The sequence below is a fragment of the Pseudomonas asiatica genome (genome assembly GCF_040214835.1).
Classification (GTDB): domain Bacteria; phylum Pseudomonadota; class Gammaproteobacteria; order Pseudomonadales; family Pseudomonadaceae; genus Aquipseudomonas; species Aquipseudomonas putida_Z.
In genome coordinates, this window is record NZ_CP157874.1 from 895,831 (window position 1) to 1,008,715 (window position 112,885).

Annotated in this window: 104 protein-coding genes, 1 tRNA gene and 3 pseudogenes (2 of these 108 running past the window's edge); 67 read left to right on the forward strand and 41 right to left on the reverse strand. The window is 63.3% G+C overall.

Annotation, left to right across the window (positions count from 1 at the left end; all coding sequences use genetic code 11):
• Both pta and ABNP31_RS04125 read right to left on the reverse strand, forming a co-directional pair.
• Positions 1–264: the beginning of a phosphate acetyltransferase gene (pta, locus tag ABNP31_RS04120; protein WP_085617390.1), read on the reverse strand. Its footprint begins 1,824 nt before the window's first position; only the first 264 of its 2,088 coding nucleotides appear in the window; it begins with the start codon at positions 262–264; its stop codon lies beyond the left edge, outside the window.
• A gap of 31 nt (positions 265–295) precedes the next feature.
• On the reverse strand, positions 296–598 hold the full coding sequence (locus ABNP31_RS04125; protein ID WP_015268965.1) for a DUF3565 domain-containing protein: 303 nt from the start codon (positions 596–598) through the stop codon (positions 296–298).
• Here ABNP31_RS04125 and ABNP31_RS04130 point away from each other — a divergent pair.
• Both ABNP31_RS04130 and ABNP31_RS04135 read left to right on the forward strand, forming a co-directional pair.
• Positions 597–1,082 carry an FKBP-type peptidyl-prolyl cis-trans isomerase gene (locus tag ABNP31_RS04130; RefSeq protein ID WP_003259610.1) on the forward strand — a complete coding sequence of 162 codons (486 nt, stop codon included), beginning with the start codon at positions 597–599 and terminating at the stop codon, positions 1,080–1,082. The two genes, ABNP31_RS04125 and ABNP31_RS04130, sit on opposite strands and share 2 nt — an antisense overlap.
• A gap of 144 nt (positions 1,083–1,226) precedes the next feature.
• A complete protein-coding gene (locus ABNP31_RS04135) occupies positions 1,227–1,709 on the forward strand; it encodes a glutathione peroxidase (RefSeq protein WP_025337716.1) in 483 nt (160 codons plus the stop codon).
• A 131-nt stretch (positions 1,710–1,840) separates the two neighbouring features.
• Here the strand turns inward: ABNP31_RS04135 and ABNP31_RS04140 are convergent, their stop codons facing one another.
• Positions 1,841–3,031, reverse strand: coding sequence for a glycosyltransferase family 4 protein (locus ABNP31_RS04140; RefSeq protein ID WP_085665042.1), 1,191 nt, complete (start codon positions 3,029–3,031; stop codon positions 1,841–1,843).
• A 302-nt stretch (positions 3,032–3,333) separates the two neighbouring features.
• On the opposite strand from ABNP31_RS04140, the pseudogene ABNP31_RS26160 reads away from it, so the two are divergent.
• Both ABNP31_RS26160 and ABNP31_RS26165 read left to right on the forward strand, forming a co-directional pair.
• A pseudogene (locus ABNP31_RS26160) lies at positions 3,334–3,933 on the forward strand (PAS domain-containing protein); the annotation flags it as partial.
• A gap of 228 nt (positions 3,934–4,161) precedes the next feature.
• Positions 4,162–4,521 (forward strand): annotated as a pseudogene (locus ABNP31_RS26165) (methyl-accepting chemotaxis protein); the annotation flags it as partial.
• A gap of 171 nt (positions 4,522–4,692) precedes the next feature.
• Here the strand turns inward: ABNP31_RS26165 and cysZ are convergent.
• Positions 4,693–5,421 (reverse strand): sulfate transporter CysZ, encoded by a 729-nt coding sequence (gene cysZ, locus ABNP31_RS04150; protein ID WP_085665041.1) that lies wholly within the window; start codon positions 5,419–5,421, stop codon positions 4,693–4,695.
• A gap of 329 nt (positions 5,422–5,750) precedes the next feature.
• On the opposite strand from cysZ, the gene trxB reads away from it, so the two are divergent.
• Complete coding sequence (gene trxB, locus ABNP31_RS04155) at positions 5,751–6,713, forward strand: thioredoxin-disulfide reductase (RefSeq protein WP_025337720.1); 963 nt, start codon at positions 5,751–5,753, stop codon at positions 6,711–6,713.
• 162 nt (positions 6,714–6,875) lie between these two features.
• Here the strand turns inward: trxB and nadC are convergent, their stop codons facing one another.
• Positions 6,876–7,724, reverse strand: a complete 849-nt coding sequence (gene nadC, locus ABNP31_RS04160; RefSeq protein ID WP_085665040.1) for a carboxylating nicotinate-nucleotide diphosphorylase — start codon at positions 7,722–7,724, stop codon at positions 6,876–6,878.
• Positions 7,725–7,966: 242 nt separating this feature from the next.
• Between nadC and ABNP31_RS04165 the strand changes: the two genes are divergently transcribed.
• The 3 genes from ABNP31_RS04165 to ampE all read left to right on the forward strand — a co-directional run bounded on the left by ABNP31_RS04165 (position 7,967) and on the right by ampE (position 11,723).
• Positions 7,967–10,114 (forward strand): DUF1631 domain-containing protein, encoded by a 2,148-nt coding sequence (locus ABNP31_RS04165; RefSeq protein WP_350013028.1) that lies wholly within the window; start codon positions 7,967–7,969, stop codon positions 10,112–10,114.
• A gap of 209 nt (positions 10,115–10,323) precedes the next feature.
• A complete protein-coding gene (ampD, locus tag ABNP31_RS04170; protein WP_096009897.1) occupies positions 10,324–10,896 on the forward strand; it encodes a 1,6-anhydro-N-acetylmuramyl-L-alanine amidase AmpD in 573 nt (190 codons plus the stop codon).
• Complete coding sequence (gene ampE / locus ABNP31_RS04175) at positions 10,893–11,723, forward strand: regulatory signaling modulator protein AmpE (protein ID WP_096009898.1); 831 nt, start codon at positions 10,893–10,895, stop codon at positions 11,721–11,723. Before ampD ends, ampE begins: the two co-directional genes overlap by 4 nt.
• A 126-nt stretch (positions 11,724–11,849) precedes the next feature.
• Here the strand turns inward: ampE and ABNP31_RS04180 are convergent, their stop codons facing one another.
• Positions 11,850–12,626 (reverse strand): TatD family hydrolase, encoded by a 777-nt coding sequence (locus ABNP31_RS04180; RefSeq protein ID WP_350013029.1) that lies wholly within the window; start codon positions 12,624–12,626, stop codon positions 11,850–11,852.
• A gap of 2 nt (positions 12,627–12,628) precedes the next feature.
• On the reverse strand, positions 12,629–13,624 hold the full coding sequence (gene cra, locus ABNP31_RS04185; RefSeq protein ID WP_004376064.1) for a catabolite repressor/activator: 996 nt from the start codon (positions 13,622–13,624) through the stop codon (positions 12,629–12,631).
• Between the two features lie 284 nt (positions 13,625–13,908).
• Between cra and ptsP the strand changes: the two genes are divergently transcribed.
• Genes ptsP through ABNP31_RS04200 form a run of 3 tightly spaced genes read left to right on the forward strand, consistent with a single transcriptional unit; the run spans position 13,909 to position 19,445 of the window.
• A complete protein-coding gene (ptsP, locus tag ABNP31_RS04190) occupies positions 13,909–16,761 on the forward strand; it encodes a phosphoenolpyruvate--protein phosphotransferase (protein WP_350013030.1) in 2,853 nt (950 codons plus the stop codon).
• Entirely contained in the window at positions 16,762–17,709 is a 948-nt protein-coding gene (pfkB, locus tag ABNP31_RS04195; protein ID WP_025337728.1) for a 1-phosphofructokinase, read from the forward strand. It abuts the gene before it with no gap.
• Entirely contained in the window at positions 17,706–19,445 is a 1,740-nt protein-coding gene (locus tag ABNP31_RS04200) for a PTS fructose-like transporter subunit IIB (RefSeq protein ID WP_350013031.1), read from the forward strand. The genes pfkB and ABNP31_RS04200 overlap by 4 nt, the downstream gene beginning before the upstream one ends.
• Positions 19,446–19,567: 122 nt before the next feature.
• On the opposite strand, the gene ABNP31_RS04205 is transcribed toward ABNP31_RS04200, so the two are convergent.
• Positions 19,568–19,789: a DUF3820 family protein gene (locus tag ABNP31_RS04205; protein WP_015268980.1), complete on the reverse strand. Its 222-nt coding sequence runs from the start codon at positions 19,787–19,789 to the stop codon at positions 19,568–19,570.
• A gap of 203 nt (positions 19,790–19,992) precedes the next feature.
• Here ABNP31_RS04205 and ABNP31_RS04210 point away from each other — a divergent pair, with 203 nt between their 5' ends.
• Positions 19,993–20,469, forward strand: a complete 477-nt coding sequence (locus ABNP31_RS04210) for a ferritin-like domain-containing protein (RefSeq protein WP_025337730.1) — start codon at positions 19,993–19,995, stop codon at positions 20,467–20,469.
• On the opposite strand, the gene ABNP31_RS04215 is transcribed toward ABNP31_RS04210, so the two are convergent.
• The 11 genes from ABNP31_RS04215 to norR all read right to left on the reverse strand — a co-directional run bounded on the left by ABNP31_RS04215 (position 20,466) and on the right by norR (position 34,671).
• Positions 20,466–21,956 carry a GGDEF domain-containing protein gene (locus ABNP31_RS04215; RefSeq protein WP_238067271.1) on the reverse strand — a complete coding sequence of 497 codons (1,491 nt, stop codon included), beginning with the start codon at positions 21,954–21,956 and terminating at the stop codon, positions 20,466–20,468. The genes ABNP31_RS04210 and ABNP31_RS04215 overlap by 4 nt on opposite strands.
• Before the next feature lie 236 nt (positions 21,957–22,192).
• Positions 22,193–23,527, reverse strand: a complete 1,335-nt coding sequence (locus ABNP31_RS04220; RefSeq protein ID WP_085587395.1) for an OprD family porin — start codon at positions 23,525–23,527, stop codon at positions 22,193–22,195.
• A gap of 205 nt (positions 23,528–23,732) precedes the next feature.
• Positions 23,733–23,957, reverse strand: coding sequence for a hypothetical protein (locus ABNP31_RS04225; protein WP_085587397.1), 225 nt, complete (start codon positions 23,955–23,957; stop codon positions 23,733–23,735).
• A gap of 288 nt (positions 23,958–24,245) precedes the next feature.
• Entirely contained in the window at positions 24,246–25,649 is a 1,404-nt protein-coding gene (locus ABNP31_RS04230) for a heavy metal sensor histidine kinase (protein ID WP_085665030.1), read from the reverse strand.
• Positions 25,624–26,298: a heavy metal response regulator transcription factor gene (locus tag ABNP31_RS04235; RefSeq protein ID WP_025337735.1), complete on the reverse strand. Its 675-nt coding sequence runs from the start codon at positions 26,296–26,298 to the stop codon at positions 25,624–25,626. Before ABNP31_RS04235 ends, ABNP31_RS04230 begins: the two co-directional genes overlap by 26 nt.
• A gap of 9 nt (positions 26,299–26,307) precedes the next feature.
• Positions 26,308–29,400 carry a multidrug efflux RND transporter permease subunit gene (locus tag ABNP31_RS04240; protein ID WP_085665029.1) on the reverse strand — a complete coding sequence of 1,031 codons (3,093 nt, stop codon included), beginning with the start codon at positions 29,398–29,400 and terminating at the stop codon, positions 26,308–26,310.
• Positions 29,397–30,560 carry an efflux RND transporter periplasmic adaptor subunit gene (locus ABNP31_RS04245; RefSeq protein ID WP_085665028.1) on the reverse strand — a complete coding sequence of 388 codons (1,164 nt, stop codon included), beginning with the start codon at positions 30,558–30,560 and terminating at the stop codon, positions 29,397–29,399. The genes ABNP31_RS04240 and ABNP31_RS04245 overlap by 4 nt, the downstream gene beginning before the upstream one ends.
• A 327-nt stretch (positions 30,561–30,887) precedes the next feature.
• Entirely contained in the window at positions 30,888–31,622 is a 735-nt protein-coding gene (locus ABNP31_RS04250; RefSeq protein ID WP_238067272.1) for a YkgJ family cysteine cluster protein, read from the reverse strand.
• Entirely contained in the window at positions 31,619–31,930 is a 312-nt protein-coding gene (locus ABNP31_RS04255) for a hypothetical protein (RefSeq protein ID WP_025337739.1), read from the reverse strand. Before ABNP31_RS04255 ends, ABNP31_RS04250 begins: the two co-directional genes overlap by 4 nt.
• An 88-nt stretch (positions 31,931–32,018) precedes the next feature.
• A complete protein-coding gene (locus ABNP31_RS04260; RefSeq protein WP_025337740.1) occupies positions 32,019–32,918 on the reverse strand; it encodes a chemotaxis protein in 900 nt (299 codons plus the stop codon).
• Between the two features lie 199 nt (positions 32,919–33,117).
• Positions 33,118–34,671 (reverse strand): nitric oxide reductase transcriptional regulator NorR, encoded by a 1,554-nt coding sequence (gene norR, locus ABNP31_RS04265; protein ID WP_085665025.1) that lies wholly within the window; start codon positions 34,669–34,671, stop codon positions 33,118–33,120.
• Positions 34,672–34,825: 154 nt separating this feature from the next.
• On the opposite strand from norR, the gene hmpA reads away from it, so the two are divergent.
• The 15 genes and pseudogenes from hmpA to ABNP31_RS04340 all read left to right on the forward strand — a co-directional run.
• Positions 34,826–36,004, forward strand: a complete 1,179-nt coding sequence (gene hmpA / locus ABNP31_RS04270; RefSeq protein ID WP_085665024.1) for an NO-inducible flavohemoprotein — start codon at positions 34,826–34,828, stop codon at positions 36,002–36,004.
• A gap of 633 nt (positions 36,005–36,637) precedes the next feature.
• On the forward strand, positions 36,638–37,144 hold the full coding sequence (locus ABNP31_RS04275; RefSeq protein WP_025337743.1) for a disulfide bond formation protein B: 507 nt from the start codon (positions 36,638–36,640) through the stop codon (positions 37,142–37,144).
• A 559-nt stretch (positions 37,145–37,703) separates the two neighbouring features.
• Positions 37,704–38,648 (forward strand): ubiquinol oxidase subunit II, encoded by a 945-nt coding sequence (cyoA, locus tag ABNP31_RS04280; RefSeq protein ID WP_015268993.1) that lies wholly within the window; start codon positions 37,704–37,706, stop codon positions 38,646–38,648.
• Positions 38,649–38,651: 3 nt separating this feature from the next.
• Positions 38,652–40,670 (forward strand): cytochrome o ubiquinol oxidase subunit I, encoded by a 2,019-nt coding sequence (gene cyoB, locus ABNP31_RS04285; protein ID WP_144170596.1) that lies wholly within the window; start codon positions 38,652–38,654, stop codon positions 40,668–40,670.
• Between the two features lie 3 nt (positions 40,671–40,673).
• Positions 40,674–41,297 carry a cytochrome o ubiquinol oxidase subunit III gene (cyoC, locus tag ABNP31_RS04290; RefSeq protein ID WP_025337745.1) on the forward strand — a complete coding sequence of 208 codons (624 nt, stop codon included), beginning with the start codon at positions 40,674–40,676 and terminating at the stop codon, positions 41,295–41,297.
• The gene (gene cyoD, locus ABNP31_RS04295; protein WP_003259128.1) at positions 41,297–41,629 is read left to right on the forward strand and encodes a cytochrome o ubiquinol oxidase subunit IV; all 333 of its coding nucleotides are present in this window, start codon (positions 41,297–41,299) and stop codon (positions 41,627–41,629) included. The genes cyoC and cyoD overlap by 1 nt, the downstream gene beginning before the upstream one ends.
• Positions 41,630–41,640: 11 nt before the next feature.
• Positions 41,641–42,528, forward strand: a complete 888-nt coding sequence (cyoE, locus tag ABNP31_RS04300) for a heme o synthase (protein WP_025337747.1) — start codon at positions 41,641–41,643, stop codon at positions 42,526–42,528.
• Between the two features lie 290 nt (positions 42,529–42,818).
• Complete coding sequence (alaC, locus tag ABNP31_RS04305; RefSeq protein WP_025337748.1) at positions 42,819–44,027, forward strand: alanine transaminase; 1,209 nt, start codon at positions 42,819–42,821, stop codon at positions 44,025–44,027.
• Positions 44,028–44,242: 215 nt separating this feature from the next.
• The gene (locus ABNP31_RS04310; protein WP_350013032.1) at positions 44,243–45,370 is read left to right on the forward strand and encodes a hypothetical protein; all 1,128 of its coding nucleotides are present in this window, start codon (positions 44,243–44,245) and stop codon (positions 45,368–45,370) included.
• Between the two features lie 159 nt (positions 45,371–45,529).
• Positions 45,530–45,913: a YkgJ family cysteine cluster protein gene (locus tag ABNP31_RS04315; protein ID WP_003259127.1), complete on the forward strand. Its 384-nt coding sequence runs from the start codon at positions 45,530–45,532 to the stop codon at positions 45,911–45,913.
• Positions 45,914–46,406: 493 nt separating this feature from the next.
• Positions 46,407–46,553 carry a hypothetical protein gene (locus tag ABNP31_RS04320; RefSeq protein WP_169774995.1) on the forward strand — a complete coding sequence of 49 codons (147 nt, stop codon included), beginning with the start codon at positions 46,407–46,409 and terminating at the stop codon, positions 46,551–46,553.
• A complete protein-coding gene (locus ABNP31_RS04325; RefSeq protein ID WP_286101068.1) occupies positions 46,550–46,801 on the forward strand; it encodes a DUF3077 domain-containing protein in 252 nt (83 codons plus the stop codon). Before ABNP31_RS04320 ends, ABNP31_RS04325 begins: the two co-directional genes overlap by 4 nt.
• A 193-nt stretch (positions 46,802–46,994) precedes the next feature.
• Positions 46,995–47,558 carry a GNAT family N-acetyltransferase gene (locus ABNP31_RS04330; protein WP_008093840.1) on the forward strand — a complete coding sequence of 188 codons (564 nt, stop codon included), beginning with the start codon at positions 46,995–46,997 and terminating at the stop codon, positions 47,556–47,558.
• Between the two features lie 12 nt (positions 47,559–47,570).
• Complete coding sequence (locus ABNP31_RS04335) at positions 47,571–48,110, forward strand: hypothetical protein (protein ID WP_075043816.1); 540 nt, start codon at positions 47,571–47,573, stop codon at positions 48,108–48,110.
• Positions 48,111–48,141: 31 nt separating this feature from the next.
• Positions 48,142–48,288, forward strand: a pseudogene (locus tag ABNP31_RS04340) (lysozyme inhibitor LprI family protein); the annotation flags it as partial.
• A gap of 132 nt (positions 48,289–48,420) precedes the next feature.
• Here the strand turns inward: ABNP31_RS04340 and mnmH are convergent.
• Positions 48,421–49,533, reverse strand: a complete 1,113-nt coding sequence (gene mnmH, locus ABNP31_RS04345; RefSeq protein ID WP_350013033.1) for a tRNA 2-selenouridine(34) synthase MnmH — start codon at positions 49,531–49,533, stop codon at positions 48,421–48,423.
• Positions 49,533–50,567 (reverse strand): selenide, water dikinase SelD, encoded by a 1,035-nt coding sequence (selD, locus tag ABNP31_RS04350; RefSeq protein WP_085617441.1) that lies wholly within the window; start codon positions 50,565–50,567, stop codon positions 49,533–49,535. The genes mnmH and selD overlap by 1 nt, the downstream gene beginning before the upstream one ends.
• A gap of 126 nt (positions 50,568–50,693) precedes the next feature.
• Here selD and ABNP31_RS04355 point away from each other — a divergent pair, with 126 nt between their 5' ends.
• The 4 genes from ABNP31_RS04355 to phnE are packed head-to-tail and all read left to right on the forward strand — an operon-like array spanning position 50,694 to position 53,948.
• A complete protein-coding gene (locus ABNP31_RS04355) occupies positions 50,694–51,548 on the forward strand; it encodes a putative selenate ABC transporter substrate-binding protein (protein WP_025337756.1) in 855 nt (284 codons plus the stop codon).
• A gap of 20 nt (positions 51,549–51,568) precedes the next feature.
• On the forward strand, positions 51,569–52,363 hold the full coding sequence (locus ABNP31_RS04360; RefSeq protein WP_085587682.1) for a phosphonate ABC transporter ATP-binding protein: 795 nt from the start codon (positions 51,569–51,571) through the stop codon (positions 52,361–52,363).
• Positions 52,357–53,184 carry a PhnE/PtxC family ABC transporter permease gene (locus ABNP31_RS04365; protein WP_350013034.1) on the forward strand — a complete coding sequence of 276 codons (828 nt, stop codon included), beginning with the start codon at positions 52,357–52,359 and terminating at the stop codon, positions 53,182–53,184. The genes ABNP31_RS04360 and ABNP31_RS04365 overlap by 7 nt, the downstream gene beginning before the upstream one ends.
• Positions 53,181–53,948: a phosphonate ABC transporter, permease protein PhnE gene (phnE, locus tag ABNP31_RS04370; protein WP_350013035.1), complete on the forward strand. Its 768-nt coding sequence runs from the start codon at positions 53,181–53,183 to the stop codon at positions 53,946–53,948. Before ABNP31_RS04365 ends, phnE begins: the two co-directional genes overlap by 4 nt.
• Before the next feature lie 139 nt (positions 53,949–54,087).
• Here the strand turns inward: phnE and ABNP31_RS04375 are convergent, their stop codons facing one another.
• The gene (locus ABNP31_RS04375; RefSeq protein ID WP_350013036.1) at positions 54,088–54,981 is read right to left on the reverse strand and encodes a bestrophin family protein; all 894 of its coding nucleotides are present in this window, start codon (positions 54,979–54,981) and stop codon (positions 54,088–54,090) included.
• A 190-nt stretch (positions 54,982–55,171) separates the two neighbouring features.
• Here ABNP31_RS04375 and ABNP31_RS04380 point away from each other — a divergent pair, with 190 nt between their 5' ends.
• On the forward strand, positions 55,172–55,468 hold the full coding sequence (locus ABNP31_RS04380; protein ID WP_039613839.1) for an addiction module antidote protein: 297 nt from the start codon (positions 55,172–55,174) through the stop codon (positions 55,466–55,468).
• A gap of 153 nt (positions 55,469–55,621) precedes the next feature.
• Here ABNP31_RS04380 and ABNP31_RS04385 read toward each other — a convergent pair whose 3' ends face one another.
• Positions 55,622–56,524, reverse strand: a complete 903-nt coding sequence (locus ABNP31_RS04385; protein ID WP_350013037.1) for a transporter substrate-binding domain-containing protein — start codon at positions 56,522–56,524, stop codon at positions 55,622–55,624.
• A 27-nt stretch (positions 56,525–56,551) separates the two neighbouring features.
• Positions 56,552–57,823, reverse strand: coding sequence for a D-amino acid dehydrogenase (locus ABNP31_RS04390; protein ID WP_350013038.1), 1,272 nt, complete (start codon positions 57,821–57,823; stop codon positions 56,552–56,554).
• A gap of 107 nt (positions 57,824–57,930) precedes the next feature.
• Here ABNP31_RS04390 and ABNP31_RS04395 point away from each other — a divergent pair, with 107 nt between their 5' ends.
• Positions 57,931–58,836, forward strand: coding sequence for a LysR family transcriptional regulator (locus ABNP31_RS04395; RefSeq protein WP_085665018.1), 906 nt, complete (start codon positions 57,931–57,933; stop codon positions 58,834–58,836).
• A 49-nt stretch (positions 58,837–58,885) separates the two neighbouring features.
• On the opposite strand, the gene ABNP31_RS04400 is transcribed toward ABNP31_RS04395, so the two are convergent.
• Positions 58,886–58,970, reverse strand: a tRNA-Leu gene (locus ABNP31_RS04400).
• A 107-nt stretch (positions 58,971–59,077) separates the two neighbouring features.
• On the opposite strand from ABNP31_RS04400, the gene queA reads away from it, so the two are divergent.
• The 6 genes from queA to ABNP31_RS04430 all read left to right on the forward strand — a co-directional run bounded on the left by queA (position 59,078) and on the right by ABNP31_RS04430 (position 65,142).
• Positions 59,078–60,127, forward strand: a complete 1,050-nt coding sequence (gene queA / locus ABNP31_RS04405; protein WP_085665013.1) for a tRNA preQ1(34) S-adenosylmethionine ribosyltransferase-isomerase QueA — start codon at positions 59,078–59,080, stop codon at positions 60,125–60,127.
• A 14-nt stretch (positions 60,128–60,141) separates the two neighbouring features.
• The gene (tgt, locus tag ABNP31_RS04410; protein ID WP_013971009.1) at positions 60,142–61,257 is read left to right on the forward strand and encodes a tRNA guanosine(34) transglycosylase Tgt; all 1,116 of its coding nucleotides are present in this window, start codon (positions 60,142–60,144) and stop codon (positions 61,255–61,257) included.
• Between the two features lie 42 nt (positions 61,258–61,299).
• On the forward strand, positions 61,300–61,635 hold the full coding sequence (gene yajC, locus ABNP31_RS04415) for a preprotein translocase subunit YajC (RefSeq protein WP_003259111.1): 336 nt from the start codon (positions 61,300–61,302) through the stop codon (positions 61,633–61,635).
• A 63-nt stretch (positions 61,636–61,698) separates the two neighbouring features.
• The gene (secD, locus tag ABNP31_RS04420) at positions 61,699–63,561 is read left to right on the forward strand and encodes a protein translocase subunit SecD (protein WP_025337767.1); all 1,863 of its coding nucleotides are present in this window, start codon (positions 61,699–61,701) and stop codon (positions 63,559–63,561) included.
• Between the two features lie 10 nt (positions 63,562–63,571).
• Positions 63,572–64,480: a protein translocase subunit SecF gene (gene secF / locus ABNP31_RS04425; protein ID WP_025337768.1), complete on the forward strand. Its 909-nt coding sequence runs from the start codon at positions 63,572–63,574 to the stop codon at positions 64,478–64,480.
• Between the two features lie 119 nt (positions 64,481–64,599).
• On the forward strand, positions 64,600–65,142 hold the full coding sequence (locus ABNP31_RS04430) for a glycine zipper 2TM domain-containing protein (RefSeq protein ID WP_013971012.1): 543 nt from the start codon (positions 64,600–64,602) through the stop codon (positions 65,140–65,142).
• A gap of 221 nt (positions 65,143–65,363) precedes the next feature.
• Here the strand turns inward: ABNP31_RS04430 and suhB are convergent, their stop codons facing one another.
• Complete coding sequence (suhB, locus tag ABNP31_RS04435; RefSeq protein ID WP_025337769.1) at positions 65,364–66,182, reverse strand: type III secretion system regulator SuhB; 819 nt, start codon at positions 66,180–66,182, stop codon at positions 65,364–65,366.
• A gap of 151 nt (positions 66,183–66,333) precedes the next feature.
• On the opposite strand from suhB, the gene trmJ reads away from it, so the two are divergent.
• The 22 genes from trmJ (at position 66,334) to ABNP31_RS04545 (ending at position 86,522) form a co-directional block, all read left to right on the forward strand.
• Positions 66,334–67,089, forward strand: a complete 756-nt coding sequence (gene trmJ / locus ABNP31_RS04440) for a tRNA (cytosine(32)/uridine(32)-2'-O)-methyltransferase TrmJ (protein WP_031325634.1) — start codon at positions 66,334–66,336, stop codon at positions 67,087–67,089.
• A 3-nt stretch (positions 67,090–67,092) separates the two neighbouring features.
• Complete coding sequence (gene cysE / locus ABNP31_RS04445) at positions 67,093–67,878, forward strand: serine O-acetyltransferase (protein ID WP_046615813.1); 786 nt, start codon at positions 67,093–67,095, stop codon at positions 67,876–67,878.
• 179 nt (positions 67,879–68,057) lie between these two features.
• Positions 68,058–68,549, forward strand: a complete 492-nt coding sequence (gene iscR / locus ABNP31_RS04450) for a Fe-S cluster assembly transcriptional regulator IscR (RefSeq protein WP_008092572.1) — start codon at positions 68,058–68,060, stop codon at positions 68,547–68,549.
• A gap of 46 nt (positions 68,550–68,595) precedes the next feature.
• Complete coding sequence (locus tag ABNP31_RS04455; protein WP_013971017.1) at positions 68,596–69,810, forward strand: IscS subfamily cysteine desulfurase; 1,215 nt, start codon at positions 68,596–68,598, stop codon at positions 69,808–69,810.
• A 46-nt stretch (positions 69,811–69,856) separates the two neighbouring features.
• Positions 69,857–70,243, forward strand: coding sequence for a Fe-S cluster assembly scaffold IscU (gene iscU, locus ABNP31_RS04460; RefSeq protein WP_003248539.1), 387 nt, complete (start codon positions 69,857–69,859; stop codon positions 70,241–70,243).
• Between the two features lie 28 nt (positions 70,244–70,271).
• Entirely contained in the window at positions 70,272–70,595 is a 324-nt protein-coding gene (gene iscA, locus ABNP31_RS04465) for an iron-sulfur cluster assembly protein IscA (RefSeq protein WP_003257854.1), read from the forward strand.
• A gap of 8 nt (positions 70,596–70,603) precedes the next feature.
• Positions 70,604–71,125: a co-chaperone HscB gene (hscB, locus tag ABNP31_RS04470; RefSeq protein ID WP_015269012.1), complete on the forward strand. Its 522-nt coding sequence runs from the start codon at positions 70,604–70,606 to the stop codon at positions 71,123–71,125.
• Positions 71,126–71,167: 42 nt separating this feature from the next.
• Positions 71,168–73,030 (forward strand): Fe-S protein assembly chaperone HscA, encoded by a 1,863-nt coding sequence (gene hscA, locus ABNP31_RS04475; protein WP_015269013.1) that lies wholly within the window; start codon positions 71,168–71,170, stop codon positions 73,028–73,030.
• Between the two features lie 3 nt (positions 73,031–73,033).
• Positions 73,034–73,375 (forward strand): ISC system 2Fe-2S type ferredoxin, encoded by a 342-nt coding sequence (gene fdx / locus ABNP31_RS04480; RefSeq protein WP_085665011.1) that lies wholly within the window; start codon positions 73,034–73,036, stop codon positions 73,373–73,375.
• Between the two features lie 10 nt (positions 73,376–73,385).
• Complete coding sequence (gene iscX, locus ABNP31_RS04485) at positions 73,386–73,586, forward strand: Fe-S cluster assembly protein IscX (RefSeq protein ID WP_025337774.1); 201 nt, start codon at positions 73,386–73,388, stop codon at positions 73,584–73,586.
• An 88-nt stretch (positions 73,587–73,674) separates the two neighbouring features.
• On the forward strand, positions 73,675–74,100 hold the full coding sequence (ndk, locus tag ABNP31_RS04490) for a nucleoside-diphosphate kinase (protein WP_011532343.1): 426 nt from the start codon (positions 73,675–73,677) through the stop codon (positions 74,098–74,100).
• A gap of 28 nt (positions 74,101–74,128) precedes the next feature.
• Entirely contained in the window at positions 74,129–75,274 is a 1,146-nt protein-coding gene (rlmN, locus tag ABNP31_RS04495; RefSeq protein WP_075043830.1) for a 23S rRNA (adenine(2503)-C(2))-methyltransferase RlmN, read from the forward strand.
• A 14-nt stretch (positions 75,275–75,288) separates the two neighbouring features.
• Positions 75,289–76,050 carry a type IV pilus biogenesis/stability protein PilW gene (gene pilW / locus ABNP31_RS04500; RefSeq protein ID WP_025337776.1) on the forward strand — a complete coding sequence of 254 codons (762 nt, stop codon included), beginning with the start codon at positions 75,289–75,291 and terminating at the stop codon, positions 76,048–76,050.
• A complete protein-coding gene (locus ABNP31_RS04505; RefSeq protein ID WP_085665010.1) occupies positions 76,047–77,108 on the forward strand; it encodes a RodZ domain-containing protein in 1,062 nt (353 codons plus the stop codon). The genes pilW and ABNP31_RS04505 overlap by 4 nt, the downstream gene beginning before the upstream one ends.
• Before the next feature lie 2 nt (positions 77,109–77,110).
• Entirely contained in the window at positions 77,111–78,220 is a 1,110-nt protein-coding gene (gene ispG, locus ABNP31_RS04510) for a flavodoxin-dependent (E)-4-hydroxy-3-methylbut-2-enyl-diphosphate synthase (RefSeq protein ID WP_003257869.1), read from the forward strand.
• A 25-nt stretch (positions 78,221–78,245) separates the two neighbouring features.
• Positions 78,246–79,535: a histidine--tRNA ligase gene (hisS, locus tag ABNP31_RS04515; protein ID WP_075043833.1), complete on the forward strand. Its 1,290-nt coding sequence runs from the start codon at positions 78,246–78,248 to the stop codon at positions 79,533–79,535.
• A 39-nt stretch (positions 79,536–79,574) separates the two neighbouring features.
• The gene (locus ABNP31_RS04520; RefSeq protein WP_015269019.1) at positions 79,575–80,213 is read left to right on the forward strand and encodes a tetratricopeptide repeat protein; all 639 of its coding nucleotides are present in this window, start codon (positions 79,575–79,577) and stop codon (positions 80,211–80,213) included.
• Positions 80,214–81,356, forward strand: a complete 1,143-nt coding sequence (gene bamB / locus ABNP31_RS04525; RefSeq protein WP_025337779.1) for an outer membrane protein assembly factor BamB — start codon at positions 80,214–80,216, stop codon at positions 81,354–81,356. It abuts the gene before it with no gap.
• Positions 81,357–81,473: 117 nt separating this feature from the next.
• A complete protein-coding gene (gene der, locus ABNP31_RS04530; protein WP_025337780.1) occupies positions 81,474–82,937 on the forward strand; it encodes a ribosome biogenesis GTPase Der in 1,464 nt (487 codons plus the stop codon).
• A 311-nt stretch (positions 82,938–83,248) separates the two neighbouring features.
• Positions 83,249–84,205: an RHS repeat-associated core domain-containing protein gene (locus ABNP31_RS04535; protein WP_085665008.1), complete on the forward strand. Its 957-nt coding sequence runs from the start codon at positions 83,249–83,251 to the stop codon at positions 84,203–84,205.
• 389 nt (positions 84,206–84,594) lie between these two features.
• Positions 84,595–85,743, forward strand: a complete 1,149-nt coding sequence (locus ABNP31_RS04540) for a pyridoxal phosphate-dependent aminotransferase (protein WP_238067283.1) — start codon at positions 84,595–84,597, stop codon at positions 85,741–85,743.
• Entirely contained in the window at positions 85,731–86,522 is a 792-nt protein-coding gene (locus tag ABNP31_RS04545) for an amidohydrolase (protein ID WP_061551927.1), read from the forward strand. Before ABNP31_RS04540 ends, ABNP31_RS04545 begins: the two co-directional genes overlap by 13 nt.
• Before the next feature lie 129 nt (positions 86,523–86,651).
• On the opposite strand, the gene ABNP31_RS04550 is transcribed toward ABNP31_RS04545, so the two are convergent.
• Positions 86,652–89,207, reverse strand: a complete 2,556-nt coding sequence (locus tag ABNP31_RS04550; RefSeq protein ID WP_350013039.1) for a sulfite reductase flavoprotein subunit alpha — start codon at positions 89,205–89,207, stop codon at positions 86,652–86,654.
• A 262-nt stretch (positions 89,208–89,469) separates the two neighbouring features.
• Positions 89,470–91,743: a TonB-dependent receptor gene (locus tag ABNP31_RS04555; protein ID WP_025337784.1), complete on the reverse strand. Its 2,274-nt coding sequence runs from the start codon at positions 91,741–91,743 to the stop codon at positions 89,470–89,472.
• A gap of 222 nt (positions 91,744–91,965) precedes the next feature.
• On the opposite strand from ABNP31_RS04555, the gene ABNP31_RS04560 reads away from it, so the two are divergent.
• Together ABNP31_RS04560 and ABNP31_RS04565 are read left to right on the forward strand one after the other, a co-directional pair.
• The gene (locus tag ABNP31_RS04560) at positions 91,966–92,646 is read left to right on the forward strand and encodes a Fe2+-dependent dioxygenase (protein ID WP_085587454.1); all 681 of its coding nucleotides are present in this window, start codon (positions 91,966–91,968) and stop codon (positions 92,644–92,646) included.
• Positions 92,647–92,649: 3 nt separating this feature from the next.
• The gene (locus ABNP31_RS04565) at positions 92,650–93,399 is read left to right on the forward strand and encodes a tetratricopeptide repeat protein (protein WP_238067286.1); all 750 of its coding nucleotides are present in this window, start codon (positions 92,650–92,652) and stop codon (positions 93,397–93,399) included.
• A 156-nt stretch (positions 93,400–93,555) separates the two neighbouring features.
• Here ABNP31_RS04565 and ABNP31_RS04570 read toward each other — a convergent pair whose 3' ends face one another.
• Entirely contained in the window at positions 93,556–94,719 is a 1,164-nt protein-coding gene (locus ABNP31_RS04570) for a type III PLP-dependent enzyme (protein ID WP_186668187.1), read from the reverse strand.
• 494 nt (positions 94,720–95,213) lie between these two features.
• Between ABNP31_RS04570 and ABNP31_RS04575 the strand changes: the two genes are divergently transcribed.
• The 3 genes from ABNP31_RS04575 (at position 95,214) to ABNP31_RS04585 (ending at position 99,232) form a co-directional block, all read left to right on the forward strand.
• Positions 95,214–95,711 (forward strand): sigma-70 family RNA polymerase sigma factor, encoded by a 498-nt coding sequence (locus tag ABNP31_RS04575; protein ID WP_013971037.1) that lies wholly within the window; start codon positions 95,214–95,216, stop codon positions 95,709–95,711.
• 20 nt (positions 95,712–95,731) lie between these two features.
• Positions 95,732–96,694 (forward strand): FecR family protein, encoded by a 963-nt coding sequence (locus ABNP31_RS04580; protein WP_350013040.1) that lies wholly within the window; start codon positions 95,732–95,734, stop codon positions 96,692–96,694.
• A 108-nt stretch (positions 96,695–96,802) separates the two neighbouring features.
• Positions 96,803–99,232 (forward strand): TonB-dependent siderophore receptor, encoded by a 2,430-nt coding sequence (locus ABNP31_RS04585; RefSeq protein ID WP_350013041.1) that lies wholly within the window; start codon positions 96,803–96,805, stop codon positions 99,230–99,232.
• 253 nt (positions 99,233–99,485) lie between these two features.
• On the opposite strand, the gene ABNP31_RS04590 is transcribed toward ABNP31_RS04585, so the two are convergent.
• The 4 genes from ABNP31_RS04590 to ABNP31_RS04605 are packed head-to-tail and all read right to left on the reverse strand — an operon-like array spanning position 99,486 to position 102,931.
• A complete protein-coding gene (locus ABNP31_RS04590; RefSeq protein ID WP_046615796.1) occupies positions 99,486–100,643 on the reverse strand; it encodes an osmoprotectant ABC transporter ATP-binding protein OsmV in 1,158 nt (385 codons plus the stop codon).
• Positions 100,640–101,293, reverse strand: a complete 654-nt coding sequence (locus tag ABNP31_RS04595; protein ID WP_025337792.1) for an ABC transporter permease — start codon at positions 101,291–101,293, stop codon at positions 100,640–100,642. The genes ABNP31_RS04590 and ABNP31_RS04595 overlap by 4 nt, the downstream gene beginning before the upstream one ends.
• Positions 101,290–102,204 carry a glycine betaine ABC transporter substrate-binding protein gene (locus ABNP31_RS04600; RefSeq protein ID WP_350013042.1) on the reverse strand — a complete coding sequence of 305 codons (915 nt, stop codon included), beginning with the start codon at positions 102,202–102,204 and terminating at the stop codon, positions 101,290–101,292. Before ABNP31_RS04600 ends, ABNP31_RS04595 begins: the two co-directional genes overlap by 4 nt.
• 13 nt (positions 102,205–102,217) lie before the next feature.
• A complete protein-coding gene (locus ABNP31_RS04605) occupies positions 102,218–102,931 on the reverse strand; it encodes an ABC transporter permease (protein ID WP_085616828.1) in 714 nt (237 codons plus the stop codon).
• A 558-nt stretch (positions 102,932–103,489) separates the two neighbouring features.
• On the opposite strand from ABNP31_RS04605, the gene ABNP31_RS04610 reads away from it, so the two are divergent.
• Positions 103,490–105,073, forward strand: a complete 1,584-nt coding sequence (locus ABNP31_RS04610; protein WP_003257876.1) for a peptide chain release factor 3 — start codon at positions 103,490–103,492, stop codon at positions 105,071–105,073.
• A 117-nt stretch (positions 105,074–105,190) separates the two neighbouring features.
• On the opposite strand, the gene ABNP31_RS04615 is transcribed toward ABNP31_RS04610, so the two are convergent.
• The 8 genes from ABNP31_RS04615 to ABNP31_RS04650 all read right to left on the reverse strand — a co-directional run.
• A complete protein-coding gene (locus ABNP31_RS04615) occupies positions 105,191–106,270 on the reverse strand; it encodes a polyamine ABC transporter substrate-binding protein (protein WP_238067290.1) in 1,080 nt (359 codons plus the stop codon).
• Between the two features lie 52 nt (positions 106,271–106,322).
• On the reverse strand, positions 106,323–106,664 hold the full coding sequence (locus tag ABNP31_RS04620) for a cupin domain-containing protein (RefSeq protein WP_238067291.1): 342 nt from the start codon (positions 106,662–106,664) through the stop codon (positions 106,323–106,325).
• A gap of 32 nt (positions 106,665–106,696) precedes the next feature.
• The gene (locus ABNP31_RS04625; protein WP_238067292.1) at positions 106,697–108,103 is read right to left on the reverse strand and encodes an NAD(P)/FAD-dependent oxidoreductase; all 1,407 of its coding nucleotides are present in this window, start codon (positions 108,101–108,103) and stop codon (positions 106,697–106,699) included.
• A 64-nt stretch (positions 108,104–108,167) separates the two neighbouring features.
• Positions 108,168–108,977 (reverse strand): AraC family transcriptional regulator, encoded by an 810-nt coding sequence (locus ABNP31_RS04630; RefSeq protein WP_085664502.1) that lies wholly within the window; start codon positions 108,975–108,977, stop codon positions 108,168–108,170.
• Between the two features lie 885 nt (positions 108,978–109,862).
• Entirely contained in the window at positions 109,863–110,831 is a 969-nt protein-coding gene (locus ABNP31_RS04635; RefSeq protein ID WP_024086321.1) for a peptide ABC transporter ATP-binding protein, read from the reverse strand.
• The gene (locus ABNP31_RS04640; protein WP_085664503.1) at positions 110,831–111,799 is read right to left on the reverse strand and encodes an ABC transporter ATP-binding protein; all 969 of its coding nucleotides are present in this window, start codon (positions 111,797–111,799) and stop codon (positions 110,831–110,833) included. The genes ABNP31_RS04635 and ABNP31_RS04640 overlap by 1 nt, the downstream gene beginning before the upstream one ends.
• A gap of 10 nt (positions 111,800–111,809) precedes the next feature.
• Positions 111,810–112,736: an ABC transporter permease subunit gene (locus tag ABNP31_RS04645; RefSeq protein ID WP_025337799.1), complete on the reverse strand. Its 927-nt coding sequence runs from the start codon at positions 112,734–112,736 to the stop codon at positions 111,810–111,812.
• Between the two features lie 10 nt (positions 112,737–112,746).
• Positions 112,747–112,885: the final stretch of an ABC transporter permease subunit gene (locus ABNP31_RS04650; RefSeq protein ID WP_012316108.1), read on the reverse strand. It continues 872 nt past the right edge of the window; 139 of the gene's 1,011 nt are visible here — the last part of the coding sequence; its start codon lies off the right edge, out of view — the gene reads right to left on this strand; its stop codon occupies positions 112,747–112,749.

The following is a 112,885-nucleotide window of genomic DNA, read 5'->3' on the forward strand; positions in this document are numbered from 1 at the left end:
TTCTTCGAGCAACTCGTCCAGCTGGCCATCGCCGAGCATGCGCTCGACATGGGCCAGGCTCAGCGGTACCGGGGGCTTGATGCCGTGGGTGCGGGCAACCAGCTCGGTGGAGCGTTCGGGGCCGGTGTCACCCGGGTGGGGCTGGGCGATCGGCTTGAAGAAGCCGACCTTCAGCCCGGCGCGCTCCAGGGTGCGCACCAGGCCCAGGCTGATGGAGGTCAGGCCGACACCGAAATCGGTCGGCGCAATGAAAAATGTCTGCATGCGTGCTTCTCGAAATAAGCGGTGCAAGAAATTAACGGCCAAGGGTAGCGCTATCGGCCCCTTGTGCGCACCAGCCGCAAGCGAAAGGCTGGCCGATACGCTGCGCGCGCTGGGCCGGGTCGAGCACCCAGGGGCGTGCCTGCCACGGCGGCTGGTGGCGCAGGTGCTGGGTGTGGCCGCAGGACAGTTCGGCCACCCAGTGGCCCTCTTCGTCCTGGTGGAAGCCGGTGATCCGACTGATGGGCCGTTGCTCGTCCGCAGTGCGTTCGCAATCGGGCGATGGCTTGGTTACACTTGTCCGCTCTACATACTTTTGCAAAAGGTCTTGCCCCATGCTGATCGCCGCCAACAAGGCTGTCTCCATCGACTATACCCTGACCAACGACGCCGGGGAGACCATCGACAGCTCCGCCGGCGGTGCGCCGCTGGTTTACCTGCACGGTGCCGGCAACATCATCCCGGGCCTGGAAAAAGCCCTGGAAGGCAAGCAGGCCGGTGACGAGCTGAACGTTTCCATCGAGCCGGAAGATGCCTACGGCGAATACCTGGCCGAGCTGGTCAGCACCCTGAACCGCAGCCTGTTCGAAGGTGTCGACGAGTTGGAAGTGGGCATGCAGTTCCACGCTTCGGCGCCGGATGGCCAGATGCAGATCGTCACCATCCGCGACATCGACGGCGACGACGTGACCGTCGACGGCAACCACCCGCTGGCCGGCCAGCGCCTGACCTTCCAGGTCAAGGTAGTCAACGTGCGTGATGCCAGCGACGAAGAAATCGCTCACCGCCACATCCACGGTGAAGGTGGCCATCACCACTGATTTTCTGCGCTAAGCTCAGAAAGTCGCCAGGCGCTCGGGCAAGCCGATTTGCCTTCCTACGGGAGGTGGACGGTTTGGACGAGCGCCTTTTTAGTGGGCGGAATTCACCTGCGCGGCAACCGGGAACCTGAGAGGGGATTCATCATGAGTGCATTTCACGACCTGAAACTGGACGCGTTGAACGGCGGGGAGCTGCCCCTCGCACCGTTCAAGGGCCAAGTGGTGCTGGTGGTCAACGTTGCCTCCAAGTGTGGTCTCACGCCGCAATACAAGGCCCTGGAGAACCTCTACCAGGTTTACAAGGACAAGGGCTTCAACGTGCTTGGCCTGCCGTGCAACCAGTTTGCCGGCCAGGAGCCTGGCAGCGAAAAGGAAATCCAGGAGTTTTGCAGCCTCAACTATGGGGTGAGCTTCCCGCTGGGTGGCAAGCTGGAGGTCAACGGGCCGCAGCGCCACTCGCTGTACCGCCTGCTGGCGGGTGAGGGTGCGGAGTTCCCGGGGGACATTACCTGGAACTTCGAGAAGTTCCTGGTGGGCAAGGACGGGCGGGTACTGGCGCGTTTTTCGCCGCGCACGGCACCGGATGATCCAGCGGTGGTACAGGCTATCGAGAAAGCCTTGGCCTGAAGCGCCTGACGCGGTTTCTCTGTAGGAGCGGCCTTGTGTCGCGATCGGGCCGCATAGCGGCCCCCGGATATCAGCATTGTCGCAACTATCGAGGGGCTGCTCTGCAGCCCGATCGCGACACAAGGCCGCTCCTACACAGATCGCGTAGCACCCAGCCTCGAAGCTGGTGAAGTCGCAGCCTGGTTCCGGGCTGCATGCAGATACCCCTCGAACTGCTCGACAATCGCCGGCCAGCCCTGGCGACTGGCATGCTTTCGCGCATTCAGGCGCACCCGGCGCAACGTCTCCTCTTCTTCCAGCAGCCAGCAGGCAGAGTCGATGAACGCCGCCTGGTCCCCCGGCATGGCCAGCGCACCGCTATGGCCATGGCGAATATGCTGCGCGGCGGCCGCCTCGTCATAGGCGACCACCGCCAACCCCGAGGCCATGGCTTCGAGCACCACATTGCCAAAGGTTTCGGTCAGGCTCGGAAACAGGAACAGGTCACCGCTGGCATAGTGTTCGGCCAGTAGCTCGCCTCGCTGGGCGCCGCAGAACACGGCATCCGGTACCTGCTGTTCGAGGGCGGCACGCTGTGGGCCGTCACCCACCATGATCAGGCGCAGGCGTTTGTGTGGATAAGTTTTCTGCAGGGCCTCCAGGCTTGGGCGCAGCAAACCCAGGTTCTTTTCTGCCGCCAGCCGCCCGACATGCAGCACGGCGATGTCGTCCGGGCCGAGCCCCCAGCTTTCCCGTAATGCGGGGCTGCGCCGGGCCGGGTTGAACAGGCAGGCATCGACCCCCCGGGCCAGTAGCTCCAGGCGTTCGAAACCGCGGCGTTCAAGCTCCAGGCGCTGACTTAGGCTGGGTACCAGGGTGGTCGCCGTGCGCCGATGGAACCAGCGCAGGTAGTTGGTGAGCAGGCGCGTCAGCAGGCCCAACCCGTACTGGCCGGAATACTGCGGGAAGTTGGTGTGGAAGCCGCTGACCACCGCTACCCCCAGGCGCCGGGCCGCGCGCAGTGCGCTGAGCCCAAGCGGCCCCTCGGTGGCGATGTACAGCACATCCGGGCGCTGCCGGCGCCAGCGGCGCAACAGCTTGTGCATCGACACCTCGCCCCATTGCAAGCCCGGGTAACCAGGCAGGGGCCAGCCACGGCACAGCACCAGGTTCGGGTCGTTGTGCAGTGGTGCTTCACCGGCCTGGCGCGGGCGCACCACTTCGATCTCATGGCCGCGTTGGCGCAACCCTTCGCTGAGCCGGCCAAGGGTATTGGCCACGCCGTTGATCTCGGGTGGGAAGGTTTCGCTGACCAGGGTAATGCGTAGGGCGGGTGTATTCATGACAAAAAGTGTCCGCCTGCTGGATTGCGCCAATGTGACTGCCATGTGACGTACAGATGACGCCTGATCGCTGACGCTTTTCGCCTTGTGAATTTTTCCTTGCAAGGGTGCTCAAGAGGGGGCACCGGCAGCCGATGAAGATGCATTCGACGATGCGCTCCAGGAGAGCGGTGATGTTCAACAACAAGCTCAAGCAAGAAATCCGGCAGTTGCGCGAAGACCTGATGTCCATCGAACAGGTCAAGAGTAGCCTCGACAGCGAGATGCTGGTACTGCAACTCGACCCCCAGGGGCGGATCGAGATGGTCAACGGCAACTTCGAGAGCGAGATGCTCTACCGTGCCGAACAATTGCTTGGGCGCAACATCGAGGACATCGTCCCCGCCCATGTGAAGACGCTGGATTTCTACCAGCGCATGAAAGGCGCGATCAGCCGCGGTGAACACCTGAACGGTGCATTCCGCCTGCTGCGCGGCAATGGCCAGGAGGCCTGGTTACGGTCGATCCTGCAGCCGGTCAAGAACAGCGAGGGGCGCATCAAGTATTTCACGCTGCACTCCAGCGACCTTACCCGCACCATCGAGACCTCCCGCGAGCACGAAAGCCTGATCAAGGCGCTGATGCGTTCCACCGCCGTGATCGAGTTCGATCTCGATGGCACCGTGCTCACCGCCAACGAACGCTTCCTGGGCACCGTCGGTTACCGCCTGGAGCAGATCCGTGGCAAGCATCACCGCATGTTCTGCGAGCCGGAGGAGGCCAACTCGGCCGGCTATCAGGCGTTCTGGGACAAGCTGCGCCGTGGCGAGTACGTTGCCGACCGCTTCAAACGTATCGACGCCCATGGCCGGGTGGTCTGGCTGGAGGCTTCGTACAACCCCATCTTCGATGCCCATGACGTGCTGTACAAGGTGGTCAAATTCGCCACCGTCATCACCGAGCAGGTCAACCAGGAGCAGGCGGTGGCCGAGGCGGCGGATGTTGCCTACAACACCTCGCTGGGTACCGATGCCAGCGCCCGCAAGGCCACCGATGTGGTCACCCAGAGCGTCAGCGTGATGCGCGGGCTGGAAGCTTCGATGCAAGAGGCGGCAGAGGGCATCCAGGCGCTGGATACCCAATCGCGGGTGATTGGTTCGATCATCAAGACCATCAGCGACATTGCCGGGCAGACCAACCTGCTGGCGCTGAACGCGGCCATCGAAGCGGCCCGCGCCGGCGAGCAGGGGCGGGGGTTTGCCGTGGTTGCCGATGAAGTGCGCCAGCTGGCCTCGCGCACCAGCACCGCCACCGAGGAAATCGCCCGGGTGGTGCAGCAGAACGAGCAACTGGCCCAGGCGGCAGTGGCGATCATCGACACCAGCAAGCGCCAGGCCGAGCAGGGGCTGGCGCTGGCGGACGAGACAGGGAGCGTGATTGTCGAGATCCAGGACGGGGCCAAGCGGGTGGTGGATGTGGTGGGGCAGTTTTCCAGCCGGTTGGGGCAGTAGGACCAGGATCAGACGCGGTCTGCTTCTTTGTGGGAGCGGCCTTGTGTCGCGAAAGGGCCGCAAAGCGGCCCCAGCAATTTGTGCATTAGTGCTGATATCCTGGGGCCGCTCTGCGGCCCTTTCGCGACACAAGGCCGCTCCCACAGGAGGCCGCGCAAGGTCCGAGAGGGATCAGTTCCGTTCCCGCACCCAGAACAACGTGGCCCCGGCCACCGCCGCCGGCATCATCAGCACGTTCACCAGCGGGATCATCAACGCCAGGTAGGTAATGCCGCCAAAGCCCAGGCTCTGCCAGCGTTTCTGGCGCAGCCAGGCGAGCATGTCCTGCCAGCTCATCTTGTTGTTGTCCGCCGGGTAGTCGATGTACTGGATAGCCATCATCCACACCCCGAAGATCAGCCAAAGCGGCGCCGCCACCACGTTGACCACCGGGATCAGCGACAGGATGAACAGGCCGATTGCCCGTGGCAGGAAGTAGCCCAGCTTGCGCATTTCACGGCCGAAGGTCCGTGGCACCATGGCCACCAGTTCGCCCCAGCTGAATGCCGGGAAGTTGTCCTGCCCACGCACCACCACCTCGACCTTTTCCGCCAGGAAACCATTGAAAGGCGCGGCAATGATGTTGGCTGCCAAGGTGAAGGTGAAGAACACCATCAGCACCAACAAGGCAACGAACAGCGGCCAGAGAATGTAGCTGAGGAAGCTCAACCAATCCGGCAGCGTCGGCATCAGGGCATCAAGCCAAAGGTCGAATTGATGCCCGGCGAAGTAGATCAGGCCGCCGAACAGCAGCAGGTTGACCGCCAGCGGCAGCAGCACGAACAACCGCAGGTTGGGGCTCAGCACCAGTTTCAGGCCTTCGCGCAGGTACTGGGGGCCAGAGAGGACAGGGGCTTGCATCGAGAGACTCCGCAGAGAAGGAAAACGCGCTGACCTTACCGAGTTTGCCGCGCCGACGAAAGGCGGGCAGCGGGTGGGAAACGGGCTGTAACAAAAGCAGCAGGGCTTGGCTATCGATGAAATCGCTGAATAGACGATGCCTATGAGGTGGATTGTCGAAGGATATTTCCTTAATCTTTGCGACCTCGCTACAGTGCGCTCAACTTTCCGCTTTCTGGGCCTGCGCGTTGTAGCCTTCCCCAAGTGCTGCGTGGGTCCTTTTTAATTTTCCTGCTGGCGCAGCCGGTGCACCGATGCCGGCCCTGCGGCCCGCTCGACAGGAGTTCGACATGTCTGAAGTACGTCATTCGCGCGTCATCATTCTCGGTTCCGGCCCTGCCGGTTACAGCGCCGCGGTGTATGCCGCCCGTGCCAACCTCAAGCCGCTGCTGATCACCGGCATGCAGGCCGGCGGCCAGCTGACCACCACCACCGAAGTCGACAACTGGCCGGGCGACCCCCATGGCCTGACCGGCCCGGCGCTGATGCAACGCATGCAGGAGCACGCCGAGCGTTTCGAAACCGAAATCGTCTTCGACCACATCAACGCTGTCGACCTGGCCAACAAGCCCTTCACCCTGCAGGGTGACAGCGGCAAGTACACCTGCGACGCGCTGATCATCGCCACTGGCGCCAGCGCCCGCTACCTGGGCCTGCCGTCGGAAGAAACCTTCATGGGCAAGGGTGTTTCGGCCTGCGCCACCTGCGACGGCTTCTTCTACCGCAACAAGCCGGTTGCCGTGGTGGGCGGCGGCAACACTGCCGTGGAAGAGGCACTGTACCTGGCCAACATCGCCAGCAAGGTGACCCTGGTGCACCGTCGCGATACCTTCCGCGCCGAGAAGATCCTGGTCGACAAGCTGCACGCCCGTGTGGCCGAAGGCAAGATCGAGCTCAAGCTCAACGCCACCCTGGACGAAGTGCTGGGTGACAACATGGGCGTGACCGGTGCGCGCCTGAAGAACAACGACGGCAGCAGTGACGAAATCAAGGTCGACGGCGTGTTCATCGCCATTGGCCACACCCCGAACACCTCGCTGTTCGAAGGCCAGCTGACCCTCAAGGACGGCTACCTGGTGGTCAACGGTGGCCGTGAAGGCAATGCCACCGCCACCAACGTCGAGGGCGTGTTCGCCGCCGGTGACGTGGCTGACCACGTTTACCGCCAGGCCATTACCTCGGCCGGTGCGGGCTGCATGGCGGCGCTGGATGTCGAGCGTTACCTGGACGGGCTGGCCAACGCTTCGTTCTGATTCTGAATCGCCGGGGCTGCTGCGCAGCCCATCGCGACACAAGGCCGCTCCTACAGGGATATGCGATCCCTGTAGGAGCGGCCTTGTGTCGCGATAGGGGCGCAAAGCGCCCCCAATGAAAAAACCGGCCCTGAGGCCGGTTTTTTCATGCCTGCAATCAGCTCACAGGCTCAACCGCATCGACAGGTCCACCGCCTTCACATCCTTGGTCATGGCACCAATCGAGATGTAGTCCACCCCAGTCTCGGCAATCACCCGCAAGGTCGTCTCGTTGACCCCGCCACTGGCTTCCAGCTTGGCCTTGCCCGCGGTAATGCGCACTGCTTCGCGCATCTCTTCCAGGTTCAGCTCGTCGAGCATGATGATGTCGGCACCTGCGGCCAGTGCCTGGCGCAGTTCGTCCAGGCTTTCCACTTCGATTTCCACCGGCTTGCCTGGCGCAATGCGATGCGCCGCCGCCACGGCCGCGGCCACGCCGCCGCTGGCGGCGATGTGGTTTTCCTTGATCAGGAAGGCGTCGTACAGGCCGATGCGGTGGTTGTCGCAACCGCCGCAAGTCACTGCATACTTTTGCGCCAGGCGCAGGCCCGGCAGGGTCTTGCGGGTGTCCAGCAGGCGCACCTGGGTACCTTCCACCAGGTCGGCCAGGAAGCGCGCACGGGTGGCGACCCCCGACAGCATCTGCAGGAAGTTCAGTGCACTGCGCTCACCACTGAGCAGCGAACGCGCGGGGCCCTCCAGATGGAACAGCGGCTGGTTGGCCGTGGCGCGCTCGCCATCGGCCACCTGCCAGTGCACGGCCACGCGCGGGTCGAGTTGGCGGAACACGGCATCGACCCAGGCGGTGCCTGCGATAATGCAGTCTTCGCGGGTGATGATGGTCGCCTTGGCCAGGCGCTCCGCCGGGATCAGCTGCGCTGTGATATCGCCACTGCCGATGTCCTCCAACAGCGCACGGCGCACGTTGGCTTCGATTTCAGCGGTCAGGTCGGCAAGGCGTAGGTTCGGCATGGTCGGCTCCACAAGCTAGATGCCGGCGATTATAGGGCAGGGGGCCGGTGTGTACAGTCGCCTTGGCGATGACCTTTGGTCGGCCGGTGTGAGCAGGCGGGGTAAATCAGGGTCATTAGCCAGCTAGTGAAACGGCGCTGGCAGCTGTGTGGATTTTTACCGATAATGGTGACCAGTATTTGGCGTCATGACTTTGACGATCTTCAGCCCCTTCGGGCGAGACACCCTGCAAGGAGTACAGGATGCAAAAAGAAGGCAAGGTGGTGCCCTTGGCGGCAGCCATCGATCGAGGCGGGCGTACGCCTCTGCCTTGCCTTCCGGTATTGCTCCTGCAGGTGCGCGACAAGGCCGCCTTGCAGTTGCGTCAGGGCCTGCAGGGCTTGTTCGACAATGCTGACGACACCCTCTTCGAGATGGCCGACAAGGCCTTGGACCGCGGCGACCAGAACCTGTACTTCGAGGCCATGCGCGACCTGCGCCTGAAGCGCAAGAGCATCGAGCGCGGTTTTCTCGACACGTTCTATGATGCCTTTGCCCGTATCGGCCAGGTTGACCTGCTGGCGCACATGGCCGAGCCGGGCAACCTGCGCAGCAAGGCCCACGTAGAACGGGCTGGCGCGATAGAAGGCATGGTCGCGCGCGTGCTGTCACGCGACGGTATTGCCCTGCAGCAACTGGGCCTGCGCTTGCAGGTACTGCTCGACCGCCCCCTGCACGAGCAGCACAACCCGCTGGGGCCCGCAGCGCTGTGCGGCTACTTCCTCGACGCTGGCCGCAACCTGGGGGTTGGCCTGCGGGTCAAGCTGGTCCTGCTCAAACTGTTCGAGCGCTATGTGTTGCGCGATGCCGACGTGATCTATAGCGAAGCCAACCAGTTGCTGGCCGCCGCCGGTGTACTGCCTGAATTGCCGTCGGCACCACGTCGGCGTGCCGAAGATCGGCGCATGAGCGCAGGTCGTGGGCCGGCGAACCTGGGTCACGAGGTGGGCTCGGACGCGGCAGGGCAGGCTTTCTTTGCCTCGTTGCAAACACTGCTGGCCCCGGTGCGTGGAAAGTTCGCGCCTCGTTTGCAGGCGGTGGCCGCCGCCCAGCCAATCAGCACCGCCGACCTGCTGCGCCTGCTTTCGCATTTGCAGCACTATGTGCCCGCTACCCACGAGGCCGACGATTTCGAACTTGGCCAACAGCTTGAACAATTGCTGTTGCGGGTCAGCGTGCGCAGCGGCACACGCCGGCGTATCGATGTTGCCGACGAGGACATGATCAACCTGGTTGGCCTGCTGTTCGCCTTCATCCAGGACGACGACAACTTGCCGGCCAGCCTGCGTGCGCTGATCGGGCGTTTGCACATTCCGCTGCTTAAAGTGGCCCTGTTGGACAAGGGGCTGCTCAGTCGTGCCAGCCACCCGGCCCGCCGGCTGCTCAACGAGATCGCTGGCGCGGCAATCGGCTGGGAATGCGGCGGCGACGGTATGCGTGACAGCCTGCACCTGCGGGTGGAGCGTATCGTCCAGCGCCTTCTCAATGATTTTGCCGAAGATACCAGCCTGTTCTCCGAACTGCTCGAAGACTTCCTCGCTTTTAACCAGGACGAGCGGCGGCGCAACGAGCTGCTCGAACAACGCACCCGCGACGCCGAAGAAGGGCGTGCACGAACACTGCAGGCCAGGCAGCAGGTGCAGCATGCTCTCAACCAACGGCTGCGCGGTAGGTTATTGCCGCAGGTGGTGGTACAGATGCTGGTGCAAGCCTGGAGCCAGGTACTGCTGCTGGCCTGGCTCAAGCAAGGTGAAGCATCCCAGGCCTGGCGGGATGCCTTGCAGACGATGGACACGCTGCTGGCCAGCATCACTCCGCCGCATGAGCCGCATGCCTTGCTGCAGCAGGTACCGGGCCTGCTCAAGGCACTGCGCGATGGCCTGGCCAGCGTGGCCCTGGACTCGGCAGCGACCCGCGAATTCTTCCTGCAACTGGAACAGCTGCACCTGCGTGCCTGCGCGGGTACCGCGATGCAGCCCGGCACTGAGGGCCAGCCCTTGAGCGAAGTGCTGGTGGCCGAGGACATCGTCCTGGCGATTGCCGAGGAACCCGCTTGTGCTCCGTCGCAGTTTGCCGACGGGCAGGCTGTGGCCGTGCGTCAGGTGCAGCGCCTGCGTATCGGTACCTGGGTAGAAGTGCTGGACGAGGACGAACCGCTGCGCTGCAAACTGGTGGCGCGCGTCGACAGTAGCGACCGGCTGGTATTCGCCAACCGCACCGGCATGAAAGTACGCGAATGGAACGGGGCCAGCCTGGCCCGGGCACTGCATCGAGGTGAGGTGCGGGTGCTGGATGACGGGCTTTTGTTCGAGCGGGCGCTTGAGGCGGTGCTCGACGGGCTGCGGCGGTAGGCACAACTGTCTTGCACATTATCTGCAAGCTGGCACGATCTCTGTGGGAGCGGGCGTGCCCGCGAAACAAGCGCCGCGGTGGATGGCACCGGCTGCGCCGGTGTTCGCGGGCACGCCCGCTCCCACAGCATTACAATGATTCACATGCAAACGCCGTTGGCCGCAGGGCATACTGTTGACCTGTTCACGGCGCTCTCAGGATCTGCCCCATGCAATTGGACCGTGCCACTGGCTGGTTCCACGGAATCGGAATCACCCATTGCCCCTCGCCGAACTTCAATGCTCGCCCCGAAGGCGAATCGATTTCCCTGCTGGTTATTCACAACATCAGCCTGCCGCCGGCCTGCTTCGGTACCGGCAAGGTCCAGCAATTCTTCCAGAACCGCCTGGACCCCAATGAGCACTCGTACTTCGCCAGCATCAACCACCTGACCGTATCGGCGCACCTGTTCGTCGAGCGTGACGGTGCGGTGACCCAGTTCGTGTCATTGCTCGACCGCGCCTGGCATGCTGGTGTGTCGTGCTTCGACGGGCGTGAAGGCTGTAACGATTTCTCCATCGGCATAGAACTGGAAGGCACCGACGACCTGCCCTATACCGATGCCCAGTACGCGGTGCTGGAGCAACTTACCCGGCACATCCGCGGTGCCTGGCCGGCCATCGGGCTGGACCGCATCCAGGGCCATAGCGATATTGCCCCGCAGCGCAAGACCGACCCCGGCCCGGCCTTCGACTGGCCGCGCTACCGAAAGGCGCTGCAGCAAAACGAGGAAAAGGCATGAGTTTTCTGGTGTTGTTGCTGGCGCTTTGGGTCGAGAAGTTCTCGGCCCTGCGCCATCAGGTGCAGCGCGATGGGTTCTTCCTTGGCGAACTGGTGCGCCTGGAGCGCAGCGGCAAGGTGCACCCATGGTGGACGCTGGCCATTCTGGTGTTGGCACCGGTAGCGCTGCTGGTTTTGCTGCTGCATGTTCTGGACCCGGTGGCGTATGGCTTGCTGGCGTTGCCGGTGCACCTGCTGGTGCTGATCTACAGCCTGGGCCGCGGCGATGCCAAGGCATCGATGGGGCCGTTCCGTGATGCCTGGCGGCGCGGTGATGACCAGGCCGCGCTGCACGTGGCCGAGCGCGACCTGGGTCTGGCGGCCGACGAGCCGCAAAGCCTGTTGGTGCAGGTGCAGGGCAACCTGCTGTGGCAGGTGTACCAGGGCTTTTTCGCGGTGATCTTCTGGTACTTCGTGCTGGGCCCGGGTGCAGCCCTGGCCTATCGCTTGCTGGCTCTGTGTGGCGAACACAGCAAGCAACCGACGTTGAAGGCCCGTGCCGAGCAGCTCAGGCATATCATGGACTGGCTGCCGGTACGGGTGCTGGCCTTGAGTTTCGCCCTGGTCGGCAACTTTCTCGCGGTTACCCGGGTAATGCTGCACGAGGTGCTCAACTGGCACATCAGCGCCGCCCACCTGGTTGCCAGGGTCGGGCGCATTGCCGATGACATTCCCGAACAAGAAGACAGCCAGCGCGGGCTGGGCCGGCTCGACAGCCTGTGGGAACTGCTGCTGCGCTGTGCGGTGCTGTGGTATGCCGGGTTTGCGCTGTGGACGGTGCTTGTCTGAACTGACACGCTGGCTTCTTCGCGGGCTTGCCCGCTCCCACAGGTACTGCGCCGGCCTCGAGATTTGAGCGGTCCCTGTAGGAGCGGGCAAGCCCGCGAAGAGGCCCACGCAGGTGCAGCACTTCAGCTACCAGCCAAACAACTCGCAAGCATTGCGGGTGCTGGCTTGAGCCAGTTCGCCAACTTCCACACCCATCACCTGCGCCAGCGCCCCGGCAATCTCCGGCAGGTGTTCCGGGCTGTTCCTTACCCCGGGGAACATAACCGGCGCCATGTCCGGCGCATCGGTCTCCAGCACCACGCTGTCCAGCGGCAACCGCGCCAGGGTCTTGCGCAGCCGTAGGGCCTGCGGCCAGGTACCCGCACCGCCAAGCCCAAGCCGGAAGCCCAGCTTGATGTACTCGCGGGCCTCTTCGTAACTGCCGGCAAACGCATGTATCACCCCCGCCCGCGCCGGCTTGTAGCGCTTGAGCGTAGCGATCACCTGGGCGTGACTACGACGCACGTGCAGCAGTGCGGGCAGTTCAAAGTCGCAGGCCATCTGCAGTTGCGCTTCGAACAGCGCCTGCTGGTGGGCCTTGTCCAGGTCTTCGAGGTAATAGTCCAGGCCAAACTCGCCCACGGCACATAGCCGTGGGTCGCCGCGCAGGCGCTCCAGCCACTCGCGCAGCTGCGCCAGGTGCTCCGGGCGATGCTGGTCAAGGTAGACCGGATGCAGGCCGAGTGCGGCGAACAGGCGCTGATCAGCACAGGCCAGGTCCCATACCCGCTGGAAATTTGCCTGGTACACCCCCAGCACCACCATCCTCTCCACCCCGCGCGACGCCGCGTTGGCCAGCAGTTGTGGGCGGTCGGCGTCGAAGTCGGGGAAGTCCAGGTGGGTGTGGGTGTCGATCAGGCGCATGTTCAGGCCGCTGTAATACGTTGCTTGAACGTTCGACCGACGGCATGCACGCCAGGTTCGTAACGTTTGTCCTCGATCGCGGCCAGTGCCAGTTCCAGCGCGGTGGCGGCAATCAGGCCATGCTGCTGGGCCATGGCATTGACTGGCAGCGGCAGGAAGTCGAGCAACTGGTTGTCGCCAAAGGTACCCAGCTGCAGCTGGCGTGAGTCGGCAGTGCGCGCCTGCAGGGTGTCGAACACCCCTTGCAGCAGCACGTAGGAGGTCGTCACCAGGGCATCCGGCAGGCCGCCAAGGTCATCGATCAGTTGCTGCATCAGGCGCTGGCCGCACTCTCGGCTGAACGCTTCGCCCTGATAGCGGCGAACCTCGCCGGCATAGCCTTGCAGGGCTTCGTCGAAGCCACCGGCGCGTGCCTGGCTGACCGACAGCTCGGGGCGGGCGCCGATCAAGGCGATGCTGCGCGGGGCGGCGCTCAGCAAGCTGGCGGCCAGCTGGCGGCTGGCGTCGCGGTCGTCGCTGATCACTGAGCAGAAGTGCGCAGGGTCCAGGCGGCGGTCGATGGCGATTACCGGCAGGCCTTTGTCCTGCAGCTCGCGGTAGCTGTCGTCTTCTGGCGGCAGGCAGCTGGCGACGAACAGTGCATCGCAACGGCGGGCGCGGAACAGCTGTTGCAACTGGCGCTCGCTGTCGGGCTGGTCGTCGCTGCTGGCAATCAGCAACTGGTAGCCACGGGCGCGGGCACCTTGTTCGAGCTGCTTGGCGATGCGGGCGTAGCTGGGGTTCTCCAGATCCGGGAGAATGAAGCCCAGAGTGCGGGTATGCCGGCTGCGCAGGCCAGCGGCCTGCGGGTTGGGGGTGAAGCCGTGGGCCTCGACCACCGCGCGTACCCGCTCGACAGTGCTGTTGCTGATGCGCTGTTGTTCGGCCTTGCCATTGATGACGTAGCTGGCAGTGGTCACGGACACACCGGCCAGACGGGCGATATCGCTGAGTTTCACCGAATTTTCCTTGTTATTACCGGGGCTGGCTGTGAGCCCTGACCGGGTAGTTTGACCCGGCGAGGGCGCCACGCGCAGACGACCATTGTCGCAATTGTCCGACAGGATGGGGCTTTTTCCTCGGCAGATTATCGAGTAACGTGGCCGTCTGGTCAGATTAATCGTTTCAGCTGCCGAATTTTCTGCCTCGGCTGCCATCCGTGCAAGGCTGTTGAACTGGCCGTTCAAGTGAATTTCACAACAATACTCCAGTACCCGACCGGGAACTGCAAAAGGAGAAGGTCATGCTCGAGCTCGCCAAGGAGCAGATAGCCATGGGCCAGAAGGCCGCCGACAAGGCCGAGGCATTGCGCCTGCTGGCCGACCGGTTGGTCGCCGATGGCCTGGTCGCCGAGGGATACCTGCAAGGGCTGCAGGCCCGAGAGGCACAAGGCTCCACCTTCCTTGGGCAGGGCATTGCCATCCCCCATGGCACGCCGCAGACCCGTGACCTGGTGTACGCCACCGGCGTGCGCCTGTTGCAGTTCCCCGAGGGCGTGGATTGGGGGGATGGCCAGATGGTCTACCTTGCCATCGGCATCGCCGCCCGTTCCGATGAGCACCTGCGCCTGCTGCAACTGCTGACCCGTGCCCTGGGCGAGACCGACCTGGCCGAAGCATTGCGCCGCGCCGGCTCCGCCGAGGCGTTGCTGAAACTGTTGCAGGGCGCGCCGCAGGAACTGGCGCTGGATGCACAACTGGTCGGCCTGAACCTGGCGGCCGAGGACTTCGATGAACTGGCCTGGCGCGGCGCCCGCCTGTTGCAGCGCGCCGACTGCGTCGACAGCGGTTTTGCCGCCGTGTTGCAGCAGGCCGAGCCGCTGCCGCTGGGCGAGGGCCTGTGGTGGCTGCACAGCGAGCGCCAGGTGCGCCAGCCGGGCCTGGCCTTCATCACCCCGCAGCAGCCGCTGCGTTACCGCGACCAGCCGCTCAACGGCCTGTTCTGCCTGGCCAGCCTCGGTGCTGCCCACCAGGCCTTGCTCGAGCGCCTGTGCGAAGTGCTGATCGAAGGCCGTGGGCAGATGCTCTACCAGGCCACCAGCAGCCGCGCGGTGCTTGAAGTCCTGGGCGGAGAGGCGCCGGTGGACTGGCCCAGCGCGCGGGTCGTGCTGGCCAACCCGCACGGTTTGCACGCCCGCCCGGCAAAGGTACTGGCGCAACTGGCCAAAGGTTTCGACGGGGAAATCCGTGTACGCCTGGTCGACAGCGCGCAGCCAGCGGTGTCGGTGAAGAGCCTGAGCAAGCTGCTCAGCCTCGGCGCCCGACGTGGCCAGGCGCTGGAACTGGTGGCTGAGCCAGCCATCGCCGCCGATGCCTTGCCGGTGCTGCTGGCGGCCATCGAACAAGGCCTGGGCGAAGAGGTGGAGCCACTGCCACAGAGCGCGGCGACCGCAGCCGGCGCAGCGGCCGAAGTGCTGCAAGCGCCCGCAGCTGGTAGCCGCATCCACGGCGTGGGTGCTGCGCCCGGCATTGCCAGTGGCCCGGCGCATGTGTGTGTCGAGCGTGAGTTCGACTACCCCCTGCGTGGCGAGTCCTGCGCCCTGGAGCGGCAGAAGCTGCGTGAAGCCGTGGCGACTGTCAATGGCGAGCTGCAGGCCTTGGTCCAGCGCAGCGACAAGGCCATTGGCGAAATCTTCGTCACCCATCAGGAAATGCTCGCTGACCCGGCCTTGACCGATGATGTGGAGCAGCGCCTGGGCCAGGGCGAAAGCGCCGCGGCAGCCTGGATGGCAGTGATCGAGGCGGCGGCGCGCCAGCAGGAGTCGCTGCACGATGCCTTGCTCGCCGAACGCGCTGCCGACCTGCGTGACATCGGCCGCCGCGTGCTGGCGCAGTTGTGTGGCGTGCAGGCCCAGGCTGAACCCGAGCAACCCTACGTGCTGGTGATGACCGAAGTCGGCCCGTCCGATGTCGCCCGGCTGGACCCGAGCCGCGTCGCCGGTATCGTCACCGCCCAGGGTGGCGCCACCGCCCACAGCGCCATCGTCGCCCGTGCCCTGGGCATTCCGGCGGTAGTGGGCGCGGGGGCGTCGATACTGCTGTTGGACAGTGGCACGCCATTGCTGCTCGATGGCCAGCGTGGCGTGGTCAGCGTGGCGCCGCCGGCGGATGAACTGCAACGGGCCCTGGCCGAACGCGACCTGCGCGAGCAGCGCTTGCAGGCCGCCTGGGCCAACCGCTTCGAGCCGGCGGTCACCCGTGATGGTCACGCTGTCGAGGTGTTTGCCAACATCGGCGAGAGCAACGGCATCGCCAAGGTAGTGGAGCAGGGCGCCGAAGGCGTGGGCCTGCTGCGCACCGAGCTGATTTTCATGGCCCACACCCAGGCCCCGGACGTAGCGACCCAGGAAGCCGAGTACCGCCGCGTGCTCGATGGCCTCGACGGGCGCCCGCTGGTGGTGCGCACCCTGGATGTCGGCGGTGACAAACCGCTGCCGTACTGGCCGATCGCTGCCGAGGAAAACCCGTTCCTCGGTGTGCGCGGCGTACGCCTTACCCTGCAGCGCCCGCAGGTGATGGAGGACCAGCTGCGCGCCTTGCTGCGCGCGGCCGACCAGCGCCCGCTGCGCATCATGTTCCCGATGGTCGGGCAGGTGCATGAATGGCGCGAGGCACGTGCCATGGTCGAGCGCCTGCGCGCCGAGATCCCGGTAGCCGATCTGCAACTGGGTATCATGGTCGAAGTGCCCTCGGCAGCGCTGCTGGCACCACAGCTGGCGCGCGAAGTGGACTTCTTCAGCATCGGCACCAACGACCTGACCCAGTACACCCTGGCCATCGACCGTGGTCACCCCAGCCTCTCGGCCCAGGCCGACGGCCTGCACCCGGCGGTGCTCAGCCTGATCGACATGACCGTGCGCGCCGCCCATGCCCATGGCAAGTGGGTGGGCGTGTGCGGCGAGCTGGCGGCCGACCCGCAGGCGGTGGCCGTGCTGCTGGGCCTGGACGTGGACGAACTCAGCGTCGCCGCGCGCAGCATTGCCGAAGTCAAGGCCCTGGTCCGCCAGGCCGATCACCAGACGGCCCGCGCCCTGGCGCGCGAGGCCCTGCAACAGGACAGCGCCGCAGCGGTTCGCGCGCTGGTGGAGCGTTACTGAATGGCCAAGATCCTCACCCTCACCCTGAACCCGGCGCTGGATATCACCATCGGCCTGGATACCCTGCGCCCGGGGCAGGTCAACCGCAGCCAGGAGCAGCACAGCCACGCCGCGGGCAAGGGGCTGAACGTTGCCCAGGTACTGGCCGACCTGGGGCACAGCGTCACTGTTGGCGGCTTCCTCGGCCGTGACAACCTGCAGCCTTTCGAAGCGCTGATCGACTGGCGCGGCTTCGTCGACTGCTTTGTCCGCGTACCGGGCGAAACCCGCAGCAACATCAAGCTGGTCGAGGCTGATGGCCGTGTCACCGACATCAACGGCCAAGGCCCGGAAGTCGACGAAGCGGCACGCAGTGCATTGCTGCGCCGCCTGGCGCAGATTGCCCCGGGCCACGACGCGGTGGTGGTGGCTGGTAGCCTGCCACGTGGGATCAGTGCCGACTGGTTCCGCCAGTTGCTCGAACAGCTCAAGGCGCAAGGCCTCAAGGTGGCCCTGGACAGCAGTGGCGAAGCCCTGCGTGCCGGCCTGCAGAGCTCGCCCTGGCTGGTCAAGCCCAATACCGAAGAGCTGGGCGAAGTGCTTGGCCTGGCTGTGGATAACCCGGCGCAGCAGCGCGCTGCTGCCGAGCGCCTGCTGGCCAGTGGCGTCGAACACGTGGTGGTGTCGGCGGGCGAGCAGGGCGTCAGCTGGTTTACCCATGACCATGCTGTACATGCTTGCCCGCCCAAGGTGCAGGTCGCCAGCACGGTGGGCGCAGGTGATTCGCTGGTGGCCGGCATGGTCCACGGCCTGCTGCAGGGCGAAGCCCCGGCGCAGACCTTGACCCGTGCCACCGCGATCGCTGCACAGGCTGTTACCCAGGTTGGTTTCGGCATCCGTGACCGCGAGCAACTGGCGCGTCTGGAAGCCGCCGTGCAACTGACAGAACAACAAGAGGGTTGCCGATGAACATTGCCATTGTCACTGCCTGCCCCAACGGCCAGGTGTCGAGCGTGCTGAGCGCGCGCTTGCTGTCCGCCGCTGCCCAGCGGCGCGGCTGGAGCACCAGCGTCGAAGTGCAGGATGCCGGCCACCCCGAGCGGCAGCTGAGCGCCGCGCAGATCGCCGAAGCCGACTGGGTGCTGGTGGTCAGCACCGGCCCGGTGGACCTGGCGCGTTTCGTCGGCAAGCGCGTGTACCAGAGCACGCCGTCCCAGGCTTTGGCCGACCGCGAAGGCTTCCTCGATGAGGCGGCGGCCAATGCCCGGCTGCTGGCCGCGGTGCCCGGCCTTGCGGCCGAAGCTGGCAACGCAGGTGCACGCATCGTCGCCGTCACGGCTTGCCCGACTGGCGTCGCGCATACATTCATGGCCGCGGAAGCCTTGCAGCAGGCCGCGCAGCAACTGGGCTACCAGCTCACCGTCGAGACCCAGGGTTCGGTCGGTGCGCGCAACCCCTTGTCCGCCGAAGCCATCGCCGCAGCCGATGTAGTGCTGCTGGCCGCCGACATCGAAGTGCCCACCGCGCGTTTCGCCGGCAAGCGCATCTACCGTTGTGGCACCGGTATCGCCCTCAAGCAGGCCCGTGCCACCCTGGACAAGGCCTTGGCCGAAGCCAAGGTGGAAAACAGCAGCGATGCTGCAGCGGCGAGCACGCCAGCGAGGGGCGAGAAGACCGGGGTATACAAGCACCTGCTCACCGGCGTGTCGTTCATGCTACCGATGGTGGTGGCTGGCGGCCTGCTGATTGCCCTGTCGTTCGTGTTCGGTATCGAGGCTTACAAAGAAGCAGGCACCTTGCCGGCCGCGTTGATGCAGATCGGCGGCGAGGCTGCGTTCAAGCTGATGGTGCCGCTGCTGGCGGGCTATATCGCCTGGTCCATCGCTGACCGCCCGGGGCTGGCGCCCGGCATGATCGGCGGCCTGCTGGCCAGCACCCTGGGCGCCGGTTTCATCGGTGGTATCGTCGCCGGCTTCCTCGCCGGCTACAGCGCCAAGGCCATTGCCCGCTGGGCGCGCCTGCCCAGCAGCCTGGAGGCACTCAAGCCGATCCTGATCATTCCGCTGCTGGCCAGCCTGTTCACCGGCCTGGTGATGATCTACGTGGTCGGCCAGCCGGTGGCGGCGATGCTGGAAGGGCTCACGCATTTTCTCGACAGCATGGGTACCACCAATGCCATCCTCTTGGGCCTGTTGTTGGGCGGCATGATGTGCGTCGACCTGGGCGGGCCGATCAACAAGGCCGCCTATGCCTTCTCGGTGGGGCTGTTGGCCTCGTCGAGCTATGCGCCGATGGCCGCGACCATGGCCGCCGGCATGGTGCCGCCGATTGGCCTGGGTATCGCCACCTTCCTGGCCCGACGCAAGTTTGCCCAGAGCGAGCGTGAGGCGGGCAAGGCGGCCCTGGCGCTGGGGCTGTGCTTCATCTCCGAAGGGGCTATCCCGTTTGCCGCCAAGGACCCGCTGCGGGTGATCCCGGCCAGCGTGGCCGGCGGGGCATTGACCGGGGCATTGTCGATGTACTTCGGCTGCAAGCTGATGGCGCCGCATGGCGGCCTGTTCGTGCTGCTGATCCCCAATGCGATCAACCATGCGCTGCTGTACTTGTTGGCGATCGTGGCGGGCAGCCTGCTGACTGCGGTGGTGTATGCGGTGATCAAGAAGAGCGAGCGGGTGGAGTTGGCGGTAGCGCCGGTGAAGGGTTAGAGATTTCAGCGGGCCTTACTGGCCTCTTCGCGGGTGAACCCGCTCCCACAGGTACTGCACAGGCATCAGGTCCGGCGCGGTCTCTGTGGGAGCGGGTTCACCCGCGAAGAGGCCAGAACAGGTCAACGCCCGTGCTTTTGCCGCAACGGCACAAGCAGATCACCCAGCCCGTTGTGATCGATCTCGTGCATCAGCGCCAGCAACCCACCCAATTCCCCCGCCGGGAAACCCTTGCGCGCAAACCAGGCCAGGTAATCCCCCGGCAGGTCGGCAATGATTCGCCCCTGGTACTTGCCAAACGGCATGGTGCGGGTCACCAGCAGTTCGAGGGTTTCCGGCTTCATCATCGGCGCACCTGGCTGTTGAAAAGCGCCGACCATACTGCAATCTGCACGAAGGCCCAAGCGGCAATCATGCAGAACGCCGTTTTCAGGTTCTGCTCTGATATTCGTATCTATTTGATTTAGAAAGATTTTGTCGAGATTAAAGGCTTGGCACGAACGCTGCTCCATTACAGATGACTATCACCTGCCAAGGAGTTTGTGCCATGAGCAATCCCAACAAAGACGTGATCGACGTGCTGAACGACCTGATCGAGTACAGCAAGGATGGCGAGAAAGGCTTCAAGGCCTCGGCCGATGATGTGAAGAACCCCGAACTGAAAGCGTTCTTCGTTCAACGTGCCGGTGAGTGTGCCAATGCGGCCGGCGAACTGCAGAGCGAGGTGCGTCGCCTGGGTGGCGACCCGGAAACCTCCACCAGCATCAGCGGTGACCTGCATCGGGGTTGGGTCAACCTCAAGGCGATGGTCACCGGCAAGGATGAGGAAGCGGTGCTGAACGAGGTGGAGCGGGGCGAGGACCATGCCCTCAAGGCCTACAAGGAAGCCCGCGAGAAACTGGTGAAGCTGGGCCGCACCGCCAGCGACCAGACCTACACCCTGGTGGAAAAACAGCTGCAAGGTGTACAGCGCAACCATGACCAGGTCAGGGCCCTGCGCAACGCCGCCCGCGCCCGCGCCTAGCCGGCAGGCCCCTCTACCCGGTTGCGGCCTTTGGCCTTGGCCCGGTAGAGCGCTTCGTCCGCAGCACCCAGCACCCTCGCCAGATCGTGCTGGGTGCCTGACAGGCCGATGCCGATGCTCACCGTGACCGAGTGGGCATCATCGGCAAACGGCGCCAGCGCCTCGACACTGGCGCGGATGCGCTCGGCCAGCAGCTGCGCACCGACCAGGTCGGTTTCCGGCAGCACCACCTGAAATTCCTCCCCACCGTAACGCGCTGCCAGATCGGCCGGGCGACGGATGCATGCCTCGATGGTCCTGGCCACTTCGCGCAAGGCATGGTCGCCACCGGCATGGCCGTGGCGCTGGTTGAATGCCTTGAAATGATCCACATCCACCATCAGCACGGCCAACGGCTTGCGGTTGCGCTGGGCGCGGGCCCACTCCTGGCGCAGTACCTGGTCCAGGCGGCGGCGGTTGGCCAGGCCGGTCAGGCTGTCGGTAGCAGCCAGGGTCGCCAGGCCCTGTTCGGCCTCTTGGCGGCGGCGCAGTTCGCGGCCCAGCAGCAGGGTCAGCGAGAGGATACCCACACAGAGCACCCCGGTGGCCACGCTGACCAGGATCGCAGTGCGGCGCCAGGACTCGAACACGTCTTCGGCCGAATGCACCACCAGTACGATCAGCGGCAGCTGCGCGACCCTGGCGAAGGTGTACATGCGTGGTTTGCCGTTGCGGCTGGAGCGGGCGGTGAAGCTGCCGCTCTGCTCGCTGAGAATGCGTTTGAAATTGGGCCGCTCGGCATAGTTGCTGCCAATCCCTGGGTCTTGCGTGCGGCTGGGCTGGCGAGCCAGCAGTTGGCCGTCGGTGTTGAGCAGGTTGATGCTGCTGTCATCGCCAATGTCCAGGCGCTGGAACAGCTCACTGAAGTACGACAGGCGCAGTGCACCCGCTGCCAGGCCGGTGAATTCGCCATTGGCGTCGGAGATACGCCGGCTGAAACTGATGCACCAGTCCAGGTCGCCCAGCTTGGCCTTGAATGGCGGGCCCACCAGCAGGCCGAGGTTGGGGTTGTGCAGGTGCGCCTGGAATACCCCGGTGTCGCCGAAGTTGGCCTTGCGTGGCACGCTGCTGGTGGAGTCGCCCACCACATTGCCTTGCTTGTCCAGCCACAGCACGTCACCGCGCTTGCGGTCGACGAAGGCTTCATTGAATAGCAGGCGTTGGCGCAGCGGGCCGGGGATTTCCGGCAGCTCCTTGCGCCCGACCGCCCAGATCAGGCCCTGCAGCGACTGGTCGTAGAGTTCGACGTTGCGCAGGATGTCGCTTTCGATCAGCTGGACGATATTGTTGGACGAGCGAATTGCCGACAGCTCGACATTGTCGCGCTCGCGCGCCAGCAGGTAGCTGACGATGGCCACGATGGCGAGCACGGCAAGGCAACTGCCCAGATTGAGGATCAGCTCGGGGTGCGACCTGTAGTGTGCGAAACGCGGTAATCGGGTGGTCATGCTCGCTACTGCGTGGGCAGGGCCATTCGCGGCGGCGACATTCTAGGGAAGCGGGGATTGTCGGACAAGATTTGTCCGACGGAATCACGGTATACCTTGTTCTGGACTTACCACAAGCCCCTGTGGGAGCGGGTTCACCCGCGAAGAAACCAACTCGGTGTTTGGCACCGGCTTCGCCGGTGTTCGCGGGTGAACCCGCTCCCACAGGGGTTATGTGTGCTTCCTTTAAACCAGGATCAGAACACGTTCAACGGGTAATCCACGATCACCCGCAGTTCATCGTTGTCGCTGTTGCTGTCGATCGACGCATAACCCTGGCTGCCACGGTGGGTGGCGTAGCGCACCAGCACCGACAGGTCCTTCAGGTCACCCTCCTGGAACACATACTTCACGTCCAGGTCGCGCTCCCAGTGCATGGCGTTCTTGCCATCGGCACGGTAGTAGTCGTAGTGGGTGGTGTCCTGGACGGCCTTGGTCAGGTCGGCTTCACCGCGCGAATACGACAGCACCGTGGTCAGGCCAGGGATGCCCACACCAGCGAAGTCATAGTTGTACTGCAGCTTCCACGAGCGCTCGTTCGGTGCGTTGAAGTCCGAGTACATGCGCGAGTTGTCCAGGTAGATGCTGTCGCCCAGGTTGATGTAGTCGAACGGCGTGTTGCCATTGACCCGCTGGTAGGCGGCGGTGACGCTGTGGAACCCGGCGTTGACGGTGAAATGCACGCTATAGGTGTTGTTGTCGATCTTGCCCAGCAGGGCTTGGCCGGTGTCCTGGGTGTGATAGAAGTGCACGCCCGGGTTCAGGCTGACCAGGTCGTTGACCACGTAGGTGTAGTCGAAATCGGCGTAGTACTGGTTCCAGATGTCCTTCAGCTCGGCCGCATACAGGTTGGCGGTGATGTTCGGGGTACCGCTCCACGACGCGCCGGCCCAGTTCAGGTGCTTGCTCTTGTCGTGCTCGCCCAGCGAACCGTAGTAGGTGTCGATGCGGCGGTGGCCACTCTGGTTGTACGGCTTGGTGAAGCTCACCTGGCCGCCTTCGAGCAGCAGGCCGTCGATGCTGGTGTTGGTCAGGCTCACACCACGGAAGGTCTGCGGCAGCATGCGGGTTTCGCCGCCGGCGATCACCGGGTTGGTGAGGAACAGGTCACCGGCTTTCAGCTCGGTGTCGAACGCCTTGAGCTTGACTGCGGCACCGGCGGTGGAGAACGAGTGAGGGGCAGCACCCAGTTCGTCTTCGTTCTTTTGGTGGGTAGGCAGGATGCTGGTGCCAGCATGGCCGCCGCCACCGTCGAGTTTCAGGCCCAGCATGGCGTGGGCGTCCAGGCCAAAGCCGACCACACCTGGGGTGTAGCCCGACTCGAAGCGTGCAACCGCGCCCTGGCCCCACTCGCGGGTGTCGCGCACGCCGGCGTTGTGGTTGTCGCGGTTGAAGTAGGCATTACGGAAATGCAGGTTGAAGGACGAGCCTTCGATGAAGCCATCAGCCTTGTCTTCATCTGCCTGGGCGGCGAAAGGGATCGTTGCAGTCAACGCAATGAACAACGGGGTAAAACGAAACGCGGAAGGCACCGGTACTAGCTCCTTGGGTCTGGCGGTGGGGCAGTTTTTATTTTCGAATGTGCGTCTTTTTTATAGGTGGACGTTACAGCTTGGCTGATAGTTGAAGCACATAAAAAAAGCCGCTGATCGGCAGCGGCTTTAAAAGGCTAACATATCGGCACCGGTGGTGCCCATGGCGTAGCCAAGGGAAAACGGGAGCAGCGACAGCGCTTGATCAGCTGTCGGCATTGGCATCGACAGAAACCTTGGAAGCTGTCTGGTTTGCGTCTTTGGCGGCGTCGGCCTGCTGTGCGGCTACGGCTTCGCGGGCCTCTTGGTGGACCGCGGCGAACTCAGCATTACGGGTGACGAAAGCATTGGATTCTTCGGCCATGGCCAGGGGCGACAACAACAGGGAAGACAGGACGAAGACGCTGGCAATACCCATACTGTTGGACATTTGAAACTACCTTCTTGCGGTGCAAGTGCTAATGAGGACGGGGGTAAAGTTAGTCCTTTCAATGCACTTGAAACAGAGCGAAGCGCGATAAGCACTGTTGCGTAAAAGGTAACTATCGCAGGAAAAGCAATTGGACTTTCGCCGCAAACCCCCAGCCTAGAGCACTTCCACGGCCCTTTGTAGGAGCGGCCTTGTGTCGCGATGGGGCGCGAAGCGGCCCCAGGTTTTGTGCCACAGCAACAATTGCCGGGGGCTGCTACGCAGCCCTTTCGCGACACAAGGCCGCTCCTACAGAGACCGCACAGGCCTCAGAACTGGCAATTGGATGCCGAATGTATTGAACCCAGCGGCACTACGCACGAACACCTCCCCACCATGCATAAGCGCAATCGCCTTGACGATCGCCAACCCCAACCCATGGTTACCCCCACCACTGTTGCTACGTGCCGCATCCACCCGGTAGAAGCGTTCGAACAGCAACGGCAGGTGCTCATCGTCGATCGCCGGCCCCGGGTTGCTCACGGCGATGCTGACCTGCTGCGGCCCGGCATCGATCTGCACCTTGATCACCTGGTGCGGTGCGGTGTGCTGCACGGCGTTGTTCAGCAGGTTGATCAGCGCCCGGCGCAGCTGGGCCTTTTCGATGGGCGCCCGGGCATCGCCGCTCACGCTCACGCTGACCTGCGCGTCTTCGAGAATGTAGTCCAGGTAATCGAGGGTGGTCGCCACTTCCTCGGCCAGCGAGGCCTGGGTCAGGGCCGTGGCCTTGCTGCCCTGGTCGGCACTGGCCAGGAACAGCATGTCGTTGATGATGCTGCGCAGGCGCTCCAGTTCCTCAAGGTTCGATTGCAGCACTTCGAAGTAATGCTCGGCGCTGCGCCCGCGGGTCAGCGCCACCTGGGTCTGGCCGATCAGGTTGGTCAGCGGCGAGCGCAGTTCGTGGGCGACGTCGGCATTGAACGCCTCCAGCCGCGAGTAGGCCTGGCTTACCCGGTCGAGCGCAGCATTGAAGGCGCCGGCGAACTGCGCCAGTTCCGGGGCCAGGGCGTGGGTCTGCAGGCGCCCGTCCAGGCGCGGAGGGGCCAGGGCCTGGGCCTCAACGGACAATGCCAGCAGCGGGCGCAGGCCGATACGCGCCACCCAGTAGCCCAGCAGCGAGGCCAGCAGCACGCCGAGCACCGCCAGCCCGACAATCGCCACCAGCAGGCTGTGCTGCGCCTGCCAGAATGTTTCGGTGTCGATGCCGATCAGAAAGCGCAGCGGCGGCCGCTCGCCCAGGGCCGGCAGTTCGCTGACCAGCACCTTGTAAGGGTAGGGCCGGTCGGGCAGGCGCAGGTCGCGCATGCCCTGCGCGCCTTCGGCGAATGCGCGGACCAGCTCGCTGGGGTGGCCGTATTCGTAGGCCGGGTTGCTGCTGACCACCCAGAAGCGAATGCGCTTGTCCTCTTCACTGAGCAGGTTGAGCTTGTTGTTGATCTTGACCCAGTGCTCCGGTGTGCCGAAGCGGTTGAGGGTGGACTCGAGCACGCTGAAGCGCGCATCCAGCTCGGCCTGCGGCAGCAGGTCGAGGCTGCGGTCGACCTGGCGGTACAGCGCCGAGCCGATCAGCAAAAACACGCCCAGCGCCACCAGGATGAACAGCGCCGACAGGCGCAGTGCGATGGAATTACCCCGCACGGTTTTCCAGGACATATCCCATGCCTCGGATGGTGTGCAGCAACTTGTTGTCGAAAGGCCCGTCGAGCTTGGCGCGCAGGCGCTTGATCGCCACTTCGACGACGTTGGCGTCGCTGTCGAAATTGATGTCCCAGACCAGTTCGGCAATCGCCGTCTTCGACAGGATTTCACCTTGTCGGCGGGCCAGCACGCTGAGCAGCGAGAACTCCTTGGCCGTCAGCTCCAGGCGTTGGCCGGCGCGCGTGGCCTTGCGCGCCATCAGGTCGATCCACAGGTCACCCACCTGCACCTGCAGCGGTTCATGGTTGCTGCTACGGCGGGTCAGGGCTTGCAGGCGGGCGACCAGTTCGAGGAAGGAAAACGGCTTGCCCAGATAGTCGTCGGCACCCTCGCGCAGGCCATGGATACGGTCTTCGACCCGTTCACGGGCGGTCAGCATGATGACCGGTGTCTGCTTTCGCGCGCGCAGGGCGCGCAGCACGCCATACCCGTCCAGGCCAGGCAGCATCACGTCCAGCACGATCACCGCGTAGTCACCTTCCAGGGCCAGGTGCAGGCCATCGATGCCGTCCCGCGCCAGGTCGACGGTAAACCCCTGCTCGCTGAGGCCGCGATGCAGGTAGTCGGCGGTTTTTTCTTCGTCTTCGATGATCAGCACACGCATGGTCTTGTCCTAACTGGCACTGGGCGCCGCCGCACGGGCGGCCTGGCGGCGGTGGAACAGGCGCTCCAGGGCCAAGTATATGACCGGGGTAGTAAACAGCGTCAGCGCCTGGCTCACCAGCAGGCCACCAACCACGGCGATGCCCAGTGGCTGGCGCAGTTCGGAACCGGTGCCGAAGCCGAACATCAGCGGCACCGCGCCGAGCAAGGCGGCCAGGGTGGTCATGATGATCGGCCGGAAGCGCGTCAGGCAGGCCTGGTGGATCGCCTGCTCCGGGGTCAGGCCCTGGCGGCGTTGGGCTTCGAGGGCGAAGTCGATCAGCAGGATGCCGTTTTTCTTGACGATACCGATCAGCAGCACCACACCGATCAGCCCCATGATGCTGAAGTCCTGGCCCATGCCCCACAGCAGGATCAGTGCGCCGAGGCCGGCCGAGGGCAGGGTGGAGATGATCGTCAGCGGGTGGACGAAGCTTTCGTACAGCACGCCGAGGATGATGTACACCGCCACCAGCGCAGCCAGGATCAGCCACGGCTGGCTCGACAGCGAGCTCTGGAAGGCCTGGGCCGCGCCCTGGAAGGCGCCGCTGATGGAGTCGGGCATGCCCAGCTCGCGCTGGGTGCGCTCGAGGATGGTCACCGCATCGCCCAGGGCCACGCCCGGGGCCAGGTTGAAGGACAGGTTGGCTGCCGGGAACAGGCCATCGTGGCTGATCGACAGCGGCCCGGTGCTGGGCGGCGCCACATGGGCCACCGCCGACAGCGGCACCATCTCGTTGGTCAGCGGCGAGCGCAGGTAGAAGTAGTTGAGGCTTTCGGCCTTGCCGCGCTGGCGGGCATCCAGTTCGAGGATCACCTTGTACTGGTTGGTCTCGGTCTGGAATTCACTGATCTGCCGCTGGCCGAAGGCGTCGTACAACGCCTGGTCGACGTCGGTGGTGGTCAGGCCGAAACGTGCCGCGGCCTGGCGGTCGATATCGATGCGGGTGACGCTGGCGCCCAGTTGCAGGTCGTTGGACAGGTCGCGGAACGCCGGGTTTTCCCGCAGGCGCTCGGTCAGGCGTTGGGTCCACAGGTTCAGTGCCATGCCGTCGTTACTCTTGAGCACGTACTGGTACTGGGTGCGCGACGGGCCGGAGCTCAGGTTGATGTCCTGGCCGGCACGCATGTACAGGACGATGCCTGGTACCTGGGCCAGCTTGGGCCGCAGCCGGTCGATCAGTTCGCTGGCCGATACATCGCGTTCGCCACGCGGCTTGAGGGCGATCCAGAAGCGGCCGTTGGCGATGGTCTGGTTGCTGCCGGTGACGCCCACCGAGTGGGAGAACGCGCGCACCGCCGGGTCGGCCTCGATGATTTTGGCCAGCGCCTGGTGCTTCTCGATCATCGACGGGTACGACACATCCGCCGCCGCCTCGCTGGTGCCGAGGATGAAACCGGTATCCTGCAGCGGGAAAAAGCCCTTTGGGATGCCCACGTAACCGGCCACCGCCAGGGCCAGGGTCAGGCCGAACATGCCGAGGGTCAGGCGCTGGTGGGCGAGGGCGCGGTCCAGGCCCTTTTCGTACCACCTGACCAGCCGATCGCCGAAGCCGCCCTTGTGCTCTCCGGGCGGGCGGCGCATGAACAGTGCGCACAGGGTTGGCGCCAGGGTCAGCGAAACCACCACCGAAATCAGGATGGTGGCGGTGGCGGTAAGGGCGAACTCCTTGAACAGCCGGCCGACCACGCCGCCCATGAACAGCAGCGGGATGAACGCGGCGATCAGCGAGAAACTGATCGACACCACGGTGAAGCCGATTTCCCCGGCGCCCTTGAGCGCTGCCGTGCGGCTGTCGTCGCCGGCCTCCAGGTGGCGGTGGATGTTCTCCACCACGACGATGGCATCGTCGACCACGAAGCCCACCGAGATGACGATGGCCACCAGGGTCAGGTTGTTCAGGCTGAAGCCGAAGATGTACATCAGCGCGCAACTGGCGATCAGCGATACGCCGAGCACGCTGGACACCACCATGGTCGCCGACCACTGGCGCAGGAACAGCGCCATCACCCCGATCACCAGGGCCACGGCGATCATCAGGGTCAGCTCCACTTCATGCAGCGAGGCACGGATGGTCTGGGTGCGGTCCTGCAGCACCGACACTTCGACCGAGGCTGGCAGCATCTCCTGCAGCTTGGGCAGGGCAGCCAGTACCCGGTCCACGGTATCGACGATGTTGGCGCCAGGCTGGCGGAAAATCACCAGGTTCAGCCCGGGCTGGTCGCCGGACCAGGCTTTGACATAGGCGTTCTCGGCGCCATTGATCACCTTGGCCACGTCCTTCAGGTGCACCGGTGCACCGTCACGGTAGGAGACGATCAGCTGGGCGTAGTCGTCGGGGTGGAACAACTGGTCGTTGGCGGCGATGGTCGACACGCTGTGTTCGCCGTACAGCGCGCCCTTGGCCAGGTTCAGGCTGGTCTGCTGGATGGCCTGGCGCAGGTCGGCCAGGGTCAGGCCGATGGCGGCCAGTTTCTCGGGTTGCGCCTGCACGCGGATCGCCGGGCGCAGTTGCCCGGTGATGTTGATCAGGCCGACCCCGTCGATCTGGCTCAGCTGGCGCGCGAGCAGGGTTTCGGCGTAGTCGCTGAGGTCGTTGCCAGGCATCTGGCTGGAGCTGACCGTCAGCACCAGCACCGGGCTGTCGGCCGGGTTGACCTTGCGCCAGGTCGGCGGGTTGGGCAGGTCTTGCGGCAAGCGCGCGGTGGCGGTGTTGATGGCCGCCTGCACTTCCTGGGCGGCGGTGTCGATGTTCTTGTCGAGCGTGAATTGCAGGATCAGGTTGGTCGAGCCCAGTGCGCTGCTGCTGGTCATCTGGGTCATGCCGGGGATGGCGCTGAACTGCACTTCCAGCGGCGTGGCCACTGACGAGGCCATGGTTTCCGGGCTGGCGCCGGGCAGCTGCGCGGTGACCTGGATGGTCGGGAAGTCGGCTTCCGGCAGTGGTGCCACCGGCAGGCGCGGGAAGGCGATGGCCCCCAGCAGCACCAGGGCGAAGGTCAGCAGCAGGGTGGCGATGGGGTGGTCGATGCACCAGGCCGAAACACCGTTGCGCGTGTTCATGGCTGGCTCCGGCGGTCGGCCATTTCCGAGGGGGCGGGGGCGTCGGGGGCCACCTCGACCCGCGAACCGGGCTTGAGCCGCGACTGGCCATCGAGCACCAGGCGCTCGCCCGGCTTGACCCCGGCAATGATGTTCAGCCCGCTGTCCTGGTACAGCACCTTGACCGGCACACTGGTGACCTTGTCACCGTCCAGGCGGTAGACAAAGTGCCCGTCGACGCCGCGCTGTACCACAGGCGGCGGTACCACCAGGGCGTTTTCTTCCACGGCGGTGCGCAGGCGGATGGTGACCAGCTGGCCCGGCCACAGGCGGCCGTCCTTGTTGTCGAACTCGGCTTTTACCCGCACGGTGCCGGTGGTGGCGGAGATCTGGTTGTCGATCAGTGCCAGGTGGCCTTCGCCGAGCAGGCTGCGTTCGCCGTCGGCATCCATGTAGGCCTGCACCAGCGCCGGGGTGGGCGCCTTCAGCAGGCTTTGCAGGGTCGGCAGCATTTGCTGCGCCAGGGCGAATTCGACGGCGATCGGGTCGATCTGGGTGACGCTGAACAGGCTGCGGGTATCGCTGGTGCGCACCAGGTTGCCGGGGTCGACGTTGCGAATACCTACCCGGCCGGTCACTGGCGAGCGGATCTGCGTGTACGACAGCTGCACCTCGGCATTGGCGATGGCCGCCTGGTTGCCCTTGACCGTGGCTTGCAGCCGGTTGACCAGGGCCTGCTGCTGGTCGAGGGTCTGCTTCGAAACGCCGTTGTCGGTACTCAGCAGGCGGTAGCGCTGCAGGTCGACGTTGGCTACCTGGATCTGTGCCTGGCTCTGGCCAAGTTCGGCACGGGCCTGGTCGAGGTTGGCGCGGATGGCGCGGTCGTCGAGGGTGGCCAGCAGGTCGCCTTCCTTCACCCACTGGCCTTCCTTGACCAGCACCTGGGTCAGTACCCCCTCCACTTGCGGGCGCACCTCGACGCTGTGCAGCGACAGCACCGAGCCGATGGCGCTGGCATAGCGCGGCACGTTCTGCTGGACGACACTGACCACGCGCACCGGGATGGCGGTTTGTGCACGGGCGGCAGGTGCTGGCTGGCGCTGGCCGAACCAGATACCCGCTACCGCCAGGACCAGGAGTGCCAGGGCGGCGAGGATGACAGGGCGGGACGGACGTCGCATCGGTGCGGGCACCTTGGCCAGAGGGGAATGGTTGTCTGTATTCAAGCTTATAGCCCCCGAACCGGGTCGGCAGCGTGACCGCTGGCTGACAGCGCTGTCAGTTTTGCCTGCACCGCAGGAGATCGCTCGCCTTTTTGCGCTGCGCTGTCGTGCAGAGAACTGATCAGCCGGGTGATCCGCGTACCCTGTGGGAGCGGGTTTACCCGCGAAGAATCCAGCGCGGTACATGGCACCGGCTCCGCCGGTGTTCGCGGCTAAAGCCGCTCCCACAGGGATGGCGCCGGTTCATAGATCTGGAACAGGACAGTTGCCCCCGCCAAGGCATAGCTAGAAGCTGATGAAGGCGTAATACACCGGGGGCTCGTTGGTGGTGCGCAAACCATGTTCCTGCAAGCTCGCCACCAGCGCCGCGTCCTCCACATGCAGGGTCCACTGTGCCCGGCCAACCTCCGGTACCTGGGCCAGGGCCGCGCTGAACGTGCCCATGTCAGGCAAGTAGGCAGTAAACCCGTTGCCCTTGAGCGCGCTGGTGGTCATGCCCAGCGCCTGGCACACCGCCACCTTGGCGGCGATGTCATCGCGGTCGGCCTGGCGCGAGGCCTGCACCAGCTCCTCCAGCCCGGCATCGACCAGTTGCCTGCCGTGAATCAGCTCCGGCCCCTGTTGCCAGGCTTCCGGCGGGCAGTCCTTGCTGCCTGGTCGCAGCGGGATATGCGGGTTGATTTCCACCGGGTAGATGCGACAGACCAGCGGCCGCTGGTCATAGATGGTGCACAGGTCGTTGTCGTCGAGGTTGCGGCAGCGCCCGGGGTTGAAGGCGGCAAAGGTCACCGATACTCGTGCCTCGCCGTCGCCACAGGGCACGGGATGGGACCGACGCAGCACATGATCACGCTGTTCTACCGGCATGCCAGGGCCGTCTGCCACGAAGGCTTCGATCAGCACCACCACCTGGCCACCGTCGTCCGCCCAGCGGCGCGCTTCCTCCAGGGTCAAGGGCACGTGGTGGCCGGTACAGCACTTGCCGCAGCCGGTACAGGCGAAACGCAGGCTGTCGGTCACTTGGCTTCCGGGCTCCACTCGCTGACGAAGGCGCGCTGGTGCTGGCGGTCGTACAGGCAAAGTTCGGTGCCGGTGCGCTGCTGCATGTGCTTCTGGGGGTAGACGCCTTCGATCAGCAGGGCGCTCATGCCGACCTGGTCATCGAACTCGGCGGGCTTGCTGCGGGCGTGGGCATCCTTGAACTGGCTGGCGGCCAGGCAGGCCTTGAGCATCTGCTGGCGCTGCTCGTTCCAGGCCTGGCTGCTGGAGGCCTGGGCGATACCGCTGAAGAGAGCGCAACTGATCAGGATAGAGCTGAGAAACTTCATACGCGATTCCGGCAAGTTACTTGCGAGGGGCGCGAATTATGCCCGACTCGACCCCGGCGGCAAGCCGGGGAGTTTGTCTCCGAATATATCAGCGCTCGGCGAACACCACGGCGCGCGCCGCCACCACCAGACAATCGGTCAGCTCCGGCGAAGAGAACTTGGTGAGGATGGCATTGGCCCCGGCCTGGGTCGCCTTTTCGCTGCTCATGGCGCTGTCCAGCGAGGTGTGCAGCAATATGTACAGGTGCTGGAAATCGGGGGTTTCGCGCAGGGTGCGAGTGAAGGCGTAGCCGTCCATTTCGCTCATTTCGATGTCGGAGACGATCACGTTGATTTCCTGCGCGGTGCCCTGCAGTTCAAGCAACACGTTGATGGCGTCCTTGGCGCTGCGCGCGGTGTGGCATTCGATGCCGAGGTTGCGCAGGGTGTGCACCGACTGCTGCAGGGCCACCTGGCTGTCGTCCACCACCAGGATGTTGGCGGCGGCCAGCAGGCTGGCGTCTTCCTCGCTCAAGGTGCCGTGAGGCGCCTCCGGCACCGGCGGGGCGATGGCATGGATGACTTTTTCGATGTCCAGCACCTGCACCAGGGTGTTGTCGACCCGGGTCACGCCGGTGATGAACGAGCGGCTGCCCGAGCCGTAGGGTGGTGGTTTGATGTCGGTGCTCAGGCAATGCACGATGCGGCTGACCGCCTGCACATGCAGACCCTGGCGCGAGCGGCTGATCTCGGTGACGATCAGGCAGCCGCCGTCCGGGTCGGCCAGCGGCCGTTCGCCGATGGCGCGGGACAGGTCGATGACCGACAGCGGATTGCCGCGCAGGGTCGCCACGCCTTTCACGTGGGGGTGCGATTCGGGCAGCTTGGTCAGCGGCGGGCAGGGAATTATCTCGCTGACCTTGAGCAGGTTGATTGCCATCAACTTGCCGCTGCGCAGGGTGAACAGCAGCAGGGACAGCGAATCCGCGCGGGCATTTTGCGTGGCCATGGTGACCTTCGTGGGGAACAGGGGATAACCGGTTATCGGCCTGTTCGGACTTGGCTTTAGTCATTTTGCACCGAGCCAAGGAATGCTCTGGACCCTGTGGGAGCGGCTTTAGCCGCGAACACCGGCGCAGCCGGTGCCATGCACCGCGTTGGATTCTTCGCGGCTAAAGCCGCTCCCACATGTACCGCGCTGGTTTCAATCAGCGCAGCCCGAGCCTACGGGCCAGGCGGCTAAGGTTGGCGCGGTCCAGGCCGAGTTCCCGGGCAGCCGCTGCCCAGTTTTCTTCGTGCCGCTGCAAGCAGGCCTCGATCACCTGGCGCTGGTAGTCGTCGACGGCTGCGCGCAGGCCCCCCTCGGGTAGCGGCGCCGCCGGCAAGGGCACAGCAGGGGAGGGCGCGGTGCCGGGCGTTGCCGTTGCGCGCAGGTCCAGGTCGATGGCTTCCAGGGTGAGTATGCGTGGCCTGTCGGAATGTTGGCCCAGCGCCTTGAGCGCCGAGCGGCCGATCAGGTGTTCCAGTTCACGCACGTTGCCTGGCCAGTCGTAGGCCAGCAGCGCGGCCTGGGCCTCGCTGCTAAGGCGCAGGCTGTTCAGGCCCAGGCGCGAACGGTTCTGTTCGAGGAAGTAGCCGGCCAGTAGCAGCACATCACGCCCACGTTCGCGCAGCGGCGGCACATGCAGCGGGTATACGCTGAGGCGGTGGTAGAAGTCGGCGCGGAAGTTGCCAGTGCGCACTTCTGCTGCCAGGTCGCGGTTGGTGGCTGCGATCAGGCGCACATCCACCCGGTGTTCGCGGTCCGAACCCAGGCGCTGCAACTGGCCGCTCTGCAGCACGCGCAACAGCTTGGCTTGCACCGTCAGTGGCAGCTCACCGACTTCGTCGAGGAACAGTGTGCCGCCATTGGCGAGCTCGAATTTGCCGCGACGCTCGCCATGGGCGCCGGTGAAGGCGCCACGCACATGACCGAACAGTTCGCTTTCCACCAGGGTGTCGGGCAGGGCGGCACAGTTGAGGCTGACCAGCGGTTTGTCGGCGCGGTTGCTGGCCTGGTGCAGGGCCTGGGCCACCAACTCCTTGCCGACGCCGGTCTCACCGGTGATCAGCACGGTCAGGTCGCTGCCACCGACCAGGCGGATTTCCTCCACCAGGCGCTTGTGCGCGGGGCTCTGGCCAATCAGCTCTTTGTCCTGGCCGCTGGCCTGGCGGTAGATCTCCGCGCGGTGGTGTTCGTCTTCCGCGCGCAGGGCCAGGTGCTCGATGCGCTCGGCCACGGTGACCGTGGCGGCGGCCAGGCTGGCGAAGGCCTGCAGGGCGCCCAGCTCCAGGCTCTGGAACTGCCCGGGGGTGAGGGCATCGAGGGTAACCAGCCCCCAAGGGCGCTCGTCGACCATCAACGGGCAACCCATGCAGTCATGTACCTCCAGGTTGGCATCGGGGGCGTTGACCAGGCCGTCGTAAGGGTCGGGCAGCTCGGAGTCGCTGGCGAAGCGGGTGGGTTCCGCGCTGCTGAGCAGGATCTGGAAGCGAGGGTGCTCACTGACCCGGAAGCGCCGGCCCAGGGTATCGGGGCTCAGCCCGTCCACTGCCAGCGGCACCAGCCACTCGCCGTCCAGGCGCAGCAGCGCGGCGGCATCGCAGGGCAGCAACCCACGCATGGCCTGCAGCAGGCGGCGATAGCGTTCCTGGTCGGGCAGGTCGCGGGAAAGGTCGCTGACCAGGGGCAGCAGGGTGGTGAGCAAGGGCTTCGTGGTCATATGGACTCCTGTGGGTCGATATGACTATACGTCGAGGTGGGTCGTTTTGACATGACCTGCGTCAACCCCCTGATTTTGCTGGAGATAAAAGTTGGCATGATTGATGTAATAGCTCCGGCAGTCATTTGAAGCCACAGGCTCAGGAGTTGTTGCAATGCTCAATGCCGAACAACGTGCAATCATCAAGGCCACTGTCCCCCTGCTGGAAAGCGGCGGCGAAGCGCTGACCACCCACTTCTACAAGATGATGCTCAGCGAGTACCCGCAAGTGCGCCCGCTGTTCAACCAGGCCCACCAGGCCAGCGGTGACCAACCGCGAGCCCTGGCCAACGGCGTGCTGATGTATGCCCGCCACATCGACCAGCTGGAGCAGCTTGGCGGCCTGGTCGGCCAGATCATCAACAAGCACGTTGCCCTGCAGATTCTGCCGGAGCACTACCCGATCGTCGGCAGCTGCCTGCTGCGCGCCATCGAAGAAGTGCTGGGCAAGGAAATCGCCACCCCCGCCGTGATCGACGCCTGGGGCGCGGCCTATGGCCAGCTGGCCGACATCCTGATCGGCGCGGAAGAGAACCTCTATAAACAGAAGGAAGAAGCCGAAGGCGGCTGGCGCGGTACCCGCGAATTCCGCCTGGTACGCCGTGAGCAGGAAAGCAGCGAAATCGTTTCGTTCTACTTTGCCCCGGTGGATGGCAAGCCGGTGCTCAAGGCCGAGCCTGGCCAGTACATCGGCCTGAAGCTGGACATCGACGGCGCCGAGCAGCGCCGCAACTACTCCCTGTCGGCACTGTGCGACGGCAAGGAATACCGCATCAGCGTCAAGCGCGAGGCGGGTGGCAAGGTTTCCAACTACCTGCACGATGTGCTGGCGGTGGGCGATACCCTGCAGCTGTTCCCGCCGGCTGGCGATTTCACCCTGGCAGCGGGCGACAAGCCGCTGGTGCTGATCAGCGGTGGCGTGGGTATTACCCCGACCCTGCCAATGCTGCAGGCGGCACTGCAAACCCAGCGTGAGGTGCATTTCATTCACTGCGCCCGTAACGGCGCCGTGCATGCCTTCCGCGACTGGATCGACGAGCTGGCCGAGCGTCACCCGCAGCTCAAGCGCTTCTACTGCTATGCAGAACCGCAGGATGGTGCTGCGGCTGATGCCGTGGGCCTGCTGAGCGAGGACCTGCTGGCCGAGTGGCTGCCGCAAGAGCGAGACGTGGATGCCTACTTCCTCGGGCCCAAGGGCTTCATGGCGGCGGTCAAGCGCCAGCTGAAGGGCCTGGGTGTGCCAGAGCAGCAGAGCCGCTACGAGTTCTTCGGGCCGGCGGCTGCGCTGGAGTGATGTAGCGCCTGCACTGGCCTCTTCGCGGGTAAACCCGCTCCCACAGGGACCGCACAGGTTTCAAACCTTGTGGGGGCCTGTGGGAAATTTTGTGGTTTTCAACAAACCAGCCCCCACAGGGATCGCGCAGATTTCAAAGCCTGCGCGATCCCTGTGGGAGCGGGTTTACCCGCGAAGAGGCCGGTACAGGCTCACAGAGTATTCATCCCAGCCGCTGGCAAGCCAGCTCCCTTGCAGCATTGCTCCCGCCCGTGGGTAATCGAGAACGAAACGGTCGATCGCATTCGTCGCCTGGGGGCTGGCTTGCCAGCGGCTGGGCCGCACCTCACCTTCCTGCCTATATATAAAGGAGAGATGAAAGCGGCTGTGCAGCTTTCATCTTTAATCCTCCTTTAATCACGGTATCCTTCACTCCCGGGTGTCGAGGGGCTTGCCCCTGCGCGGCACCCGGGTAGCCGCTTTTTTGCTGCCCGGCGTTGAACCGACGTCGTTGCGGCCGGTCTCAGCCACACCGGATAGCCCTGCGCAGCGCTATCACGCCGCTTCCTCGGCACGCTCAAAGGCCCTGCCCAGCGTGTAGACTTGCGCCAGGCAGGCGGATCACGCTGCCACTATCCATCGAAGGAACCGGCAATGAACGAACAAACATCGCGCCTGAATCGGGAACGGCGCTTTCTGGTACTGTTGGGCCTGATCTGCCTTTCGCTGATCGGTGGCGCCCTCTACATGCAGATAGTCCTGGGCGAGGCACCATGCCCGCTGTGCATCCTGCAACGTTATGCACTGTTGTTCATCGCCGTGTTCGCCTTCATCGCCGCGGCGATGCCCGGGCGCCGCAGCCTGACCTTCTTCGAGGCACTGGTGGTACTCAGCGCCATTGGCGGAATCGTTGCGGCCGGCAACCATGTGTATATACTCGCCAACCCCATGGTCAGTTGCGGTATCGACACCCTGCAGCCGATCGTGGACGACCTGCCGCTGGCCAAGCTCTGGCCGCTGGTGTTCCAGGTCGACGGCTTCTGCAGCACGCCGTACCCGCCGATCCTCGGTCTGTCGCTGGCGCAATGGGCGCTGGTGGCGTTCGTCCTGACGGCCGTCCTGGTTCCGCTCGGGATCTACCGCAACCGACGCCAGGCTTAGACAAAAGTCCCGAATGGCATGGGGTCTTTTACGCCGCATGAGAAGAGGGAAAATTCGCTCACCGCTTGATCCAGATCAACCCGGAGGCCTTGCAGAATGCGGCTTTGGGGCCTATCAAGCGGGGTGCGACAAACTGTCGCGAAGTTGAATTTTTGAGCAGTATTGTTGCAGATTCTGTAAAGGACTGTTGCTCAATAAGTCATAGTCAAGGGTTGGCGACCTATCTACAATCGCCCCCAATTTCCGTTCGGCACTGCTTGCGAGTCGCAGGATTGAAGGAAGCCTCAGCGCTCCTTTTTGCTGACTTCGTCAAGTTTCGCCCAACGGCGATACCGGGCGGACCCCCCTCCGCGTTTTCCCGCACCAAATGGACTTGGTCTGAAGTACAGGCCTGTTGCCTACGAAACCATAAGCACCGCTAACCCGCTTGACGCCAAGGTCCTGCAGTCGGACCCCGGGCAGGAGCGAGTACGGGCGCGAAATGCCGCACTTGGCAGGACGAAGTGTTGGCTACCAAAACACAAATTGCATTGAAGCAAGCTGATCTAGAGGTCGTGAGATGAGTAAAAAGCGTTACCCCAGACTGTTTGGCATATTGCCCTTTTTAGGCATGCTTTTACTCAGTGGGTGCAACTGGACCCTGCTCGACCCGAAAGGTCAGGTCGGCATTGAGCAAAAGAACCTGATCCTGATCGCTACCGGCCTGATGCTGCTGGTGGTGATTCCTGTCATTATCATGACCGTGGTTTTCGCCTGGAAGTACCGTGCTTCCAACAAGGCTGCCACCTACACCCCCGACTGGTCGCACTCGACCAAGATCGAAGCCGCGGTGTGGATCATCCCGATCCTGATCATCATCGCCCTGGGCTACTTCACCTACCACTCCACCCACAAGCTGGACCCGTACCGTCCGCTGGATTCCGATGTGAAGCCGGTGCAGATCGACGTGGTCGCGCTGGACTGGAAGTGGCTGTTCATCTACCCGGAGCAGGGCATTGCCACGGTCAACAAGATCGTCTTCCCGGCTAACACTCCGGTCAACTTCCGCGTCACTTCCGACGCCGTGATGAACTCGTTCTTCATCCCGGGCCTGGGCGGCCAGATCTACGCCATGGCCGGCATGACCACCAAGCTGCACCTGATCGCCAACGAAAACGGCGAGTTCGACGGTATCAGCGCCAACTACAGCGGTGCTGGCTTCACCGGCATGAAATTCAAGGCTACTGCCACCTCTCAGGAAGACTTCGACAAGTGGGTCGCCGAGGTCAAGCAGTCGCCGAAGAAGCTGGACAAGGCCGAATACGACGCCTTGGCCAAACCAAGCGAAAACAACCCAGTCGCGCTGTATAGCGAGGCTTCGCCTGACCAGTTCCAGCTGATCGTCGACAAGTACGAAGGCATGAACCGCGGTCGTCCGAGCCACGAAGAAGCAGGCAGCAAAGATCTGGCCACTACCAAGGGTGTGGAATCGAGTATGCAACCAGCTGCCGGTGCAGAGGAGTAAGAGATGTTCGGTAAACTAAGCCTGGAGGCGATACCCTATCACGAGCCGATAGTCATGGTGACGCTTGCCATGATCGCGCTCGGTGGTATCGCTGTCGTCGGTGCTATCACCTACTTCCGCAAGTGGACCTACTTGTGGAGCGAGTGGTTGACGACTGTCGACCACAAGAAAATCGGGGTGATGTACATCATCGTCGCGATGGTCATGCTGCTGCGCGGCTTTGCCGACGCCATCATGATGCGTACCCAGCTGGCTGCCGCTACCGGTGGCTCCGAAGGCTACCTGCCGCCTGAACACTATGACCAGATCTTCACCGCTCACGGTGTGATCATGATCATCTTCATGGCGATGCCGTTCTTCACCGGCCTGATGAACCTGGCGGTTCCTCTGCAGATCGGTGCACGTGACGTTGCCTTCCCGTTCCTGAACTCCCTGAGCTTCTACCTGCTGCTGGCAGGCGTGCTGCTGGTCAACATCTCGCTGGGCGTTGGTGAATTCGCCAAGACCGGCTGGGTTGCCTATCCGCCGCTCGCGGGCATTCAGTACAGCCCTGGGGTGGGTGTCGACTACTACATCTGGGCGCTACAGCTCTCAGGCCTGGGTACGACGCTTACCGGCGTGAACTTCCTCGTCACCGTGATGAAGATGCGCGCACCTGGCATGAAACTGATGGACATGCCGATCTTCACCTGGACCTGCACCTGGGCCAACGTGCTGATCGTGGCTTCCTTCCCGATCCTGACCGCTGCACTCGCTCTGCTGACTGTTGACCGTTATCTGGACTTCCACATCTTCACCAACGAGCTTGGTGGGAACCCGATGATGTACGTCAACCTGTTCTGGGCGTGGGGTCACCCTGAGGTTTACATCCTGATCCTGCCGGCCTTCGGTGTGTTCTCGGAAGTTACCTCGACCTTCTCCGGCAAGCGTCTGTTCGGCCACCACTCGATGATCTACGCATCGGGCGCCATCGCCGTGCTGGGCTTCGCCGTATGGCTGCACCACTTCTTCACCATGGGTGCCGGCGCCAGCGTCAACACCTTCTTCGGCCTGGCGACGATGCTGATCTCCATTCCGACCGGTGTGAAGCTGTTCAACTGGCTGTTCACCATCTACCAGGGCCGTCTGCGCTTCACCGCGCCGATCATGTGGACCCTGGGCTTCATGATCACCTTCTCCATCGGTGGCATGACTGGCGTTCTGCTGGCTGTTCCAGGTGCTGACTTCGTGCTGCACAACAGCCTGTTCGTAATTGCTCACTTCCACAACGTGATCATCGGTGGTGCGGTATTCGGCTACATCGCCGGCTTCGCCTACTGGTTCCCGAAAGCCTTCGGTTTCACCCTGAACGAGAAGTGGGGCAAGGCTGCCTTCTGGTTCTGGATCTCGGGCTTCTACGTAGCGTTCATGCCGCTGTACGCCCTGGGCTTCATGGGCATGACCCGTCGTCTGAACCACTCCGACAACCCACTGTGGGAACCCTACCTGTACGTAGCCGTTGTCGGCGCCGTGCTGATCCTGTTCGGTATCGCTTGCCAGCTGATCCAGCTGTACGTATCGGTTCGCGACCGCAACCAGAACCTGGACGTGACCGGCGACCCATGGGGCGGCCGTACCCTGGAATGGTCGACTTCGTCGCCACCTCCGTTCTACAACTTCGCCCACATGCCTGAGAAGGTTGGCCTGGACGCCTGGCATGAAGCCAAGGAAGCCGGTGTCGCCTACAAGCCTGCGGCCAAGTACGAAGCGATCCACATGCCGAGCAACACCTCCACCGGTTTGTTCATGGGCCTGTTCCTGACCGTCTTCGGCTTCGCCTTCATCTGGCACATCTGGTGGCTGGTTGGCGCGAGCCTGGTTGCAACCATCGCTGTCTTCGTTCGCCACGCTGCGCGTGACGACCAGGGCTACATGGTTCCGGCCGAAGAAGTGGCGCGCATCGAAGGCGAGCGCATGAAAGCGCTGGCCAAAGCAGGTGCTCTGCCTGCCGGCGCACGTGTCGAATCGTTTGAGCGGGTGTAATCAATGTCCAGTCAAGTAATGCACGGTGCTGCTCATGGTCATGACCATGGGCATGACGACCACCACCACGACTCGGGCCAGATGACCGTACTCGGTTTCTGGCTGTACCTGATGACCGACTGCATCCTGTTTGCGTCGCTCTTCGCCACCTACGCGGTGCTGTCCGGCAGTTTTGCCGGCGGCCCGTCGGGTCATGACATCTTCCAGCTCGATTTCGTAGCTGTTGAAACGCTGTTCCTGCTGCTGTCCTCGATCACCTTCGGCTTCGCCATGCTGAAGATGTTCGATGGCAAGAAAGCTGGCGTTCTGGGCTGGTTGGCTGTGACCTTCCTGTTCGGTGCAGGCTTCATCGCGATGGAAATCTACGAATTCCATCACCTGATCGCCGAGGGCTTCGGCCCGCAGCGCAGTGGCTTCCTGTCGGGCTTCTTCGCCCTGGTAGGTACCCACGGTCTGCACGTGACCGCCGGCCTGATCTGGATGGCAATCATGATGTACCAGATCAACAAGCACGGCATCACGCCGACCGCCAAGACCCGCATGAGCTGCCTGAGCCTGTTCTGGCACTTCCTGGACGTGGTCTGGATCTGCGTATTCACCGTCGTCTACCTGCTGGGAGTTCTGTAATGGCTAACGCACACGACACTCATCACGAAGGTAACCACGGCAGCGTCAAGTCGTACATGATCGGCTTCATCCTGTCGATCATCCTGACTGCGATCCCGTTCGGCCTGGCCATGTCGCCAAGCCTGCCGAAGAACCTGACCGTTCTGATCATTGTTGCCATGGCCGTGATCCAGGTAGTAGTGCACCTCGTGTACTTCCTGCACATGGACCGCTCGAAAGAGCAACGCAACAACGTTTCGACGTTCCTGTTCACCACCCTGGTGATCGCTCTGCTGGTCGGCCTGTCGCTGTGGATCATGTTCAGCATCCACTTCGAAATGTTGGCCAAGTGAGGTAAGACTGCATGTCCGTTAAGCACTTTATCCAAATCACCAAACCGGGGATCATTTTCGGTAACGTGCTTTCCGTGGCAGGCGGTTTCTTCCTTGCCTCGAAGGGCCATGTGGATTTCGCCCTGTTCCTGGCGGTGGTGATCGGTACTTCGCTGGTGGTTGCGTCCGGATGCGTGTTCAACAACTGCATCGACCGTGACATCGACCACAAGATGGAGCGCACCAAGAACCGCGTCATGGTCCAGGGCGGCATGTCGCTGCCCCTCGCGCTGATCTACGCCACCCTGCTCGGGGTGGCGGGTTTCAGCCTGCTGTATGTCCAGGCCAACCCGCTGTCGGCGTTCTGTGCGCTGATCGGCTTCATCGTCTACGTCGGTTTCTACAGCCTGTGGCTGAAGCGTAAATCGGTGCACGGCACCTTGGTCGGCAGCCTTTCTGGTGCCATGCCTCCGGTGATCGGCTATTGCGCCGTGAGCAACAGCTTCGACCTGGCTGCGGTTACCCTGCTGGTGATGTTCAGCCTGTGGCAGATGCCGCACAGCTTCGCCATCGCGATCTTCCGCTTCAAGGATTACAGCGCTGCCAACATTCCGGTCCTGCCGGTGGCACGTGGCATCCTCGCGGCGAAGAAGCAGATCGTGCTGTACGTGCTGGCCTTCGTGCTCGCAACCTTGATGCTTACCCTCGGCGGTTACGCCGGCCTCGGCTACCTGGCCGTGGCAGCAGCCATGGGCCTGTACTGGCTGTACATGGCCTGGGGTGGCTACAAGGCCGAGGACGACAGCAAGTGGGCCCGCAAGGTGTTCGGCTTCTCCATCCTCACCGTCACTGCCCTGAGCGTGATGATGGGTGTGGACAGCCAGACCGCTGCGGACGTGCTGATGACATACGCACGCTGATACTGCTGCCTGTTTCACGAAAACCCCGGCCACTGTGCCGGGGTTTTTTTATGGGTGTTTTCCTGGGTTTTGAGCGTAGTGCGCTCACTGTGGGAGCGGGTTTACCCGCGAAGAGGTCGAACCTGAAAACATAAAATTCATATTTTCAAAAAATACATCTGAAAAGTTCTAACAAAACAGGAAATTGTCCTTTACAGGTATCCTGTCTCGGCACTATCTTCTGATTCAGGCCGCCACATCGGCCAGCGTCGCTCGGACGGTTCCGGGCGCTTACGTACTCAGAGGAAGCCATGGCCAACCCAGGTTCGCCGCGCCGCTTTGCGCGCATCGATCGTCTCCCCCCTTACGTCTTCAACATCACTGCCGAGCTCAAGATGGCTGCCCGCCGCCGTGGCGAGGACATCATCGACCTGAGCATGGGCAACCCCGATGGCGCAACCCCGCCGCACATCGTCGAGAAGCTGGTGCAGGTCGCCCAGCGTGAAGACACCCACGGCTACTCCACCTCCCGCGGCATCCCGCGCCTGCGTCGGGCCATCTCCAACTGGTACAAGGAACGCTACGAGGTCGACATCGACCCGGAAAGCGAAGCCATCGTCACCATCGGCTCGAAGGAAGGCCTGGCACACCTGATGCTGGCCACCCTCGACCAGGGCGACACGGTGCTGGTGCCCAACCCCAGCTACCCGATCCATATCTACGGGGCGGTGATTGCCGGTGCCCAGGTGCGTTCGGTGCCGCTAGTGCCGGGTGTGGACTTCTTCAACGAACTCGAGCGGGCCATCCGCGAGTCGATCCCCAAGCCGAAGATGATGATCCTCGGCTTCCCGTCCAACCCCACCGCTCAGTGCGTGGAACTGGACTTCTTCGAGCGCGTGGTGGCATTGGCCAAGCAGTACAACGTGCTGGTGGTGCATGACCTGGCCTACGCCGACATCGTCTACGACGGCTGGAAAGCCCCGTCGATCATGCAGGTGCCGGGGGCCAAGGACATCGCGGTGGAGTTCTTCACCCTGTCCAAGAGCTACAACATGGCCGGCTGGCGGATCGGTTTCATGGTCGGCAACCCCGAGTTGGTCAGTGCCCTGGCGCGGATCAAGAGCTACCACGACTACGGCACCTTCACCCCGCTGCAGGTGGCTGCCATCGCAGCACTGGAAGGCGACCAGCAGTGCGTGCGCGACATCGCCGAGCAATACCGCCAGCGCCGCAACCTGCTGGTCAAAGGGCTGCACGAGCTGGGCTGGATGGTCGAGAACCCCAAGGCCTCGATGTACGTGTGGGCGAAGATCCCGCCGGAGTACGCGCACCTGGGCTCGCTGGAGTTTTCCAAGAAGCTGCTGGCCGAGGCCAAGGTATGCGTGTCGCCGGGGATCGGCTTTGGTGATTATGGTGATGACCATGTGCGCTTTGCCCTGATCGAGAACCAGGACCGTATTCGCCAGGCGATTCGCGGGATCCGGCAGATGTTCCGGGCTGATGGGGTGGCCCGCAAATAAGCTGTTGGGGCCGCTTTGCGGCCCTTTCGCGACACAAGGCCGCTCCTACAGGGACCGCGCGTTTTTGAATCCTGCGCGGTCCCTGTAGGAGCGGCCTTGTGTCGCGATGGGCTGCAAAGCAGCCCCGACTGACTCAAGGGCGAACTTTCCGCCTGCACTCCACCGAACTGCCTACCTATTTTTCTGCACTCATTTCTCACCACAGAGACCCACAAATGAGTGTCTTCACCGCCTATTTCTGCGGCACCGGTTCCCACCGCTTCGACGACGCCAACCCCAACTTCTGGAATGGCGAGCTGGTCTCGACCCTGGCCAGCAATGACCAGGGCCGCGAATTTGCCCACTGGATCGCCGTTGACGGCCCCGGCAGCGGCAACCTCCAGGACGACAACCTGTTCGTCGAGCCCGGCGGCTACTTCAACTGGACCGGCCAGTTGTTCGGCCGCGGGTGGGAAGAGAACGTCAACCATGTGCTGCAGTTGATCAAGGGTGAAAGCAGCTGGCAGCGCACCAAGCTGAGCGAGGAGGAGTACGAGCGCCTCAAGAATGCTGGCGTACCCGTTCCGGATGTTTCTTCCACAGCCTCCTGGTTCTGGCGCACCTACGACTACGGCGAGCGCCATCCAACACCGCAGGAGTTGCAGGAGCGCATCATCAGCTTGTTCCGTAAGCCTCGCTTGCCGACCCAGGTGAACCTTGTGGGCTGGAGCAGGGGAGGGATCAGTTGCCACATGCTGGCCAACGCCATGGCGCAGGACGCTGTATTACGGGACATACCCGTCAATATCTTCGTCATCGACCCGGTGCCAGGCATCGGCAACCTGCAAAGCCAGCGGGTAACCCTGGCGGGCAATGTCCGTGAGTACGTGGGTTTCTATTCGCGGGACGAACGATCCAAAGGTTTCGCCTGTGTGATCCCCTCGGTCGAACCGGATACGCGGATGTGCATCTACCCCATGCCAGGCCGGCATGCCACGCTGGTGGGCAACGCCTCCGTCGACGGTGCGGGTGACGGCAAGGTACTGGCGGAGCCGGGGTTGATCGTTCGCCATTTTGCCGAGGTCTGCCTGACCCGCTGGGGTGTGCAACTGGACGAGCGCCTGTCCCTGAGCGACCGCCAGTTGATGCGATATCACATGGTCATGGCCGCTGCCGAAGGGCAGTACAAGGCCATGCGCAGCGAGTCGTATACCGTGCTTACCGAGGGCGAAGATGACGACCGCTTGGTGTATTGCGGCGAGGCCTGCATTCCCTTCAGCAAGGTGTGCGGTAATGGCTATGAGCCGACCGAAGGCCTTGGCCTGCAGCATTGGGATGTCACTTCCTACAAGGCATTACGCTAACTTGAACGGGTGGCCGGGAAAGACGTTGGTCGCCTATATTGAATCGTCGGATCAGCGGCAAATATTTTTGCATTCCCCCTCTATCCAGCCGCCCCGGCTTGGATTGAAAATGGCGCCGCGGGCCAGCCCCGATAACAACAACCTTCCCTTCGTGCCATCATGTCCGAATACAACCCTTGCCTTGACTGCGGCGCCTGCTGCGGGTACTTCCGTGTGTCCTTTTTCTGGGGCGAATGCCAGTCTGCCGGGGGCCTTGTACCGGACGACCTGGTGGTACAGATCAACCCCACCCGTGTTGCCATGATCGGCACCGATGCCAAACCCTGCCGCTGCATCAGCCTGCAGGGCGAGATCGGCCAGGAGGTGGCGTGCACCATCTACGCCAACCGTTCCAGCCCCTGCCGCGAGTTCGAGGCGTCGTGGGAGGGTGGGGTGCATAACCCCAGCTGCGACGATGCGCGGGCGGCGTATGGCCTGCCACCGCTGACCCCGCCTGGGGCCAACGAGCCGCATTGGCCGGATGATGGGGCTGAGGTGGCCTGATCGTATTTCGTTAGCCTGTACCGGCCCTTTCGCGGGTAAACCCGCTCCTACAGGTATCACCGTACCCTGTAGGAGCGGGTTTACCCGCGAAAGGGCCATCAGCTGTAAGAAGATTCTGAACCTGCAACCAAATGCTTCAGGTTGCCAGGGATTAGGAATTATCCTACGGCCTAAGTCGGATGCCGTCTGATAGGCAAGTAGCTACCTCAGAGATAACGTTTCGGCGTCGTCACAATTGGCGATCGGGTGTGAGAAGCCCGGTGTTTCGAGATGGCTTGCCAGTTATGGCAGCCGTGCGCGTGCAGACTTCGGTCTGGCCGGTGCCTCGGACACTGGTCTTCTCACCTCGCGTACGGCTGCCACCTTATCTGTGAGAAGGATGCGAGTGGTTGCCTCTGAAAATATTTCCGAGATGACTATGAAAAAACTTGTACCTGATCCACCCGTTACAGACCTTACTTACCAAGCCGCGAAGTCCCAGGCTACCCAGGTCATGGACATTCTCTCCAACACCATCCTCCAATACCTCGACGCAGAAGCCCCGGACCTGCGTTCCACCCTTCTCGAAAACATGTCGACGCAAACTGCCCTGTTGCACGCCTTGTTAGCCCACATAAAGGCGCAGGAGGCCCAGGCATGAGCGACCACCTCAAATCCCGCACCACCGTAGGTGCGGAGAAATTCCTTGAGCTGTACCGGGTAGAGCCGGGTGTACCGCTTGATCTGGCATTCGATGAATTGTCGGTGCTGATCGGCTGTATCAAACATTTGAACGAAGAGGCCGAGATGGAGGGCGACAAGATCGCCGGCAGCGCGGCACGTATTCTCAGTGCCATGGCCAAGGCGTTGGTCAATGACATGGAACTGGGATTGAATCGGGGCGCCTGAACGATTTTGGGGCCGCTTTGCGGCCCATCGCCGGCAAGCCAGCTCCCACAAGGTCTCCACAGGCCTCATGCGCAGTGATTACCCGTGGGAGCGGCCTTGTGTCGCGAAAGGGCTGCAAAGCAGCCCCGGGATGCTTGAACCGATCGCTTGACGTTAAACTGTCATCTCCTCAGCAATGGACAGGAGATCCGGCGTGACCCCACCCCGCAGTTTCCCCAGTGACCTCTGCCTCGACAGCCCGCGTCTGCAATTGCGCCCCATGCGCCATGCCGATGCCGCGCAATGGCTGGCGATCATGGCCGACCCCGAGGTCATGCGCTATTGGCACCATGCACCTTGGCAAAACCTGGCCGAAGCCGAAAGCGCCCTGGCCGCCGACCGCGAAGCCTATGCCAATGGCGACCAGCTCAAGCTTGGCATGTACCGCCGTGACAACGGCGAACTGATCGGCATGGTCCAGCTGTTCAACATCGACGATGTATCCCGCCGTGGTGAAATCGGCTACTGCCTCGCCAGCGCGGTGCAGGGCAGGGGCTACATGGACGAAGCACTGACCTGCTTCATCGACTACCTCGCCCACACCCTGCACATGCGCCGCCTGGAAGGCGAGATCGACCCGCGCAACCAAGGTTCGGCACGCACTCTGGAGCGCCAGGGCTTCGTGCTGGAAGGCACATTGCGTGCGCGTTGGTGCGTTGCCGGCGAGTTGTCCGATTCGGGTATTTATGGCCTTCTGCTAGAGCCCCCGGTTGCCTAGGAAGTAAATCTTTTGCCCGTTTTCTACCTGAGTTTCAGCCTGCTGCTGTATCTGCTCGCACTGTTCTTCGATGGCGCGCTGATGAGTGGCGACCGCCACATGCCGGCCCTGCAGATGCTGTTGTATGGGCCCTGGGGCATGCCCTTCGGTCTGTACCAGTGGTTTGCCAACCCGTTGCTGGCCCTGGCGGTCCTTGCTCATCGACGCTTTCGCCGGCTGGCATTGCTGGTCGGGCTGGTGGCTGTGTATCTGGCGGCCAGCAGCTTTGGAATTGACCGCCTGCCGGACAATCAGAGCTATGAATTTCATGACCTGGCCGGTTTCGGTGCCGGTTTCTACCTGTGGCTGGCGGCGATGGTGGTGTTTTGTGTGGGCCAGGCCTGGCATTGCTGGAGGGCACGTAGCGCCGACGACATGCCGGGCTGGAGCTGGCTGGATGTGGTGTTGATCGCGGCGCTTGGCGTGGCGTTGTATGCGGCAACGCAGATGCCGTCGCTGCGCTTCGAACCGGGCAAGGTACTGATGCCGCCGGAACAGCCACAGACGCTGTGATACCCACAAGCAGGGTTTATGACCAAGTATTTGGCTTGCCTACCGCGATGGCAATTGCGGGTTCCATGTGCAGGCCAGTGGCGGGACCATGGCGCAGCTGGAAGGTGGGACCTGTGTGATGAGCATGACCCGAGACCGCGCGGCGGAGCTGGAGCGGGTGCTCAGCCCTGGGCAGTGAGGTTGTCTGTACTGGCCTCTTCGCGGGTAAACCCGCTCCCACAGGTATTTCGCAGGCTTTGGGATCACGCTGTACCTGTGGGAGCGGGTTTACCCGCGAACACCGGCAACGCCGGTGCCATTCACCGCGCTTCTACTTGCGCGGTTCGCGCAGCGCCCGGGCCTTGAGGTACTCGCGCACTTCCACCGCATCCCCGGCAAACTCGATACGCTCTGCCTTCGCTGCACGCTGGTAGGCATACATCGGGTCGTAATACTCGCCCAGCAAGCTTTCGATGAAGACCCGGTGCAACTCCACCGAACCACTGCGCTGCTGTTCTTCCAGCGCCTGGCGCAGGATTTCCGACAGCCGCTGATGGCGCTCGCCGCCGAGGCGCTTGTGAATCCTGCCCATGCTCTGCAGAAGCGTCTCGGCAAACAGTCGAAGGCCATCTTCTTCACCATGCAGGCTGACGAACTCGGCGCTCAGGTCGATCACGTAGTCGCGCAGGATACGCTCCACGCGGTTGGCCAAACTGTCTTCCAGCCACACCAGTGGGTATTGCTGCATGCCCTGGTACAACTCCAGCGGTACGGTGCAACTGCCCACGATTCGGCCTTCGTCTTCCAGCACGAACTGCTCGATACCCCGGGCGCGTTTTTTCAACACGTCTATGGCCAGCCTGTTCTCGAAGTCGATCTGCGCTGGCTGTGCAGTGGCGCGCTTGCCAAAGCTGGAACCGCGATGGTTGGCGTAGCCCTCCAGGTCCAGCTCGTTGTCCAGCAGGTGCAGCACGTCGGTCTTGCCGGTGCCGGTCAGGCCGCCCACGAGCACGAAATCACATTGCGCGACCGCCTGTTGGGTAGTCTCCAGCAGGAAGTGGCGCATGGCCTTGTAGCCGCCCTCGACGAGGGGGTAGTGGATGCCCTTCTCATCGCGCAGCACTTTCTGCACAAGATGCGAGCGCAGGCCGCCACGGAAGCAGTACAGGTAGCCTTCCGGGTGATCCTCGGCGAACTTTGCCCAGGCCTCCAGACGTGCCTGCTTGATCTCGCCGCTGACCAGCTTGTGGCCCAGAACGATGGCTTCAGCCTGGCCCTTCTGCTTGTAGCAGGTGCCGACCTTTTGCCGCTCCTGGTCATTCATCAGCGGCAGGTTTACGGCACCGGGGAAGGCGCCCTTGGCAAATTCGACAGGTGCACGCATGTCCATCATCGGCACATCGTCGAGGAACAACTGGCGGAAGTCGGTGCAGTCGGGGCGCATCAGATCACCTCGACCGCGTGGCTCTGTCGCTCGACCAGCTTGCCGATCGGCGCCAGCTGCAGGCCCAGTTCGGCGGCCACCGCCAGGAACTCGGCTTCACCTTCCGGGGTAACCGCCACCAGCAGGCCACCGCTGGTCTGCGGGTCGCACAGCAGGTGCTTCTGGTCGTCGCTCAGGGCGCCGATCTTGTGGCCGTAGCTATCGAAGTTGCGCAGGGTTCCGCCGGGGATGCAGCCCTCGGCCAGGTAGTGGTCGACGCTGGGCAGGCGCGGGACGGCGGCATAGTCCAGATGTGCGGTAAGGCCACTGCCTTCGGCCAGTTCCACCAGGTGGCCGAGCAGGCCGAAACCGGTGACGTCGGTCATGGCCTTGACCCCGTCAAGCTTGCCGAAGCGGCTGCCGGGGGTATTGAGGGTGCACATCCAGTCGCGCGCCAGGCCCTGGTCCTGGGTGCGCAGCTTGGCCTTTTTCTCGGCGGTGGTGAGAATGCCGATACCCAGCGGCTTGGTCAGGTACAGGTGGCAGCCTGCGCTGGCGGTGTCGTTGCGCTTGAGGTGGCGCTTGCTGACCACGCCGGTGACGGCCAGGCCGAAGATTGGCTCGGGCGCGTCGATGGAGTGGCCGCCGGCCAGCGGGATGCCGGCTTCGGCGCATACCGCACGGCCACCGCGGATCACTTCGCGGGCCACTTCCGGCGGCAGCACGTTGACCGGCCAGCCGAGGATTGCAATGGCCATCAGCGGGTCGCCGCCCATGGCGTAGATGTCGCTGATGGCGTTGGTGGCGGCGATGCGGCCGAAGTCATACGGGTCATCGACGATCGGCATGAAGAAGTCGGTGGTCGAGACCACGCCGCGCTCGTCATCCAGCGCGTACACGGCAGCGTCGTCGCGCGAGGCGTTGCCCACCCACAGTTTCGGGTCCAGGGCCTGGGCACCGCTTTCAGCGAGGATCACATCCAGCACCTTGGGGGATATCTTGCAGCCACAGCCGGCACCATGGCTGTACTGGGTCAGGCGAATCGGCTCGCTCATGTGCACCTCAGGAGGTCAATTTGATGCGCGATTGTAGCAAAGCTGGCCTTTGCGCCTGCGCCTCTTATAATTCCCGTCGTCGGCGCATAAGCCGGCCTTTCCCCGCTATTGAACCGGAGAACACCCATGCTCAAACGCCCTTTGGCGCTCGCCGCCGGCCTCGTGCTGTCTTGCTGTGCCGTTGTCGCCCAGGCTGCCGACACCCTGCGGGTCAGCGCCATCCCTGACGAAGCACCGACCGAACTGCAGCGCAAGTTCAAGCCTTTGGGCGAGTACCTGGCCAAGCAGCTGGGCATGGAGGTGAAGTTCGTGCCGGTGGCTGATTACCCGGCGGTAGTCGAATCGTTGGCTTCCAACCGCCTGGACCTGGCCTGGTTGGGGGGCTTCACTTTCGTGCAGGTGCACCTGAAGGACCCTGCCGCCACGCCGCTGGTTCAGCGTGAACAGGATGCGCAGTTCACTTCCAAGTTCATCACCGCCAACCCTGATGTGAAGAGCCTGGCCGACCTCAAGGGCAAGTCGTTTGCCTTCGGTTCCATCTCGTCTACCTCGGGCAGCCTGATGCCGCGTTACTTCATGCTCAAGCAGGACAACATCAAGCCTGAAGACTACTTCGGCCGCGTTGCCTACTCCGGCGCCCACGATGCCACCGTGGCCTGGGTGCAGGCCGGCAAGGTCGATGGCGGCGTGCTCAACGCCAGCGTGTGGCAGAAGCTGGTGGATGCCGGCAAGGTCGATACCGCCAAGGTGAAGGTGTTCGCCACCACCCCGACCTACTTCGACTACAACTGGACCGTGCGCGGCAACATGGACCCGGCGCTGAAAGAGAAGATCAAGAAAGCCTTCCTCGGCCTCGACCCGGCCAACCCGGAGCACAAGGCGATCCTCGACCTGCAGGCCGCCAGCCGCTTCATCGAGACCAAACCTGAGAACTACGTGGGCACCGAACAGGCTGCACGCGAGGCCGGCCTGCTCAAGTGACATCGACAGTGGCTTCCAACGTGGCTATTCATCTGCACGGGGCCGGGCTGCGCCATGGCCAGGTGCGTGCGCTTGATGCCGTGAGCCTGAGCATCGGCCAGGGCGAGCGCGTCGCCATCATCGGGCCTTCGGGGGCGGGCAAGTCCAGCTTGCTGCACCTGATGGCGACTGCCGTCCAGCCCAGCAGCGGGCGCCTGGAGCTGCTCGGCGAACAGCCCTGGGCGCTGTCCGCCAGGGCCCGCCAGCGCCTGCGTGCGCGGGTAGGCCTGGTGCACCAGGCACCGCCCTTGCCACCGCGCCAGCGGGTGGTGACGGCGGTGCTGGCCGGCCGCCTGGGGCAGTGGGGTGTGCTGCGCGGGCTGCTCAACCTGCTGTACCCCAGTGATGTGCCGGGGGCGCGCCAAGCCCTGGCCGAGCTGGGCCTGGCCGACAAACTGTTCGTGCAGTGCGGGCAGTTGTCCGGTGGCCAGTTGCAGCGGGTGGGTATTGCCCGGGCGCTGTACCAGCGGCCGCAGGTGTTGCTGACTGACGAGCCGGTGTCGGCCATGGACCCGGTGCTGGCCGACCACAGCCTGGCTTTGCTAAACCGCCACGCCCAGGCCAATGGTGTGACCTTGGTGGCGAGCCTGCATGCCGTGGACCTGGCGCTGGCGCACTTCCCGCGGGTGATTGGTATCCGCGAAGGGCAGGTGGCGTTCGACTGCCCGGCGCAAGCGGTGACCGAGCAGTTGCTGGATGCGCTGTACGCCAACGAACAACTGGCTTCACCGCCAAGCCAGGGGCCGACCCTGACCGTGCAGATTCCGCGATGCTGAAGCTTGATGCCCGCGACCCGGCGCTGCTGCCGCGGTTGCTGCTGTCCCTGCTGGCGGTGGCGGTGCTATGGCCTGGCATCCGGTTGAGCGAACTGAACCCCGGGGTGCTGCTGCAGGCAGAGAACCGCCAGCAGATCGCCAGCTTCACCAGTGCCTTCTGGCCACCGGCACACGATGCCGATTTCCTTTCGCTGCTGTATGAAGCCACCCTGCAGACCCTGGCCGTGGCCACGGCCGGCATGGCGTTGGCGTTGCTGCTGGCGGTCCCTGCCGGGTTGCTGGCCAGCCGTGCCCTGTCGCTGCGCGCAGCCTCCCGTGGCGGTCGCGCCGGGTTATGGTCGCGGTTGCTGCGCCTGCCGGTGCGCTGGTTGCTGATTTTTCTGCGCAGTGTGCCGGAAATCGTCTGGGCGTTGCTGTTCGTGCGGGCCGTGGGGCTGGGGCCGACGGCGGGCGTACTGGCCATTGCCATCACCTACAGTGGCATGCTCGGCAAGGTCTATGCCGAGATCTTCGAGTCGGTCGACCAGCGCCCGGCGCATGCCTTGCTGCAGGCGGGTAGTGGCCGCCTGGCTGCGTTTTTCTACGGCATCCTGCCCAGTGCAGTGTCCGAAGTGGTGTCCTACACCGTGTACCGCTGGGAGTGCGCTGTACGTGCCTCGGTGGTGATGGGCTTTGTCGGTGCTGGTGGGCTGGGGCAGCAGATCGACCTGTCGATGCGCATGTTCGCTGGAGCGGAAGTGGCAAGCATGCTGCTGACGTTCCTGGTCCTGGTGATGCTGGCCGACCTGCTTAGCCGCTTCCTGCGTTGGAGGCTGGCATGAACCGGGTCATCAATTGGCTGGTGCTAGGCGCCATCGTGGCTGCGGTGCTGGCCTCGTTCGCGTACCTGGAGCTGGACTTGCAGGCGCTGGTCGGCAACGGCGGGCTGGGGCAGATGGGCGAATATGCCGGGCGTTTCCTGCACCCGGACCTGTCTGCCGGGCACCTGCGCGCGGTTGCGCACGGGGCGCTGGAAACCCTGGCCATGTCGGGCTTGGGTACCTTGTTTGCCATGCTGCTGGGCATGCTGTTGGCGCTGCCGGCCGCTGGCCGGTTCGGTTGGCCGCTGCAGGCCTGTGCGCGGTTGTTGCTGAATGCCCTGCGGGCCATCCCGGAACTGGTGTGGGCCGCGCTGACGGTGCTGGCGGCCGGGCTTGGGCCGAATGCCGGTACCCTGGCGTTGGCGCTGCACACCGCTGGCGTGCTGGGGCGGCTGTTTGCCGAGGCGCTGGAGAACGCACCGCCGGAGCCGGCGGCGGCCATCCGCTTGCAGGGCGGTAGCCAGGTGGCGGCATTCTGCTTTGGCACCTTGCCCAATCTGTGGCCGCAGTTGCTGGCTTATAGCCTGTATCGGTGGGAGAACAATATCCGCATGGCCAGCGTGCTGGGGTTTGTCGGTGCGGGTGGGTTGGGGCAGATGCTGTACACCACCTTGAGCCTGTTCCAGGAGGCCCAGGCCAGCACGGTGATCATGGGAATGCTGGTGCTGGTGTTACTGGTGGATGCGTTGAGTGATGTGTTGCGCCAGCGCTATGTGCGGGCCTGATGGATAGCCGGGGCCGCGTTGCGGCCTTATCGCGACACAAGGCCGCTCCTACAGGCAAAGCGCCGCCTTTGATGCTTGCGCGGTCCCTTGTAGGAGCGGCCTTGTGTCGCGATGGGCTGCGAAGCAGCCCCAAAATCCCTCAGGCACCCACAACTCCGGCACACTGCGCCTCCCGCTGCATCGACTCCAGGTTCCGCTCGATCGTCTCGCAAATGCTGTCCATCTGGATCTGGTGTTCACTGAGTCTGAACGGGCTTTGCAAATCCGTCCCGATCCGCTCGATGGCCAGCAGCATGAAGCCCACCACCGTCGAAGCCAGCGGCGTGAACCAGCCCAGCGATTCCACCAGCCCCACCGGTACGATCAGGCAGAACAGGGTGATGAACAGCCGAGGAAAGTACACGTAAGGGTAGGGCAGCGGCGTATTGGCGATCCGTTCCATGCCACCTTGGGCGTTGGACAGGTCCACCAGCGTCGACTCCAGCCTTGCCAGGCGAATGCTGTCCAGCCGCCCGGCCTGGTATTCCCGCGCCAGCAACGCCGCCGAACCACTCAGGATGTCGTTGGCGAAATTGTTCGAACGGTTGCGCCGCTCGAATTCCGCAGGCGGGATGAACGCCATCAGTTCATCCGGGCAGCGCTCGCCCTTCAAGTGTGCCGCCAGGCAGTTCACATAGGCGATATGCCGGCGCAGCAAGGTAGCCTTGATCGGGTTCAGGCCATCATCCGGGTCATCGATCAGGGTCAGCACCTGCCGCGCGAAGCTGCGCGAACTGTTCACCAACGCCCCCCACAATGTGCGCGCCTCCCACCAGCGGTTGTAGGCGCTGCTGTTGCGAAAGCTCACCAGCACCACCAGCGCCGAGCCCAGCAAGGTCAACGGGATCAGTGGCAGGGTGAACTTGCTGTTGAAGAACAGCATGAAATCGATGGTGACCAGCACATCCCAGATCAGCAGCCAGAACAGCGACCAGCCGATGTAGCCGACGGTCTTCACGACCAGGCGGTACTTGCGGGTGATGATGTCTTTCACGCGGGGTACCTCGAAACGCGGGTGATGCAGGATCGGACGTCGAGGCGCGGCGAAGGTTCGGGTGTTGAATGTTGCAGGTTTTTTATGACCGTGAAGAGAAAAGTCTGACCCCGCTATGGGAAATGCCTGAGTTCCCATATAAGGGGTAAGGCGACAGAGTGGGCCGCTTCAACACTTGAATGGGTGTGAAATGAGCGAAAAGTTGATCCCGTTTGATATGGCGGCCTTGTTGAGTAGTGATGAGGCCATCACTGAGTACCTTAGTCAGGTCCTCGCAGATGGCGATACCGAGGAAATAATTCGGGCACTTGGCCATATCGCTCGCGCACGGGGAATGACGCAGATCGCCACCGAGAGTGGGTTGGGAAGGGAAAGTCTGTACAAGGCACTCAGTCCAGGCGCAAAACCACGCTTTGACACTGTGCTGAAAGTCATTCGTGCCTTGGGTGTCGACCTCCTCGTTCAGCCCCATGTAGTTCCCCGCTAGCAGAACAGGGATTTCGGAGGGCTGAACGGGGAGGTTGGTCAGCTTCATGGCAGGTCATTCCTGCGCTGGCAACGGGGCGCGGTCGGAGCGGCCGAGGCCATTGCCTCCAGTACTTGGCGAGGCCGTGAGCCAGAGGGGCTGGTCGTCTGGATGCTACTCCACCGGGTCACTCACCGGCTTGGCAAAGATGGCCTTGAGTTCGCTGGTCATCGGGAATTCCAGATTCAAGCCTTTGGGCGGAATCGGTTGTTCGAACCAGCGCTGGTAGATCCCGTTGATTTCCCCGGAACTGTACAGCTCGCCCAGCGCCGCGTTCACCAGCGCGAGAAACTGTGGGTCATCCTTGCGCACCATGCAGCTGTAGATTTCCCGTGACTGCTCTTCCCCGACCACCACCCAATTGTGCGGGTCGCGGGCCTTGGCGCGTTCGCCGTAAAGCAGCGCATCGTCCATGTAGAACGCCGCCGCCCGACCGGACTGCAACATCTGGAAGGCCTCACCATGGTCCTTGGCGCTGATCACGTACATGTCCATCTTGTTATCGACGTCGTAGCTTTTCAGATAGCGTTCGTTGGTGGTGCCGGCGGTGGTCACCACGTTCTTGCCGCGCAGGTCGGCGAAACTCTTGATCCCGCTGTCTTTGGCCGTCAGCAACTGGCCTTTGACATAGATGAACCCATAGGAAAACGCCACCTGTTTCTGGCGCTCTGCGGTGACGCCGGTCGAGCCGCACTCCAGGTCAACGGTACCGTTCTGCACCAGCGGAATGCGGGTTTGCGATGTCACCAGGTTGTATTTCACCTTGAGCTGGGGCAATGCCAGCTTCTGCTGTACCCGCTCGACGATCTTGTTCGCCAGGTCTACCGAGTAGCCCATGGGTTGCCCCGAATGGTCGCCCACATAAGAGAACGGTACCGAAGCATCGCGATAGCCCAGGGTAATGCTGTTGGCTCTGGCAATCTTGCTCAGGGTAGGCCCAAGCGCTGCTTCGTCAGCATGGGCCTGGGTGCCTAGGAACAGGCCAAGGGTGCAGCCGATCAACGTGATTTTTCGCATTGTTATTTTCCGTTGTAGGTGAGGGGATCAGAGACATGCTGCAGTACGGTTATTTCCACCAGCCGCACGGGCGGTGAAACCCTGCAGGTCGATGGAGGGGCGGCGCTGGCCGATCAGTTCACTCAGCAGACGTGCGCTGGCGCAGGCCAGGGTAAATCCCAGCGCACCATGGCCAAGGTTCAGCCACAGGTTGCGATACGCCGTTGCGCCCAGCAGCGGCACGCCGCTAGGCGTGGCCGGACGCATGCCGGCCCATTCGATGGCGTAGTCATAATTACCGGCGTTGGCGAAAGTCTCGCGGGCCTGGCGCTTGAGCAAGGCCAGGCGCTTGGGGTCCAGCGACGGATCGAAACCGACAATGTCGACCATCGCCGCCACACGCAACTGTTCACCGATCCGGGCGTAGACGATCTTGCGGTCGTAGTCGGTGATGCTCAGGTCCGGCGCCCGTTGCTGGGCGCCAATCGGTACTGTCAGGCTATAACCCTTGAGCGGATACAGCGGCAGGTCGATGCCCGGCAGTGCCAGCAACGCACTGCGATGGCCGGCCGCAACCACCAGGTGCTCCACCGGCAGCACTTCGTCGTCCAGTTCAATCGCATTCACTACGCCATGCGCATGGCGAATTCCGGACACCGCCTGGCCCAGGCGGAACTTGCAGCGTCCCGACGCCTGCAAGCGCGCCGCCAGTTGCTGGCAAAAGCTGTGGCAATCACCGACTTCTTCATCCGGGGTATAGATGGCACCGACAAAGGGCGCCTCCGCCAGCGCTGGGTCCAGACGGGCACAGTCGGCGTGCGACAGCACCTGTTGTTGCTGGGGCGCGGCAAGGTTATTGCGCGCATGCTCGAAGCTGCTGGCCTTGCGGAAGGTGACCAGCTTGCCGTTGCGTCGCCAGTTGAAACCACCCAGGCCGTCCTCCTCACGCCAGGCTTGCAAGGTCGACTGGCTCAGCAGTGCGAGGCGCAGCAGATGGCCGGCGTTGGCGCGGTTGACCGAGGAGCGGCAAGCACCCAGGAATGCTGCCATCCAGCGCCACTGCGCACGATCGAAGCGCGGGCGCAATCGCAGCGGCGATTCACCGCGCAGCATCCAGCCAAGGGCCTGCAATGGCACACCTGCGTCGGCCAGGGGCGCCACGTAGCGGTAGGACAGCTGGCCGCCGTTGGCGAAGCTGGTTTCACTGCCCAACGAATCGCGAGCCTCGATCAGCGTCACATCAAAGCCGTCGCGTACCAGTGCGTAAGCGGTTGACAGGCCAATGACGCCACCGCCGATGATGCATACATGCTGAGCCATGTCAGTCCTTGGTCGTGGTTGGAACGAGGCTGAGGTTAGGGCCAGGTGACACGTGGCGAAAAATGAATAAAGATCGCTGAGCCATAAACAAAGGTTATGGACTTGCCATGCGCCTTCGCCATATCGAGATTTTCCAGGCCATCCGCCAGACCGGCTCGGTCAGCGGTGCCGCACAGTTGCTGCACGTTTCCCAACCTGCCGTGACCAAGGTGCTACAGCACGCCGAGCAGCAACTGGGCTTCCCGTTGTTCCTGCGGGTGCGCGGCAAGCTGCAGCCCACGCCCGAAGCGCTGGAGCTGGAGCGTGAGGTCGACAAGGTCACGGAGAGCCTGCAAGGGGTGCGACGCCTTGCGCAAAGCCTGCGTCGCGCGCCAGGCCACAGCCTGCGGATCGGTGCGACCCCGGCACTGGCCCTGTCGCTGCTGCCGCCGGCCATTCATGAATGGACCCAGCGTTATCCGGATATCGCCTGCGAGTTGTCCAGCGCCCACAGTCGCGAACTGGTGCAGAACCTGTTGATGCGGGAGATCGATGTCGCCCTGACCTTGCAACAGCCAGATCACCCTGCGCTCAAGGCTCAGGCGCTGGCCAGCGGAGTTTTGGTGGCATTGGCACCGGCAGGTTATTGGCCGCTGGAAGATGAAGGCAAGCCGCTGCCGTTGGCGGCACTGGCCGGTGCGCCCATGATCGGGCTGTCCAGCGCCGACCCGCTGTCGGTGCGCCTCGAAAGCTACCTCAAGGCGGTGGAGCCGCCGCCACGGGTGAGCATCGCGGTGCAAACCTATTCACTGGCCAGGGCGATGGTCGAATCCGGTGCTGGGCTGGCGGTGATCGATCCCTTCACCGCACTTGGCGCGGCGCCTGGGGCGACCGCGATCAGGCCGCTGACCCCGGCGCTGCCGATTACCTTGTATGCGGTGACCCGCACTGCCGAACCGTCACCGCATACATTGAGCGAGCTGCTGACGATTTTCAGCAGCCGTGCCCAGGGGCAGCTGGATCGCTGGCGTTGACCGGACGGGCAAAAAAAAACCGACCATAAGGTCGGTTTTTTCCGGATCTTGGTGCCCCGAGGGAGACTCGAACTCCCACTCCTTTCGAAAACGGATTTTGAATCCGCCGCGTCTACCAATTCCGCCATCAGGGCATGTGGCGCGCAGTATAGAGAGCCACCGCTGGTCGGTCAATCGGCTTTCATGGTCAATTTTCACACATTGGGCTAAACTTCCCGGCCCTGCCGAACCGAACATCATCATGCGCGTCGCCGATTTTTCCTTCGAACTCCCCGATTCCCTGATCGCCCGCCACCCATTGGCCGAGCGCCATGGCAGCCGTCTGCTGGTCCTCGATGGACCGAGCGGCGCGCTGGCGCACCGGCAATTCCCCGATTTGCTCGAGTACCTGCGCCCCGGTGACCTGATGGTGTTCAACAACACCCGGGTCATCCCGGCGCGGTTGTTTGGCCAGAAAGCTTCCGGCGGCAAGCTGGAAGTGCTGGTCGAGCGCGTGCTCGACAGCCATCGGGTGCTGGCCCATGTGCGCGCCAGCAAAGCGCCCAAGGTAGGCGCGGTCATCCTCATCGATGGCGGCGGCGAGGCCGAAATGGTCGCGCGCCATGACACGCTGTTCGAGCTGCGCTTCACCGAAGAGGTGCTGCCGCTGCTCGACCGCGTCGGCCACATGCCGCTGCCGCCCTACATCGACCGCCCGGACGAGGGCGCCGACCGTGAGCGCTACCAGACTGTGTACGCCGAACGAGCCGGTGCAGTCGCCGCACCGACCGCAGGCTTGCACTTCGATGAGGCGTTGCTGGAGAAGATTGCCGCCAAGGGTGTAGAGCGTGCCTTCGTCACCTTGCACGTGGGCGCGGGCACCTTTCAGCCGGTGCGGGTCGACAAGATCGAAGACCACCACATGCATAAAGAGTGGCTCGAAGTGGGCCAGGATGTGGTCGATGCCATCGAGGCCTGCCGCGCCCGTGGCGGCCGGGTGGTCGCGGTCGGCACCACCAGCGTGCGTTCGCTGGAGAGCGCGGCGCGCGATGGCGTGCTCAAGGCCTTCAGCGGCGACACCGACATCTTCATCTACCCGGGCCGGCCGTTCCATGTGGTCGACGCGCTCGTCACCAATTTCCACCTGCCGGAGTCCACGCTGCTGATGCTGGTCTCGGCCTTCGCCGGCTACCCCGAGACCATGGCCGCCTACGCGGCGGCGGTCGAGCAGGGGTACCGCTTCTTCAGTTACGGTGATGCCATGTTCATCACCCGCAATCCGGCGCCACGCGGGCCCGAGGATCAAGCATGAGTCGCACTTGTCGAATGTCCTTCGAACTGCTGGCCACCGACGGCAAGGCCCGTCGTGGCCGCATCACCTTCCCACGCGGCACCGTGGAAACCCCGGCGTTCATGCCGGTGGGCACCTATGGCACGGTCAAGGGCATGCTGCCGCGCGACATCGAGGCCATCGGCGCCGAGATGATCCTGGGCAACACCTTCCACCTGTGGCTGCGCCCGGGCACCGAGGTGATCAAGAAGCACAACGGCCTGCACGACTTCATGCAGTGGAAAGGCCCGATCCTCACCGACTCCGGTGGCTTCCAGGTGTTCAGCCTGGGCGCCATGCGCAAGATCAAGGAAGAGGGCGTGACCTTCGCCTCGCCGGTCGATGGCGCCAAGGTGTTCATGGGCCCGGAAGAGTCGATGCAGGTGCAGCGTGACCTGGGCTCGGACGTGGTGATGATCTTCGACGAGTGCACCCCATACCCGGCCGAGCACGATGTGGCGCGCGCGTCCATGGAACTGTCGCTGCGCTGGGCCCAGCGCTCGAAGAACGCCCACGCCGACAACACCGCGGCGCTGTTCGGTATCGTCCAGGGCGGCATGTACCAGGACCTGCGCATGCGCTCGCTGGAAGGCCTGGAAAACATCGGCTTCGACGGCCTGGCCATCGGTGGCCTGTCGGTGGGCGAGCCCAAGCACGAAATGATCAAGGTGCTGGATTACCTGCCGGGCCAGATGCCTGCTGACAAACCTCGTTACCTTATGGGGGTAGGCAAACCGGAAGATCTCGTTGAGGGTGTGCGCCGCGGCGTCGACATGTTCGACTGCGTGATGCCGACGCGTAACGCGCGCAACGGTCATCTGTTCGTCGATACAGGGGTGATCAAGATCCGCAATGCGTTCCATCGCCACGATGATTCGCCGCTGGATCCGACCTGTGACTGCTACACCTGCACCAACTTCTCCCGCGCCTATCTCCATCACCTGGACAAGTGCGGCGAAATGCTGAGCAGCATGCTGAATACCATCCACAACTTGCGCCATTACCAGCGCTTGATGGCCGGTTTACGCGAGGCTATTCAACAGGGTAAATTGGCCGCCTTTGTCGACGCCTTCTACGCCAAGCGCGGGCTTCCTGTGCCGCCTTTGGACTGACTGTCCGCATCCATTATTAGAAAATTACATTAGGAGTGCCCAATGAGCTTCTTGATCCCCGCCGCATACGCGGACGCCGCAGCACCCGCCGCCGGCCCAGCCGGTACCGGCTTCGAGTGGATTTTCCTGGTCGGTTTCCTGGTCATCTTCTACCTGATGATCTGGCGCCCGCAGGCCAAGCGTGCAAAAGAGCAGAAGAACCTGCTGAGCAACTTGCAGAAGGGTGACGAAGTTGTCACCAACGGCGGCATCGCCGGCAAGATCGTCAAGGTTTCCGATGATTTCGTGGTACTGGAAGTTTCCGACAACGTCGAGCTGAAGTTCCAGAAGGGTGCCATCGCGGCCACCCTGCCAAAAGGTACGCTCAAGGCTATCTGAGTTACCGGTTTTTCTTTCCAGTCGGGGCGCGCAACGCGCCCCGCGTCTTGAACGGGCGGCGTGATGCTGAACAAATATCCTCTGTGGAAATATGCACTGATCGTGCTGGTACTGGTGGTCGGTTTCATTTATTCCGCTCCCAACCTCTACCCGGATGATCCGGCGGTACAGATCAGTGGTGCCAGCTCGGCGCTGCAGGTGAACCAGGCCGACCTCGACCGCGTCAGCAAGGCGCTGGGCGATGCCAAGATCGCCGTCAAGGGCGCTAGCCTGGGTGAGAAAGGCAGCGGGCTGATCCGCCTGACCAATCAGGAAGACCAGCTGCCAGCCAAGGATGTAGTGCGCAAGGCACTGGGCGATGATTACGTCGTGGCCCTGAACCTGGCCCAGACTACCCCGCAATGGCTGCGCAACCTGGGCGCAAGCCCGATGAAGCTGGGCCTGGACCTGTCCGGTGGTGTGCACTTCCTGCTGGAAGTGGACATGGACAAGGCCATGAACGCCCGCATGAAAGTCTACGAAGGCGAGGTCAAGACCTTGCTGCGCAAAGAGCGCGTCCGCTACCGCAGCCTGCCTCAGCAGGATGGCGGCATCATGCTGGGCTTCGCTGACGATGCTACCCGCGAACAGGCTCGTGCCCTGATCCGGAAGAATTTCAATGACTTCGACCTGACCACCACCGAGCGCAACGAGCTCGCCGTGCTGCGTCTGGCGCTGACCCAGGCGAAAGTCGCCGAGATCCGCGAATACTCGATCAAGCAGAACCTCACCACCGTCCGCAACCGGGTCAACGAGCTGGGTGTGGCCGAGCCGCTGGTACAGCGCCAGGGCGCCAACCGCATCGTGGTCGAGCTGCCAGGCGTGCAGGACACTGCCGAAGCCAAGCGTATCCTGGGTAAAACCGCCAACCTGGAGTTCCGCTTCGGTGCCGAGCCGGGCGCTTCCAAGGCCACTACCGAGGTGTTCGAGTTCCGTGAGGGCGGCCGTTCCGCCGCGGTCGAGCGCGGCCTGATCATCACCGGTGACCAGGTAACCGACGCTCAGGCCAGCTTCGACGAACAAGGTCGCCCGCAGGTGAACATCCGCCTGGATGGCCACGGTGGCGAGCTGATGACCCGCGCTACCCGCAGCAACGTCGGCCGCAGCATGGCGGTGATCTTCATCGAGCAGAAGCCGGTCACCCGCTACGTCAAGCAGACCGTCGACGGCGTCGAGAAGGACGTTGCCGTACAGAGCTTCCAGGAAGAGAAGAAGATCATCAGCCTGGCGACCATCCAGTCGCCGCTGGGCAGCCAGTTCCGCATCACCGGCCTGAACGGCCAGGGCGAATCGTCCGAACTGGCCCTGCTGCTGCGTGCCGGTGGCCTGGCTGCGCCGATGTACTTCGCTGAAGAACGTACCATCGGCCCAAGCCTGGGTGCCGACAACATCACCAAGGGTATCGATGCATCGCTGTGGGGCATGCTGTTCGTCTCGCTGTTCATCATCGCCATCTACCGCGCCTTCGGTGTGATCGCCACCATCGCCCTGGCGGGCAACATGGTCCTGCTGCTGGCGCTGATGTCGCTGCTGGGCGCGACCCTGACCCTGCCGGGTATTGCCGGTATCGTGTTGACCATGGGTATGGCGGTGGACGCCAACGTGCTGATCTTCTCGCGTATCCGCGAAGAGCTGAACGCCGGCATGTCGGTGCAGCGCGCCATTCATGAAGGCTTCAACCGCGCCTACACCGCGATCATCGACGCCAACCTGACCAGCCTGCTGGTCGGCGGCATCCTGTTCGCCATGGGTACCGGCCCGGTCAAGGGCTTTGCGGTCACCATGTCCCTCGGGATTTTCACCTCGATGTTCACCGCCGTCATGGTGACCCGTGCAATGGTCAACCTGACCTGCGGCGGGCGTGACATCAAGAAGCTGTGGGTTTGAGGGAGCTGCGATGAAAACCATCAACTTCATGGGCGTGCGCAATGTCGCGTTCGCCATTACCGTGCTCCTCACCGTGCTGGCGCTGTTCAGCTGGTGGCAGAAGGGCCTGAACTTCGGCCTGGACTTCACCGGCGGTACGCTGATCGAGCTGACCTACGAGCGCCCGGCCGACCTCAAGGCGGTGCGTGCCGAGCTGGTCAATTCCGGCTTTCACGAGGCGGTGGTGCAGAGCTTCGGCGCCACCACCGACCTGCTGGTGCGCATGCCGGGTGATGACCCACAGCTGGGCAACAAGGTTGCTGAAGCCCTGCAGAAGGCCGGTGGCGACAACCCGGCCAAGGTCAAGCGTGTCGAGTTCGTAGGCCCGCAGGTGGGTGAGGAGCTGCGCGACCAGGGTGGCATGGGCATGCTCCTGGCCCTGGGCGGCATCCTTATCTACCTGGCCTTCCGCTTCCAGTGGAAGTTCGCCGTGGGCGCGATCGTCTCGCTGATCCACGACGTGGTGGTGACCCTGGGTATCCTGTCGTTCTTCCAGATCACCTTCGACCTGACGGTGCTGGCGGCGGTACTGGCGATCATCGGCTACTCGCTGAACGACACCATCGTCGTGTTCGACCGGGTGCGCGAGAACTTCCGCGTCATGCGCAAGGCCTCTCTCATCGAGAACATCAACGTTTCCACCACCCAGACCCTGCTGCGGACCATCGCCACCTCGGTTTCGACCTTGCTGGCCATTGCCGCGCTGCTGTTCTTCGGTGGCGACAACCTGTTCGGCTTCTCGCTGGCCCTGTTCATCGGCGTCATGGCCGGTACCTATTCGTCGATCTATATCGCCAACGTGGTACTGATCTGGCTGAACCTGAGCAGTGAAGACCTGATCCCGCCGGCCAAGACCGATGGTGTGGACGACCGTCCGTAAGGCGTTTTCCACGCCGTTTGGCGGCCAAAAAGGCGCGAGTGTTGAACTCGCGCCTTTTTTTTTACTCCAAGGCTGGGAGAAGGCGGGTCGGACCCGCGGGTTATGATCAGGAGGTTCATGTGAACAAATCAATGCTTGTGGGTGCGGTACTGGGTGCTGTCGGTGTGACTGCCGGAGGTGCTGTCGCGACCTACAGCTTGGTCAACAAGGGGCCTGAGTATGCGCAGGTCACCGACGTGCAACCGATCAAACAACAGGTAAAAACCCCCCGTGAGGTCTGCAAGGACGTCGCCGTGACGCGTCAGGCGCCGGTCAAGGACCAGCACCAGATCGCCGGTACCGTGGTAGGCGCCATTGCCGGTGGCCTGCTGGGTAACCAGATTGGTGGTGGTAGCGGCAAGAAGATCGCCACCGTGGCCGGTGCGGTCGGTGGTGGTTATGCTGGTAACAAGGTGCAGGAAGGCATGCAGGAGCGTGACACCTACACCACCACGCAAACCCGCTGCAATACGGTCAACGACATCAGTGAGAAAGTGGTGGGCTACAACGTGAAGTACACCATTGGCGACAAGGTGGGGCAGGTGAAGATGGATCACGAGCCCGGGTCGACCATTCCGCTGGACAAGAATGGCAAGCTGATCCTGAGCGAAGCCGGGCAGTAAGGCCCGGCGCGGTCTGCTCTTTGTAGGAGCGGCCTTGTGTCGCGAAAGGGGTGCGAAGCAGCCCCCGACAATCTCTGATAGGTCACGGATCCTGGGGGCGCTTCGCACCCCTTTCGCGACACAAGGCCGCTCCTACAGGGATCGCGAAAGCCCTGGGATATGGTTACAGGCACAAAAAAAGCACCCCGAGGGGTGCTTTTTTGTTTGCCGGCAATCCGCGCTTAGCGCTTCATGTTCTCTGGCAGGTGCGGCTGGATAGCAGTCAGCACGGCCTTGAAGCACTTGATGTTGCCCGCAACGATATGGCCCTTGTCGAGGAAGTCGTGGCCACCGTTGAAGTCGCTCACCAGGCCGCCCGCTTCCTGGATCAGCAGCACGCCGGCCGCCATGTCCCATTCGGACAGGCCCGACTCCCAGAAGGCGTCGAAACGGCCGGCGGCCACGTAGGCCAGGTCCAGGCTGGCGGAGCCGGCGCGGCGGATGCCGGCGGTCTGGCCAGTCAGGGCGCGGAACATGCCCAGGTAGTTGTCCAGGTCAGCCATCTGGCTGTCACGGAACGGGAAGCCGGTACCCAGCAGGGCGCCTTCCAGGCTGGTGCGCGAGCTGACACGCAGGCGACGACCGTTGAGCTGGGCGCCACGGCCACGGCTGGCGGTGAATTCTTCCTGGCGAACCGGGTCGACGATCACGGCGTGCTCAAGGCGGCCACGGTATTTGCAGGCGATGCTGACCGCGAAGTGCGGGATGCCACGCAGGAAGTTGGTGGTGCCATCCAGCGGGTCGATGATCCACAGGTAATCCTTGCCTTCTTCGCCGCTACCCGCGTGCAGGCCGGTTTCCTCGCCCTGGATGGAGTGGTTCGGGTAGGCCTTGCGCAGGGCGTTGACGATGCTCTGCTCGGCGGCGCGATCGACTTCGGAGACGTAGTCCTTGGCCTCTTTCTCATCGACCTTGATGCTATCCAGGCGTTCGATGGAGCGGAAAATCAGTTCACTGGCGCTGCGAGCGGCGCGCAGGGCGATATTCAGCATAGGCTGCATGGGCGGGTCACCTGGAGATGTTAAAGAAGAAAGCCGATCATTCTAGCAGAAAACTTTGGCGGCAGAAGTGTCACATTTGCTTTCATGGCGTTACGTCTGTCGGTTCTGTAAGATCGAAGGCCCTGATTCCTGCATCTGTGAGCACAACACCTTGCTGCAAAATATTCGTGTTGTTCTGGTCAATACCAGCCACCCCGGCAACATCGGCGGCGCTGCACGTGCCATGAAAAACATGGGCTTGTCGCGTCTGGTGCTGGTGCAGCCGAAAGAGTTCCCCGCCGTGGATGCCAGCGCCCGAGCCTCGGGTGCCGACGATGTGCTGGACAACGCCCAGGTGGTCGACAGCCTCGAGCAGGCGCTGGTCGGCTGCAACCTGGTGATGGGCACCAGCGCCCGCGAACGGAGCATCCCCTGGCCGCTGATCGGCCCGCGCGAGTGCGGGGCCAAGGCGGTGGAGCATGCCAATGGTGGCGAGGAAATCGCCCTGGTGTTCGGGCGTGAACACGCCGGCCTGACCAACGAAGAACTGCAGCGATGTCACTTCCACGTGCACATTCCCTCCAACCCCGACTTCAGCTCGCTGAACCTGGCCGCCGCTGTCCAGGTGCTCTCCTACGAGGTGCGCATGGCCTGGCTGGCCGCCGGTGCAGCGCCGGGCAAGGTCGAGAAGGTTGACGCCAGCGAGCTGGCGACCATGGACGAAATGGAGCTGTTCTACGACCACCTTGAAAAGACCCTGGTCGGTATCGGCTTTCTCGACCCCGAAAAGCCCAAGCACCTGATGCCGCGCCTGCGCCGGCTGTATGGGCGGGTGGCGGTCGAACGTTCGGAAATGAGCATTTTGCGCGGCATCCTCACCGAGACCCAGAAAGTGGTCCGGGGCGAGCCGCATAAACGGAAGGACTGACAGATGTTCGAACGCCTGCGTGAAGATATTCAAAGCGTATTCCACCGTGACCCGGCTGCGCGCAACGCCTTCGAGGTGCTGACCTGCTACCCGGGCATGCACGCCATCTGGCTGCACCGTCTGGGCAATGCCCTGTGGAAGCGTGATTTCAAGTGGCTGGCCCGCCTGGTGTCGAACTTCGGCCGCTGGCTGACCGGCATCGAGATCCACCCCGGCGCCACCATCGGCCGGCGCTTCTTCATCGACCACGGCATGGGCATCGTCATCGGCGAAACCGCCGAGATCGGCGACGATGTCACCCTTTACCAGGGCGTGACCCTGGGCGGCACCAGCTGGAACAAAGGCAAGCGCCACCCCACCCTGGAAAACGGCGTGGTGGTAGGGGCGGGGGCCAAGGTGCTGGGCCCGTTCACCGTCGGTGCCGGGGCCAAGATCGGTTCCAATGCGGTGGTGACCAAGGCGGTGCCGGCCGGCGCCACGGCGGTCGGCATCCCCGGGCGCATCATCGTCAAGAGCGAAGACAATGAGGTCGAGGCCAAGCGCAAGGCCATGGCCGAGAAGATCGGCTTCGATGCCTATGGTGTAAGTGGCGACATGCCCGACCCGGTGGCCCGTGCCATCGGCCAGATGCTCGACCACCTGCAGGCAGTCGACGAGCGGCTGGAGGGCATGTGCGGCGCCCTGACCAAGATGGGCAGCGATTACTGCGCCAAGGAACTGCCAGCCCTGCCGGAAGATGACTTCACGGAAGTTGCCCAGGTGGCTCAGCGCGACACTCAGTCGCATTGATTGCGCCGCGCTGAAATCATGGTGACATACGGGGCGTGTGCTCACGCCCCCTGTCTGCTACAATCGCGCCCGCCTCCCCGATGCAAACCCGACTAAAGCACTAGGTCTAATAGTTGACTTAAATGCTCGGGAATCGCATACTCGCTCACATCCTGTAACTCCCGTGGTACCCAATAGCCATGCGACTGACTACCAAAGGCCGATACGCCGTGACCGCCATGCTCGACCTGGCGTTGCACGCGCAGCATGGGCCGGTGTCTTTGGCCGACATTTCCGAGCGCCAGGGCATTTCCCTCTCTTATCTGGAACAGCTGTTCGCCAAGCTGCGCCGCAGCAGCCTGGTCTCCAGCGTGCGTGGTCCAGGCGGTGGCTACCAGCTGTCGCGGGGCATGGAAACCATCCAGGTGGCCCAGGTCATCGATGCGGTCAACGAATCGGTCGATGCCACCCGTTGCCAGGGCCTCGGGGACTGCCATGCCGGTGACACCTGCCTGACCCACCACCTGTGGTGCGACCTCAGCCAGCAGATCCATGAATTCCTCAGCGGTATAAGCCTGGCCGACCTCGTCATGCGCCGTGAGGTGCAGGAAGTTGCCCAGCGCCAGGACCTGCGTCGTGTCGCAGGCCGAACCGCCCAGCTGGACAAGATTGAGACGTCCGCCGTCGATTGATCCCACCGGGACGACGAGCGACGCCACCGCCTGATAGGAGAGACAAATGAAGTTGCCGATCTACCTCGATTACTCCGCGACCACTCCGGTCGACCCACGCGTGGCCCAGAAGATGGCCGACTGCCTGCTGGTCGACGGGAACTTCGGTAACCCGGCTTCGCGCTCCCACGTCTTTGGCTGGAAAGCCGAGGAAGCGGTCGAGAACGGTCGTCGCCAGGTTGCCGAACTGATCAACGCCGATCCGCGCGAAATCGTCTGGACCAGCGGTGCCACCGAGTCCGACAACCTCGCACTCAAGGGCGTCGCGCACTTCTATCAGACCAAGGGCAAGCACATCATCACCTCCAAGATCGAGCACAAGGCGGTCCTGGACACCGCTCGCCAGCTGGAGCGTGAAGGTTTCGAAGTCACCTACCTCGAGCCAGGCGAAGACGGCATCGTCACCCCGGCCATGGTCGAGGCGGCGCTGCGCGACGACACCATCCTGGTTTCGCTGATGCACGTGAACAACGAAGTCGGCTCGATCAACGATATCGCCGCCATCGGTGAACTGACCCGCTCGCGCGGCGTGCTGTTCCACGTTGACGCCGCACAGTCGGCCGGCAAGGTCGAAATCGACCTGCAAAAGCTGAAGGTCGACCTGATGTCGTTCTCGGCGCACAAGGTCTACGGCCCGAAAGGCATCGGCGCGCTGTACGTCAGCCGCAAGCCGCGCGTACGCCTGGAAGCCATCATTCACGGCGGTGGCCATGAGCGCGGCATGCGTTCGGGCACCCTGCCGACCCACCAGATCGTCGGCATGGGCGAAGCCTTCGCCATCGCCAAGCAGGAAATGGCCGCGGAAAACGTACGCATCAAGGCCCTGAGCGACCGCTTCTTCAAGCAGGTCTCGGACCTCGAAGAGCTGTACGTCAACGGCAGCAAGACTGCCCGCGTACCACACAACCTGAACCTGAGCTTCAACTACGTCGAAGGCGAATCGCTGCTGATGTCGCTGAAGGACATCGCCGTATCGTCCGGTTCGGCCTGCACCTCCGCTTCGCTCGAGCCGTCCTACGTATTGCGCGCCCTGGGCCGCAACGACGAGCTGGCGCACAGCTCGATCCGCTTCTCCTTCGGCCGCTTCACCACCGAAGAAGAAGTCGACTACGCCGCGCAGAAAGTCTGCGAGGCCGTGAACAAACTGCGTGAGCTGTCGCCGCTGTGGGACATGTACAAAGACGGCGTTGACATCTCCAAGATCGAGTGGGCCGCCCACTAAGCAGTCGCCGGCAAGAGCGGCTCCCTGATGAGGAAGGAATTGCACCATGGCATACAGTGAAAAGGTCATCGACCACTACGAAAACCCGCGCAACGTCGGCAAGATGAACGCCGAAGACCCGGACGTCGGTACCGGCATGGTCGGCGCGCCGGCCTGCGGTGACGTGATGCGCCTGCAGATCAAGGTCAACGAGCAGGGCGTGATCGAAGACGCCAAGTTCAAGACCTACGGCTGCGGTTCGGCCATCGCTTCCAGCTCCCTCGCCACCGAGTGGATGAAGGGCAAGACCCTGGACGAAGCCGAGACCATCAAGAACACCCAGCTGGCCGAAGAACTGGCGTTGCCGCCGGTCAAGATCCACTGCTCGGTACTCGCCGAAGATGCCATCAAGGCAGCCGTACGCGATTACAAGCAGAAGAAAGGCTTGATCTAAGTCGCCTGTTGCGAGGTAAGGAGTCCTGATGGCTATCAGCATGACAGAAGCCGCCGCCAACCACGTGCGGCGTTCCCTGGAAGGGCGCGGCAAGGGCGAAGGCATTCGCCTGGGCGTGCGCACCACCGGTTGCTCGGGCCTGGCCTACGTGCTGGAGTTCGTCGACGAGCTGGCGGACGAAGACCAGGTGTTCGAGAACCATGGCGTCAAGGTGATCATCGATCCCAAGAGCCTGGTCTACCTCGATGGCACCGAACTGGACTTCGTCAAGGAAGGGTTGAACGAAGGGTTCAAGTTCAACAACCCCAACGTGCGCGGTGAGTGTGGCTGCGGCGAAAGCTTCAACGTTTGAGGCTGGCTGTGGGTACTCCTTGTCATTTCGCATTGTTTGACCTCCAGCCAAGCTTCCGCCTGGATCTCGACAAGCTGGCCACTCGCTATCGTGAGCTGGCCCGCGAAGTCCATCCCGACCGCTTTGCCGACGCCTCCGAGCGCGAGCAGCGCGTGGCGCTGGAAAAGTCCGCGGCCCTCAACGACGCCTACCAGACACTGCGCAGTGCGCCGCGTCGCGCCCGCTACCTGCTGGCCATCGGCGGCCACGAAGTGCCTCAGGAAGTCACGGTCCACGACCCTGACTTCCTGTTGCAGCAGATGCAGTGGCGTGAAGAGCTCGAAGAACTGCAGGACGAAGCCGACCTCGATGGCGTGGCCGTGTTCAAGAAGCGCCTGAAGGTCGCCCAGGACACGCTGAACGAGGACTTTGCCGCCTGCTGGGACGCCCCAGGCGAGCGCGACAAGGCCGAACGCCTGATGCGCCGCATGCAGTTCCTCGACAAGCTCGCCCAAGAAGTGCGCCAACTGGAAGAGCGCCTCGACGATTAACCCGGTGCTGCCCGTGATGGCACCTAAGGTATTCAGATAAGCATGGCCCTACTGCAGATTGCCGAACCCGGTCAAAGCCCTCAGCCGCATCAGCGCCGCCTGGCGGTGGGGATCGACCTGGGTACCACCAACTCCCTGGTCGCCGCACTGCGCAGCGGCCGTAGCGAGCCCCTGCCTGACGCGCAGGGCAATGTCATTCTGCCGTCCGCGGTGCGTTACCTCGAAGGGCGCAACGAAGTGGGGCAGGCTGCACGCGATGCCGCTTCCAGCGACCCGCTGAACACCGTGCTGTCGGTCAAGCGCCTGATGGGGCGCGGCCTGGCCGACGTCAAGCAACTGGGCGAGCAGCTGCCGTACCGCTTCGTTGGCGGTGAGTCGCACATGCCGTTCATCGACACCGTGCAAGGGCCGAAAAGCCCGGTGGAAGTGTCCGCCGATATCCTCAAGGTGCTGCGCGAGCGTGCCGAAGCCACCCTTGGTGGTGAGCTGGTGGGGGCGGTGATCACCGTGCCGGCCTATTTCGACGATGCCCAGCGCCAGGCCACCAAGGACGCTGCGCGCCTGGCCGGCCTGAACGTGCTGCGTCTGCTCAACGAGCCGACCGCTGCTGCCGTGGCCTATGGTCTGGACCAGAACGCCGAAGGCGTGGTGGCCATCTATGACCTGGGCGGCGGTACCTTCGACATTTCCATTTTGCGCCTGACTGCCGGCGTATTCGAAGTGCTGGCCACCGGTGGCGATACCGCCCTGGGTGGTGACGACTTCGACCACGCCATCGCTGGCTGGATCATCGAGCAGGCCGGGCTGTCGTCCGACCTGGACCCGGCCACCCAGCGCGCGCTGTTGCAGACCGCCTGTGCCGCCAAGGAAGCCCTGACCGACGCCGACGTGGTCAGCGTCAGCCATGGCACCTGGCAGGGCGAGCTGAGCCGCGCCGGCTTCGAAGCCATGATCGAGCCCATGGTCGCCCGCAGCCTCAAGGCCTGCCGCCGCGCCGTGCGTGACAGCGGTATAGAGCTGGAAGAAGTCAGCGCCGTGGTCATGGTCGGTGGTTCGACCCGCGTACCGCGTGTGCGTGAGGCCGTCGGAGCACTGTTCGGCCGCACCCCGCTGACCTCGATCGACCCCGACCAGGTGGTGGCCATCGGTGCCGCCATCCAGGCCGATACCTTGGCCGGCAACCGCCGCGAAGGTGGCGAACTGCTGCTGTTGGATGTCATCCCGCTGTCGCTTGGCCTTGAGACCATGGGCGGGCTGATGGAGAAGGTGATCCCGCGCAACACCACCATCCCGGTGGCGCGTGCCCAGGAATTCACCACCTATAAAGATGGCCAGTCGGCCATGATGATCCATGTGCTGCAGGGCGAGCGCGAGCTGATCAGCGATTGCCGCTCGCTGGCGCGCTTCGAGCTGCGTGGCATCCCGGCCATGGTGGCCGGTGCGGCAAAAATCCGCGTCACCTTCCAGGTCGACGCCGACGGCCTGCTCAGCGTCGCCGCCCGCGAGCTGGGCTCGGGCGTGGAAGCCAGCATCCAGGTCAAGCCGTCCTATGGCCTGACCGACGGCGAAATCGCCCGCATGCTCAAGGATTCCTTCGAACACGCAGGTTCCGACAAGCAGGCCCGCCAGCTGCGCGAGCACCAGGTGGACGGCGAGCGCCTGCTCGAAGCGGTACAGGGCGCCCTGGACGCCGACGGTGAGCGTCTGCTCAGCAGTGACGAGCGCGACGCCATCGAATTCCAGATGCAAGAACTACGTGATTTGCTGGCCGGCACCGATGGCGCAGCCATCGAGCAACAGACCAAGCGTCTGTCGCAGGTGACCGACGCATTTGCCGCCCGTCGCCTTGATTCGACGGTCAAAGCCGCACTGGCCGGGCGCAACCTGAATGAGATCGAGGAGTAACCGATGCCGCTGGTGACATTCCTGCCGCATGAGAAGTTCTGCCCAGAGGGGCTGACCGTGGAGGCGCCGACCGGGACCAACATCCTGGAACTGGCCCACGACCATCACATCGAGATGGAAAGCGCCTGCGGCGGCGTCAAGGCCTGCACCACTTGCCACTGCATCGTACGCAAGGGCTTCGACTCGCTCGAAGAAGCCGACGAACTGGAAGAGGACATGCTGGACAAGGCCTGGGGCCTGGAGGCTCAATCGCGCCTCGGCTGCCAGGTGGTCGTCGCTGACCAGGACCTGGTTATCGAGATCCCCAAGTATTCGCTCAACCACGCCGCCGAAGCGCCGCACTGAGGTTTGCCCCATGAGCCTGAAATGGATTGATGTACTTGAGATCGCCATCCAGCTTGCAGAAAGCAAGCCGGAAGTCGATCCTCGTTATGTGAATTTCGTCGACCTGCACAGCTGGGTGCTGGCATTGCCAGAATTCAGCGACGATCCGTCACGCGGCGGTGAGAAAGTGCTCGAGGCAATCCAGGCCGCCTGGATCGACGAAGCCGACTAAGCGTCATCTGCAGGTTAGGCAATCCCCCGGAACCCGCGTATAATTCGCGGGTTTAATTTTTCGTAACACTCATATTCTGGAGTTTTCCATGGCTGTTCAACGTACTTTCTCGATCATCAAGCCTGACGCCGTTGCCAAAAACGTCATCGGCAAGATCACCACTCGCTTCGAAGAAGCCGGCCTGAAAATCGTTGCCTCGAAAATCAAGCAACTGTCCAAAGCCGAAGCCGAAGGCTTCTACGCCGAGCACAGCGCTCGTGGCTTCTTCGGTGACCTGGTTGCCTTCATGACTTCCGGCCCGGTCGTTGTTCAGGTTCTGGAAGGCGAAAACGCCATCGCTCTGAACCGTGAGCTGATGGGCGCTACCAACCCTAAAGAAGCTGCTCCAGGCACCATCCGTGCTGACTTCGCCGAGTCGATCGACGCCAACGCCGTTCACGGTTCGGACTCCGAAGCTGCTGCTGCTCGCGAAATCGCTTACTTCTTCGCTGCTACCGAGGTAACCACTCGCTAAGCGAAAGCTTACGGGTGAGGGTGAATCCATGACGACATCTACTGGCAAAATCAACCTGCTGGGTCTGACCCTGCCGGAAATGGAACAATTCTTCGACTCTATCGGGGAGAAGCGCTTCCGCGCCGGTCAGGTGATGAAATGGATTCACCATTTTGGCGTCGATGATTTCGCCGCCATGACGAACGTCGGCAAGGTCTTGCGCGAAAAGCTCGAGGCCGTTGCCGAAATTCGGGGCCCGGAAGTGGTCAGTGAAGACATTTCCGCCGACGGTACCCGCAAGTGGGTGGTCCGCGTTGCCTCCGGCAGCTGCGTCGAGACCGTCTACATCCCCACCGACGATCGCGGCACCCTGTGCGTGTCGTCGCAAGCCGGCTGTGCCCTGGACTGCAGCTTCTGCTCCACCGGCAAGCAAGGCTTCAACAGCAACCTCACCGCCGCCGAAGTGATCGGCCAGGTGTGGCTTGCCAACAAATCCTTCGGGACCGTTCCGGCCAAGATCGACCGCGCCATTACCAACGTGGTCATGATGGGCATGGGCGAACCCCTGCTGAATTTCGACAATGTCATCGCCGCCATGAAGATCATGATGGAAGATCTGGGCTATGGCATTTCCAAGCGTCGCGTCACCCTGTCCACCTCGGGCGTGGTGCCGATGATCGACGAGCTGGCCAAGCACATCGACGTGTCGCTGGCCCTGTCGCTGCACGCACCGAACGACGAGCTGCGCAACAAGCTGGTACCGATCAACAAGAAGTACCCGCTGAAGATGCTGCTGGAATCGTGCATGGGCTACATGTCCACCCTGGGTGGCAAGCGCGTGCTGACCATCGAGTACACCTTGCTCAAGGATGTAAACGACCAGCCGGAGCATGCTGCGCAAATGATCGAGCTGCTGCGCGACGTGCCATGCAAGATCAACCTGATCCCGTTCAACCCGTTCCCGCACTCCGGCTACGAGCGGCCGAGCAACAACGCCATCCGCCGCTTCCAGGACCTGTTGCACCACGGTGGCTTCAACGTCACCACCCGCACCACCCGTGGTGATGACATCGACGCTGCCTGTGGTCAGCTGGTCGGCCAGGTCAACGACCGCACCCGCCGCAGCGAGCGCTACATCGCTGTGCGCCAGCTGTCCGCGGACGCCGAGCTGCAAGACAGCCCCGCCAGCCACTGACCGGGACCTTGCCCATGAGCCTGCGCGCCGCGCTGTCGATCCTTGCGCTTTCGCTGCTGGCCGGCTGCGTGTCGGGCGGCGCGAGCGACCCCCTGGCCAGCCGCCAGGGCAGGGCAGAGGCGGGGCGGGCCTATGTGCAGCTTGGGCTGGGTTATTTGCAACAGGGTTTGACTGAGCAGGCCAAGGCGCCGCTGGGCAAGGCCCTGGCCCTGGATGGCGGTGATGCCGACGCGCACGCCGCCCTGGCGCTGGTCTTCCAGGCCGAAGGCGAGCCGGCGCTGGCCGAAACGCACTTTCGCAAGGCGCTGCAGGCACGCACGGGCGACACGCGAATTCGCAACAATTACGGCAGTTTCCTTTATGCTCAGGGCCGATTTGCCGAGGCCGAGCAGATGTTTCGCCTGGCCAGCGCCGATACCCTGTATCCTGAGCGCTCACGCGTTTACGAAAACCTGGGCCTGACCGCTCTGAAGCTCGAGCGCCGCGACCAGGCGCATGCGTATCTGCTGAAAGCTTTGCAACTCAACCAGCGGCAACCGAAAGCGTTGCTGGAAATGGCTGAGTTGTCCTACGAAAACAGGCATTATGTGCCGGCCCGGGACTACTACGATCGTTTCAGCCAGTTGAGCGACCACGATGCCCGTAGCCTGCTGCTGGGCAGCCGCCTTGCCAGGGTATTCGACGAGCAGGGCACACTGGCCGAGCTGGGCCAGCAATTACAACGACTTTATCCCGGTACGCCGGAATATCAGCAATACCTGTCGGAGCAACGATGAAAGCCGCGCATCCCGAAGTAGCAGTAGCGCCTGGCCAGAACCCCGGTGAGCTTTTGCGTCAGGCCCGTGAGAACCGGGACTGGTCACAAGCCGAGGTGGCCCGCAAGCTCAACCTCACTGTCAGTTCGTTGAACCACGTGGAAACCGGCGCCTTCGACAAGCTGCCGGGGCATACCTTCGCCCGTGGTTATATCCGCGCCTATGCCAAGCTGATGGACCTGGACCAGGCTGCCCTGGTGGAGGCCTTCGACCGTTACACCGGCACCCACGCCAAAGGCAGCGACGTGCACTCGCTGGGCCGTATCGAAGAGCCGGTGCGCCTGTCTCACAATATCCTGCGCGGCGTCAGCCTGCTGCTGCTGGTGGCCGTGGTCGGTGGCGGCTTCGTCTGGTGGCAGGACCAGGGCAGCCTGCGTGGCAAGGACCTGGCCAAGATCGCCCTGGAGCACGTCGAAGTCGAAAGCGCCGACGGTACCACCCAGATTCACCCGCTCGATGAGCCTGAAGACCAGGCTGTTTCCGCTGGGCAGCAGCCCGAGAGCGCGCCGCTGCCGCTGGAGCAGGGCGTTGCCGAGCAGCCTGCCGCCGCCGAACAGGCACCGGCAAGCCCGGCACCTGCCGCTACTGCTACCGCTGCCGCAGTGCCGGCACCGGCCCAGCAGGCGCCTGTGCCACCGGTCGCCAGCGCCTCTGCTGCCGCGCCTGCGCCGGTAGCACCGGTTGCCCCGGCTCCGGCCCCGGCGGCTGTTGCACCTGCTACGCCGGTAGCGTCCGTGGCCGTTGCCGAGCCTGCCGCCCCCGCCGCAGTGCCGGCTGGCAGCGCCAAGGTCGCCATCCAGTTCGTCGCCGATTGCTGGACCCAGGTCACCGACGGCAACGGCAAGGTGCTGTTCAGCGCCATCAAGCGCAAGGGGGACAACCTCGAGCTGACCGGCAAGCCGCCGTTCTCGGTACGCCTGGGCTTTGCCCGTGGCGCCCAGGTCAGCTACAACGGCCAGGCCGTCGATGTTGCCCCGTTCACCAGTGGCGAGACCGCTCGCCTGAAGTTGGGACAGTAATCATGCACGGCGAATCTCCGATCAAACGTCGCGAATCCCGCAAAATCTGGGTCGGCAATGTGCCGGTGGGTGGTGATGCCCCCATCGCGGTGCAGAGCATGACCAACACCGACACCAACGATGTGGCTGCCACCGTGGCGCAAATCCAGCGCCTGGTCGATGCCGGCGTGGACATCGTGCGCGTCTCGGTGCCGGACATGGACGCCGCCGAGGCGTTCGGCCGCATCAAGCAGCAGGTCAGCGTGCCGCTGGTCGCCGACATTCACTTCGACTACAAGATCGCCCTGCGCGTGGCCGAACTGGGCGTTGACTGCCTGCGTATCAACCCGGGCAACATCGGCCGTGAAGACCGTGTGCGCGCGGTGGTCGATGCCGCCCGCGACCGGGGCATCCCGATCCGTATCGGCGTCAACGCCGGCTCGCTGGAAAAGGACCTGCAGAAGAAGTACGGCGAACCGACCCCGGCAGCGCTGGTCGAGTCGGCCCTGCGCCACGTCGAGCACCTCGACCGCCTGGACTTCCAGGACTTCAAGGTCAGCGTCAAAGCCTCCGATGTGTTCATGGCCGTCGAAGCCTACCGCCTGCTGGCCAAGCAGATCGTGCAGCCGCTGCACCTGGGCATCACCGAAGCCGGTGGCCTGCGTTCGGGGACGGTGAAATCCGCTGTCGGCCTCGGTATGCTGCTGGCCGAAGGCATTGGCGATACCATCCGTATCTCGCTGGCGGCCGACCCGGTCGAAGAAGTGAAAGTCGGCTACGACATCCTCAAGTCGCTGCACCTGCGCTCGCGAGGCATCAACTTCATCGCCTGCCCGAGCTGCTCGCGGCAGAACTTCGATGTGGTCAAGACCATGAACGAGCTGGAAGGGCGCCTGGAAGACCTGCTGGTGCCGCTGGACGTGGCGGTAATCGGTTGCGTGGTCAACGGCCCGGGCGAAGCCAAGGAGGCCCATGTGGGGCTGACCGGCGGCACGCCGAACCTGATCTACATCGACGGCAAGCCGGCGCAGAAGCTGACCAACGACAACCTGGTCGATGAGCTGGAAAAACTCATCCGCCAGAAAGCGGCCGAAAAGGCCGAAGCCGACGCGGCGCTGATCGTCCGTGGCTGACACACAGAATTCGTAAGGACTTTTCGTGAGCAAATCGCTGCAAGCCATCCGTGGCATGAACGACATCCTGCCAGAACAGTCGCCGCTGTGGCGCTACTTCGAAGGCACCGTGGCCGGCCTGCTGGACACCTACGGGTACAGCCAGATCCGCACGCCGATCGTCGAGTTCACCGAGCTGTTCAAGCGCTCCATCGGTGAAGTGACCGACATCGTCGAAAAAGAGATGTACACCTTCGAGGACCGCAACGGCGATTCGCTGACCCTGCGCCCCGAAGGCACTGCCGCCTGCGTGCGTGCCGTGCTCGAGCATGGCATCACCGGCAACGGCCAGGTGCAGAAACTGTGGTACATCGGCCAGATGTTCCGCCACGAGCGCCCGCAGAAGGGCCGCTACCGCCAGTTCCACCAGATTGGCGTGGAAGTGTTCAACCTGGACGGCCCGGACATCGACGCCGAGCTGATCATGCTGACCTGGCGCCTGTGGGGCCTGCTGGGCATCCAGGACGCAGTCAAGCTGGAGCTCAACAGCCTGGGCACCAGCGAAGCCCGTGCACGCTACCGTGATGCGCTGGTCGAGTTCCTCTCGGCGCGCCTGGAGCAACTGGACGAAGACAGCCAGCGCCGCCTGAAGAGCAACCCGCTGCGCATCCTCGACAGCAAGGACCAGAACACCCAGGCGGTGCTGGTCGGCGCGCCGAAGCTGGAAGACTACCTGGACGAAGAGTCGCGCGTGCACTTCGAGGGCCTCAAGGCCCGCCTGGACGCTGCCGGCATTCCGTTCGTGATCAACACCAAGCTGGTGCGTGGCCTGGACTACTACAGCAAGACCGTGTTCGAGTGGGTTACCGACAAGCTCGGCGCCCAGGGCACCGTCTGCGCCGGCGGCCGTTACGACGGCCTGGTCGAACAGATGGGCGGCAAGCCGACCCCGGGCGTCGGTTTCGCCATGGGCATCGAGCGCCTGATCCTGCTGCTGGAAACCCTGGGCAAGGTGCCCGAGTCCATCAGCCGCCAGATCGACGTCTACCTGTGCGCCTTTGGCGAACAGGCGGAACTGGCCGGCCTGCGCCTGTCCGAAGGCCTGCGCGACCGCCTGCCGGGCCTGCGCCTGGCAGTCAACGCCGGCGGTGGCAGCTTCAAGAGCCAGTTCAAGAAAGCCGACAAGAGCGGCGCGCTGTTCGCCCTGATCCTCGGCGACGACGAACTGGCCAAGCAAGAGATCGGCTTCAAGCCCCTGCGTGGTCAGGGCGAACAACAGAACATTGCCTGGGATGCTCTGGCTGAGCACCTGGAAACCGCGATCGCGCAGGCGTAACGCGGTTCAACAAGCGAATAGGCGAAAAGGAGTATTGGGGTGTCGAGTACCGATGATGAACTGGCAGGGGTCAAGGACTGGTGGAACCGCAACGGCAAGCCGCTGCTGACCGGTGCCCTGTTGGCTGGCGTGGTGGTGTTGGGCTGGAATACCTGGCACAAGTACCAGAACAATCAGTCGCAAGGTGCCTCGCAGCTGTACCAGGCCTTGCTGGAGACCAGCCTGACGCCGACTGGCCAGCCTGATGCGACCAAGGTCGCGGAACTGGCCGGCAAGCTCAAGAGCGAGTTCGGCGGTACCGCCTACGCCCAGTACGGCAGCCTGTTCGTGGCCAAGGTCGCGGTCGAGACCGGCAAGCTCGATGACGCTGCTGCCGAGTTGAAGAGCGTGCTGGACAAGCCGGCCGATGCCACCCTGGGCGAAATTTCGCGTCAGCGCCTGGCTCGTGTGCTGGCCGCCCAGAACAAGGCCGAGGACGCCCTCAAGCTGCTCGACGGCGACGCCGACAAAGCCTTCCTGGCCAGCCGCGAAGAGTTGAAAGGTGACCTGCTGGTGCAACTGGGTCGCGCCGACGACGCGCACAGCGCTTACGAGAAAGCCAAGGCTGCGTTGTCCGATGAGGCGGCGGTCGGTGGCCTGCAATTGAAGCTGGATGACTTGGCCAAAGGGGACGCGTAAGTGATCGGTTGGAAACATGCAGCAGTGCTGACCCTGGCCGTACTGGCCGCAGGTTGCAGCAGCAACAGCAAGAAGGAACTGCCTCCGGCCGAGCTGACCAAGTTCACCGAGGAAGTGGTGCTGAAGAAGCAGTGGAGCCGTTCGATCGGTGACGGCCAGGGCGAGACCTACAACACCCTGGTACCTGCCATCGAGAACGACCGTATCTACGCCTCCGACGTCAACGGCGAAGTCTTCGCCCTCGACCGCATCACCGGCGACGTGGTGTGGAAGAAGGACCTCGAGCTGCCGGTATCCGGCGCTGTAGGCGTGGGCTACGGCCTGGTCATGATCGGTACCCTCAAGGGTGAAGTCATCGCCCTGGACTCCAGCACCGGTGAGGAGCGCTGGCGCTCCCGCGTGACCAGCGAAGTGCTGGCCCCGCCTGCCAATAACGGTGAGGTGGTGGTGGTGCAGACCCAGGACGATCGCCTGATCGGCCTGGATGCCGCCACTGGTGACCGTCGCTGGATCTACGAAAACACCCCGGCCGTGCTGACCCTGCGTGGCACCGGCGCGCCGATCGCCACCAACCGCCTGGCCGTCGCCGGCCTGTCCACCGGCAAGGTGGTGGCGGTGGACATCAACAACGGCGTGCCGGTGTGGGAAAGCCGTGTGGCAATCCCGCAGGGCCGTTCCGAGTTGGACCGCGTGGTCGATATCGACGGCGGCCTGCTGCTGTCGGGTGGTACCCTGTACGTCAGCACCTACCAGGGCCGCGTCGCGGGCCTGGACCTGGAAAGCGGCCGTGTGCTGTGGCAGCGTGATGCCTCCAGCTACGTGGGTGTCGCCCAGGGCTACGGTAACGTCTATGTCAGCGAAGCTTCCGGTACTGTCGAAAGCGTCGACGAGCGCTCGTCCAGCGCTCTGTGGACCAACGACACCATGGCTCGCCGCCAGCTGACCGCGCCTGAAGTGTTCTCCAGCTACGTGGCGGTGGGCGACTTCGAGGGTTACCTGCACCTGCTGAGCCAGGTCGATGGCCGCTTCGTCGGCCGTGAGCGTATCGACAGTGATGGCCTGCGTGCCCGCCCACTTGTGGTCGGCGACACCATCTACGTCTTCGGCAACAGCGGCAAGCTCGAGGCACTGACCATCCGCTGAAGCTATGCTTGAAGCCTTGGCGGGCTTCAAGCCGCGGCGTAGGACACGCCGCCCGAACTCCGGCCGCTGCCTTGCAGCGGCCTTTGCATTTTCAAGAATTCAAGAGTGGAGAGCCGAATGGTTCCCGTAATCGCCCTGGTGGGCCGCCCGAACGTCGGCAAATCCACCATGTTCAACCGCCTGACCAAGACCCGCGATGCCATCGTCGGTGACCTGTCGGGCCTGACCCGTGACCGCCAGTATGGTGATGCCAGCTGGCAGGGTCGCTCCTTCATCCTGATCGACACCGGCGGTATCACCGGTGACGAAGTGGGCATGGACGAGAAGATGGCCGAGCAGTCGCTCATGGCCATCGAAGAAGCCGACTATGTGCTGTTCCTGGTCGATGCCCGTGCCGGCATGACCGCTGCCGACCAGATGATCGCCGAGCACCTGCGCAAGCGGAACAAGGAAGCGATCCTGGTTGCCAACAAGATCGACAACATCGATGCCGATGTGGCACGCGCCGAGTTCTCGCCGCTGGGCATGGGCAACGCCATCCCGGTGGCCGGCTCCCAGGGCCGCGGCATCAACGCGCTGATGGAGGCCGTGCTCGGCCACCTGCCACGCGACCAGGTCGAGGAAGCGCTGGACGCCGAAGTCGCCGAAGGCGAGGAAGCGGTGCGCATCCCGGGCCCGAGCGAGAAGGATGGCATCAAGATCGCCATCATCGGCCGCCCCAACGTCGGCAAGTCGACCCTGGTCAACCGCATGCTCGGCGAAGAGCGCGTGGTGGTGTACGACCAGCCGGGCACCACCCGCGACAGTATCTACATCCCGTTCGAGCGCGATGACGAGAAGTACACCTTCATCGACACCGCCGGCGTGCGCAAGCGCGGCAAGATCCACGAGGAAGTCGAGAAGTTCTCGGTGGTGAAGACGCTGCAGGCGATCAAGGACGCCAACGTGGTGATCTTCGTCATGGACGCCCGCGAAGGCGTGGTGGACCACGACCTGAACCTGCTGGGCTTCGCCCTGGAAGCCGGCCGTGCCATCGTCATCGCCCTGAACAAGTGGGACGGCATGGAGCCGGGCGAGCGTGACTACGTGAAGACCGAGCTGGAGCGCCGGCTGTTCTTCGTCGATTTTGCCGACATCCACTTCATCTCCGCCCTGCACGGCACCGGCGTGGGCCACCTGTACAAGTCGGTGCAGGCCGCGTTCAAGTCGGCGGTAACCCGCTGGCCGACCAGCCGCCTGACGCAGATCCTCGAAGATGCCGTGAGCGAGCACCAGCCGCCGCTGGTCAACGGCCGCCGCATCAAGCTGCGCTATGCCCACCTTGGTGGTGCCAACCCGCCGCTGATCGTGATCCACGGCAACCAGACCGACAAGATTCCGAAGTCGTACTCGCGTTACCTGGAGAACACCTACCGCCGCGTGCTGAAGCTGGTCGGTACGCCGATCCGCATCGAGTACAAGGGCGGTGAGAACCCGTACGAGGGCAAGAAGAACACCCTCACCGACCGCCAGGTCAACAAGAAGCGCCGCCTGATGTCGCACCACAAGAAGGCCGAGAAGAAGCGCCGCGACAAGCGCTGATTCCGCGTCGTCTTCTTCGCGGGTGAACCCGATCCTACAGGACCCACAGTTTTCGAAATCTGTGCAGGACCTGTGGGAGCGGGTTTACCCGCGAAGGGGCCCTCGATCCAGCATAACTTCCACTATTGGTTCAACCTTCCCCTGACTGCTCGATTCGCTACGTTCGAGTTCTAGTTCGATTGTCTCACCCTGCCCATAAGTAGGTGCTGCTACTCGGTCCTACCTAGTAATAATGCTAGTTGTACGTTGCTGTAAGCTTTGAAAGACTTGTGCCTAATCGAGTTGTCTGTCAGCGGCGGGGATCTATATCTATGGGGCTTCAGCGTAAAACTGTGAGTCTGTTTTATTGTGACGGTGATATACATGCGCGCCTTCGTGATCAAGACAGTCGAACCGTGTTTCGAGGGGGGGAGCAAGCATTAGCTGAATGGACTGGCAGTGCTGTACAAAATGTCAGCTTATTGTCGGTCAATAAATCCGGCTCCGTGAATGGCGTGGGGCATCAGGGGAGGTGGGAGAGGTTTGATTATACTGCTTATGGCCATTGTTCTTCCCTTTCGGCGGGCCGTTCCCTGCTAGGGTTCAATGGTGAGTATTACGATAATTTAATTCAGGGATACATGCTGGGGAATGGCTACAGATTTTTTAATCGCATGAGATTTAATTCTCCAGACAGTTTTGCACCTTTTAAGGTATTGAACGCATATGGGTATTGCGACGGGGACCCTATAAATTACACCGACTCGAGTGGTCATCTAGGGGAGTCTTTAAAACCCTTGCTCAAACCGGCAGGGTATAAGGAATCCAAGAAATTTATGAGGGAGATGGATGACCTGGCGTCATCGTTGAAGGCGAAGATCGATAATCTGGATTATTCTCCGGGTATGGGCAAACGCAAAGCTTCTAAGCTAAAAAAGCACTTTACTCATTTTTTGCAATCCACGGAAGATTCAACGAATTCCCACATGTCGAGATTGGCGCAGCTCAAACTAAATAGCCCCCAAGGCTATTGGCGTGCAAGTGAGAAAGTCGATTTTCCTTCGGTGCTGGGGCGTCTTGGTCAAGCGTTTAAGTTCTTCGGTACTGCAGCTAATTTCGTGTTCTATCAAATGCAGTTGCCGGGCCCGCCAAGGCCAAAGTTATCCCGTAGTCAGTCCTATAAAGGGGCGCTCACTGGTGGCGAAACATTCAACGGGGCCTTGCGCAGCACGCGCTCGCTGGATAGGTTAAATTTAACTGCTGAGGCTTTTACGATTCGTGCAGAGTAAAATGTTTGTCAAAGTAATCGGAGTAAAATGTAGCGTTGCGGCAGACCCGCCTCTTAGTATCTTTAATTCGATACGCCACAAAAAAGTAGTGAGCGACCATGGGACAGAAATTAAGCGAGCGCTGGTCGAGGCAGCGCTCGAATTTTGCGGGTTATCAATGAGCATCCGAGCTTGCTTCTACGCTGTATGATCGTCGCGCACGCACTTTTCGCGCTAGGCTACGAAGCGGGGTTTCTTGATAAGCCCATATAGCGGGATCCAAGCCCGCACCGACAACAGCCTTTGATCCAGCGCAAATCCCCCTATTGTTTCAACCTTTTTCCTGACCGCTCGATCCGCTATGCTCGGACTCCACCCCGTGCCGGATACACCCCAGGAAAGAGGGCTCCATGATCCGCAGCAAACTGCCGAATGTCGGCACGACCATCTTCACCACCATGTCCCAGCTCGCCGTGCAGACCGGCGCGCTCAACCTGTCGCAAGGCTTCCCCGACTTCAATGGCCCGCAGGCGCTGCTCGATGCAGTCGGCCGGCATGTGGCCGCCGGGCATAACCAGTATTCGCCGATGACCGGCCTGCCGGCCCTGCGCCAGCAGGTGGCGGCCAAGGTGGCGCGGCTGTATGGCGTGCAGGTGGATGCCGACCAGGAAGTGACCATCACCCCTGGAGCCACCGAGGCGATCTTCTGCGCCATCCAGGCAGTAGTGCATGCCGGTGACGAGGTAATCGTCTTCGACCCTTGCTACGACAGCTACGAGCCGTCCGTGGAACTGGCTGGTGGGCGCTGCGTGCATGTACAGCTGAGCGATGGCGATTTCCGCATCGACTGGCAGAAGTTCAGCGATGCCCTCAGCCCGCGCACGCGCATGGTCATTCTCAATTCGCCGCACAACCCCAGCGGTGCGCTGATTACCCAAGAAGACCTGGACCAACTGGCCCGGCTTATCGCTGACCGCGATATCTACCTGGTCAGCGACGAGGTCTACGAGCACCTGGTCTATGACGGTGTACGCCATGCCAGCGTGTTGGCCCACGAGCAACTGTACCAGCGCGCCTTCGTGGTCAGCTCGTTCGGCAAGACTTATCACGTCACCGGCTGGAAGACCGGCTATGTGATCGCCCCGCCGGCGCTGAGTGCCGAGCTGCGCAAGGTGCACCAGTACGTCAACTTCTGCGGGGTGACCCCGCTGCAGTGCGCCCTGGCCGATTTCATGGCTGAGCACCCCGAGCATATCGATGAACTGCCGGCCTTCTACCAGGCCAAGCGAGACTTGTTCTGCGGCTTGCTGGAGGGTTCGCGGTTCCGTTTCACCCGTACGGCGGGTACCTATTTCCAGCTGGTGGACTATTCGCAGATCCGCCCGGACCTGAACGATGTCGACATGTCGCTGTGGCTGACCCGTGAGCACGGCGTGGCGACCATCCCGGTGTCGGTGTTCTACCAGCAACCCATCCCCGAGCAACGCATGGTCCGCCTGTGCTTTGCCAAACGAGAGGAGACGCTGCGTCAGGCAGCGGAAAAACTATGCGCGATCTGAGCACACTGCCGAACCTGAAAGTCGCCCTGGTGCAGACCACCCTGGCCTGGCACGACCGCGAGGCCAACTATGCGCACTTCGAGGTGCTGCTGGAGCAGGTGGGCGAAGTGGACCTGGTGATCCTGCCGGAAATGTTCACCACTGGTTTTTCCATGCAATCGGAAAGCCTCTGCGAGCCGGAAAACGGCCCGACCTACAAATGGCTGAAGGCCCAGGCGAAGAAGTACAACACGGTGATTACCGGCAGCGTGATCATCCAGGCCGCCGATGGCAGCCACCGCAACCGCCTGCTGTGGGCCCGGCCGGATGGCGAGATCCTGCACTACGACAAGCGCCACCTGTTCCGCATGGCCGGTGAGCACAAGCATTACACCCCAGGTGAGCGCCAGGTGCAGTTCGAGCTCAAGGGCTGGCGGATTCGCCCGCTGATCTGCTACGACCTGCGCTTCCCGGTGTGGAGCCGTGATGCCCAGGACACCGACCTGTTGCTATACACCGCCAACTGGCCGGCTGCGCGCCGCCAGCACTGGAACCGCCTGTTGCCAGCGCGGGGTATCGAGAACCTGTGCTATGTGGCGGCGGTGAACCGGGTGGGCACCGACGGCAAGGGCTTTGCCTATTCCGGCGACAGCCAGGTGCTGGACTTCCAGGGCGAGAGCCTGCTCAGTGCCGGGGAGGCCGACGGGGTGTTCACCGTGGTGTTGAGCGCGGCGGAGCTGGCGGCCTACCGGACCAAGTTCCCGGCCAACCTGGATGCTGACACCTTCGAGCTGCACTGACAGTCTGTACCGGCCTCTTCGCGGGTAAACCCGCTCCCACAGGTACCGCACAGTATTCAAAATCTGTGAGGACCCTGTGGGAGCGGGTTTACCCGCGAAGAGGCCGGTGCTGGGTACATCAGTTTCCGATCAGTACACATCCCGCCGATACCGCCCATCCTCGATCAGCTGCTGCACAACCGCTTCCCCGAGGATGCCGTTGAGCGCCGCATCCACCCCGGCAGCCATCCCTTGCAGGCTGCCGCAGACATACACACAGGCACCATCCGCGACCCAGCGCTTGAGCTCTTCAGCCTGCTGCAGCAACACATCCTGCACATACACCTTGTCGGCCTGATCCCGCGAAAATGCGAGGTCCAGGCGTGCCAGGTCGCCGTTGTCCAGCCAGCCTTGCAGCTCGTTGCCGCACAGCAGGTCATGCGCCCGGTTACGCTCGCCGAACAGCAGCCAGTTGCGCTGCTCGCCAGCATTCACCCGCGCGCGGAGCAAGCTGCGCAGGCCGGCCAGGCCGGTACCGTTGCCAATCAACACCAGCGGTGCAGCCGTTTCCGGCAGGTGGAAGCTGCTGTTGCGCCGCAAACGCAGGCTCAGCGTACCGTCAAGCGGCAGGTATTCGGTCAGCCAGCCGGAACCCAGGCCCAGGTTGCCATCGGCATGGCGCTCCTGGCGCACGATCAGCTCCAGCACGCCATCGCTGGCGATCGAGGCAATCGAGTATTCGCGGCTGCCGATCGGCACCAGTGCGTCGACCAGTGCTTGCGGCTGTAGGCCGATCAGGTGATCGCGACGGGTCGGCAACTGGCGGCCGGCCAGGGCCTGGGCGAGGGTTTCGCCCAGGCCATTCACTTGCACCTTGGCCCCGGCGTCCAGCGCCATGCCATCGAGGAAGGCGTCGATCCTCGGCTGGCCGTTGAGCGGCAGGATCTCCACCAGGTCGCCAGCTTCCCAGCTGGCGGGCTGTTCCGGTCGCAGGCCCAGCAGGTACACCGGCTGGCCCTGGCTGCCCGGGTTGAGCAGTTCGCGGCGCACCAGCGACCAGTTGCCGAAGCTCGGCGGCTGCCAGGCGGCCACTGGCTGGGCGCCGGTCAGTTGCGCCAGTTCCTGCTGCCACTGCTGCAGCGCGGCCTGGTCGGCGTTGTCCACTTCCACTGGGCTGAACGCACTGCTGGCACCGCGTTCACCCAGCCATGCCTGCAGGCGGCGGGCGAAGCCGCAGAAGTGTGGATACTGGCGGTCACCGAGGGCGAGCAGGGCATAGCTGAGGTTGTCCAGCGCCCAAGGCTGGCCGAGCACCTTGCGCTCGAAGGCGCGGGCGCTGTCGGGGGCTTCGCCGTCGCCGAAGGTGCTGACCACGAACAGCGCACGGCGGGCCTGGCGCAGGTCGCTTTCACCCAGTTCTGCCAGGGCGCGTACCTGCACGGGCAGGCCGGCGGCCTGAAGCTGCCCGGCGCTCTGCCAGGCCAGTTGTTCGGCAAGCCCGCTCTGGCTGGCAAAGCCGATCAGCCAGCTGTCGCCGCTGGTGGTGTTGCTGGTGACGTTGCCACGGGCGGCACGTACCTGGCGCTTCTTGCGACGGCGGTCGAGGTACAGCAGCCAGCCGGTGACGAAGAACAGCGGCATGGTCAGGCTGGCGATGGTGACGATGATGCGCCCCGGCAGGCCGAAGTATTCGCCCACGTGCAGGGCGTAGACGCTCTGCAGCAACTGGGCCTTGAAGGACTTGTCGGTGTAGCGGTCATGTCTTTTCACCTGGCCGCTGGCCGGGTCCAGTACCAGGGTGTTGAAGGCACGTGGGTGGTCGGCGTTGTCCAGCAGGTAGAACAGGTTGGCCGGCTGGCCGCCTACCGGTGGCAGGCGCAGGTTGTACATGGCCAGGCCCGGGCCGGCAGCGTCCTTGAGGTTGGCCCAGATTGCGTCGTAGTCGACCACCAGCGGCGGGGCGTTCTTGTCGATCTTCTGCGGCCCGTGGCGGCCACGGCCTTCGCCGCGCTTTTGCTGCTGGCCGGCGGCCGGCGCGTCGGCCAGCAGCTTGTTCAGGCCCTCGCGGTACCACTCGTAGGACCAGAACAGCCCGGTCAGGGCGAACAGCAGGTAGAACAGCAGGCACCAGGTGCCGGCCACCGCGTGCAGGTCCCAGTTGAAGGCGCGGCCTTTCTTGGCCCAGTCGAAGGTCAGCCAGGTGCGCCAGTCCTGCGCCTTGCGCGGCCAGCGCAGGTACAGGCCGGAGAGGCAGAAGAACACCAGCATCAGGGTGCAGGCACCGGTGATCTGCCGGCCGCTGTCGCCCATGGCCAGGAAGCGATGCAGGTTGAGCATGAGGTTGAAGAAGCCTTGCCCGGCCACTTCTCCCTTGAGTTCGCCGGTGTACGGGTCGGCATAGCGCAACTGGCCACGGCGCTCGCCTGGTGGGGGGGTGAAGAAGACGCGTGCGGCGTTGCCTTCGCGTACATCGACCCACAGCATCGCCACCTTGTCGTGCTGCTGGGCCTCGACCCGCTGGACCAGTTCGGCCGGGGGCAGCACGCCCTCCGGGCGCACCTGGACCTTCAGGACATCGGCATTCAGCGCGCGCAGCAGTTCTTCCTGAAACGAGTACAAGGCCCCGGTGATACCCATCAAGGCCAGCACCAGGCCAGCGGTGATGCCAAAGAACCAGTGCAATTGGAACAGCGTCTTCTTCACCACATGATCACCTTGTGTTTCTGCCGCACACTGCGCGGCGTGCATTATGCCTTGATACGCAAAAGCCCCGCTCACGGGAATGAACGGGGCAGGGTGGGCTCGTCAGTCAGGCTTGTGTTGTCTGTACCGGCCTCTTCGCGGGTGAACCCGCTCCCACAGGTACTGCACTGACCTCAGGTCCAGTGATATCTCTGTGGGAGCGGGTTCACCCGCGAAAGGGCCGGCACAGGCGCAGCCCATTCAACAGATCAACCCCATCCCGGCATCAGAAGTGGAAGCTGGTGGTCAACAGCGCAGTCCGCCCGGCGGCCTGGTTGGCATAGTGCCCACTGTAGGCCTTGTCGTAGTAGACCTCGTTGGTGAGGTTCTGCACGTTCAACTGCAGGTCGACGTGCTTGGTCAGCTTGTAGCTGGCCATGGCGTCGTAGCGCCAGTACGAGTCGACCATCACGCTGTTGGTGGTGTTGCCGAACACTTCATCGACGTAGAAGGCACCACCACCAATGGTCAGCTTCGGCGTGACGTTGTAGGTGGTCCACAGGGTCAGGCTGTTGTTCGGTGTGTTAGGCAGCTGGTTGCCATCGTTGTAACCATCGATGAACACCGTGCCGACCCGCTGCGCGCCGCCGTCGACGAGCTTGGCATCCAGGTAGGTGTAGCCGGCGAATACTTGCCAGGCGTCGGTCAGCTTGCCGCTGGCGCTGAGCTCCAGGCCATCGACACGGGTCTTGCCGATGTTCTGGTAGGTGTTGTTATCCACCAGTACACGAGCGTCTTCCTTCTCGGTGCGGAAAATGGCCGCGGTCAACGCCAGGCGTTCGTCGAGCAGATCCCACTTGGTACCGATTTCGTAGTTGGTGGTTTTTTCCGGTTTCAGCTCGCTGGTGGTGGTGGCCGTGACCAGCGCGTTGCCGTCGGAACCTTCGCCGAGCGAGGCGCCAGGAGGGGTGGCGGAGGTGGCATAGGACACATAGATGCTGCCGTTCTCGGCAGGCTTCCAGGTCAGACCCAGTTGGCCAGTGACGAACTCACTGGTGTCTTCGGTCTTGAAGCTGGTAGAACCGTTGGCCGCTTTGGTCTTGACCTTGGTGTCGAAGTGGTCGTAACGCAGACCCATGGTCAGCAACCAGGCCGGGTCGAGCTCCAGCGTGTCGGTGAAGTAGATGGCGCGCGTGTTGCCAGAAGTATCGGCACCGGCTTCGGTGCGGCTGATGGTGCCGTCCCACTCTTCATGCGGATTGGGGTTCGGGAACGAGGTACAGACACCGGAGATCTGGCCTGTTGCGCTCGAGCAGCTGCCTGCGCCGAAACCGGTGACGTCATAGCCCGATTTCACCGATGTTTCCCGGCTGAGTTCGATACCGGTGGAGAAGCTGTTCTTCATGCCACCAACGTAGAAATCGCCATACAGGTCGGTCTGGTTGGTGGTCGTGCGGGTGTTGGCGACACGGTTGTTCGGGCGACGCCAGACTTCACCGTTGAGGATGTTGCCCTTGCTGTCGTCTGGCTGGCTGTAGATGTAATCCTGCAGCGTGTTGCCATGGCGCAAGGTGTTCTTGATGGTCAGCGAGTCGCTCAGGTCGTGCTCGATGCTGATGGTCGAGATATCTGCACGGCTCTTGGAGAAATCGCGACCGACCAGGCCGTAGTAGTTGCTGCTGCTGCCACCGCCGTGGGTCGGTTTGTCCGGGTTGGCCGAGGTGCGAGCGGCCGAGCTGCCGGAGCGCAGGCTGTAGGGAATTCCCGAATCCGGCAGGTCGTCGCTTTCCACGTGGTAGTAGTCAAGGCTCACGCGGGTATCGGTGCCCAGACCGAACACCAGCGAAGGTGCCACGCCCCAGCGGTCGTAGTTGACCTCATCGCGGCCGGCGACGTTGCTTTTGTGGGTCATCAGGTTCAGGCGGCCAGCGACGCTGTCGCTGAACTGATAGTTGCCATCCAGGGTGTAGCGCTGGGTCTGATCGCTGCCCCAGGTCCAGGCGCCGTCGAGCGAATTGCCCAGGTGCGCACGCTTGCTGACCATGTTGATGGTGCCACCGGCAGCGCCGCGGCCAGCGATCGAGGAGTTCGGGCCCTTGGCTACTTCCACCGACTCGATGGCGAAGATTTCGCGGGTTTGCGAACCGGTATCGCGCACGCCGTCCAGGTACATCGAGCTTTGGCTGTCGAAGCCGCGAATGAATGGGCGATCGCCGGAGGGGTTGCCACCTTCGCCGGCACCCATGGTGATGCCTGGCACAGTGCGCAGTGCATCCTGCAGGGTCAGGGCGCTGGTGTCCTTGATCACTTGCTGCGGGATCACGGTGATCGAGCGCGGGGTATCTACCAGCGGCGCGGTGTACTTCTGCGAAGAGGCCTTGTCGACCTTGTAATCGGTGCTGGCCTGTTCAGCCTTGCCGTTGACGCTGGTGGCGTCGAGGGTGATAGCGCTGCTGGCGGCCGGGTCGGCGGCATAGGCCGACGAAGCGCTGAGGGCGACGCCGATGGCAGACACGATCAGGCGTGGTGAACTCACTGCAGATGGTACGTACTGGCGCATTGCTAAGGACCTTCCCCAAGGTGTTAAGGCCGCGGATCTTAATGTAAGCAATTGTGACTCACAATTGAGATTCGTTACCATTCGTGAAGAATTTACAATCTTTACAATTTGCCTTTACGGTTTCATCAAGCTGAAACGTCTTAAGCGGCGAATGGGGCTTGTGAAGCGCAAAAGGGAATCAATATCATTGACGCCTTTACATTTTCCAACGGTGCTGCCGCCATGCTGCTTCACATCCCCGGCCTGTTTCACGCCGATGAACTGGCCCGTATCCGCGAGGCGCTGGAGCAGGCCGACTGGGCCGACGGCAAGATCACGGCTGGCTACCAGTCGGCCAAGGCCAAGCACAACCTGCAGTTGCCGGAAGGCCACCCGCTGGCCAAGGAGATCGGCAGTGCGCTGATCGACCGCCTGTGGCAGACCCCGCGCTTCATGTCTGCAGCCTTGCCGCACAAGGTGTTCCCGCCGCTGATCAACTGCTACCGCGAAGGCGGCAATTTCGGCTTCCACATCGACAACGCCCTGCGCCAGCCCAAGGGCAGCCCGGAGCGGGTGCGTACCGATCTTTCTTCCACGCTGTTCCTCAGCGATCCGGACAGCTACGACGGCGGCGAGCTGGTGATCCAGGACACCTATGGCGTGCAGCAGGTCAAGCTGGCCGCCGGTGACCTGGTGCTGTACCCCGGCACCAGCCTGCACAAGGTCAACCCGGTTACCCGTGGCCAGCGTTACGCCGCGTTCTTCTGGACCCAGAGCCTGGTGCGCGAGGACAGCCAGCGGGCATTGCTGTTCGAGATGGACAATGCCATCCAGCAACTGACTGCCGATGTGCCGGAGCATCCATCACTGCTACAGCTGACCGGCACCTACCACAACCTGCTGCGCCGCTGGGCCGAGGTCTGAGCCGTGTCCTATCAGTTGCGGCGTGAGGAAGTGGTGGATGTGGCCGGTTTGCAGGCCATGCTGGAAGAAAGCCCTGGCAAGGCCGCCCAGGCGATCCTGGCGGCGGCCGGGCAGGGCGCGGTGGAGGCACAGTTGCTGCTGGGGCAGATCCTGCTCGACGGGCGCGGCATTCAGGCGGATGCCGCCGTGGCCAGGCGCTGGTTCGGCATCGCCGCCCAGGGCGGCAGTGCCATGGCGCACAACATGCTGGGGCGTTGCCTGGAGCATGGCTGGGGCGGTGAGCCAAGCCAGGCACAGGCGGCCATCCACTATGCCCGTGCGGCCGATGCCGGGCTGGACTGGGGGCTGTACAACCTGGGCAACCTGCTGGCCACCGGGCGCGGCATACCGGCCAACCAGGCGCAGGCTCTGATGTGCTACGAGAAGGCCGCGCACATGGGGCATGCCAAGTCGATGAACCTGTACGGGCGTTACCTGGAGCAAGGCATCGCCACGGCGCCCAACCCGGCACGGGCGGTGCGCTGGTATCGGCGTTCGGCCGAGGCGGGGGACTTTCGAGGCATGTTCAGCCTGGGGCTGGTGCTGGTCGAGCGTGGGCAGGTGGCGGAAGCCGGGCCCTGGCTGGAGCGGGCGCGGGTCGAGGGGAACATGAATTTCCTGCGCAGTGCGCTGGTGACCTTGCAGGGTGCCGGGCCGGTGTTGATGGCCTTTGCGGCGCGGTATGCCGAGGAGATCGAACGGCGCGAAGCTTGAGGCCGTCTGTGCTGGCCCTTTCGCGGGTGAACCCGCTCCCACAGGTACTGCGCTGGGCCTGAAGTGAGCGCCGCACCTGTGGGAGCGGGCTTGCCCGCGAAGAGGCCGGTACAGGAAAGCACAAATGAAAACGGGGCCTTGCGGCCCCGTCTTGCGTTACAGGTAGAAAGCCTTCAGCGGCGGGAAGCCGTTGAATTCCACTGCGCTGTAGCTGGTGGTGTAGGCACCGGTCGACAGCCAGTACAGGCGGTCGCCGATGGCCAGGTTCAGCGGCAGGCCGTACTTGTAGTTTTCGTACATGATGTCGGCGCTGTCGCAGGTCGGGCCGGCGATGACCACTTCTTCGGCCTCGCCTTTCTTCTCGGTCCAGATCGGGAACTTGATGGCTTCGTCCATGGTTTCGATCAGGCCGGAGAACTTGCCCACGTCGGTGTAGATCCAGCGCTCGACGGCGGTGCGCGACTTGCGTGCAACCAGGACCACTTCGCTGACCAGGATACCGGCGTTGGCAATCAGCGAACGGCCCGGCTCGAGGATGATTTCCGGCAGGTCGTCACCGAAGTCTTCCTTCAGGAAGCGGATGATCTCTTCGGCGTAGGTTTCCAGGCTGTTGGTCCGGGTGATGTAGTTGGCCGGGAAGCCGCCACCCATGTTGATCAGCTTCAGCTCGATGCCGTCTTCTTCCTTCAGGCGCTCGAAGATCACCTTGACCTTGGCGATGGCTGCGTCCCACACGCTGATGTCGCGCTGCTGCGAGCCGACATGGAAGGAAATGCCGTAAGGCACCAGGCCCAGGTCGCGGGCGAGGATCAGCAGGTCCATGGCCATGTCGGTCTGGCAACCGAATTTACGCGACAGCGGCCAGTCGGCAGTGGTCGAGCCTTCGGTGAGAATACGTACGTACACTTTCGAACCCGGTGCGGCCTTGGCGATGTTGCGCAGGTCGGCTTCCGAGTCGGTGGCATACAGGCGCACGCCCTTCTCGTAGAAGTAGCGGATGTCCTTGGACTTCTTGATGGTGTTGCCGTAGCTGATACGGTCGGCGCTGACGCCGCGGCCCAGCACCTTGTCCAGCTCGTAGATCGAGGCGATGTCGAAGCTCGAACCTTTCTCTTTGAGCAGGTCGATGATTTCCACGGCCGGGTTGGCCTTGACCGCGTAGTACACCTTGGCGAATTCGAAACCAGCACGCAGGTCGTCATAGGCCTGGCTGATCATCTGGGTGTCGATGAGTACGAACGGGGTTTCCTGCTTGTCGGCGAACGCCTTCATTTTCTGGAAGGTGTCACGCGCGAAATAGTCTTCGACCTGGATCGACATGCTCAGGGACTCCATGGGCAAACTGAAAATTTAAGTGGCTGCAAACTGAACGTCCTCCGTATCCCCACTTTGGTTCGCCTACTCAGTACTTGAGCCGGATGGATCGTTTCCAGCATGGACGTTCGGCGCGCACTTTAGGGCGTGAAGAATGCAGAATCAACAGGCAATCCGGGCGTGATCGACGCGGATCGACGACCTGCCATTTGAATAACCGACCCATGTGACCGGCTGATGTTCCCCGGAGTGTTTCAAGCGTAAAAAATAGTGGAATGGAGCGCGTTCGCTCCTTCGCGGGCACGCCCGCTCCCACAGGCATCTCGCGGTTCCTGTGGGAGCGGGCGTGCCCGCGAAAGGGCCTCAGGTGTTCATATTTATGGCCACATTTCGCTGGCACCGCCGTGCATGAAAAAGACGATAAATTTTTTGTTACCGACTGGCGGAATTGCCGTGTTTGATGCGAAACATTACTATTCGCACCCTTGTCTGCCTCCCTGATGACCCCGACCGTGTCCGGACCCAAAGGCTTCCTCGACCACTACCATGAGCTGATCGGCACCTGGACGCGCAAGTTGCGCAGTCGACAGCAGGCCGAGGACCTCACCCACGATGCCTTTGTCCGGGTACTGGAAAACCCGCGCGAGCAGGTCGAGCAGCCACGCGCCTACCTGCACCAGACCGCCCGCAATATTGCCGTGGATGGTTTCCGGCGCGAGGACCGCCGCCAGGCCCTGGAGCTGGAAGCCTTCGACGAAGGCGTGGCCGGCAGTGGCGACCCCGAGGCCTACGTGCATGCGCTGGAGCTGGCCGACAGTGTCGAGCGGGCGCTGGCCGAACTGCCGCTCAATTGCCGGCAGGTGTTCATCTGGCAGAAGCTCGAAGGCCTGACCCAGGCCGAGATCGCCGAGCGCATGGGGTTGAGCAAGAACATGGTCGAAAAGTATATGATCCGCACGCTCCGGCATCTGCGTGAGCACCTGGATGTGTCGGCATGATGAGTCAGGAGACCTTTTCGATGAAACAGCACGGTACCGATACCGTCCGCGAGCAGGCGGCCGCGTGGTTCGCCCGGGTGCAGGATGCGCCTCGCGATGCCGGGCTGCAGGCGCAGCTGCACGTCTGGCTGGAAGGCGATGCACGGCACCGTGATGAGTACCAGCAGCTCGCCCGTCTGTGGCAGGCCACCGACTTCATCCCGCGCCAGCGCCTGGAAGCGCTGTGCCAGCCGGCACCGGTACGCCAGTTGCCACGTCGGCGCTTCGTGCGCCAGGCCTTGGCCGCCAGCGTGGCCGCACTGGCGTTGGGCCTGGGCTGGGGCGGCTGGCACTACCAGCAACTGAATCACCAGGGCAGCTTGCAGACTGCCTTCAACGAACGCCGCCAGGTCGAACTGCCGGATGGTTCGCACCTTGAACTCAACGGCAGCACGCAAGTGCAGGTCGCTTTCAGCGCCGGCCAGCGGCAGGTCCGGCTGATGGCGGGTGAGGTGATGTTCACCGTCGCCCACGACAGTGACAGGCCGTTCGTGGTCGACACCGCCCAGGGCAGCGTGACTGTCACCGGTACCCGTTTCGACGTCCGCCTGGACCCGGCCAGCACCCGCGTGGCGGTGGAGCAGGGCTCGGTGCGTGTGCAGGGCAAGGGCGCCTCGCTGGCGCAGCTCACGGCGGGCCAGGGCTCGCATATAGATGCACAAGGCCAGGTGGCGGCGCCCTATACGGTGAATACCGGCGCCCTGACTGCCTGGCGCCAAGGCAGGCTGGTGTTCGACAACGCCACCCTGGCCGAGGTGGTGGCCGAAGCCTCGCGCTACCGCAGCCAGCCGCTGCGGGTCGCCCCCGGCAAAGTCGCCCAGCTGCGGCTGTCCAGCACCTTCAGCACCGACGACACCGATGCGCTGCTGCGTGCCTTGCCGAGCATCCTGCCGGTGGCCATCAAGGCCCATGAAGATGGCTCGCGCGAAATAATCGCGAAATAGATTCAGGTTTTTTTCCGCTCGTTCGTCTTCCCCGCCAGCTGCAACTGCCAAGCATTTCCATTTGCATGCGGTTGGCGTTTATTCCGTATTCCAGGAAGTTTCGACGACGTGAACAACAACAAGCCCTTCCCACGCTTCCGCGCCCTGGCGCTGGCCCTGGCGGTCAGCGCCGTGGCCGTCAACAGCCAGGCCGCAGAGGCCGGCAGCATCATCCAGATCCAGGCCCAACCCTTGGCTTCGGCGCTGAACCAGCTGGGCCAGCAGACCAGCCTGCAACTGTTCTTCAGCCCCGAGCTGGTGGCCGGCAAGCAGGCCCCGGCGGTGTCCGGCCAGCTGGCGCCCGAGCAGGCGCTGCAGCAGCTGCTGCAAGGCAGCGGCCTGACCTACGAGATGTCCCAGGGCACCGTGGTGGTCAAGCCGGCCCAGGCCGATGGCACCCTCACCACCGGCAGCCTGGAGCTGGCGCCCACCGACATCAAGGTGGTGGGTGACTGGCTGGGCGATGCCCAGCAGAGCGTGGTGCAGAACCACCCCGGCGCGCGCACCGTGGTACGCCGCGAGGCGATGGTGGAGAAGGGCGCAATGAACGTGCGCGACGTGCTGCGCGGCATCCCGGGCGTGCAGGTGCAGGACTCCAACGGCACCGGCGGCAGCGACCTGTCGCTGAACGTGGGTGTTCGCGGCCTGACTTCGCGCCTGTCGCCACGCTCCACGGTGCTGATCGACGGCATCCCGGCCGCCTTCGCGCCCTATGGCCAGCCGCAGCTGTCGATGGCGCCGATTTCCTCGGGCAACCTCGACAGCATCGACGTGGTGCGTGGCGCCGGTTCCGTGCGCTATGGCCCGCAGAACGTCGGCGGGGTGATCAACTTCGTTACCCGGGCTATCCCGGAGAAGGCCTCGGCCGAGCTGTCCACCACCCTGGAAACCTCCCAGCATGGTGGCTGGAAACACACCGAGTCGGCCTTCGTCGGCGGCACGGCGGACAACGGCATGGGCGTGGCGCTGCTGTACACCGGGGTGAATGGCAACGGCTACCGTGAAAGCAACAACGGCAACGACATCGACGACGTCATCCTCAAGACCCACTGGGCGCCGACCGACGTTGACGAGTTCTGGCTCAACTTCCACTACTACGACGGCCGTGCCGACATGCCCGGCGGCCTGACCCAGGCGCAATACGACAGCAACCCGTACCAGTCGCTGCGCGACTACGACTACTTCGCCGGCCGGCGCAAGGACGTGTCGTTCAAGTGGCAGCGGCAGCTCGACGACGCCACCCAGTTCGAATTGCTGACCTACTACACCGACAGCTTCCGCGGCAGCGCCATTGCCTCGCGCGACATGAAGACCCTGTCGTCGTACCCGCGCAACTACCATACCTTTGCCATCGAACCGCGGCTGTCGCGGATCTTCTTCGCCGGCCCGACCACCCAGGAAGTCAGCGTGGGTTACCGCTACCTGAAGGAAGCGATGCGTGAGCAGTCGACCCGCCTGGCGCTGATCGACAACGTGCCGACGCCGACCCCGACCTCCGACGGCCATGTGTTCCAGGACCGCAGCGGTGGTACCGAGGCCAGTGCCTACTACATCGACGACAAGATCGACGTGGGTAACTGGACCATCACCCCAGGTATCCGCTTCGAGCATATCAACACCGACTGGCGTGACCGCCCGGTGCTCGGTGCCAACGGCCAGCCGGTGCCGGAGAAGAAACGCAGCATCACCAGCAACGAGCCACTGCCGGCGCTGAGCGTGATGTACCACATCTCCGATGCGTGGAAGGTGTTCGCCAACTACGAGACCTCGTTCGGTAGCCTGCAGTACTTCCAGCTGGGCCAGGGTGGTACTGGCAACAGCACCGCCAATGGCCTGGAGCCGGAAAAGGCCAAGACCTACGAGATCGGTACCCGCTATGACAATGGCGGCTTTGCCGGTGAGCTGACGGCGTTCTACATCGACTTCGATGACGAACTGCAGTACATCAGCAACGATGTGGGCTGGACCAACCTCGGCGCGACCAAGCACCAGGGTATCGAGGCCTCGGTGCGCTATGACCTGGACGGGCTGGACCCGCGCCTGGAAGGGCTGTCGGTGAGCGGTGGCTACACCTATACCCGCGCTACTTATGAAGGGGACATTCCTGGCTTCGAGGGCCGTGACCTGCCGTTCTATTCACGCCAGGTGGCTACTGCCGGGGTGCGTTACGCGGTAAACCACTGGACCTGGAACCTGGATGCCTACGCCCAATCCAAGCAGCGCGCTCCGGGTACCGGGATCAATGCCGATGGCAGCTTCAACGGCGATTACATCACCGAGCCGAGTGCGGATGGGCAGTTTGGCGACATCCCGGGTTATGTGACCTGGCATGCCCGTGGCGGGTATGAGTTCGGGCCACAGATGTCCAACCTGAAGCTGGCGGCGGGGGTGAAGAACCTGTTCGACAAGCAGTACTTCACCCGCTCCAGCGACAACAATGCTGGCATCTATGTGGGTGAGCCGCGGACCTTCTATGTGCAGGCCAGTGTAGGGTTCTGACATCGCGTCGCCTGCTTCGCGGGTGAACCCGCTCCCACAGGTACCGCGCAGGTCTTTAGCCTTGCATCGACCCTGTGGGAGCGGGTTTACCCGCGAAGAGGCCGGCACAGGCAATCCATTACTTGGGTTTTGAGCCTAGATTGCCGGGGCCGCTTTGCGGCCCATCGCGACACAAGGCCGCTCCTACACAGGAACGCGATCTGCTGTAGGAGCGGCCTTGCGTCGCGAAAGGGGCGCAGCGCGCCCCCGGCGTTTACGAAATTACCGCCTCGGCCGGCGAGACAATGCTGGTCTTGGCCCCCCGCGAGCGCCCCGAACTCAGGTACGCCGCAATCGACTCCTGCGTCACCTCGCCCAGGAACACCTGCTCGGCATCCAGCACCGGCAGCCACGCCCGGTTGAACTCGTACATCCGCGACAACAGGATGCGTAAATGCTCGTCATGCGACGCCGTGGCATTGAACGGCCGCAGGAAGTCGCCACAAGTCCCTTGCTGGCGATGCATGTCACGCCGGCGCACGTAGCCCAGTGCCTTGTTCTGCGCATCGGTCACCACCACGTAGCGGCGGTCGTGCTCGTCCAGCAGTTCCAGCGCATCGCTCACCGGCGTCTGCGGGCTTACCGATGGCGCGTTGTCTGCCGCATCCTCCGCACGCACCAGCAGCAGGCGCTTGAGGGTGCTGTCCTGGCCGACGAAGTTGCTGACGAACTCGTCCGCCGGGTGCGCCAGCAAGGTGTCCGGGTGGTCCAGCTGCAACAGCTTGCCGGCGCGGAAGATGGCGATCTTGTCGCCCAGCTTGATGGCTTCGTCGATGTCATGGCTGACCATGATCACGGTCTTGTTCAAGGCCCGCTGCATCTCGAAGAACTCGTTCTGGATCATCTCGCGGTTGATCGGGTCGACCGCGCCGAACGGCTCGTCCATCAGCAGCACCGGCGCTTCCGCCGCCAAGGCGCGGATCACGCCGATACGCTGCTGCTGTCCGCCGGACAGCTCGCGCGGGTAGCGCTGCAGGTACTGCTTGGGCTCCAGCTTGATCATGTGCATCAGTTCGCGGGCGCGTTCATGGCACTTCTGTTTGTCCCAGCCGAGCAGGCGCGGCACCACGGTGATGTTCTCCTCGATGGTCATGTTGGGGAACAGGCCGATCTGCTGGATGACATAGCCGATGTGCCGGCGCAGGGTGACCTCGTCCAGCCCGGTGGTGTCTTCGCCATTGATGAACACCTGGCCGGAAGTGGGCGTGATCAGGCGGTTGATCATTTTCAGGGTAGTGCTCTTGCCGCAGCCCGAGGGGCCGAGGAATACGCAGATTTCCCCTTCGTTGACGGTGAGGCTTACCGAGTCGACGGCTTTGACGTCCTTGCCGTTGACGTTGAAGGTTTTGCTGAGGTTCTTCAGTTCGATCATGAGCGCAGTCCTTCTGGAGTCAGGGCACGTTGCAGGGTTTGCAGGAGCAGGTCGGCGATGATCGCCAGCAGGCTGACCAGCACGGCGCCGACCAGCAGCATCGACATGTCGCTGCGGCTGATGGAGGTGAGGATGAGCACGCCAAGGCCGCCGGCGCCGATGGTGGCGGCGATGGTCATCACGCCGATGTTCATCACCACGGCGGTGCGCACGCCGGCGAGGATCACCGGCACGGCGATGGGCAGTTCGACCATGCGCAGGCGCTGGCCGAAGGTCATGCCGATGCCACGCGCGGCTTCACGGATGCCGGGTTCGACGTTGGTCAGCGCCAGGTAGGTGTTGCGCATGATCGGCAGCAGTGAGTAGAGAAACACCGCAGTGATCGCCGGCAGCGGCCCGAGGCCCTGGCCGAACTTGGAGTAGAACGGCAGAAGCAGGCCGAACAGGGCGATCGAGGGGATGGTCAGCAACACTGTGGCGCTGGCCTGCAATGGGCCGGCGACGGCCGGGAAGCGGGTCATCAGGATGCCCAGCGGTACGCCGACGATGATCGCCAGGCCCACGGCGACGCCGACCAGCATGATGTGCTGCCAGGTCAGTTGCAGCACCTGGGCCCAGTCCAGATGGTTGAAGGTATCGATCAGGTTCATGGCTGGCCCTCGCTGTTCAGTGGGTGCTCACGCAGGAAGGTGGCGGCCACGGCAGTCGGGTTCTGGTGCTCGACATCGACCTTGGCGTTGAGCTGGCGCATGGTTGCGTCATCCAACTGTTCGGCCAGTGGCTTGAGCAGGCCGGCCAGCTGCGGGTTGGCGTCGAGCACAGCTTTGCGCACCACCGGCGCGGCGGTGTAGTCGGGGAAGTAGTGCTTGTCGTCCTCCAGCAGCTTGAGGTCGAAGGCGTTCAGGCGGCCGTCGGTGGTGTACACCAGCCCGGCGAACACCTGGTTGTTGCGCATCGCGGTGTACACCAGGCCGCCGTCCATCTGGCGGATATTGCGGCGGTCCAGTGGCAGGCCGTACATCTCGCGCAGGCCGACCAGGCCATCGGGGCGGTTGGCGAACTCGGTGTCCAGCGCCACCAGGTGGTTGCGGTGGCTTTCGTCACGCAGTATCTGGTTGAGGTCGCTGATCGAGTTGATCTGCGGATAAGCCTCGGCGATCTGCTTGGGCAGGCCCAGCGCGTAGGTGTTGCTGAACTTCGACGGGGTCAGCCAGATCAGGTCCTTCTTCGCATCCAGCGCCTTCACCCTGGCGAAGGTGGCCTCGGCACTGGGCATGCGCTCGTCGATATGGTTGTACGACACCAGCGACACGCCGGTGTATTCCCACATCAGGTCGAGCTGGCCGGTTTCCTGGGCCTGGCGCGCGATATTGCTGCCAAGGCCGGTGGTGACGCGCACGTCATAGCCGTTGGCGCGCAGGTATTGCGCGGTGATTTCGGCGAGTACGGTCTGTTCGGTGAACACCCGCGCGCCGATGCGGATCAGTGGTTTGTCCGCCGCCTGGGCAAATCCTGCGAACAGCAGGGCCGCGCCCAGCAGCAAGGCGATTCTCTTGTTCATACGTTCCCTATCTTTATTGGGCCAGGCCACGTTCCAGCCAGCGCTTGCTGGAGAAACTCACCGCCGCGTCCAGCGCCAGCGCCAGCAGTGCGGTGCAGGCAGCCCCCAGCAGCAGCTGTGGCTGGTTGTTCAGGGCGATTCCGGGGAAGATCAGGCTGCCCAGGCTGTTGGCGCCAATCAGGAACGCCAGCGGTGCGGTGCCGACGTTCAGCGCCAGGGCCACGCGCACACCGCCAACGATGATTGGCACGGCGTTGGGCAGCTCCACCTGCCACAGTTGCTGGCGCGGGGTCATGCCGATGCCGGTGGCGGCTTCCTTGAGCGAGGCGGGGACGTTTTTCAGGCCCTCGTAGGTGTTGCGCACGATGGGCAGGAGGGAGGCGAGGAACAGCGCGAAGATCGCGGGCCCGGCGCCGATGCCCAGGATACTCAGGGCGATGGCCAGAACGGCCAGGGGAGGGATGGTGTTACCAACGTTGAACAACTGCATGAAGCGCTCGGCTTTGTCGACCCGGTGCGGTCGACTTAACGCAATGCCGGCGGGGATGCCCACGGCCAGCGCCGCCGCCATCGAAGCCAGCACCAGTACCAGGTGCGCTTGCAGGTAGAACCCAAGATCGTCGCGATAACGCGCGATCGTGTCGATGCCGATCCAGTGGACCAGCAGGGCCAGGATGACGAGCACGGCGGCCCATCCCAACAGCCCTTTTCCGTAGCGTTCAGCCACAGGTGGACTCCTTGTGTAGTCGGCGAGCACACTTCTTGGTTGCCGGCCAGTCCTGGCGGCGGGTGGTGTGTTCGCGAGTAGCAGCGTGACGCACGCCGAAGGCTGCGATCAGGCCATGAGCCGAACCCCGTCGGGCCCGAAAATGCTGATGAAACCAGCTCCCCAACCGAAGCGGGTTGCAGGGGAGTGGACGTCTCCGTGGGCGTAAAGGTTCCCATCTGGGGCGGCATTTGGCCAGCGTTAATCACTGGTTGGTTGGAAAATTGACGAGAAAAAGCAGCGGGTTAATGTGCTGTAGGCGTTGAAATAACTGCTCTTGGGCCATTTGTCGTGATAAAGCGATTGCCTGGCGAATTTGTGGCCTCTGGGCGGGCCCTTTCGCGGGTAAACCCGCTCCCACAGGTCCTGCACAGGTTTCAAAGATGGTGTGATACCTGTGGGAGCGGGTTTACCCGCGAAAGGGTCGGAACAGGCACCGCCGGTTCAGCAAATTTTGGTCCCGGCCCAACTTCAGGTATGATATCGCCCCTTTTAAATCCCCCAGTCAGGCGATTTCCCATGACCAACCAGGCCGCCGAAGTCGCGAAGCGCCGCACTTTCGCAATCATTTCCCACCCCGACGCCGGTAAGACCACCATCACCGAGAAGCTGCTGCTGATGGGCAAGGCCATTGCCGTCGCCGGTACCGTGAAGTCGCGCAAGTCCGACCGCCACGCCACCTCCGACTGGATGGAAATGGAGAAGCAGCGCGGCATCTCCATCACCACCTCGGTGATGCAGTTCCCGTACCGCGAGCACATGATCAACCTGCTCGACACCCCCGGCCACGAAGACTTCTCGGAAGACACCTACCGCACCCTGACCGCGGTGGACTCGGCGCTGATGGTGCTCGACGGCGGTAAAGGTGTAGAGCCACGTACCATCGCCCTGATGGACGTGTGCCGCCTGCGCGACACGCCGATCGTCAGCTTCATCAACAAACTCGACCGCGACATCCGCGACCCGATCGAGCTGCTGGACGAGATCGAAGCCGTGCTGAAGATCAAGGCCGCGCCGATCACCTGGCCGATCGGTTGCTACCGCGACTTCAAGGGCGTGTACCACCTGACCGGTGACTACATCGTGGTGTACACCCCGGGCCACGGCCACGAGCGCACCGAAGCCAAGATCATCCAGAAGCTGGACTCGGACGAAGCCCGTGCCCACCTGGGCGACCAGTACGATTCGTTCGTCGAACAGCTGGAGCTGGTGCAGGGCGCCTGCCACGAGTTCAACCAGGAAGAGTTCATCAACGGCCAGCTGACCCCGGTGTTCTTCGGTACCGCGCTGGGCAACTTCGGTGTCGACCATGTGCTTGACGCCGTCGTCGACTGGGCGCCGCGCCCGCTGGGCCGTGTTGCCCACGAGCGCACCGTGGAGCCTGTGGAAGAGAAGTTCACCGGCTTCGTGTTCAAGATCCAGGCGAACATGGACCCGAAACACCGCGACCGCATCGCCTTCATGCGTATCTGCTCGGGCAAGTACGAGAAGGGCATGAAGATGCGCCACGTGCGGATCAACAAGGACCTGCGTATCGGCGATGCGCTGACCTTCTTCTCCTCCGAGCGTGAGCAGCTGGAAGAGGCCTATGCCGGCGACATCATCGGCCTGCACAACCACGGCACCATCCAGATCGGCGACACCTTCACCGAAGGCGAGGCGCTGGGCTTCACCGGTATCCCGCACTTCGCTCCGGAGCTGTTCCGCCGCGTGCGCCTGAAGGACCCGCTGAAATCCAAGCAGCTGCGCCAGGGCCTGCAACAGCTGGCCGAAGAAGGTGCGACTCAGGTGTTCTTCCCAGAGCGCAGCAACGACATCATCCTCGGTGCAGTCGGTGTGCTGCAGTTCGACGTGGTCGCCAGCCGCCTGAAGGAAGAGTACAAGGTCGAGTGCGCCTACGAGCCGATCACCGTATGGTCGGCCCGCTGGATCGGCTGTGACGACAAGAAGAAGCTCGAGGAATTCCAGAACAAGGCCATGGAGAACCTGGCCATCGACGGTGGCGGGCACCTGACCTACCTGGCGCCGACCCGGGTCAACCTGTCGCTGATGGAAGAGCGCTGGCCGGACATCAAGTTCCGCGCTACCCGCGAGCACCACTGATTCGAAAAGCTTGCATCTGACCCCTGTGGGAGCGGGTTTACCCGCGAATGCGTCGGTGAATTCAACATCGCATTCGCGGGTAAACCCGCTCCCACAGTGACCGCGTTACGGCCGCACTCAGTTTCCTGCCTTGATACTGGTCCAGATCCTCGTCCGAATACGGTCGATCTTGGCCGGCATCGCCTCCAGCGCATACAGCTTGCCCATTACTTCCTCGCTCGGGTAAATCATCGTATTACCCTTCATCGCCGGATCCACCAGCCCGTCCGCCTCAAGGTTGCCGTTGGCGTATTGCACATGGTTGCTGATGTTGGCCATCACCTCCGGCTGCAGCAGGTAGTTCATGTAGGCATACCCGGCCTTCTCATCCGGTGCATCGGCCGGCATGGCAACCATGTCGAACCACATCGGTGCGCCTTCCCTGGGTATCGAATACCCTACCTTCACCCCGTTCTTCGCCTCCTCGGCACGATTCTTCGCCTGCAACACATCCCCCGAGAAACCCACCACCACGCAGATATCGCCGTTGGCCAGATCGCCGGTGTACTTCGATGAGTGGAAGTAGCTGATGTATGGCCGCACCTGCATCAGCAGCGCCTTGGCCTTGTCGTAGTCTGCCGGGTTCTGGCTGTGGTGCGGCAGGCCCAGGTAGTGCAGGGCGATCGGTAACAGCTCAGGGCCGTTGTCCAGCACGGCGACGCCGCAGCTTTTCAGCTTGCTCATGTACTCAGGCTTGAAGATCAGGTCCCACGAGTTTATTGGCGCGCTGTCGCCGAGCACCGCCTTGACCTTGTCGACGTTGTAGCCGATGCCGGTGCTGCCCCACAGGTACGGGAAGCCGTATTGGTTACCCGGGTCATTGACCTCCAGTGCCTTGAGCAACACCGGATTGAGGTTGTGCCAGTTGGGAAGCTGCGACTTGTCCAGCTGCTTCAGGGCTTTGCCCTGGATTTGACGGGCCATGAAGTGGTTGGACGGGAACACCACGTCGTAGCCGGAGTTGCCGGTCATCAGCTTGCCGTCGAGGGTTTCGTTGCTGTCGTAAACGTCGTAGGTGGGCACGATACCGCTGGCTTGCTGGAAGTTCTTCAGTGTGTCGGGGGCAACGTAGCTGGACCAGTTGTAGATCTTCACCGTTTCGGCGGCACCGGCCACGCTGGCGGCCAGCATCAGGGGGGCGAGAAGGAGCGTGCGCATGTCGGGGTTACCTTGCTTTGTGTGTTGTTATCGAAGGCAGGCGATCAGCGGATCAGAAAATAAGGACGTAGGTCTTGCGCACGGTCTCCTGGATGTCCCAGGTGCCCGTGCTGTTGGCCGGTAGCATCAGTGCGTCTCCGGCTTCTATGAACAGGGGCTCGCCACCGTCAGGGGTGAAGGTGCAGCGGCCCTTGGTGAAATGGCAGAACTCCTGCTGCACGATCTGCCGCCGCCAGCGCCCGGGGGTGCACTCCCAGATGCCGGTTTCGACGCCGTCGCTGCGCTCCACACAGGTGACCGACGTTACCGCCACGGGCTCGCCGAGTGGTACCGCAACGGGGTTGGAGCTATCGAGCACGGCGCTGTTGGTGTTCTTGAAATGGGTGATGCTCATGACCGGTAAATCCTGTGTCGGGGAAAGGGAGGTCAGTGCATGAAGCCTTCCATGAAGTCCGCAAGATTGCTGGCCAGGCGCCGCCTCCAAGGCGCGCTGGCGGGGTTGGCGAGGGTCCGATCCTCGTGGACGAAGCTCTGGATGATTGCGTTGTAGCCCAGCCAGCGGCAGGGCTCGGGTGGCCAAGTGGCCAGGCTTGAAAGCGGGCGGTTGTCGAGTACCCAGGGTTGCGCGGTCAGTTCGTTGTGCAGGTTCAGGATCAGCGCCGCCAGGGTGCGCCCGCCCAGGTTGGTGGCGCCGACGCCTTCGCCGCCGTAGCCGCCCGCCAGGGCGATGCCGCGTTGACGGTCGCAGAGCATGTGCGGGCGGAAGCGCCGCGCCATGCCCAGGTTGCCGCCCCAGGAATGGGTGATACGCACGTGCTTCAACTGCGGGAACAACTCGCTGAACAGGTAGCGGCGCAGCTCGATTTCCTGTTCGTCGAGGTTGAAGTTTTCGCGCAGGCGGCCACCGAAGCGGTAGCCGCCACGGGCGCCGAATACCAGGCGGTTGTCGGCGGTGCGCTGGCCGTAGGTGACCTGGCGGCTGCTTTCGCTGAACGCCTGGCCCTGGTTCAGGCCGATCTGTTGCCAGGTGGCCTCCGGCAGTGGTTCGGTGGCCACCAACAGGCTCTGTACCGGCAATTGATGTTTGCCCAGTGGCGGCAGGCTGGCGGCGTAGCCCTCCACGGCGGGTACCATCCATTGGCAACGGATGCGCGCCAACGGGGTACGCACCTCACCCGGCTGCCAGTCGATGGCTGGGGTGTTTTCGTAGATGGGTACGCCCAGCGCTTCTACCGCCCGGGCCAGGCCACGCGCCAGCTTGGCGGGTTGGATGGTTGCGGTGTGCGGGCTGTAGATGGCGCCATAGGCATTGCTGACCCGCAACTGAGCGTCAAGCTGTTCGGGGCGCAGCCAGCGGTAGTCGTCCTCGGTCATGCCTTGGCGATAAAGATCGTCGAGGTAGGCGCGCAGGCTGCGCTCCTGTTCCGGGTAGCGCGCGGCGCAGTACAGCACGCCGCCTTTGCGGTAGTCGCAGTCGATGCCTTCATGTTGCAGCACGCGGTGTACTTCATCGGGAATGCCATGCAGCAGGTCGATGCTGGCGCGGCGCTGTTGCGGCGACAGGGTGGCCAGCAGGCGGTCTTCGCCGAGCAGGTTGCCCATCAGCCAGCCGCCGTTGCGCCCCGAGGCGCCGAAGCCGGCGATGTTGGCGTCGATTACCGCGATGTTCAGCTGTGGCGCCTGGCGCTTGAGGTAGTAGGCGGTCCACAGGCCGGTGTAGCCAGCGCCGATGATGCACACATCCGCGTCCAGGTCCTCGCGCAGGGCCGGGCGGGCGCACAACGGCTCGTCGAGCTGGTCCATCCACAGGCTGAGCGTGCGCAGGGGTTGCATCGGGTTCGGCTCCACATCCGTCAAGGTCTGTGGGCGATCCTAGTGGTGTCGGCGGGCGGCTGTCCTACGTGCGTGCACGCAGGGAAATTTGCTTAAGGTACGCCTTGGGCGTAAGCCCGGTGTGTTCGCGGAAACACTTGTAGAACGCCGACAACGAGTTGAAACCGGCATTGAACGCCAGCTCGTCGATCGTGGCTTCGATGCTGTCGTCGTCGAGGCTGGCCATCAAGTGCTGCAGGCGGGCCTGGTTGACGTAGCGGTAGAAGCTTTGCCCGAGCACCTGGTTGAGCAGGTAGGAGATCTGGTTGCGGCTGTAGCCGCTGGCGTCGGCCACCTGCTGCAGGTCCAGCTCCGGGTCCAGGTAGGGGCGCTGGCGCTGGAAGTAGTGTTCCAGGTCCTGGGCCATGGTCGACAGCTGTCGGGGTGACAGGCCCAGGCGGCTGGTGGCCGGGCGCGGGCCGCTGCTGGCATGGCCACTGCTGCTCCGGCGGACCAGCGTGGCGTATTCGTTGACCTGCCAGATCAGGCCGTCCTTCACGGTAATCGCCTCGCTGGACTGAAACGCCACCAGGCCGTCGCCGCCCTGGACCGTGACCTGGTACTGGATGAACGCGGTACAGCCGTCGACGCGGATGCGGTCGCTGTGCACGATGTCTTCGCCGGCTTCATGGGGCAGGCAGGCGCGCACATAGTCACGCAGTTCCTGGTAGCCGAGCACGCGGTTCTGGAAGAAGTCGTGGTACTGGATGTCGGGGTGGTAGAGCGCCATGACGCCGTCGAGGTCGCGGTGCTTCCAGCACAGGTGGTAGCGCAGCACGGTGTCGGCGGTGAGCGGGGTCTGCTCGGGGCCGTCGGGGAGGGTGGTGGCGGTCATGAGCCTGATAGTGCATTGCAGAACACCCAGCTGCAAGGGTGCGGATCCGGCATATTGCACGGTTTTGCCAAGCGGCTTGGGCAGTAAGCCGTTGATTCGGTTGAGAGTGATTTTTTGACAGGGATGGCATGGCGAGTGCACCGGTCTGTTCAACATCGAACAAGGAGAAAGGCCATGCGCTCGATACTGCTTTGGATGATTGGGGTGCCGATTCCGGTGATTATCCTGATCTGGTTCTTCATGCATTGAGATTTTTGGGGCCGCTTTGCGGCCCATCGCGACACAAGGCCGCTCCTACAGGAGATTGCGGTCCCTTGTAGGAGCGGCCTTGTGTCGCGATGGGCTGCAACGCAGCCCCGGCTATCTAAAGGCTAAAGAAACTGCTCGGCATAGTGACAAGCCACCTGCCGGGTATTCACCCATCCGGCAATTCGTATCTTCGGCCCAATTTCCACCGGCCGGTGCCGATTCCGGTGATTATCCTGACCTGGTTCTTCATGCATTGAGATTTTTGGGGCCGCTTTGCGGCCCATCGCGACACAAGGCCGCTCCTACAGGAGATCGCGGTCCCTTGTAGGAGCGGCCTTGTGTCGCGATGGGCTGCAACGCAGCCCCGGCTATCTAAAGGCTAAAGAAACTGCTCGGTATAGTGACAAGCCACCTGCCGGGTACTCACCCATCCGGCAATTCGTATCTTCGGCCCAATTTCCGCCGGCCGGTGCCGATTCCGGTGATTATCCTGATCTGGTTCTTCATGCATTGAGATTTTTGGGGCCGCTTTGCGGCCCATCGCGACACAAGGCCGCTCCTACAGGAGATCGCGGTCCCTTGTAGGAGCGGCCTTGTGTCGCGATGGGCTGCAAAGCAGCCCCGTCTATCTAAAGGCTAAAGAAACTGCTCGGCATAGTGACAAGCCACCTGCCGGGTACTCACCTGCCTGAGCGCCGGCACTTCCTTGGCACACCGCTCGGTCGCATACGGGCAACGCTTGTGAAACGCACACCCATCCGGCGGGTTCAGCGGGTTGGGCAACTCCCCGGCAATGCGGATCTTCGGCTTCAAAGGGTCCGGGTGAATCGCCGGCGTCGCCGAAAGCAGTGCCTGGGTATACGGGTGCAACGGCCTTTCGTAGATATCTTCCTTCGGCCCCATCTCCGCAGGCCGGCCGAGGTACATCACCAGCACCTGATCGGCCACATGCCGCACCACCGCCAGGTTGTGCGAGATGAACACGTAGGCGGTATTGAACTCCTTCTGCAAATCCATGAACAGGTTCAGTACCTGGGCCTGGATCGACACGTCCAGCGCCGAGGTCGGTTCGTCCGCCACCAGCACCTTGGGCTGCAGCATCATTGCCCGGGCCAGGGCGATACGCTGGCGCTGGCCGCCGGAGAACATGTGCGGGTAGCGCTGGTAATGCTCGGGGCGCAGGCCGACCTGTTCCATCATCTTCTGCACCTTTTCTCGCCGCTCGGCCTTGCTCAGCGAGGTGTTGATCAGCAGCGGCTCGGCCAGTTGGTCGCCAATCTTCTGCCGTGGATTGAGCGACGCGTAGGGGCTCTGGAAAACCATCTGTACGTCGCGGCGCAGTTGCTTGCGCTCGCTCTTGCTGGCGCCTTTCACTTCGGTGCCGGCAATTTGCAGCGAGCCGGACGACGGCTCTTCGATCAGGGTCAGTGCGCGGGCCAGGGTCGACTTGCCGCAGCCGGACTCGCCGACCACGGCCAGGGTCTTGCCGGCCTCCAGTTCGAACGACACGCCATTCAGCGCGCGGACCAGGGCGTGGCCCTTGAACAGCCCGCGGGAGACTTCGTAATGCCGGGTCAGCTCCCGGGCGGATAGAACGACGGCCATCACGCCACCTCCTGGTTCAGCGGGTAGAAGCAACGCACCAGGCCATGGGCCTGGGGATCGAGGGGCGGGCGCTGGCGCCGGCAGTTGTCCTGCACGTACGGGCAGCGCGGTGACAGCAGGCAACCCACGGGGCGGTCGTAGCGGCCGGGGACGATGCCGGGCAGGGTGGCCAGGCGTTCGGCACCGATGCTGTGCTCGGGGATCGCCGCCAGCAACGCTTCGCTGTAGGGGTGGGCGGGCACGTCGAACAGCTCCGGCACCTGGCCCACTTCCACGGCCTGGCCGGCGTACATCACGCACACCCGCCTGGCGGTTTCAGCGACCACGGCGAGGTCGTGGGTGATCAGGATGAGCGCCATGTTGCGCTCCTTCTGCAGGTTGACCAGCAGCTCCATGATCTGCGCCTGGATGGTCACGTCCAGCGCAGTGGTGGGTTCGTCGGCAATCAGCAGCTTGGGCTCGCCGGCAATCGCCATGGCAATCGCCACGCGCTGGCTCATGCCGCCGGACAGCTGGTGCGGGTAGGCGTCCAGGCGGCTTTCCGCAGCCGGGATCTCGACCTTTTTCAGCAGCTCCAGGGCACGCTGGCGCGCGGCCTTGCCCTTCAGGCCCAGGTGCTGGCGCAGCACTTCCTCGATCTGGTAGCCCACGGTGTAGCTGGGGTTGAGCGCGGTCATCGGGTCCTGGAAGACCATGGCGATGTCCTTGCCCACCACCTTGCGTCGCTGGCGGCCGGTGAGCTTGAGCATGTCGGTGCCGTCGAAGGTGAGCGAGTCGGCGGTGATGCGCCCGGGGGCGTCGATCAGGCCCATCAGGGCCATCATGGTCACGGACTTGCCCGAGCCGGATTCGCCGACGATGGCCAGGATCTCGCCGGCCTCCACCGTCAGGTCCAGGCCATCGACCACCGGTACCGCATTGGCGTCGCCGAAGCGCACGTTCAGGTTGTTGATCTGCAACAGTGACATGGCGTTCTCCTCAGGCGGCGTTCTTGAGTTTCGGGTCCAGCGCATCGCGCAGGCCGTCGCCCATCAGGTTGATTGCCAGCACACTGAGCAGAATGGTCAGGCCGGGCAGGCTCACCACCCACCAGGCGCGCTCGATGTAGTCACGGGCCGAAGCCAGCATGGTGCCCCACTCCGGGGTTGGCGGCTGTACGCCAAGGCCAAGGAAGCCCAGGGCGGCGGCGTCGAGGATGGCCGAGGAGAAGCTGAGGGTGGCCTGCACGATCAGCGGTGCCATGCAGTTGGGCAGCACGGTGACGAACATCAGCCGTGGCAGCCCGGCACCAGCCAGGCGTGCGGCGGTGACGTAGTCGCGGTTCAGCTCGCCCATCACGGCGGCGCGGGTCAGGCGCACGTAGGATGGCAACGACACGATGGCGATGGCGATCACGGTGTTGATCAGGCCTGGGCCGAGGATGGCGACGATGGCCACCGCCAGCAGCAGCGAGGGCAGGGCCAGCATCACGTCCATCAGGCGCATGATCGACGGGCCGAGCAGTTGCGGGAAGAAACCGGCCAGCAGGCCCAGCAGGATGCCAGGGATCAACGACATCACCACCGACGACAGGCCGATCAGCAGCGACAGCCGCGCGCCCTGGATCAGCCGCGAAAGCAGGTCGCGGCCCAGCTCGTCGGTGCCGAGGATGAACTGCCAGCTGCCACCTTCGAGCCACACCGGTGGGGTCAGCAGGAATTCGCGGTACTGCTCGCTCGGGTCGTGCGGGGCAACCCACGGCGCGAACAGCGCGCAGAACACCACCAGGCACATGAAGGCCAGGCCCATCACCGCACCTTTGTTGCGGGCGAAGGCTTGCCAGAATTCTTTGTATGGCGAGGGGTAGAGCAGGCTCTGGTCCACCGGGCTGACCGGTGTGACGGATTTCGGAATCGGGCTAGTCATGGCGAAGGCCTCAGCGCTGATGACGGATGCGTGGGTTGGCCAGGCCGTAGAGGATATCCACGACGAAGTTGACCAGGATCACCAGGCAGGCGATCAACAGGATGCCGTTCTGGACCACGGGGTAGTCACGGGCACCGATGGCTTCGATC

What these genes read in the sequence shown, in the direction of transcription:
- ABNP31_RS04130 (WP_003259610.1), top strand. Translation starts at nt 597, where the DNA reads ATGCTGATCGCCGCCAACAAGGCTGTCTCCATCGACTATACCCTGACC.
- ABNP31_RS04125 (WP_015268965.1), bottom strand. Translation starts at nt 598, where the DNA reads ATGGGGCAAGACCTTTTGCAAAAGTATGTAGAGCGGACAAGTGTAACC.
- ABNP31_RS04135 (WP_025337716.1), top strand. Translation starts at nt 1,227, where the DNA reads ATGAGTGCATTTCACGACCTGAAACTGGACGCGTTGAACGGCGGGGAG.
- ABNP31_RS04140 (WP_085665042.1), bottom strand. Translation starts at nt 3,031, where the DNA reads ATGAATACACCCGCCCTACGCATTACCCTGGTCAGCGAAACCTTCCCA.
- cysZ (WP_085665041.1), bottom strand. Translation starts at nt 5,421, where the DNA reads ATGCAAGCCCCTGTCCTCTCTGGCCCCCAGTACCTGCGCGAAGGCCTG.
- trxB (WP_025337720.1), top strand. Translation starts at nt 5,751, where the DNA reads ATGTCTGAAGTACGTCATTCGCGCGTCATCATTCTCGGTTCCGGCCCT.
- nadC (WP_085665040.1), bottom strand. Translation starts at nt 7,724, where the DNA reads ATGCCGAACCTACGCCTTGCCGACCTGACCGCTGAAATCGAAGCCAAC.
- ABNP31_RS04165 (WP_350013028.1), top strand. Translation starts at nt 7,967, where the DNA reads ATGCAAAAAGAAGGCAAGGTGGTGCCCTTGGCGGCAGCCATCGATCGA.
- ampD (WP_096009897.1), top strand. Translation starts at nt 10,324, where the DNA reads ATGCAATTGGACCGTGCCACTGGCTGGTTCCACGGAATCGGAATCACC.
- ampE (WP_096009898.1), top strand. Translation starts at nt 10,893, where the DNA reads ATGAGTTTTCTGGTGTTGTTGCTGGCGCTTTGGGTCGAGAAGTTCTCG.
- ABNP31_RS04180 (WP_350013029.1), bottom strand. Translation starts at nt 12,626, where the DNA reads ATGCGCCTGATCGACACCCACACCCACCTGGACTTCCCCGACTTCGAC.
- ptsP (WP_350013030.1), top strand. Translation starts at nt 13,909, where the DNA reads ATGCTCGAGCTCGCCAAGGAGCAGATAGCCATGGGCCAGAAGGCCGCC.
- pfkB (WP_025337728.1), top strand. Translation starts at nt 16,762, where the DNA reads ATGGCCAAGATCCTCACCCTCACCCTGAACCCGGCGCTGGATATCACC.
- ABNP31_RS04200 (WP_350013031.1), top strand. Translation starts at nt 17,706, where the DNA reads ATGAACATTGCCATTGTCACTGCCTGCCCCAACGGCCAGGTGTCGAGC.
- ABNP31_RS04205 (WP_015268980.1), bottom strand. Translation starts at nt 19,789, where the DNA reads ATGAAGCCGGAAACCCTCGAACTGCTGGTGACCCGCACCATGCCGTTT.
- ABNP31_RS04210 (WP_025337730.1), top strand. Translation starts at nt 19,993, where the DNA reads ATGAGCAATCCCAACAAAGACGTGATCGACGTGCTGAACGACCTGATC.
- ABNP31_RS04215 (WP_238067271.1), bottom strand. Translation starts at nt 21,956, where the DNA reads ATGACCACCCGATTACCGCGTTTCGCACACTACAGGTCGCACCCCGAG.
- ABNP31_RS04225 (WP_085587397.1), bottom strand. Translation starts at nt 23,957, where the DNA reads ATGTCCAACAGTATGGGTATTGCCAGCGTCTTCGTCCTGTCTTCCCTG.
- ABNP31_RS04230 (WP_085665030.1), bottom strand. Translation starts at nt 25,649, where the DNA reads ATGTCCTGGAAAACCGTGCGGGGTAATTCCATCGCACTGCGCCTGTCG.
- ABNP31_RS04235 (WP_025337735.1), bottom strand. Translation starts at nt 26,298, where the DNA reads ATGCGTGTGCTGATCATCGAAGACGAAGAAAAAACCGCCGACTACCTG.
- ABNP31_RS04240 (WP_085665029.1), bottom strand. Translation starts at nt 29,400, where the DNA reads ATGAACACGCGCAACGGTGTTTCGGCCTGGTGCATCGACCACCCCATC.
- ABNP31_RS04245 (WP_085665028.1), bottom strand. Translation starts at nt 30,560, where the DNA reads ATGCGACGTCCGTCCCGCCCTGTCATCCTCGCCGCCCTGGCACTCCTG.
- ABNP31_RS04255 (WP_025337739.1), bottom strand. Translation starts at nt 31,930, where the DNA reads ATGAAGTTTCTCAGCTCTATCCTGATCAGTTGCGCTCTCTTCAGCGGT.
- ABNP31_RS04260 (WP_025337740.1), bottom strand. Translation starts at nt 32,918, where the DNA reads ATGGCCACGCAAAATGCCCGCGCGGATTCGCTGTCCCTGCTGCTGTTC.
- norR (WP_085665025.1), bottom strand. Translation starts at nt 34,671, where the DNA reads ATGACCACGAAGCCCTTGCTCACCACCCTGCTGCCCCTGGTCAGCGAC.
- hmpA (WP_085665024.1), top strand. Translation starts at nt 34,826, where the DNA reads ATGCTCAATGCCGAACAACGTGCAATCATCAAGGCCACTGTCCCCCTG.
- ABNP31_RS04275 (WP_025337743.1), top strand. Translation starts at nt 36,638, where the DNA reads ATGAACGAACAAACATCGCGCCTGAATCGGGAACGGCGCTTTCTGGTA.
- cyoA (WP_015268993.1), top strand. Translation starts at nt 37,704, where the DNA reads ATGAGTAAAAAGCGTTACCCCAGACTGTTTGGCATATTGCCCTTTTTA.
- cyoB (WP_144170596.1), top strand. Translation starts at nt 38,652, where the DNA reads ATGTTCGGTAAACTAAGCCTGGAGGCGATACCCTATCACGAGCCGATA.
- cyoC (WP_025337745.1), top strand. Translation starts at nt 40,674, where the DNA reads ATGTCCAGTCAAGTAATGCACGGTGCTGCTCATGGTCATGACCATGGG.
- cyoD (WP_003259128.1), top strand. Translation starts at nt 41,297, where the DNA reads ATGGCTAACGCACACGACACTCATCACGAAGGTAACCACGGCAGCGTC.
- cyoE (WP_025337747.1), top strand. Translation starts at nt 41,641, where the DNA reads ATGTCCGTTAAGCACTTTATCCAAATCACCAAACCGGGGATCATTTTC.
- alaC (WP_025337748.1), top strand. Translation starts at nt 42,819, where the DNA reads ATGGCCAACCCAGGTTCGCCGCGCCGCTTTGCGCGCATCGATCGTCTC.
- ABNP31_RS04310 (WP_350013032.1), top strand. Translation starts at nt 44,243, where the DNA reads ATGAGTGTCTTCACCGCCTATTTCTGCGGCACCGGTTCCCACCGCTTC.
- ABNP31_RS04315 (WP_003259127.1), top strand. Translation starts at nt 45,530, where the DNA reads ATGTCCGAATACAACCCTTGCCTTGACTGCGGCGCCTGCTGCGGGTAC.
- ABNP31_RS04320 (WP_169774995.1), top strand. Translation starts at nt 46,407, where the DNA reads ATGGACATTCTCTCCAACACCATCCTCCAATACCTCGACGCAGAAGCC.
- ABNP31_RS04325 (WP_286101068.1), top strand. Translation starts at nt 46,550, where the DNA reads ATGAGCGACCACCTCAAATCCCGCACCACCGTAGGTGCGGAGAAATTC.
- mnmH (WP_350013033.1), bottom strand. Translation starts at nt 49,533, where the DNA reads ATGCGCCCCGACTGCACCGACTTCCGCCAGTTGTTCCTCGACGATGTG.
- selD (WP_085617441.1), bottom strand. Translation starts at nt 50,567, where the DNA reads ATGAGCGAGCCGATTCGCCTGACCCAGTACAGCCATGGTGCCGGCTGT.
- ABNP31_RS04355 (WP_025337756.1), top strand. Translation starts at nt 50,694, where the DNA reads ATGCTCAAACGCCCTTTGGCGCTCGCCGCCGGCCTCGTGCTGTCTTGC.
- ABNP31_RS04365 (WP_350013034.1), top strand. Translation starts at nt 52,357, where the DNA reads ATGCTGAAGCTTGATGCCCGCGACCCGGCGCTGCTGCCGCGGTTGCTG.
- phnE (WP_350013035.1), top strand. Translation starts at nt 53,181, where the DNA reads ATGAACCGGGTCATCAATTGGCTGGTGCTAGGCGCCATCGTGGCTGCG.
- ABNP31_RS04380 (WP_039613839.1), top strand. Translation starts at nt 55,172, where the DNA reads ATGAGCGAAAAGTTGATCCCGTTTGATATGGCGGCCTTGTTGAGTAGT.
- ABNP31_RS04385 (WP_350013037.1), bottom strand. Translation starts at nt 56,524, where the DNA reads ATGCGAAAAATCACGTTGATCGGCTGCACCCTTGGCCTGTTCCTAGGC.
- ABNP31_RS04390 (WP_350013038.1), bottom strand. Translation starts at nt 57,823, where the DNA reads ATGGCTCAGCATGTATGCATCATCGGCGGTGGCGTCATTGGCCTGTCA.
- ABNP31_RS04395 (WP_085665018.1), top strand. Translation starts at nt 57,931, where the DNA reads ATGCGCCTTCGCCATATCGAGATTTTCCAGGCCATCCGCCAGACCGGC.
- queA (WP_085665013.1), top strand. Translation starts at nt 59,078, where the DNA reads ATGCGCGTCGCCGATTTTTCCTTCGAACTCCCCGATTCCCTGATCGCC.
- tgt (WP_013971009.1), top strand. Translation starts at nt 60,142, where the DNA reads ATGTCCTTCGAACTGCTGGCCACCGACGGCAAGGCCCGTCGTGGCCGC.
- yajC (WP_003259111.1), top strand. Translation starts at nt 61,300, where the DNA reads ATGAGCTTCTTGATCCCCGCCGCATACGCGGACGCCGCAGCACCCGCC.
- secD (WP_025337767.1), top strand. Translation starts at nt 61,699, where the DNA reads ATGCTGAACAAATATCCTCTGTGGAAATATGCACTGATCGTGCTGGTA.
- secF (WP_025337768.1), top strand. Translation starts at nt 63,572, where the DNA reads ATGAAAACCATCAACTTCATGGGCGTGCGCAATGTCGCGTTCGCCATT.
- suhB (WP_025337769.1), bottom strand. Translation starts at nt 66,182, where the DNA reads ATGCAGCCTATGCTGAATATCGCCCTGCGCGCCGCTCGCAGCGCCAGT.
- cysE (WP_046615813.1), top strand. Translation starts at nt 67,093, where the DNA reads ATGTTCGAACGCCTGCGTGAAGATATTCAAAGCGTATTCCACCGTGAC.
- iscR (WP_008092572.1), top strand. Translation starts at nt 68,058, where the DNA reads ATGCGACTGACTACCAAAGGCCGATACGCCGTGACCGCCATGCTCGAC.
- ABNP31_RS04455 (WP_013971017.1), top strand. Translation starts at nt 68,596, where the DNA reads ATGAAGTTGCCGATCTACCTCGATTACTCCGCGACCACTCCGGTCGAC.
- iscU (WP_003248539.1), top strand. Translation starts at nt 69,857, where the DNA reads ATGGCATACAGTGAAAAGGTCATCGACCACTACGAAAACCCGCGCAAC.
- iscA (WP_003257854.1), top strand. Translation starts at nt 70,272, where the DNA reads ATGGCTATCAGCATGACAGAAGCCGCCGCCAACCACGTGCGGCGTTCC.
- hscA (WP_015269013.1), top strand. Translation starts at nt 71,168, where the DNA reads ATGGCCCTACTGCAGATTGCCGAACCCGGTCAAAGCCCTCAGCCGCAT.
- fdx (WP_085665011.1), top strand. Translation starts at nt 73,034, where the DNA reads ATGCCGCTGGTGACATTCCTGCCGCATGAGAAGTTCTGCCCAGAGGGG.
- iscX (WP_025337774.1), top strand. Translation starts at nt 73,386, where the DNA reads ATGAGCCTGAAATGGATTGATGTACTTGAGATCGCCATCCAGCTTGCA.
- ndk (WP_011532343.1), top strand. Translation starts at nt 73,675, where the DNA reads ATGGCTGTTCAACGTACTTTCTCGATCATCAAGCCTGACGCCGTTGCC.
- rlmN (WP_075043830.1), top strand. Translation starts at nt 74,129, where the DNA reads ATGACGACATCTACTGGCAAAATCAACCTGCTGGGTCTGACCCTGCCG.
- pilW (WP_025337776.1), top strand. Translation starts at nt 75,289, where the DNA reads ATGAGCCTGCGCGCCGCGCTGTCGATCCTTGCGCTTTCGCTGCTGGCC.
- ABNP31_RS04505 (WP_085665010.1), top strand. Translation starts at nt 76,047, where the DNA reads ATGAAAGCCGCGCATCCCGAAGTAGCAGTAGCGCCTGGCCAGAACCCC.
- ispG (WP_003257869.1), top strand. Translation starts at nt 77,111, where the DNA reads ATGCACGGCGAATCTCCGATCAAACGTCGCGAATCCCGCAAAATCTGG.
- der (WP_025337780.1), top strand. Translation starts at nt 81,474, where the DNA reads ATGGTTCCCGTAATCGCCCTGGTGGGCCGCCCGAACGTCGGCAAATCC.
- ABNP31_RS04535 (WP_085665008.1), top strand. Translation starts at nt 83,249, where the DNA reads ATGGGGCTTCAGCGTAAAACTGTGAGTCTGTTTTATTGTGACGGTGAT.
- ABNP31_RS04540 (WP_238067283.1), top strand. Translation starts at nt 84,595, where the DNA reads ATGATCCGCAGCAAACTGCCGAATGTCGGCACGACCATCTTCACCACC.
- ABNP31_RS04545 (WP_061551927.1), top strand. Translation starts at nt 85,731, where the DNA reads ATGCGCGATCTGAGCACACTGCCGAACCTGAAAGTCGCCCTGGTGCAG.
- ABNP31_RS04555 (WP_025337784.1), bottom strand. Translation starts at nt 91,743, where the DNA reads ATGCGCCAGTACGTACCATCTGCAGTGAGTTCACCACGCCTGATCGTG.
- ABNP31_RS04560 (WP_085587454.1), top strand. Translation starts at nt 91,966, where the DNA reads ATGCTGCTTCACATCCCCGGCCTGTTTCACGCCGATGAACTGGCCCGT.
- ABNP31_RS04570 (WP_186668187.1), bottom strand. Translation starts at nt 94,719, where the DNA reads ATGTCGATCCAGGTCGAAGACTATTTCGCGCGTGACACCTTCCAGAAA.
- ABNP31_RS04575 (WP_013971037.1), top strand. Translation starts at nt 95,214, where the DNA reads ATGACCCCGACCGTGTCCGGACCCAAAGGCTTCCTCGACCACTACCAT.
- ABNP31_RS04580 (WP_350013040.1), top strand. Translation starts at nt 95,732, where the DNA reads ATGAAACAGCACGGTACCGATACCGTCCGCGAGCAGGCGGCCGCGTGG.
- ABNP31_RS04590 (WP_046615796.1), bottom strand. Translation starts at nt 100,643, where the DNA reads ATGATCGAACTGAAGAACCTCAGCAAAACCTTCAACGTCAACGGCAAG.
- ABNP31_RS04595 (WP_025337792.1), bottom strand. Translation starts at nt 101,293, where the DNA reads ATGAACCTGATCGATACCTTCAACCATCTGGACTGGGCCCAGGTGCTG.
- ABNP31_RS04600 (WP_350013042.1), bottom strand. Translation starts at nt 102,204, where the DNA reads ATGAACAAGAGAATCGCCTTGCTGCTGGGCGCGGCCCTGCTGTTCGCA.
- ABNP31_RS04610 (WP_003257876.1), top strand. Translation starts at nt 103,490, where the DNA reads ATGACCAACCAGGCCGCCGAAGTCGCGAAGCGCCGCACTTTCGCAATC.
- ABNP31_RS04615 (WP_238067290.1), bottom strand. Translation starts at nt 106,270, where the DNA reads ATGCGCACGCTCCTTCTCGCCCCCCTGATGCTGGCCGCCAGCGTGGCC.
- ABNP31_RS04620 (WP_238067291.1), bottom strand. Translation starts at nt 106,664, where the DNA reads ATGAGCATCACCCATTTCAAGAACACCAACAGCGCCGTGCTCGATAGC.
- ABNP31_RS04625 (WP_238067292.1), bottom strand. Translation starts at nt 108,103, where the DNA reads ATGCAACCCCTGCGCACGCTCAGCCTGTGGATGGACCAGCTCGACGAG.
- ABNP31_RS04630 (WP_085664502.1), bottom strand. Translation starts at nt 108,977, where the DNA reads ATGACCGCCACCACCCTCCCCGACGGCCCCGAGCAGACCCCGCTCACC.
- ABNP31_RS04635 (WP_024086321.1), bottom strand. Translation starts at nt 110,831, where the DNA reads ATGGCCGTCGTTCTATCCGCCCGGGAGCTGACCCGGCATTACGAAGTC.
- ABNP31_RS04640 (WP_085664503.1), bottom strand. Translation starts at nt 111,799, where the DNA reads ATGTCACTGTTGCAGATCAACAACCTGAACGTGCGCTTCGGCGACGCC.
- ABNP31_RS04645 (WP_025337799.1), bottom strand. Translation starts at nt 112,736, where the DNA reads ATGACTAGCCCGATTCCGAAATCCGTCACACCGGTCAGCCCGGTGGAC.